Raw genomic sequence first — 112,992 nt, 5'->3', positions numbered from 1 at the left:
TCGAGCATCTCAACAAACAGGCCTGACAGTGGCAGGCTGGACCATTCCGCGTCTGCCGTCACATGGAACAGCACCACCTGCCCCAGCCCCAGCGGTTTGCGCGTGACCAGAGGGGTGCCATCCGACAGCGACGCGATCACCCGATCCGCCAGATTGGGGTCCGGTTGCGCCATAACCTGCGTGGTGACGGTCACATCACCGGGGATATCCAACCCGTAAAAGGGCGAGTTCTCGGGGAATGGGGCTAGCCCTTTGGCCTCACCCCAGCTCATCGCGCCACCAACCGAGCGACCGCCGCTGCGCAGTCGCACGGGCAGCAGGATATCTTCGGCGTCCCGGCCCAGATCGCTGGCGGCCATGCGCGGGCCGGCAAAGCGCAACAGCAACCCGCCCTGCTCGACCCATTCAGCCAGTGCGGTTTGTTCGCCATCGGACAGTTTCGCCACATCGGCCAGCACAATCACGTCCGGGTTGGCAGGCAACACATCCAACAGCCCCCCCTCGACGAAATCTGCCGTTGGGATCAACACTTGCGTCAAATAGTGCAAAGACGACAACAGCTCTAACCCTTCGCGGTTGAGCGACCCGGCGATCAGGGCGACCTCGCGGCGGCGCAGGCTGTCATCGGTCAGCGTCAGCGCCCCGGCGGACCGCTGGCCCTGTATTTCAAACCTTGTAATCCGGGCGCGCAGTTCGGAGGGCAGCGCCAGTTCGGTCTGTGCCAGAGTTTCGCCGGCTGGAAACTCCATCTCAACCGATTGCAGAACGCGCATGGCACCGGCGGGATCACGGCCTTGCGCCAACACGGTGATACGGTTCGCCGGACCAGCTTCAGCCCTTTGCGCGGTCAGATGGATGACCCCGTCCTGATATGCGGCGGGCAGGATAGCCACCACCGTCGATTGAGGTTGATACACTGTCACCGCGCCGCGCGCCTGTAGCGCTGCCAGAACCCTGTCATGCCCGTCAAACACCAGCCGGTCACTGAACCAATGGGTGTCAAAGCCTCCATCAAGCTGACCCAGCGCGGTCAGGGTCTGGTCAACCTGCGGCGTGGTTGGTTGCCATGGCATTGGCGTCAAACCGGGTAGCCGCCCGCGCCAGGCCTCGGGGGCCTGAAACACCGGAGTTTCCGGCTCGGTCAGGGTCAGGATCGCCACCGTGCGACCCGCCCGTCCGGCCTCGGTCAGTTGTACGTCGATCTGGTCCAGGGTCGAGGACCACCGGGTTGCCCCGGCCCAGCTGGCATCCAGCACCAGCAGCAAAGGCCCCGATCCCGCCTGATCGCGTGAGGGATTCAAGACCGGACCAGCCAATCCGATGATGATCGCCGCTGCCGCCAACATCCGCAGCAGCAACAGCCACCACGGGGTGCGGTCCGAGACGCTTTCCTCATCCTTGAGCCCCATCAGCAGCGTGACCGCCGGGAACAGCCGACGGATCGGCGCCGGTGGCACAGCGCGCAGGATCAGCCACAGGACCGGCAGGGTCAGCAGACCCAGCAAAACCCACGGCGCGGTAAATCCGATGCCAGCCAGAACTGTCATCCAGTCCCCCCATCCAGCGCCCGGTACAGCCACAACAAAGCCGCCTGTGCGCTGTCCCCCGTATGGTGCAGGCCCTGTTGCCAGCCCGTAGCCCGGCACAGCTGGTTCAGGGCGTCCTTGCGGCGCGCAAGGCGGTCCAGATAGCGGTCGCGCAGGTCGCCGGCCTTCAGGGTTTCGTGACGGACAGACCCCCCGACGCTTTCAAAGATCGTGCGGCCCCGATAAGGGAAACTCTCCTCGCCTGGGTCGAGAACCTGAAGCAGAACGCCACGCACGCCGCGATCGGCAGCTTTGGTCAGGGCCAGTTCAACTTCGTCCAGCGGCCCCAGGAAATCAGAAATGAACACGGCGCGGGCATGTGGAATCATAGCACGATGTTCAGGCGGGGCATAATCGGTCTCGGCATCTTCGGACAAAGCCTCTGCCAGACGGATGATCTGTGCATTGCCACGCCGGGGCGGCAAAGTGGTGCCGGTCAGGCCCACACGTTCGCCCCCCCGCACCAGCAGGATGGCTGTAGCCAGCCCCAACAGGCGCGCCCGGTCCGCTTTGGTGGACAGGGACTTGTCCGAGGCAAACCGCATCGACGCGCCCTGATCCACCCACAACATCACCGATTGCGCGATTTGCCATTCGCGTTCGCGCACAAACTGCTGATCCCCGCGGGCCGAACGGCGATGGTCGATCATCCGCCGACTGTCGCCGATCTGCGCCGGGCGGTATTGCCAGAAATCATCGCCCAGACCGGATCGCCTGCGCCCGTGATCGCCCAGCAGGACGGTGCCGGCCAGATGTTCGGCCCGCGCCAAAAGCGGCGGCAGTCGGGCCGCCTCGGCCTCGGATCTTTCGCGAAGGGTTAGTGCAGCATTCACGCCGCGGCCTCAGTTCGGGTCAACCCCGCGGCAGTGGATTCGATCAGATCAGCAAGGCTATCCCCCCGCGCCCGCGCCGCGAAATTCAGCGCCATCCGGTGGCTGAGCACCGGGCGCGCCATATCCAGTACATCCTCGGCATTGGGGGCCAGGCGCCCCTGCAGCATCGCCCGCGCCCGCACTGTCATCATCAGCGCCTGCGCCGCACGGGGGCCGGGGCCCCAGGCCACCGTCTCAGAAACCCGTTCGGACACGCCTGCCTCATCCGGGCGGAAGGCGCGGACCAGATCAAGGATCAACTCGACCACGGATTCACCCACCGGCATCCGGCGCAGCAGGACCTGCGCGGCCAAAAGCTCTTCTTTGCTGAAAATCTGATGCGCCTCGTCCTCTTCAACCCCGGTCGTGGCCAGAAGAATATCCCGTTCGGTCTGGCGATCGGGATACTCCACGTCGATCCGCACCAGGAAACGGTCCAGCTGCGCCTCGGGCAGCGGATAGGTGCCTTCCTGTTCAATCGGGTTCTGCGTGGCCAGCACGTGGAACGGCACGCCCAGATCGCGGTCTTCACCGGCCACTGTCACGGTGCGTTCCTGCATCGCCTGCAGCAGCGCCGACTGCGTCCGGGGGCTGGCGCGGTTGATCTCATCCGCCATCAGCAACTGGCAGAAGATCGGCCCGGAAATGAACCGGAAGTGGCGGCTGCCATCCTCGGCGGTGTCCAACACTTCGGAGCCCAGAATGTCAGCGGGCATCAGGTCTGGTGTGAACTGAATGCGGTTGCCGTTCAGCCCCATTACAGTCGACAGCGTTTCGACCAGACGCGTCTTGCCCAATCCCGGCAGGCCGATCAGCAGCGCATGGCCGCCACACAGCAATGCCGTCAGGGTCAGGTCCACGACTCTTTCCTGTCCGATAAAGCGACGGGTGATCGAGGCCTTGGCCTCTTGCAGTTTGGTTTCCAGCGCTTCGATCTCGGACACGAGGTCGGCAGGTTCGGTCATGACTTTCCCTTCCGTGGACTATTATGGTTGAAGTGTATCGCGCGAAAAGGAAATGGCAAAAGCAATGAGTGGACAAAAACCTGTGACTCCTTCTCCGGACGGGCTGGCGAGTTCGATCAAAGCGACCAAAACACGGGGTTTACCCCCCGTACACCTGTGGAATCCTCCGTTTTGCGGCGATCTGGACATGCAAATCGCAAAAGATGGCACCTGGAGTTATTTAGGATCGCCGATCAACCGGTTCGAGCTTGTGAAGCTTTTTTCCTCAATTCTTAAGAAAGAAGACGGGAAGTACTTTCTGGTGACCCCGGTTGAAAAGGTGGGAATCACCGTCGAGGACGCGCCCTTTATCGCGGTGGATTTTGAGGCCGAAGGCGACGGTCAGGCCCAGAGGTTGAGTTTTTCCACCCATGTGGGCGATGTCGCCGTCGCGGGTCCGGATCATCCCATCCGAATTGTCATAGACGCAGAAACAGATGAGCCGTCTCCGTACATATTGGTTCGCGCAAACCTGGAGGCGCGCATTGATCGCAAAAGCTTTTATCGCCTCGTGGACATCGCAACGCATCTAGATGGCTGGTTTGGGGTCTGGTCCGGGGGGCAGTTTTTTCCGCTGATCCGTTCGGACGATTTGCCGGGCTAAGCCGGGCGCGCGACCCGGCGATCCTGCGCCAGCACAACGGACAGCGCCACGATCCCTGCGCCCAGCGCCCGGGTTGAATTCCACTCATCCCCCATCATCACCATGATCACCATCACGTAAAACGGCGCGATGTTGATATGGAATGAGGTCAGAGCGACGCCCAGCTTACCAATGGACGCGACAAAGAAAACCTGGCTCAGCCCCATCGAGATAATCGCGTAGATCATCAACATCCCAGCCTGCTGAGTGTCGAAGGCGGTCGCAGGCAACACATCCATACCCATCTGCGCCGCCCCAAACACCAGCAGCGATGCCATGACCAGCCCGCCAGCGAACGTGATCGTGGTGCGTCCCGTGTGGCTAAGGTCTGGAAAGTCGCGCGCGGTTGCCATGCTGGACCAGCAGAACAGGCCCGTTGCCCCAATGGCGCAGACCGCCCCCAGACCCAGCTGAGCAGGCGCCACCGCACTGGTCGCAATCAATCCGCCGACAATCGACACCAACACACCCAGCGCAAAATTCCACCGCAAGCGCCGCGTGCCTGCTGCAAGCTCCAGCACTGTGGCCATCAGCGGCGCACAAGAGGCAATGATTGCAACCGTCACCGGATCGGTCAGCTTTTGCGCAACAATAAGCAGGAACATGGCAATGCCAATTCCAAGCCCTCCGACCAGCATCGCATGGCCCCAGCGGGCACGCAGCACCCGCCGCGGCCCGTCGATCAAAAGCCAGATCGGCACCATGACAACCACCGCAAACGCCAACCGCGCCGCCAACAGAGCAACCGGTGGCCAGGTCTGCAACAACACCTCGGCCGCCGGAAACCCGGCCGCCCACGTCAGCATTGAAGCGACCGCCAACCCATTTCCGGACAAGGCAGAATTCCTTCCGCCGGACATAGAAAGGGTGGTCCCGCGCACGGGGTCAGGGCTCATCGCCATTGGGGTCAAACCTTTTGTTGGTACGGCGCCTGAAATGATTCGCCGTAATGTTCCGAACCTCACTGAAATGCGCCGGGCGATCTGGTCGATTTTCGACAATCTGTCGTTTTCAGTCCCTTTCACTGAAACCGGCCCGACGCTATGGTTCGGCCATCAGATTTCCGAGGCCCCACATGCCCAAATTCGCTGCCAATATCTCGCTGCTGTTCACCGAGCTTCCTTATCTCGACCGGTTTCAGGCTGCGGCTGAGGCGGGCTTTAAAGCGGTCGAGATTCTGTTTCCATACGAACAGGCGGCAAAAGAAACCCGCCGCGCCCTGCTGGCCAACGGGCTGGATCTGGTACTGATCAACGCTCCACCGCCGAACTATACCGGGGGCGCGCCGGGATATGCAGCCATTCCCGGGGGTGAGGCGCGTTTTCAGTCTGATATCCGTCGCGTTTTGCGTTATGCCGATATCCTGCGACCCGGGCTGATCCATATCATGTCGGGCTATGCCTCAGGGCCGGATGCGCTGGAATGCTTTGTGAAGAACCTGCAATGGGCCGCTGATTTCGCCCCCCAACAGCAATTCACGATCGAACCGCTCAACCCGGTGTCACAACCCGGGTACTTCCTGAACGACTACGATCTGGCGGTCGAGGTTTTGAACCAGGTGAACCGCCCCAATCTGGGTCTGCAATTTGACAGCTTTCACGCCTATATGATCCATGGCGACGCGCAGGCGATCTGGGATCGGTTTCACCCGCGGGTCGTTCACGCCCAGATCGGTGCTGCCCCCGACCGCTCGGAACCGGGGCGCGGCCCAACAGATTTCGCAGCCCTTTTCACCGCGATGGAAAACACCGGCTATTCTGGTTGGGTCAGCGCCGAATACACCGCCTCCACATCCCGCACCAGCCAGTCGTTGGGCTGGATGTGACACCGCGCCTCATGATGCTGTCTGGCAATTGATCCCGAAATACCCCACACCCGATAATCACAGTGTCAAGGAGGCCAGACATGTTCCCTGCCCGCTATGCCCGCGCCGTATTTAGCCTGATCATGTCCGGCCTCATGTCCTGCATCGTGACAGGGATCGCCACGGTTAAAGCCATCGGGTTTGGCCCCGGCACGATTGGGGATTGGATGGCGTCCTGGGCCTTTTGCTGGCCCATCGCCTTCACCGTCATCCTGCTGCTTGGTCCCAGCGTGCAACGGCTGGTCAATCGCATGGTCAGACCAAAGGGCTGACCCGCTGCGAAGAGGGCCCGATGAGCAGCGCAGCCCGCATAATAAACGTCTAGTGGGCTTCAGCCCAGTTCGCGCCCTGCCCGGCATCCACGCTCAGCTTTACGTCCAGTTTCACCGCCGGGTCTGATGCACCTTCCATAATGTCGCGCGCCACACTGATCACCTGATCCACCGCGTCTTCGGCCACTTCGAACAACAATTCATCATGCACCTGCAGCAGCATCCTGGCAGGCAACCCGTTGATCGCCTCCGGCATCCGCACCATGGCGCGCCGGATCACATCCGCTGCCGTCCCCTGGATCGGCGCGTTGATCGCCGCCCGACGCGAGAACCCGGCATGCGGCCCCTTGGCATTGATCTCGGGTGTGTGAATTTTACGCCCGAACAAGGTCTGAACATAACCGTGCTCTTTCGCAAAGGCGACGGTGTCATCCATATAGGCTCTGATTCCCGGGAAACGCTCGAAATACCGGTCGATGAATCCTTGCGCCTCGGCCCGGGGAATGCGCAGGTTGCGCGCCAGACCAAAACCCGAGATGCCGTAGATCACACCAAAGTTGATCGCTTTGGCTTGGCGGCGAATATCCGGAGTCATCTCTTCCAGCGGCACGTCGAACATCTCGGACGCCGTCATGGCGTGAATGTCCAACCCATCCGTAAAGGCCTGTTTCAAGGCAGGGATTTCCGCGATATGTGCCAGAATCCGCAGCTCAATCTGGCTGTAGTCGAGGCTGACCAGCAAATTGCCCGGCTCGGCGATGAACGCCTCGCGAATGCGCCGTCCCTCTTCAGTGCGCACTGGAATGTTCTGCAGGTTCGGATCGGTTGAGGCCAGACGGCCTGTATTGGCCCCGGTGATCGAATAAGACGTATGCACCCGGCCCGTATCGGGGTTGATATGGGTCTGCAGCGCGTCCGTATAAGTCGATTTCAGCTTGGACAATTGCCGCCAGTCCAACACCCGGCGCGGCAATTCATGCTCGGTCGCCAGATCCTCAAGAATATCGGCCCCGGTCGAATACTTTCCGGTCTTGCCTTTCTTGCCGCCTTCCAAACCCATCTTGTCGAACAGGATCTCACCCAGCTGCGCGGGCGACCCGACATTGAACGGCTCGCCTGCCAATTCGTGGATTTCAGCCTCTAACCCGGCCATTTTCTGCGCAAAGGCGTTGGACATGCGGGACAACACATCGCGGTCGACCTTGATGCCGTGCATCTCCATCTCGGTCAGAACCGGCACCAACGGACGTTCCAGCGTTTCATAAACCGTCGTCACCTGTACCTGATGCAGTTGTGGTTTGAACAGCTTCCACAGGCGCAAGGTGATATCGGCGTCCTCTGCCGCATAAGCGGTGGCCTCGTCAATCGGCACCTTGTCAAAGGTGATTGCCGATTTTCCGGACCCCAGCAGCGGCTTGATCGGAATCGGCGTATGGCTCAGATACCGTTCCGAGAGCGTATCCATCCCATGCCCATGTTCGCCGCCATGCATCGCATAAGACATCAACATCGTGTCGTCGATCGGCGCGACAGTGACCCCATAGCGTTTGAATATCTTGGCATCGTATTTCATGTTCTGCCCGATCTTCAGGATCGACGGGTCCTCAAGCATCGGCTTCAGCAAGTTCAAAGCCTGATCCAGCGGCATCTGCCCTTCGGCCAGCGCATCCGAGCCAAACAGGTCATCAGTCGCACTTTGACGATGAATCAGCGGGACGTAACAGGCCGTGCCCGCCTCAATGCACAGCGAGATGCCGACCAGATCGGCGATCATCTCGTTCAGGCCGGTGGTTTCGGTATCCACCGCGACCCAACCACGTTCATAAGCCTGGTCGATCCACTTTTGCAGGGCCGCCGCATCCCGCACACATTCGTACTTCGATGCATCAAAGGGCGCAGCTTCAACTTCTGGCTCGTCCGCAGGTGCAGGCGCATCCGCAATTGACGGGGCCTCGGCCCCCAGCTTGTCGGCAATACGCTTGGTCAGGGTGCGGAACTCCATCTCGGCCAGAAACCCCAACAGCGTTTCCGGTTCGGGGTCTTTGACCTCAAGATCGTCCAGAGTGAAATCCAAAGGCGTCCGCTCTTCCAACTGCACCAGCCTTTTCGACAGCTCGATCTGGTCGCGCTTTTCGATCAGGGTCTGGCGGCGTTTAGGCTGTTTGATCTCTTCGGCACGGTCTAGCAGAGTTTCCAGATCGCCATATTCATTGATCAGCAGCGCCGCCGTCTTGATCCCGATCCCCGGCGCGCCGGGCACGTTGTCGACACTGTCTCCGGCCAGCGCCTGTACATCGACCACACGTTCCGGGCCGACGCCGAATTTCTCGATCACCCCGTCGCGGTCAATGCGCTTGTTCTTCATCGCATCCAGCATCTCGACGCCGCCGCCGACAAGTTGCATCAGGTCCTTGTCGGAACTGACGATGGTCACACGCCCGCCAGCCTCTCGCGCCTGAACGGCAAGGGTGGCAATGATATCGTCAGCCTCATAGCCCTCAAGCTCTTTGCAGGCGATGTTGAAGGCACGTGTCGCCTCACGGGTCAGGGGCATCTGCGGGCGCAGGTCCTCGGGCATAGCCTCTCGGTTGGCCTTATACAGATCATACATGTCATTGCGGAAAGTGTGCGAGCCCTTGTCGAAGATCACCGCCACATGGGTCGGCGCATCCGGCCCCGCATTCCCTTCGACATATTTCTGCAGCATGTTGCAAAAGCCCGAAACGGCGCCGATCGGCAACCCGTCAGACTTGCGCGTCAGCGGTGGCAGCGCGTGATAGGCCCGAAAAATAAAGGCCGATCCATCGATCAGATGCAGGTGACACCCTTTGCCGAATTCACTCATGCGCGCTCTCCCTGTCAGACAGGGATGGTTCTGCCACAGGGCCGCGCGGGTGACCAGCGAAGAAGGGGTACTATCCGCCGAAGAGGCCTGAGAAGACATCCGAGAAGCTGTTCAGCAGGGCCATGATGACCAACACACCCAACAGGGCGAAAAAGGCCATCGCGAAGAACTGAAACAGGATCGCGCCCACGCCGATCACGATGCCCGCTATGGCGGGGCGCTTTTTTTCATGGCGCATCAGACCGACAGCCGCGAGAATGATCGCCAGGCCACCCAACATGGCAACGCCGATTTGCAGGAAATCATCCATGTTGCGCGCGCGTTCAACAGGCTCAGGCTGGTCCAGCCCAGCGGCCGAGCGCAAAGTGGATTTACCGATTTCAGCTGCAAGCTCTCCCAGAGAAACGCCGGTAGATTGCTGGGGCGCAAAGGGCCCCGCCCAAAAAACAAACAACGCCGCCATGAGGGAGGTTGAGGCAATCAAAAAGCCCAGCCAACCAAAAACAGGGCTGTGGTCGTTCTGCGCGGTAACTTCAGTCATCGTTCACCCTCATGCAAATGTGCGCTCCAGATAGCATTGAAACATGGCAAGACTTGGGAATGCGCCCGGAATGCCCAGAGGGCGGTCGTTCAGTTCAAACTGAAGGCCCGCGTCGCCGCGTCCCAGCGCAAGCCGGTGTTATCGGCGATCTGTCGCATCTGTTTGTTCAGCGACCGGTCATTCAACTTGCGGCTCAGCGTGCGCAAAGGGACAAGGTTACGTTCGCCGTAGCCATCGATCAGAAAGAACATATGCACCTGATCGCGCTGCCCGTAGACGATGTTCATTTCGTGGATATCGCGGCCAACGATCTGAAACGCGAACAGCTTTTGCACAAAGCTGTTGAGGTTCTCCAAAATGGCGTCATTCAACACATTGCGTTTGCACATCCACGACAAATGGCGGGCAAGATCGCCATCGTCGGATTGGATCTTTTCGACCACAACCCCCGGTCCAACATCCGTCTGCACTATCCCAAAGGATCGCGCCAACGGCAGTTGCGCGATATCGGGGCCGCTTTTCAAGGCTGCCTTCATCTCGCACTCGATTTCTTTCAGCGCATTGCGAAAGGCCGAATCTGGCATAAGTCTCCGCACAAGACGTTTCGAGAAGGATCGGTTCCGGCGTGTTCGCGGCCGTGTCACCTTGATCAGCAGTTCAGGTTGGCCCGGGCACGCATAGACATCCCGGTGGCCACCTTTGGCCAGAGGCTCTTGATCTGATAGCTGCAAAAGCTGCACTGCAAACAGCATCCGGCCTCCGTTCTGTCCTGAATGCGTCACAGTCTAGGCCAGCCTGACCAAATCTATGAGCCACACAGCACATATCATGCGATCAGGCCTGGGCTTCGTGCCCTGCCAGGACGTATTTGCAATCGCAATACGGGCATTCGACCCAGCCGGTATCCTCGGGGATTTGTAACCAGACGCGCGGATGGCCCAATGCGCCTTCGCCGCCGTCACAGGCGACCCGGGCGGTTTCAACGATCTTGGTTTCCGGCGCTTCGATGGTCACGGCTGGCGATCCTTCTGCGGTTGTCGGCCTCGCGGGCATGGTCTAGGTGCGTTTATGAGCGATGAGTAATCCGGGGGCAAGAGCGACATGGGCGATGCGGCAATCAGGATCGACGGGCTGCGCAAAACCTATCGCGGCAGCAAAGGCCAGCCCGAAAAGCAGGCGCTGAAAGGTATCGACCTGACTATCCCGCGCGGGTCCGTCTTTGGTCTGCTGGGGCCGAACGGCGCCGGGAAATCGACCCTGATCAACATTTTGGCGGGTCTGGTGGTGAAAACCGCAGGTCATGTGTCGATCTGGGGCTTTGATCAGGATCAGCACCCACGCCAGTCGCGCGCGGCCATCGGTGTCATGCCGCAAGAGCTGAACCTTGATCCGTTCTTCTCGCCACGGGGCGCGCTTGAGGTGCAGGCTGGCCTTTATGGCGTGCCCAAATCGCAGCGCCGCAGCGACGAGATCCTCGAACTTGTCGGCCTCAGCGACAAGGCCGAGGCTTATGCCCGCACCCTGTCCGGCGGGATGCGGCGACGTCTGCTGCTGGCCAAGGCATTGGTGCATCACCCCCGCATCCTGGTGCTGGACGAACCCACGGCCGGTGTAGACATCGAGTTGCGCCAGATGCTGTGGTCTAACGTACGCAAGCTGAACGAACAGGGCATGACGATCATTCTGACCACCCATTACCTGGAAGAAGCGCAGGAAATGTGCGATCAGATCGCAATCATCAACCACGGCGAAAAGATCGCGCAGGACAGCACCGCCAACCTGCTGGACCGGATGGATAGCCGCACCATGGTGATCACTCCGGACGCCCCGGTCACGGGCTTGCCAGTGGCTGACGGCGTCGAGGCCGCTTTGCGCGACGATGGCAGTTTGGTTCTGCATTATCGCAGCGCGCAGACCAGCGCCGAACGGGTTCTGGAATCCGTTAGGACAGCTGATATCCGCATCCGTGACGTCCGCACCGAAGAGGCAGACCTTGAAGATGTGTTCCTCGCCCTGACCTCGGCCCAATCAGATGATCCCCCGGCGGATGATCAGGATCAGCCGCGCCGGGGTATACACTGCGTCAGGCTTTAGGTCCGGTCGATCCGCGCGTGATAGCAGTTGTTCAGCGCCGAGCGGATGTGGATATAAGCAACATCATCGCGGGCAAAGATATCCTTGGCCGCACTGTGCAAATCCGCCTGTGGCGTGATGATCCCGGTGCCATAGACGATCCGGTCATCCGCCCCGTACCCTTTGATCAGATAATTGGGCGACGCAGTCAGCGCCTCGGGCAGTTCTGACGGGTCCTCATGGCGCTGACATGGCTCTACACAAAGGTAAATCGGCCCGGTTTCGGCAAAAGGCTGCGTCGCGGGAAAGGGCCTGTGGGCCAGCACCAGCATCTCTTTGCCTTCCGGAATATAGGTCAGGCAGTGGCGGCAGGGGTTTCCCTGCCCGTTCGAAATCGCCCGTTCCGGCGGGTTGCCATAGCCGTCGGGCGCACCGCTGCGATAGGCCTCAACCTGATCGGTGGGGAGGGCAGAAATTCTGTGCATGATATGTCTCCTTTTCTGGCCCAAATATGTTCACCTCCCTGCCACCAGGCGACCCGTTTCCTGCGCAATGGCGCAAAGGACTCGAAAAAGAACAAAACGTGAATATGATAGAGAATCGCCATGTATGCCGAATTGTCGATCACCTCGAACTTCACCTTCCTCACCGGGGCCTCCCACCCCGAGGAGTATATGGAGCGTGCCGTCACCCTGGGCCTGCCTGCGATTGCCATTGCCGATGACAACTCGGTCGCCGGCATCGTCCGCGCCCACACCCAAGCGCGCGAGATCGCCCGCAAGGTGCACGAAAGGCTGGAGTGGGAGGCGCAGAACACCTCGATCGGCCCGCCCTGCCCCGATCACATCCCCAAACCGCCGTCGCATCCCATCCACGCAGTGCCGCGCCTGATCCCGGCGGCCAGGTTGATCTTTACCGATGCGCCCACCGTCACCGCCCTGCCCCTGAACCGGCAGGGCTGGGCCAACCTATGCCGCATCCTGTCCAGGGGCCGCCTGCGCGCCGAGAAAGGCGATTGCATCCTGCACCTGTCCGACCTGATGGAGTTTTCCGACGGTCTCCACCTGCTGCTCTGGCCACAGGCGACCCCGTCGCAGGGCGGCGCGGAGTCTGAGCCGTCTCGGAGAAGCGCCAGTGGCGCTTCTCAGGCGAAAGACGGGCGGAGCCCTTGGCGGACACAGGCGCAGCAGCTGACGCGCCGCTTTGCCGGGCGGATGCATCTGTTGATGCATCCCCGCTATGATGGCGCAGACAATGCGTTTTTCTCTGTATTAGAGACTGAAGCAAAGCAACTCGACCTGCCCACACTCGCCAGTGCCACGCCCCTGATGCACCACGGGGCCCGCCGCAAACTGGCGGATGTGGTGACCGCCATCCGCCTGCGCCGCAAGGTGGATGATCTGGGTCGCAAGGCGCTAGCCAATGGAGAGCAGCGTCTGCGCTCGGAACCCGAAATGCTGCGCATCTTCAAGGGACATGAGGGCGCCGTGACCCGTGCCCATAACCTTAGCGAGCAGCTCACATTCTCACTGGATGAGCTGCGTTATGAATACCCCAGCGAGGGTAGCGAACAGGAAACCCCGACCCAGCGCCTGCGCCGTCTGGCCCATGAAGGGCTGCTCTGGCGCTATCCGGCGGGGGCTTCGGACAAGGCCAAAAAGATGCTGGCCCATGAACTCGCGCTGATCGGCAAGCTGAAATACGAGCCTTATTTTTTGACCGTCCGCGACATTGTCCATTTCGCCCGCTCGCGCGACATCCTGTGCCAGGGGCGCGGATCAGCGGCCAATTCGGTGGTCTGTTTCTGCCTCGGCATCACCGAGGTCAGCCCCGAGATGGGCACCATGGTGTTTGAACGTTTCGTATCCGAGGCGCGCGATGAACCGCCCGATATCGACGTGGATTTCGAACATGAACGCCGCGAAGAGGTGATCCAGCACATCTATGACCGCTATGGTCGCCACCGCGCCGGCCTCTGCGCCACGGTGGTGCATTACCGCGGCAAGCGCGCCATCCGCGAGGTCGGGCGGGCGATGGGCCTGACCGAGGACACCATTTCAGCGCTGTCCTCACAGCTCTGGGGCTTTTTCTCGGCCGCCGGGCTTGAGGCTGAACGGATGCGCGAGATCGGCCTCGACCCCGATGATCGCCGCCTGAAACAGACCCTAATGCTGGTCTATGAGATCAACGGCTTCCCCCGTCACCTGTCGCAACATGTCGGCGGCTTCATCATCACCGAGGGGCGGCTGGACGAGCTGGTCCCCATCGAAAACGCCACCATGGAGGATCGCACGGTTATCTGCTGGGACAAGGACGACATCGACACGCTTGGCATCCTCAAGGTCGATGTGCTCAGCCTTGGCATGCTGACCTGCATCCGCAAGGCGTTCGATCTGATCACCCAGCACCACCAGACCGGCTATACCCTGGCCACCCTGCCGCCCGAGGACCCGGTGGTCTATGACATGCTGTGCAAGGCCGACAGTATCGGCGTGTTTCAGGTGGAATCACGTGCACAAATGAACTTTCTACCCCGGATGCGGCCACGCAATTTCTATGATCTGGTGATCGAGGTCGCCATCATCCGCCCCGGCCCCATTCAGGGCGACATGGTCCACCCCTATATCCGGCGGCGGAACGGAGAGGAGGAGGTCAGCTTCCCCTCGGACGCGCTGGGTGAGGTGCTGGGCAAGACCCTCGGCGTGCCGCTGTTTCAGGAACAGGCGATGCAGATCGCCATTGTCGGCGCGGGGTTCACCCCGGAACAGGCCGACCGCCTGCGCCGGTCACTGGCGACCTTCAAGAAACACGGCAATGTCAGCGAGTTTCGCGCGCTGTTCCTGCGCGGGATGAAACGTAACGGGTATGAACAGGACTTTGCCGAGCGCTGTTTTTCGCAGATCGAGGGCTTCGGTTCCTATGGCTTCCCAGAAAGCCACGCGGCCAGCTTTGCACTTTTGGTCTATGCCTCGGCCTGGATCAAATGCCACCACCCGGGCATCTTCGCCTGCGCCCTGCTGAATTCGCAGCCGATGGGGTTTTATGCCCCCGCCCAGATCGTGCGCGATGCGCGCGAACATGGGGTTCAGGTGCGCCCGGTCTGCATCAATGCCAGCTTCTGGGACAATGTGATGGAGCCTGACGGCCACGGCGGGCTGGCCCTGCGGCTGGGGTTCCGCCAGATCAAGGGCCTGAGCGAGGAAGACGCCAGCTGGCTGACCGCCGCGCGCGGCAACGGCTATACCCAGGTCGATGACGTCTGGCGTCGCGCGGGCCTGGGGCCGTCGGTGATCGAACGGCTGGCCGAGGCCGATGCCTTTGTCGCCTGCGACCTGACCCGACGCGAGGCGCTGTGGCAGGCCAAAGCGATTGCCACTGCCAAACCGCTGCCGCTGTTTTCGCAGGATCTGGAGGGCGAAGCTCTGGATGAGCCCGCCGCCCATCTGCCGCAGATGACCCTGGGCGAACAGGTGGTCGAGGATTACGTCGCCACCCGTCTCAGCCTGAAGGCGCATCCGGTGGCCCTGCTGCGGCACCTGCTGACACCGGAGGGGCGCGACAAAACCACCTCTGTTCCCTGACGCCGGAACGACCTATCTGCCAAAAACAGAGACGTAGATCAGGCCACCATGACCAGACCCACCCTGCCCCCGCGCTTTCCCGCGACACCGGATCAGATCAACGCGCAGGTGCGCGCCTTTTACGCCCGTGTGCGGCAGGATGCGGTGCTGGGCCCGGTCTTTGGCAAACATGTCACCAACTGGCCCACGCATGAGGACAAGATCGTCGCCTTCTGGCGCAACGCGATCCTGTATGAGCGCAGCTATGACGGCAATCCGCAGCGGGTCCATATCGAACGCCCCGATGTGCGCCCTGAGATGTTCGCCCATTGGCTGGACCTGTTCGAAGAGGTCGCCACCCAAACCCTGCCACCAGAAACCGCCACGCCTTGGGTGGCGCTGGCGCGTCGCATCGGGGTGGGGATGCGAGCCGGCGTGCAATCTGCGCGCCAACCCAAGGACGCGCCGCCGCTCCTGCGATGATCCCTGATCATGACGGCTATGCCATGTTAGCGATAAAATAGGGGCTATGCGCCTCGGCAAATTGGGTTTAAGCACCGGTTAGACACAGCCGCCGCGCCGTCCAAACCGACGCGCGGCCCATTGATCCGGTCTACGAGACAGTCTGATGAACACGCAAAACACCACAGTCCGCGGCCTGGGTTATGCCTTTCTGGGCTTTGCCGTCTTTGCCAGCCACGACGCGCTGATCAAGGTGCTGGGCGGCACGTATTCGGTGCTGCAGATCATATTCTTCGCCACGCTGTTTTCTTTTGTGCCGATGGCGGTCACGATCCTAACTGATCGGTCGACGGGCAATTTCCTGCCGCATCACCCGTGGTTGGTCCTGTTGCGATCCGCGCTGATGGTCACCGGCATGTCCTGCGCGTTCTACGCCTTTTCCGTACTGCCCCTGGCCGAGGTCTATTCGCTGCTGTTTTCCTTCCCGCTAATCGTCACCGTTCTGTCGATTCCCATATTGGGCGAGGTCGTCCGCGCCCAGCGCTGGGCCGCCGTAGGTGTGGGCCTGATCGGCGTTCTGATTGTCCTGCGCCCCGGCACCACGGACATCACGCTGGGCCATCTGGCGGCGCTGACGGCGGCATTCTGCAGCGCCTTTGCATCCGTTCTGGTGCGCAAGATCGGGAATGAGGAACGCTCGGCCGTGCTGATCCTCTATCCGATGCTGCTGGCCATAGCGGTGATGAGCCTTGCCCAACCTGCCGTCTACCTGCCGCCCTCGCTGTTGCATCTGGCGATGATGGCCTTGGTGGGGGTGTTTTCCGTCATCGCGCAACACCTGATCATCATGGCCTACCGCGCAGCACCAGCTGGCGTCATTGCGCCCAGCCAATACAGCCAGATCATCTGGGCCACGATCTTTGGCATGGCATTCTTTGGCGAAAAACCTGACGGCTGGGTCGCCGTCGGTGCCAGCATCATCATCGCATCCGGCGTCTTTGTGGTCTGGCGCGAAAGCCGGTCCAACGCATCCGCCAACACTCCGGTTCTGCGGGTCCGCTCGCCCAGATCGGATACCGGGGCGACACGTCCGGGGGAGTAGCCCTCTGCCGTCAAGGCTCCGTGCTTCTGATTTTGAGGCCGCCGTTTGTTCCGCTTTTTTCAAACCGGTCCAAGGCACGCACCAGATCACTCAGCCTTTTGTAGCCGTAGGTGCGGGCGTCAAAATCCGGATATATTTTACCCAGTTGGTGCCCAACGAACCCAAGTGTGGCCCAGCCGTCGGGTTCGTTCGAGTTCTTTGCAACGTTACGGATCAATTGGAAGGCATGGTTCAGGTCATGCTTCGATTTCGGGCTCTCGCCCTTTTGGGCTTTTGCCGCGCCGGCTTCGGGTTTTTCAATGTTTTCAATGTAAATAAACCGATTGCACGCCGCCACGAAGGCCTTGGGCGCCTTACGTTCTCCGATACCAAACACGTCCAGCCCTTGTTCGCGAATGCGGCTGGCAAGACGTGTGAAATCGCTGTCTGAGGATACCAAAACAAACCCGCTGAACCGTCCCGAATGCAAGATGTCCATGGCATCAATGACCAGTGCGATATCGCTTGAGTTTTTCCCGGTGGTATTGGCGAATTGCTGATGGGGAACAATGGCGTATTCGGCCAGTGATTTAGCTTCCCACCCCTGCGGCGACCCATTGGAAAAATCGCCGTATATCCGTCGTAGCCCAGCCTCGCCCAACGTGGCGATTTCTTCAAATATCTCTGCTGCATGTTTTGCGGAGACATTGTCCGCGTCAATCAGAACCGCAAGGCGGTCTGTTCGTCCTGTCGTCACCTGAAATCCTCAACCTTAAATTTAATTCATGGTGAGGAATGTAAGAATCAAAAAGGGCGAGCAAAAGCCCGCCCTTGGAAATTATTTTGGTTTTCTCAGTACACCACCACCGACCGGATGCTTTCGCCCTTATGCATCAGGTCGAACCCGTGGTTGATGTCGTCCAGACCCATGGTGTGGGTGATCATGGGGTCGATCTCGATCTTGCCGTCCATGTACCAGTCGACGATCTGTGGCACATCTGTCCGACCCCGCGCTCCGCCGAATGCTGTACCGCGCCACGAACGCCCGGTCACCAGCTGGAACGGTCGGGTCGAGATTTCGGCCCCCGCGGGCGCCACGCCGATGATGATCGATTCTCCCCAGCCCTTATGCGCAGATTCCAGTGCCGTGCGCATAACGCCCACGTTGCCGGTGGCGTCAAAGGTGTAATCCGCACCGCCCTTGGTCAGATCGACCAGATAGGGCACCAGATCGCCTTCAACCTCGGACGGGTTGACGAAATCGGTCATGCCAAAACGGGTGGCCATTTCCACCTTGGAGGGGTTCAGGTCAACGCCGACGATCTGATCCGCTCCGGCCAGACGCAGGCCCTGGATCACGTTCAGACCAATGCCGCCCAAGCCGAACACGATGGCGCGGCTGCCGATCTCCACCTTGGCTGTGTTGATCACGGCACCGATGCCGGTGGTGACGCCGCAACCGATATAGCAGATCTTGTCGAACGGCGCGTCCGGGCGCACTTTGGCCAGCGCGATCTCGGGCAGCACCGTGTGGTTCGAAAAGGTCGAGCAGCCCATGTAATGCAGGATCGGATCCCCATCCAACGTCGAAAAGCGCGAGGTGCCATCGGGCATCAAGCCTTGCCCCTGTGTAGAACGGATCGCCTGACACAGGTTCGTCTTGGGGTGCAGGCAGTATTCGCACTCGCGACATTCCGGCGTGTAGAGCGGGATCACATGATCACCCGGTTTCAGGCTGGTGACACCGGGGCCCACATCAACCACCACGCCTGCGCCTTCGTGGCCCAGAATGGCCGGAAACAAACCTTCGGGGTCGGCACCCGACAGGGTGAATTCGTCGGTGTGGCAAATGCCGGTGGCCTTGATCTCGACCAGAACCTCACCCGCCTTGGGGCCTTCGAGGTTCACATCCATCACTTCCAAAGGTTTGCCCGCCTGAACGGCGACGGCAGCACGGGTACGCATGGCTTTCATCTCCCTGTCGATTTTGACCCGACCCTGCGTTAATTGCAGGGTGTTTTCAACTGCACTTTGATGGCAGGATGGCTAAACATTTGATATTGCAGAAACGACATAGTCAGAATGAGGAACGCCAATGCACCGATTTATTCCCGCACTGGCCCTGCTGGCGGCCTGTGCACAGACGCCTCCGCCCCCAGATGACAGCCCCCTGCCGCCCGAGGCCGCGCCGGTCGATCTGGCCTTTTGTGAAGGCGATGCGTTTGCAGGTTCTGTTGGTCAGCCGGTCTCGGGCATTCAGGCGCAACTGCCGGAACGGGCGCGGGTTCTGGGTCCTGATGGCATCGCCACGCAGGATTACCGCATCGACCGGCTGAATGTTTATGTGGATTCAGAAGGTGTCATTCAACGCCTGACCTGTGGGTAAGCGTGGACTCGGGGTGTGATTCTCATTTAAGAACAAAATAAGAACATTTTGATGTCTGCCCGATGCCCAAACGCCGAATACTCTCTTTGTGGTTTCCCTGTCTTGGGGCCGAACGGCTGGTTCGCGCCGCGCGCGGCCTGCAGGATGGGCCTTTGGCCGTGGTGGCCGAACAGTCGAACATGCAGGTTATCACCTCGCTGAATGCGGATGCGCAGGCCGCCGGTTTACGGGTCGGCCAGCCGGTACGCGATGCCCATGCCATGTGCGCATCGCTTGTTACCCGCCCCCGCAACGCCCCGGCCGAGGCCGTGTTCCTGACCGCGCTGCGCCGCTGGGCGGGCAAGTTCAGCCCCTGGGTGGCTGAAGAGGCCCCCGACGGGCTGATCGTCGACCTGTCGGGCTGTGCCCATCTGTTCGGCGGCGAAGAGGCGCTGCTGCGCGTTTTGGAAATCGACTGCGCCGATATGGGTCTGAGTGTGCAGATGGGCATTGCCGACACGCTGGGCGCAGCCTGGGCGTTGGCGCGCTATGCCGGGCAAGAGGCCACATCCGACCGCAATGGCGACGCCATCAGCCAAGAGGCCCGCGCCACCCGCGCCCGCGCCACCAAGCGGCGGCACTGGACCAGAGGTGGCGCCGCACCGCAAGTGATGGCCCTGGGGGGTGGCGCGCGGGTCGCCGCGCCGGGGCAGGCGTATGGCGCGCTCAGCCCCCTGCCCATCGCGGCGCTGCGGCTGGAGGATCAGGTGGTGGCACAGCTGAACCGTCTGGGCCTGCGCCGGATCGGCGATCTGCTAGGCCAGCCGCGTGCGTCCCTTGCGCGACGGTTTGGACGGGGGCTGGTGCTGCGGCTGGATCAGGCGATGGGCAGCGCGCCCGAACCGGTCTCACCCGCGCGCGCACCACATCACTTTGCGGTGCGGATGACCCTGCCCAATCCGATCGGGTTGGTCGAGGACGTGATGGCCGCGATCGACCGGATGCTGCCCACGCTTTGCACCAAGCTGGAAGAAAAAGCCCGCGGGGTGCGCACCCTGCGGCTTGAGGCACATCGCGCCGACCAGGCGGCTGAAGTTATTGAGGTCGGCCTGGCCCGCCCGGCTTATGACAAACACCGTATTCGCCCCTTGTTAGAGATGAAAATCGACAAGATTGACGCGGGCTATGGTATCGACATGCTGCGGCTTGTGGCGGTCCAGACCGAGCCGATCCACGCCCGTACGATGGCTGGCCACGCCGAGGCCCGCCGCGCCGTCCGTGACCGGTTGGAGGGCAATACGGCCGTCGATGATCTGATTGGCAAACTGGGCGCGCGGGTCGGGCTTGAGGTGATCACAAGACGGCATCCTGCGGCCTCACACATCCCTGAGAAAACCGCCCAGACGCTGGCAGCAGCATGGTCAGAGCCCGCGCGCGACTGGCCTGCCCCATCGCGCCCACGGCCCCTGCAGATGTGGCAGCCCGAGCCGGTGATGGCCCCGGAAACCCCGGATGTACCAATTGCGTTCCGCTGGCGCGGGCGCGACTGGCAGCTGTCCCAGGCCACCGGCCCGGAACGGATCGCGCCGGAATGGTGGCTGGATGACCCCAACTGGCGCAGTGGGGTGCGCGATTACTGGGTGGTGGTGACGCAACAGGGTGAACGGTTATGGCTGTTTTACGGCCATGGCGGCACCATGTCGGCGGGATGGTTTTGTCAGGGACAATTTGGTTAGGGTCTATTTTCCACGATAGACCAAAAAATCCGGCAGATAATCAATCAACCGGACCAGCCAGGAAAACGGTGCAGGGAAATCGGTGCGGAATCGACGACGACCCATCGCCCTGATCACCCGATCCGCCGCATCCTCGGGCGTCATCAGCATCGGCATCTTGAACGCGTTCTTTTCGGTCAACCGGGTCTTGATAAAGCCGGGATTAACGATCCGAACCGTCACACCCGTGCCCGCCAGATCATGGCGCATCGTCTCGGCCAGCGAAATCAGCGCCGCCTTGCTGGCCCCATAACCAATCGCAGCCGGCAAGCCGTGATACCCCGCGAGCGAGCCTATAAGTGTGATCTCTCCGCGCTTCGCCTGCACAAAGCCGGGCACGGTTTCACCCAGAACACGCAACGCCCCCAGATAGTTCACATCCGTCATCGCCAATGCCGCCTCGGTATCCCAATCACCGCTGCGCATGGGATCATAGGCACCTGCGTTATACACCAGCCCATCAACCTCTCCGGCCTCGGCCACCGCGCGGCGCACTGAATCCGGATCGGTCACATCCATTGGAATCGCCCGCGCTTTGGGCAGGGAGGCGCAGATCGCCTGCAAGCGCTCGGCATTGCGGGCTGACAGGACCAGATGTGCACCCTGACGGCCAAGAGCCTCGGCCAGGGCCCGGCCCAGACCTTCGCTGGCGCCAATAATCCAATAGATTTTTCCGTTAAAGCTGCTCATGCGAGGGCCGTTCTATTCGTGTTCCCTATGAATACGGCGTCACCCCTGCGATGGATCACACGCAATAGCTGACCCCAAAAGATGTCACCAGACGCCACACCATAGTGCATCACCAAAAAACTTCTAACCTTATTGATCCACCCCCGACCATTCTGCGTATCTTATTGTAAAGGGTCGCACAAAGGGGATGGCATGTTCGACGAAGCCCGGGGCGTACGCAAGAAAATCGCAGTAGTTGGTGCAGGCATTTCAGGTCTTTCAGCCGCTTACTATCTTTCAGAAGACCACGATGTCACCGTGTACGAGGCCGAACCCCGGCTGGGCGGTCACGCGCGCACGGTCATGGCCGGCAAGAACGGGGACCAACCGGTAGATACCGGATTCATCGTCTTCAACTATGCCACCTACCCCTATTTAACCGCTCTGTTCGACGAGCTGAACGTACCCGTCGACAAAAGCGAGATGAGCTTTGGCGCAACCATCGACGATGGCCGTATCGAATACGGGCTCAACAACCTGCGCACCCTGACGGCACAGAAACGCAACCTCGCGCGGCCAGCCTATTACAAGATGATCGCCGACATCCTGCGGTTCGGCAGAGAGGCCCCCACAGCCGCCCAGGATGACGACACCACAATCGGAGAGCTGGTCGACCAACTGCGTCTTGGTCATTGGTTCCGCGACAATTACCTGATGCCGATGTGCGGTGCGATCTGGTCTACGCCGGTTGAGTTTGTCGACCAGTTTCCGGCCCGTTCGCTGGTGCAGTTTTTCCGCAATCACGCGCTGTTGGCCAGCGGCCGCGCCAAGCAGCATCAGTGGTACACGGTTAAAGGCGGCAGTATCGAGTATGTCCGCCGCATCGACGCCGCCTTGCGCGCGCGTGGTTCAGAAATCCGACTGGCCAGCCCGGTCGAACACATTCACCGGGACGATACCGGCGTGACCATCCACAGCCACGGGCAGTCCGATCTGTATGACGAGGTCATTCTGGCCACCCATTCCGATCAATCCCTCGCCCTTCTGGGTCAGGCCGCCACCCCAGTCGAACAGGCTGCCTTGGGTGCGATCCGATATCAGCCGAACAGCGCCGTTCTGCATTGTGATCCCGGCCAAATGCCCCAACGCCGGGCCTGCTGGTCCAGCTGGACCTATCGCTCGCAGGGGGGGAATGTCAGCGTCACTTACTGGATGAACCGGCTGCAGAACATCCCAGACAGCGACCCGCTGTTTGTGTCGCTGAACGCGGCGTCCGAAATTCCTGCGGAGAAAATCTATGATCAGGTCGAATTTGCCCATCCCGTGTTCGACAAAGCCGCTCTGAAAGCACAGGGACAAATCCGCGAGATGCAGGGACAGAATCGAACGTGGTTTGCCGGTGCGTATAACCGGCACGGCTTTCACGAAGACGGCATTGCCAGCGCGATGCATGTTGTCGGGCTTATCAACGGCACCCCGCAAACCATCGGAGCTGACAATGGCATTCTTGCAAAAGATCCGGCCGTCCCTGCCTCGGCGGATTTCTGACACCTGCGCAGCGGCTCTGGTCTGCTTTGTGATGCTGACCCCGGGCGGGTCAGCAGCCTCACCCATTACGCAAATGGTGACGGATGCGCAGCTCAGGGGAAGCGCGACCTTTCGCTTTCTGGGCGTGCCGATCTATGACGCCAAGCTGTTCACGCCCAAAGGGGCAGCACTTAGATGGGATGAGGATTTTGGTCTGCAACTGACCTATCGCAAAACCCTGAAACAAAAGGTCCTTGTTAACTCGACGCTGCAAGAGATAGCCCGGCAGGGCAACCCGGCGCCAACGCAAAGCCAGCTAGAGCAGTGTTTTCAGGCCGTCGCCAAAGGAGACAGTTATATTGCGATCTCTGAAGGACCAAACAAGGTTGGATTCTGGCGCAACGGTCAAAGGACCTGCACCTTAACTTACCCCGATGCAAAACGCGCCTTCATGTCCATTTTTCTGGGAAGTGACACAAGATCCGCCAGCTTCACGCAGCAGCTGAAGGGTCAGTGATGTTGTATCCGCGGGTCAGCCTTTATGCGTTGATGTTGGCTGCGGCGGGTATCCCGCTCTACATCCATCTGCCGCGGTTTGCAGCCGTAAATCTGGGTATCGGACTGGGTGTGATCGGCACCGTCCTGCTGATGATCCGGCTGGTGGATTTGGTGCAGGATCCGCTGATCGGTTGGGCCATCGACCACTGGCCGGGTGCGCAAACCCTGTTTGCCGCTGCCGCCGCGATCGGGCTGGCGATTGGATTCCCATTGCTGTTTGGTCTACCACAAGGGGCGAAAATAGCTGCATTAGTGTCTATTCTTGTGCTTCTGTTTTCGGCCTACAGTCTTGGCACCATCCTACTGTATGGCCGCAGCGCAACGCTGGCCAAACGCCCTGATCCGAAAGAGTTGATGACGCTGGCCGCATATCGTGAAGGTGGGCAATTGACCGGCGTGGTGTTAGCGGCCAGCGCACCGGCCCTGTTTGTGGCGTTTGGTGCCAGAGCCCAGGGATATCCGGCTTTTGGGCTGTTTCTGGGCGTAATCGCCCTTATCACGCTGGCCGTAACCCTGCCGATCTGGCGACGCGCCCCAACAACAGGAGAGCCGCTGTCTTTTGCCAGTCTGGGTCAGGCTGGTGCACTTCGCCTGTTGGCGCTGGCGCTGGTCAACAGCTTGCCCGTGGCGATCACCTCGACCTTGTTTTTGTTCTTTGTCGAAGATCGGCTGCAATTGCCCGGCAAGGCCGGGCCGCTACTGATCCTGTTCTTCCTAAGCGCAGGGGCCAGCGTGCCGTTATGGGCCAGGCTCAGCAACCGAATTGGCCCTAAACAGACCCTTATGATTGCCATGCCCCTGTCCATCGCGGGCTTTGTCGGGGCTGCCATGTTGTCAACTGGGAACCTGACCGGGTTCGCCCTGATCTGCCTGGCATCTGGTGCGGCACTGGGCGCGGATATGGTGGTGCTCCCTGCTATGTTCTCGGTCGTGCTGACGCGCGCCGGGCTGAACGCGTCCGCTGCGTTTGGCATCTGGTCATTTGCGGGCAAGCTGGGCCTGGCGCTTGCTGCCTTTATCACTTTGCCCCTGCTGGAGCGCAGCGGGTTCAACCCGGGACAAGCAAACTCGACCGAGGCGTTGAATACGCTCAACCTCGCCTATGCCGTGCTGCCCTGCATCCTGAAACTCGGCGCGTTTGGAATGGTTCTGGCGCTGCCCACTGAGGTCTCAGCCAAATGAAACTCATCGTAGTATTGCTATTCGCTATCCTCGCCCTGCTGGCCGCCAAGGGCAGGTTTTTAAGCTTTCGGTCGCAATCGCCTGCGGATTACACCGGAACCGGGCCGACCTTTCAGATGAAGGAAAACCTGAACGGAGAGATCCTGTCCGAGGGTCTGATTTATGGCCCCAACGGCAAGATGTCGAACAGCTTTGTCGCCCGCATGGTGGGAAATTGGGACGGCAATACCGGCACCCTTTCCGAATTTTTCACTTATTCCAACGGCAAGACAATGACCCGAAAATGGTATCTGAAGCTGGGCACGGGGAACACGTTCATCGCCACGGCGGACGACATCGTGGGGGAAGGGCATGGCACGATATCGGGATCGACTGTCAAACTGACCTACCGGATCATCCTGCCCGAAGATGCTGGCGGGCACACGCTGGACGTCACTGACTGGATGTATCTGACGGAAAACGGCGTGATCATGAACCGATCCGAGATGCGCAAGTTCGGCATCAAGGTCGCTGAGTTGATCGCCACCATGCGCCCCGCCCCAATAACCAAGGCGGCGCATCTGAATGGGACGAACGGCTATGACTCCGCGGTAGAGGCACGGACGCTACAATGATCACCCGCCGTTTTCTGATCCCGACCCTTGCCATTGTTGGGCTTGCTGCCCTGACCGCCTGCTCGGCCAAACCCCGCGTGCCCAAGACCTTTCTGTCCGACCGGCAACTGAATCTGGAAGAGTTCTTTGCGGGCAAAACCGTAGCCTACGGTCAGTTTCAGGACGTGCTGGGCAACGTGCCGCGTCGCTTTACGGTTGATATCGAGGGCACATGGGACGGCAAGATCCTGACCCTGGTCGAGGATTTCGTCTATGACGACGGTGCCACCGAACAGCGCATCTGGACCCTGAAAAAAACCGGCGAAGACACCTGGACCGGAACTGCACCCGGTGTACTGGGGACGGCCAGCGGGATTGAGCGTGGTGATACGTTCAACTGGACCTACAAGATTGATCTGCCGGTCAAGGATGGCACGATGCGGGTCGATTTCGATGACTGGATGTGGCTGCTCAGCGAGGATCGCCTGCTGAACCGTGCCTATGTCTCGCGCTATGGGGTTCGGTTGGGCGAGGTGATCCTGTTCTTCGAAAAGAACTAGGCAAACAAAAAAAGGGCGATTCCAAAGAACCGCCCTTATATTTCGATGGTTCAGATCAGCTTAGAAGTTGAACTGGGCACCAAAGTCGGCGCGGATTTTACCGTCATCGTCGCCATCTTTGATTTCACCGACAGCACCGCGCAGGGTTGCACCGCCGCCCAGGTCATAGATAGCGCCAACACCGATGTTGCGGGTGTCGTTGTCTGCAGAACCGTCACCGTAAACCAGCTGCAGCGTGGTCGCGGCACCCAGATCGTAAGCGACGGAGAAACCATAAGCAGTGCCATCTTCGTTGCTGTTTACAACGTCATCGTCGGCGACCAGAACTGTACCATAGAAATCGCCCAGCTCGGCGCCGATGGTCAGAACCGTCAGGCTTTCCTTGTCGACACCGGCGCCTTCGTCGGTCTCACCATAGGCCAGCGACACGTTGATGTTGTTGAACGCGTAGGTTGCGCTTACGTCCCAACGGTCACGATCATCTGTCAGGCCGCCGCCCAGGAAACGTGTGTCCTGATCATAGGACGCCGAAAACGCAAAATCACCAACGGTGTAACGGAAGAACACGGCGTTCGCACCCGAACCGGTCGAGCTGTATTCCAGGAACGAATAGTTGATACCCGAGTACTGGCCCAGGAATTCTTCCAGGCCCGGTTCCGTACCGAAGTAGTCATCCAGGTTGTCGAACGAACCCGAAACGTTGCCCGCGTCAACACGCAGACCACCGTAAATGACCGAGAAACGCGCGCCGTTCAGACCGGCTTCGTTCTGCTCACCGGTGTCCGAATCTTCGTCAGCCTGCAGGCGAACACGGCCCTGAAACTCAACCCCACCGTCGGTTTCGACATTGGCATCGATGTTCAGGCGGAAGCGTGAAACCAGGATGGTGTTGTCGGAATCAGCAGAGAACTGGTTTGTTGCGCCACTTGCAGTTGTCGTGGTCTGCGTCACGTTGGTCCGGTCTTCCTGATACCCGATACCAAAACGGCCGTAACCGCTGAACTTAACTTCCGCGGCTGCAACGCTTGCGGTTGCGATCAACGCGGTCGATGCGAAAAGAAGCTTTTTCATGGTGAATCCATAGGTTTTTTGAGAGGAGTGTGGCTACAAGAATAGCTGGGCGTCTACTCGGACAAATCCCCGGGAGACACAACGGAGTCGCAGGAATTTGGGATTTTCTGCCATAACGCCCGTTGCATCTTTGCAAAGGCACCTAACGACAGTGTGAAAAATCCTTTGATTTACACTTATTTTGAGACGTCAGAGCCTTTGTTACAATAAATTGAACAGAAAATATTGGCGCCCCCTCTTTAATTTTGAAACGTTTTACCTTGCCTCCCCGAGTGCTGAATTATTAGGCAAAACGGCATCCAATCAGCCGTATCAAATGTTACCGATTCCACAGCATCCCAGGCCCTTGAAACTGGCTGTGACCGATCATTTGCTTGAATAGACAAAGGACAGCGACCGACTGACACCTCCTGGTGGCTTCGGGAAAGGAGAGGCCGCTTGAACCTGCGCCTTGGCCGCCCGCTCAAGATCCGGTGAGCCGTTGGTGTCCACGACTTCTACATAGTTCAGGGTTCCGTCCGGGTTGATCACGAAAAACACCCGCGCAAAGCCCCGTGCCGCTGAATAGACCACTGGCGATCGGTTCAGGTGCACCAGAACGCGCCCGGCATAGTTGGTTCGGTCCGAGTTTCCGGGACCGCGCCCGCCACTGCGGTTGCCGCTGTCACCGCTTGTAAAGACATCAACGCCGCGACGCCTGTATGTGGTCAAGGGCGACTCGATCTGGCGCGAGGGAAAACTGAGCGCGCTGAAATCCCGCGATCCGCTCAACACGCCTTGCGGTGCTGGGGTTGGGCGACGGTCGGGCAATTGCGGGCGGATCGACGAGGTCACCGCCAGCTCTGAGGTCTCGTTGGCCTCTTCCGCGTCCGGCACCTGTTCAGACGGGGTCACTGGGATGTCGGCCTCAACTGTCTCACTCTCAACCGGATCAGGCACCTCGACCGATGGCACGGGGGCTTCTGACAGCGCTGGTGCTTCGGCTTGCTGTTCCTCCGGGGTAACGGCCTCGGCCGGGGTCTCAGCAACTGTTTCCGCAGCCTCAGGTTCGCCCTCTGGCGTTTCTGCGGTTTCTGAGGGTTCAACCGGCGGGGTTTCATCAATCTCGTCGCTGGCCTCGGCCTCGCCATCCGTGGTGTCCGGCGTTTCAACAGGTTCCGGCTCAACCGGTTCGGGTGCGACCGGTTGCACAACTTCGGCCTCGCCTGTGTCAGGCGCAAAGGTGCGCTTTGGATCGTCCGAGGCGACATGCACCTCGCTGGTGGGGATTTCCGCAGGCTCGGGTGCCGGTTCAGGCTCGTCTTCGACTGCGGGATCGGGGGGTTCAGCAGGTTCAGGCGTGACCGGTTCTGTTACGGTTTCCACCAAGTCTTCAAAGCTGGTACCCAACTCGACCGTATCCACTGGGCCGCCTTCGTCTGGCTGTTCCGCCAGTCTGGGCGCGGTAATGCTGATACCCATCACGTGCAGCAGCAGCGACAGCGCAACGGCAATGGCCGCGATGACGACCGAGCCCCGGATCATTCCAGCGCCTTCTCGGTCACAACAAACACCGAAACGGCCCCCAGACGGCGCAATGCTCCGGTGACCTCAATCAACCGTGTCCCCGGTGCATCACGATCCGGCACGATACGCACCGGGCCAGGATCGCGCTCAGCCATATAAGTTTCGGGATCAGTTGGCGTGCCGCGAAAGCTGAGCGCACCGTCCTGATGCAGCACCAGCGCGTCGGGTGGCTCACGCCCTTCCAGTTCGGACGTGTCCACAAGGTTCAAATCGGGATCCAGCGGCGTCGCCACCGTGCCCGCGATCAGAAAGAAGATCAGCATCAGAAAGACGACATTGATCAACGCAATGGTCGAGTCGCGTTTGCGGCGGGGGCGGATCGAGCGGATCATTCCAGCACCAATACGCTTAGGTTTTCGCGGCCGCGCAGTTCAACCAGCAGGTCCACCACATGCTGGGCCGTTGTGTCCGGATCAAGGCTGACCAGCACCTGCCCGGTTGTTACTTGCGCCGTCAACTCGGCCAGGGTGACAGAGGTGCCGTTCAGCACCAACCGCGTGGCTCCCAGCTGGACAAACGCGCGGTCCTGCGGGCTGTCATTGGTCGCGCCACCACTTGTGGCATTGCTGAGCTCGATCTCGCCGAATTTCGAAAAGGTCGAGGTCAGCATGAAGAACAGCAGCAACAGAAAGATCACGTCGATGAGCGGTGTCATCGCCATGGGTCGTCGGACAAAGGGGGCCGCGTTACGCATGCCCGGGCGCAACCGCCGCGGATGGGATGTCATCTGCCAGTGGGAGGGCCTGCCCCGGCACCAGAACCGTGCGCAACGCCTTGTCCGCAAACACCCGTTCTCGCGCGGTTCTGCTTTCGAACCATGACAGCACCATCGAGGTCGGCATCGCAACCGCCAACCCCACTGCCGTGGTCACAAGCGCCACCCAGATGCCACCGGCCAGCAGCGACGGATCCACCGACGACCCCGCACCTTGCAGGCTTTGAAACGCTTCAATCATGCCCAGCACAGTGCCGAACAACCCCAACAACGGCGCGATCTGCGCCACGGTGTCCAGGAACCGGAACCCTCGCTCCAGCCCCGCCAACGCCAGCCCGGCTTCGGCATCCAGCCGTTGATCCAGGCCAGGCGCGTCCGGTGCGTCCATCGCCACGCCCACAAGCGGCGCCAGGTAGCTGCGGCTTTTGGCAAGGCGGGCGCGGGCCTTGTGCTCATCGCCAGCATCCCAGGCCGCCAGCGCTTCGGACAGAACCCGGTGCCGACCCACCCCAGAAGCAGTAAACTGCCAGATCTTGTAGAGCGTGACCGCAAGGGTCACCACCGACATGGTGATCAGGATCGCAACCACAGGCCCACCCAGGGCCAGAATTTCACGCACGGCATCGAAAAAACTCATCCCAAAAGCTCCACATCTGTCCGGCTGCTCAGGTTCAAGGCCTTCAGGCAAACCTCGCTTTCGGAACCGCCGGTTACGCAACTGCTCAGACCATTTATCAGGACGCGGCTGATGTTACCGCAGGCCTCGCCTCTGACATCGAATTGACGCACGCGCGGCAGGTCGAGGGGCAGTTCCCGGAAGTTATACAAGGTAAAGGTTATCACTCGGCCCGACGCATCAAACACCACTGTCTGAAAGCTGGCCGTATCAATCGCTGAATCCGTGCGGTTTTCGGCGACAAATGTCAGTCTGCATGCGCCTTCCACATCCTGAATGGTATTGAGCTCTATCTGCAGGCCCGTGGGCGCATCTTCCGTGGATTGCGCCAGTGCCACGCCCGGCGCTGTTGCAAGAATTGCGGCCAGAGCCGAACGGCGAAACATCATTGATGCGCTCCTGATTGATCACGCAGGAATTTAAGGGGCCGCCGTGTTTGAGCAGACCCTGTATCCGTCATATCCAAGACAGCTGAGGGGGGAAAGGGTCGCCGACACCTTTGTGATGGATGAGCAGCCGCGCGCGCAGTCTGGTTGCTGCGAAGGCGCGGCAGACGTAAAATCACCCGTCCTTTCGAAATCTGAACTCAGATTGGCCAACACCTTGGTACAGCGACGAAAATCGGCATCGTCTGCAAGGCAACAGTTAACGTTCAGGTACTTTCAGCACAGCTGCGGGGGCTGGACCAAAGATCTGCATTGCTTGGCAGCAAATCGGGTCAATCCCATCAAATGGAACACAGAAAGCGCAATTCGACGCCATGTTCGGCGATGTCATTGCCGAGGCATTAAAAAAGATACGTTACTGTGAACCTGATCCTGACGATGGAAACCGCGCGCGCTGGTCCAATCATGAAATCTGGAACTTGGTTGCCGCGTCGTCAGAGGATGACCTGCTGGAAATGCGCAGCCACATCGATGCCACAAGCATTAAGCACGTACATCGTACTGACCAAATTTGGTTGATATCAGCACAAATGGCGGGCCTTGGGATCACGCTGGCCGCAATTGGCTCCATCAGAAGTAATGCCGCGCTATCCGTAAATTGCTGTAGGTCGCTTGATGCAAGGCGTCGTCGAATTGCCGCACCAACGTCAGCAATTATCGCTAATTTCCAAGGAGTGTAACGGGCCAACCGCCTCTGCGGCCCATAGGTCAGTTCTAAGCCCATGTTGAACGATGCCAATTGAACAGAAAGGGCAATTTCCATCGACATTTCAAGGTCGCTGTTAACATGGCAAGGCTGATCGCCATTGTATCAAATTTTTCGCATATATGCCCAGGAGACATACCCTTTGAGCCCACGCGCACGCACCAAAGAAACGCGGCACCAACGGGTGCCACCGGTTTGCTCGCAACTTTGAACTCGTAAGGCGGTTCCATTTGGCAGACCCACAATCACATTGTAGCCTGTTCCAGGTCCACCACGCATTTTCAGCATGTCACCGTCTTCGACGCCAAAAACCTCGTATCGTCCGAGTGAGGAGGCCGTTGCTGGTGCAGCGTATATTGTGGCCCCCAGGAACATTGCCGCTACGGGTAAGAAGATTGCACTGCGCATCGCGTTATCCTGCTTGTTGCCTCATCTACAATCGTAGCGATTCAGCTCACCAAGAGGAATAACCCTAAGACAGGAATGCGCAAATTGGCCAAAGTCTGGTGGCTATGACTGCCACGCCCGGTTCGAAGGGCCACAACGCAGTATCTCGATTGTCAGGCGATTTACTGGAATGGGTTGATCCAGAAACCTCAAGGAACGACGAACAATGTTCGTAGCGTGGGATACATGTGGGCAGCTATGCCAGATCAAATGGTTGAGTTGGAGGGGGTGATGCGTGAGGTTGCGAGATGGCCGCAAAGGAGACCGCGACATGATGATCTATGGATTGAACACCTGCGCGATTTGCCAGAAGGCCCGCAAGGCGTTGGAGGCAGAAGGCAAGGAAGTCACTTTCCGCGATGTCAGGGCGGAACCTCTGACCGAAGCGGAGCTGGCTGAGCTGATTGCAGAATTCGGGGACTTGCTGGTGGACCGAAAATCGAACGATTACCGAGCGCTTAATGACTGGCTGAAAAATTCGGAAGTAGAGGCACAGATTTCGGCCCAACCCAAGGTGATGGCGCGCCCGGTAATACGCGATCGGGATGTGTTGTATCTTGGCTGGGATGAGACGGTTCAAGTCGCTTTGCTACAGGGCTGAGTTTTTAAACAAAAAATGCATAATTAGCTGAACGAAACCCGCTGAAATGCTGCACAGGGCCGAATGCCCGCTTTCGGAGTGCCGCTCGGTAGATCGTGGTAGCTGCAGAACGTCTGCAATGGGCGGAGAGCCTTTTTGCATCAGGCATCGGTCATATGCTGGACCAGTGAGGTCAGCTGTCTGTCGCCGTAGCCATCGTCCCAAGCCATTTTGGTGCGGTCATGCATCAACTGGATTAAATCGGCGGGAGCATTAAGTGAGAGATAGGTCTTCAACGCATCCTCTTGCGCCATCGCGTAAACCTTCAGAGAGGCTTCTGCACTGTCGAAATCCTCGGTCGGAACGGTTCTGGCAAAGAGATCATGGTAGTCCTTGACCAATTTGATCGTGGCAGGAAGTTGGTCGGCATAAACTTGCATCGGGATGCCCGCTTTCTGACAAACAAGTGCACCGTATATCATTCCGAACATAAACCCCTGCCGAACCGTGAAGAGGCCGGCGAAGAGCGCGGCAAGCGCCGCTGGCTTCTCTCCAACATGGGCGGACTTTCCACCCAAGTTTCCGATGACGCTACCATAACGGTCCCAGGTTCCGGCACTGCCGACCGTCAGGATTGTGGTTTCGTCACCGCCAATGCCAGAAGGGTAGGCATTGATCATGCCAAGCATGTAGCCAGCCCCCTGTTTCTCCAGGATGGCGACCAGTCTATCGGCATCCAAGGTATCGCCTGTGCTCATGTCGCAGATAGTCTTATCCTCTAGCGAAACACTCAGCCCGTTGACTAGTTCAACTGTTTCCGTGTGGCTCTTGATACAAATGATGACAAAATCAGACGCCGCGATGGCATCATTCGGTGAGGAGCAGATGGTGGCGCCAACCTCAGCGAAAACCTCTGCCTTTTCCGGCGTGCGGTTCCAAACGCTGACATCGTGACCTGACTTGAGCAGGCAATGCGCCAGCGCTGACCCCATGTTGCCCAGTCCTAATACAGCAAGTTTCATGATCTTAGCCTCCTGTGTCCGCCAATGAGTTCCAGCACCAGCATGCGCCGGCATGGGGAGATGACATAGTTGTAAATTTTTCTATATTGTTAGATGGTCTAACTTATGGATTGGCGCACGCTTCCCTCGTTGACATCTCTCAGAGCTTTCGCCGCCGCCGCCGAGTTTCAAAATCTGACCCGGGCGGCAGAGGCACTGAACGTGACCCATTCCGCAGTCAGCCAGCAAATCCGCGGGCTAGAACAACAACTCGGCACCCGGCTTATCACTCGTACCCGGCACGGTATTTCTCTGACATCGCAAGGCGAATTCCTGTCGGCTGGTTTGCTTGAAGCCTTCGCTGAAATGGCCTCTGTGACCGAGAGGGTGACGAGTGCAGAGTCGGTTCGACCGTTGGTGGTCAGCGCGACTCCGATGTTTTCAAGCGCGTTCCTCATGCCGCGGCTGTCGACGTTCATTGACGAATTCCCCAATATCGAATTGAGGATCGATTCAACGATCCAGGCTGTCGATCTCAAGCCGGGCGGAATTGATATGGCCGTCCGATACGGAACAGGTCGCTGGCCAGGGCTTGTCTCGCAGATGCTGCTACCTGGTTGTCTGACGGTCGTCGCGTCCCGCGAACTGATCGGAAACAGGGTGCTCACGAGTACTGCAGAATTGCTTGATTTCACGCTTCTTCAGGAACAAGCGTCAGTCGAGTTTGACCTGTGGTTAGAAAAGGTCGGAATTCCGACCGACGCCGACCGGAGAGTTGTCCGCGTACCGGGCAATATGCTGCTGGATGGCATCCGTCGCGGGGATGGTATCGGGGCGACGGTACCGGCTTTTGTTTCTGACGAGCTGAAGTCAGGACAACTCGTGGCGCTGTTCGACGATCCAATACCGCAGATCGGCTACTACCTTGTCACGTTGCCAGGCCCGGTTCGACCAGCGGCAAATCTGTTCATGCAGTGGCTTTCAAAATCAATTACCGAATATGAGAAAAGCCTTTCCCGATGGACGCCCTCTCACTTGCTGTAGGCAGTAAAGAGCACTGACTAGAGTCAAATCGGGTCTGACTTACAAGGTAACGACCCGACAATGCTGCGCTACGACTGAAGGTCCGCTTTGTGGATGCCGCACCGCTGCGTTAATGGCAGGGGCGAAGGTCCGGTGTGGGCCGTCCTTGCTGGCGCAAAGAACGCCGTCGCTGAAACTGCTGCGACCGATCCAATGGCGGCAGAGTGAGCCCAAAGTTACCAGTGGTGCTCAGGGCGCGAAGGTCTGCGATGCTGCAGTAAGCGGTCTTTGCAAGGTCGGACTGGACGAGCGCTATAGATTAGCAGGAAAGGCCGTTAGGTAAGGGCGCGAACCTGATCCGCCCCCTTCAACATTTTCTGGATGCGCTCAATAACGCGGTTGACTGCAAACGCCTGCATCGTCGCAAAATACACCGGCAAGCCCGCCGATGACGGCACCGCGGTCGCCGTTTCCATCGACGGCCTTCGCCGCGCCATACCCGAGAGCTGCCCCGACAAGGCCGCGCTCCATATCAGTGTCGATTGCGGCGCCTGGTGCGCAGGCCGAGATTATGGCGGTTTCTGCGATGAGCGGATAGATGAGTTTCATGTTGGTCTCCTGAGGGGCCGACAGTGCGCCGGCGGCATTGCTGGTATCGAGGGATTGCGGAGAAGCGTATCTCCGCAATCCCTGCCGATGCTTATGCTCATACTCCTCAGGCGCCCTGTTATCCGATCAGGGCGCGCTACCGACCTTCGTTGCACGACGACGGAATGACCGCTTCGTCTTTCCGACAAGAATGCCGGAGCCAGTGCTCCCTTAGGTTTGATCTGGCAAACCTCTCCTAATCCCATACCTTGGGTCATTTCAATTTTCCTTCAGTGGTTAGAGGCTGAAGACACCGAATACCGACGGCGGCGTTCAACCCTCCCAATCAGTTTGACACAAGCAACTCAAATGTAACGGGCTTTCAGGAGCGCCTTTTGTCTTTAACAATCAATGCGTTAAGCGAAAATCACCCAGTTTGACGAAATTAAATTTACACCATCGAAACATCGCGAATAGAGATTTACACTGTCGAAACATCGCAATTGGTATGATATCGGTCGCTTCTGACCACATGAGGAATCAATGAGAAAAGCTGAAAGAGCGACGAACGAAGACATTCTCAAGTTTGAAGAGAAGATGCATCGCGTCTGCTCTAGGCAGACTTGGCAGTACATCGATCCAGAAACGATCAAACTCAAACCGCTCAAACGCAAGCACCTAAGCAAAAAAAAATACTTCGAGGCGATTCGAGGCGAAGTCTTAGAAGCTGTAGAGTTGATAGACAGCCAATTGAATGTCCCAGGCCGTTACTCGCAATTTGGCCCCAAGAATGTTCTTAAGCAATTTGTTTACCAGTTGGTTCGAAAGTGTAGGTCGAAGGGTAGAGAGGCCAAACTTCAGCGTTTTCTCGAAGATTCAGTTCGCTCCACCGGAAAGCGAACTCAACGAAACCCCAAGCATCTGGGCGCAAAGAATCTGTTTTTTCATTGTTTCAGGGGCTTTGACCCAATGGAGAGGTGGGTTAGATCAGGCGAGGTGTCCAAGCTTTCACGACAGTTGCTATACGCTGATGTAAAAGACGTACCATCCAAGTATCTGATAGGCTTCATTCATCAAACAGGTGGAAAAATCTTGAATGAAGTTCCTATTTACGTAAGCGGTCAGACAGCTGATCGCGATGAGGACGCAGACCAATAATTGGTAGAAGCAAATTTCCAGCTTCCCACAAGCGGGAAGCTGGTTCGAAGTTTCAATACTCAGTGGACAGCAAGAGCGCCATATGCCTAGTTGTCTGCAGTGGGTCCGTCGAATCCGGGGACTCATCATCAAGGTCTTTGTTGTAGTAGTTGATTTCCCATTCAACGGTACGGTTGTTGACCTTGATTGAACCCATGTCATGCTCACCGCCGGGTTCTACACTTTTGTCGCCTGCGTCACCGGCGAGTTGTTTCATGATAACATCAACGGTAGCTCTACCGAGCAGATGTATCCCCATTGAGATCATGACAATGCCGCCTTCCCCTGTCTTTCGGAAATGATCGTTCAAAACTTGGTTCTTCTGTGCAGGAGACATGTCTGCCGTCAGTTTGACATGCGAAGAGATTTTGCTGTCCGTCATGGAAAGCCCCTGTGCTTTTGAGATTTTTGATAATTGTGAGGACGTACAGACGGACACAGCTTCGCTTTTCTTAGCGTAGCAGTTCAAACTATGTGTGCTATTTTGGAAGTTGCACGCGACAGTCAATTGCCGCTCTGTACATAGTTAGTGTACCAAAAACTCTTCACAGTGTCAAAAAACATCATATTAACAACGACTTACGGTCTCACCAAAAGAGAAAATCCACGATTTCAACGAACGGTTTTCTACACGTTTCTACGTCAATCTATGCCGCGTGGTTGCTAGGTGGTTGCTGTAGGCCTGAGAAATTCTCGCCTATTCTTGCTAAACCTTTGAAAAAAGTGGTGAGCCGTGCAGGATTCGAACCTGCGACCCACTGATTAAAAGTCAGTTGCTCTACCAACTGAGCTAACGGCCCACTCTTTTCAGGATCTTTCCGATCCATGGCGCTCTCTAAGGTATTTTCCCAACCGGGTTCAAGACCTTATTTTGCACCTCGTTTCACCGACACTTAGCGTGTTTCCGGCGTCCCGATAGGCGGCCTAACTAGGCAGGTGGCGCGGAGGGGTCAACCCCTTTTTTAAGGAATCTTCGCTGCAGGGTGGATTCCTTTCCGGCACGACGTTATATGCCCGCCATGCAACAGGAACTGACCACCGGTTTGCCCTTCATGAAGATGCACGGGCTGGGCAATGACTTTGTCATTGTGGATGCGCGTGCGCAATCTGTCGCGATTTCGCCCGCTATGGCAAAAGGAATCGGGCATCGGCAGTTCGGCGTTGGATTCGATCAGTTGGCCGTGATCGAACACGGCGAGGCGGATGCGCATCTGGTGTTCTACAACGCCGACGGCTCGACCTCTGCCGCTTGCGGGAACGCAACGCGCTGCATAGCCCGGTTCCTGATGGAGGAAACGGGAAAGCCAGAGCTGACCTTGACCACAGAGCGCGGCACTTTGATCGCGCGCGATACCGGGAACGGCCTGACCTCGGTCAATATGGGGCAGCCGCAGTTGAACTGGCACGAGATTCCCCTGGCCGAAGCGGTCGACACCCTGGAACTGCCAATCGAGGGCGCGCCGACTGCCACCGGAATGGGTAACCCTCATTGCACCTTTTTCGTAGACGACGCCGAGGCTATCCCGCTGACCGAATTTGGTGCGCGGTACGAGTATCACCCGCTTTATCCGGAACGGACCAATGTTCAGGTGGCCCAGATCATTGGCCCTGACCATATCCGCATGCGGGTGTGGGAACGCGGTGTCGGAATCACCTTGGCCTCAGGGTCGTCGTCCTGCGCAACAGCCGTTGCAGCCGCCCGCCATGGATTAACCGGGCGCAAAGTGCAGATCGAATTGGACGGCGGCACGATCTGGATCTACTGGCGCGACGACGGCGTCTGGATGACGGGGCCAACCTGCCGCGTGTTCTCCGGCGTGTTGACGCAGGAATTCCTGAGGGCGCTGGGATGAGCGCCCCCAAGTTCACCACTCTGGGCTGCCGCCTGAACGCCTATGAGACCGAGGCGATGAAAGAACTGTCGGCGCAGGCTGGGCTCACCGACGCGGTGATCGTGAACACCTGTGCTGTCACAGCCGAAGCGGTGCGCAAAGCCCGGCAAGAAATTCGCAAGCTACGGCGGGAAAACCCTGACGCGCGGCTGATCGTGACAGGCTGCGCGGCCCAGACCGAGCCTGACACCTTTGCCCGAATGGATGAGGTTGACGCAGTCATTGGCAATACCGAAAAAATGCAGCCTGATACCTGGAAAGACATGGCGGCGGACTTTATCGGCCAGACCGAGACGGTACAGGTCGACGACATCATGTCCGTGACCGAAACCGCGGGCCACCTGATCGACGGTTTTGGCACGCGCTCGCGCGCCTATGTTCAGGTCCAAAATGGCTGTGATCACCGCTGCACCTTCTGCATCATCCCCTACGGCCGCGGCAACTCGCGCAGCGTCCCTGCGGGCGTGGTGGTGGATCAGATCAAGCGGTTGGTAAACAAAGGTTACAACGAAGTTGTTCTGACAGGCGTCGACCTGACCTCATGGGGGGCCGACCTGCCCGCGCAGCCCAAGCTGGGTGATCTGGTCATGCGCATCCTTAAACTGGTGCCTGATCTGCCGCGCCTGCGGATCAGCTCGATCGACTCGATCGAGGTGGATGAGAACCTGATGCAGGCCATCGCCACGGAACCGCGCCTGATGCCGCACCTGCATCTGTCACTGCAACATGGCGACGACCTGATCCTCAAGCGCATGAAACGCCGCCACCTGCGCGACGACGCCATCCGCTTTACCGAAGAGGCGCGCAAACTGCGCCCTGAAATGACCTTTGGCGCCGATATCATCGCCGGGTTTCCGACCGAAACCGATGCCCATTTCGAGAACTCTCTGAAACTGGTCACCGATTGTAACCTGACCTGGCTGCACGTCTTCCCCTATTCCAAGCGCGAAGGCACTCCGGCAGCTCGTATTCCACAGCAGGTGAACGGTAGCATCATCAAAACCCGCGCCGCCCGCTTGCGCGCTGCTGGCCATACCCAAGTCGCCCAACACCTGTCCGCACAGATCGGGAAATCACATCACATCCTGATGGAGAACCCGCATATGGGCCGAACCGAGCAATTCACCGAAGTAACCTTCGCTACTCCTCAACCCGAAGGGCAGATCGTGACCGCTACAATCAACGGCGCAACAGATACCCAGCTGACGGTCTGATCCGCGCTTCATCTGGCCAAAAGTATCCCGGGGATGAATTGGCCGCAGGCCAAGAAGGGGTTGGCCCCTTTACCCCGGCCCCAACAAAAAACCCCCGCAGCTTGTGGCGCGGGGGTTTATCAATTCAGTCAGGCCGCAAGCTTAGGCGTGCTTCTTGCCTTTCACGCCAGCCCACAGGCGCTTGTTGACCAGGTACAACAGCACCGAGAAAAGCGTCAGGAAGATAACACCGACAAAGCCAGAATACTTACGCTCCATCATCTTCGGCTCGGCCGTCCACATCAGGAAAGCTGCGATATCCTCGGACATGGCTTCAACCGTGGCCGGGTGACCATCGGCGAATTCCACCTGATCTTCCGACAGCGGCGGTGCCATTGAGATCCAGCCACCTGGGAAGGCCGCGTTTTCGTACAGAACGGTGCCTGCTTCTTCCTTTTCCTCGCCAGTATAGCCATCCAGCAGAGAGGCGATGTATTCCGCACCGCCCATACCTTTGAAGAACTGGTTGATTCCCAGGCCGTAAGGGCCATGGAACCCGGCGCGGGCCTTGGCCATCAAGCTCAGGTCCGGTGCGCCAACACCGTCATTGACCGGGAAGTGGTCGGTCGGGATCGCCGGGCGGAAATCATCCAGCTCGGGGTCGAACACTTCGAAGTTGCCCGCGGCATAAGCGATGACTTCTTCTTCTGAATAGCCCAGCGCCTCAAGGTCACGCAGAGGCACATAACGCAGGCCGTGGCAGGCCGCGCAGACCTCGGTATAGATCTGAAGGCCGCGCTGCAGCTGGTTTTGATCCCAGGTGCCAAAGGGGCCTTCGAACGAAAAGTGGAAATCCTCGATATGCTGGTCGCCTCCGCCCGCTGCGAAGGACGCAGCAGGGGTAAGGGCGATAGCAAACGCGGCACCGATTGCAAGTTTCTTGAACATGTTTCCGGTCCCTCTTCTTACTCGGCCGGCGTGGCGTCGGCGTCAGCCTTGCCATAATGCGCGTTGAAGTCTTCTTCGATAGTCTCCGGCTGGGCCAGAGGTTTCTCGATCACACCCAGGATCGGCAGGATCACGAAGAAATATCCGAACCAGTAGGCAGACGCGATCAGCGAGAAAGTCGCATAAGGCTCTTCGGCAGGCATCGCCCCCAGCCACATCAGGGCAAAGAAGTCGATGATCAGCAGGTAGAACCACCATTTGAACATCGGGCGATACTTGCCCGACCGAACGGTCGATGTGTCCAGCCAAGGCGCCAGCGCCATCGCCAGGATCGCACCAAACATCGCCAGAACACCAAAGAACTTGGCATCGACGATGCCACCGGTGACAAAGCTGGCGATCTGAACAACCCAGACTTCGCCGGTAAAGGCGCGCAGGATCGCGTAAAACGGCAAGAAGTACCATTCGGGTACGATATGTGCAGGTGTCGCCAGCGGGTTGGCTTCGATGTAGTTATCCGGGTGACCCAGATAGTTCGGCATAAACCCGACGATTGCCCAGAACACCACCAGGATCACAACCAGCGCGAAAAGGTCCTTGATCACAAAGTAAGGCCAGAACGGCAGTGTGTCTTTTTCTGCCTCGGCTTTAGATCCGCGGCGCACTTCAACACCCGTAGGGTTGTTGTTGCCGGTGGTGTGGAAGGCCCAGATATGCACGACCACCAGAGCCGCAATTACAAACGGCAGCAGGTAGTGCAGCGAGAAAAAGCGGTTCAGCGTGGCATTGTCCACCGCGGGTCCGCCCAGCAGCCAGGTCTGGATCGCATCGCCGACAAAGGGGATCGCGCCAAACAGGCCTGTGATCACGGTTGCACCCCAGAAGGACATCTGCCCCCAGGGCAGAACGTAGCCCATAAAGGCGGTACCCATCATACACAGGTAAATCAGCATCCCGATGATCCACGTGATCTCACGTGGGGCTTTGTACGAGCCGTAGAACAGGCCGCGGAAGATGTGGATATACACCGCAACAAAGAACAGCGACGCGCCGTTCATATGGACATAGCGGATCATATAGCCGCCATTCACGTTGCGCATGATGTGTTCGATGCTGGCAAAGGCCAGATCGACATGCGGGGTGTAGTGCATCACCAGAACGATACCGGTGACAATTTGCAGGACCAGGCAAAACGCCAGGACGATGCCCCAAATCCACCACCAGTTCAGGTTCTTTGGTGTGGGGATCATGAGGGTGTCATAAAGCAGGCCGACAATCGGCAAACGGCTGTTCAGCCACTTCTCGCCATTTGTCTTGGGCTCATAGTGGTCGTGGGGAATTCCGGACATCTGGCTCTCCCTTAGCCGAGTTTGATAGTAGTGGCGTCTACCCATTCCACAGGCGGGATGGGCAGGTTTTCAGGCGCGGGACCCTTACGGATACGGCCAGCAAGATCATAGTGCGAACCGTGGCAGGGGCAAAACCAGCCACCAAAATCGCCTGCGTCACCCAGAGGCACACAGCCGAGGTGGGTGCAGACGCCCATCTGAACGATCCACGCCGCCGGCGCTTCACCTTCTGGCGATGGAATGACACGGTTTGCATCCGTTGCCGGCGCGTCGGGTTTCAGGTTCGCGTTGCGTGCAAGCGGGTCGATCAGTTCGGCCATGCCGTCCGCGTCCTGCTGCTTTGCTTCGTCGATTTCGGCACCGGTGCGGTGGCGAATAAAAACAGGTTTTCCCAACCATTTGACGGTCAGCTGCGTGCCCGGCTCAACTCCGCTGACATCCTGACGGATCGAGGACAGCGCCTGAACGTCTGCCGACGGGTTCATTTGGTTGACTAAGGGCCATACGGCAGCCCCCGTCGCAACGACACCTGCGCCGCCAGCGACGTAGTAGAGGAAATCTCTGCGGGTGCCTTCGTGGTCTTCTGCGTGGGACACGAGGTTTTCTCCGATTCCGGCGCCCGGGGTATGCCGGGCAAACATGCATCAGCACCGCATCAAAGCGGCGTCTCATCGCGGCTATCTAGCCGGGAGAAATCGGTTCGTCCAGCGGTCATAGGCGCGCACTACGCCGCATCCGGGCATTCATGTCACAACGAAGGGGTGTTTTTTCAAGATTTGGGCTGAGTTAAGAGAAAAATTTTGCCGCCGACTTTCCATTCGAATCAATGTGATTCGGATCAGCCACTCAGGGTGAAAGATGCGCCTGGAATACAGATCCAGTTGCGCGTCAGGGCCGGAAATCAGCATAGTTTCGGCCAGATTTTGCCACGCAAATTTCTACTTTCAAATGAATTCGAACCCGCCAAATATTGAGTGAAAAATAGATATTTTACAAACGCTTACCTGCATTCGATTTTGATTGCACTCCGGTCGGGAATACCTGAAGGGCGAGGGTACACCCAATCTCTGCAGGACGTTTCCAATGTCAAAGCTCTTTGCACCCATAATGATACTCTCGCTGGCTCTGTCGTCTCAGGCCGCGGCCGCCGGTGATCCGGCAAAAGGCGAAAAACTCTACAATCGGTGTTCTTCATGCCATGCAATCATCAAAGATGGTGAAGTTCTGGTCAAAGGTGGAATCACCGGACCGAATCTGTACGGCGTTGTCGGCCGCGTCGCCGGAACCGAAACCGATTACCTTAATGGCAGCGCGCGCCTGCCGGTTGGGATGTTCACCGACGACATGATCCGAGCCGGGCAGGAAGGTCTGATCTGGACGCAGGAAAACATCGCCTCTTATTCCAAAAATCCGATCGAATTCATTCAGGTCTATCTGGACGACGACACAGCCCGCCCGAACATGAGCGTCAAGCTCAAGAAGGGCTCGGCAGATATCGCGGCCTATCTGGCAACGTTCGGTGACTAAGCTCCGAAGCTGGTCACGCCCCCCGCATCAGCGTGGCCAGTTGCGCGATCTCACTGCCCTGCCCATTACTTTCGACTTGATCAGCGGCGGCCAGACGAACCTCGTCCGGTTTGTTCTGGTTCAGCTTCCAGGTGACCTGAATGTCTTCGACCCGCATCCGGCAGGGCACAATCATCCGCATCATGCGCTCCAGCGCCTCGGGGGTCATCTTGTCAGCGCTCCAGGGTGGTTTTGGCAGCAAGCGCTCCTCGAAATAGGCCGATTGACGGTCCAGCAGGCCGCGCAGTTCTTCTTGCGGGCAACGCTCTAGCGTTCCGGTCAGGTGAACGGCCACGTAATTCCATGTGGGCACCTGATCGTCGATCCCATACCAGTCGGGCGAGATATACCCGTCCGGCCCTGACACCGCGATCCGCACGGTTTGCGGTTCTTTCAACGCCCGGACAATCGGGTTTGAACGCACAAGATGCAGGTCCGCCTCAGTACCGTCCTCGGACAGCACAAAGGGCACATGGCTCAGCAACGGCGCGTCATCCGTCGACAGCGCCAAGACGCCAAACGCCCGGTCTCGGGCAAAACTGATATGGCGCGCGCGATCGTCGGCGCGAAAAGCGGGATTCGGGTGCATGGCGGTCCTCCTGCCAAATCTCTTGCAGAGCCGGGCAGTTCTTGGCAAGGTCCGGCTTGTTCTCAGGGCGGGGTGAAATTCCCCACCGGCGGTATGCGGGCGATGACCCGTAAGCCCGCGAGCGGTCCCTACTCAGGGATGACAAGCAGATCTGGTGAGAGGCCAGAGCCGACGGTTAAAGTCCGGAAGGAAGAGAACGTGCAGACACGCCGCCTCGCGGTGTGTTTGCTCGTGATCGCCTTGGGTGACGTGTCTGTTACGAAAGGAGATCATGATGACACACACCCGATATGCATTTATCAAAGCCAACTGGCATTCCGATATTGTCGACCGAGCGCTGGATGGGTTCCTGGAACTGATTCCAGCCGAGCAGGTTGATGTCTTCGACGCCCCTGGCGCGTTCGAGATGCCGCTGCTGGCCCGCGATCTGGCCCAGACCGGGCGCTACAGTGCCGTTGTTTGCGCCGCCTTTGTCGTCGATGGCGGCATCTACCGGCATGATTTTGTGGCGCAGGCTGTGGTCGACGGGCTAATGCGCGCCGGGCTGGACACCGGCGTTCCCGTCCTGTCAGTCTCGCTGACCCCACATCAGTATCAGGAGACCGACCACCACAACGCCATCTACCGCGCACATTTTGTAGAAAAAGGCCGCGAGGCGGCGCAGGCCGCGCTGAAAATCACCACAACCCGGGCACAACTGGCCCGGGCCGCGTGATGAGATTGAGTTGGGGCCAAGGTGCCCCAACCGCAAATCCGCTTGAGGCCAAGGCCCTTGGCAGCTAATCACAACGCGCAAAGGAGCACGCCCCATGTCGATGAACAGCTTTGGACACCTTTTCCGCGTCACCACCTGGGGTGAAAGCCACGGACCCGCCTTGGGCGCCACTGTCGACGGCTGTCCGCCGGGCGTCGCGATAGACGAGGGCATGATCCAGCACTGGCTGGACAAGCGCAAACCGGGGCAGAACAAGTTCACCACGCAGCGGCGCGAAGCAGATCAGGTGAAAATCCTGTCCGGTGTGTTTGAAGGCCAGACCACTGGCACACCCGTGCAGCTGATGATCGAGAATACCGATCAGCGCTCAAAGGACTACGGCGATATCATGGACAAGTTCCGTCCGGGTCACGCCGATATCACCTATTGGCAGAAATACGGCATCCGCGATTATCGCGGCGGCGGGCGCAGTTCTGCGCGCGAAACGGCCTCTCGGGTGGCGGCTGGTGGATTGGCACGCGAAGCGATCAAGCAGATCGCACCCAATGTGCAGATCACCGGATACATGACCCAGATCGGTCCCAACAAGATCAACCGGGATAATTTTGACTGGTCCCAGATCGAACAAAACCCGTTCTGGACCCCCGATGCGCAAGCTGCCGAGGATTGGGCCGCTTATCTGGACGGGTTGCGTAAATCCGGCAACTCGGTTGGTGCCATTGTCGAGGTCGTTGCCCGTGGCGTGCCAGCGGGCATCGGCGCGCCGGTTTACGCCAAGTTAGACACTGATTTGGCCTCTGCGATGATGTCGATCAACGCGGTCAAGGGCGTTGAGATCGGGGAAGGTATGGCCGCTGCTGAACTGACCGGCGAGGCCAATGCCGATGAGATTTTCATGGGTCAGAACGGCCCGCAATACAGCTCGAACCATTCGGGCGGCATTCTGGGCGGCATTTCCACTGGGCAGGATGTTGTTGTGCGCTTTGCCGTCAAACCCACATCGTCGATTCTGACCACCCGCAAGACCATCACCAAATCAGGTGAGGAGACCGAGATCATCACCAAGGGTCGCCACGACCCCTGCGTCGGCATCCGCGCCGTTCCAGTGGGTGAGGCGATGATGGCCTGTGTAATCCTGGATCACTTGCTGCTGCACCGTGGCCAGATCGGAGAGAACCGTGGACGGATCGGCTGATCTGCGCAGTCAGCTGCGGGGCATTGTCGCCCACCGGATGGAGACGGACCCCGCTCATGATCTGGCCCATCTGGATCGGGTATGGGTGAATGCACAAGCCATTGCGGACAATACGACGGACATGCACGTCCTTTTGGCCGCCAGCTACCTGCATGATCTTGTGAACCTTCCAAAAGACGACCCCGCGCGGCATCTGGCCTCGCGCAAATCCGCGCAGGAATCCGAGCCTATTCTGGGCGAAATGGGCTATGATACCGACCACGTCCGCGCCATTCAGCACGCGATCGAGGCGCATAGTTTCTCGGCCAACATCACGCCTCAGACGGCTGAGGCGCGTATCCTGCGCGATGCCGACCGGCTGGACGCGTTGGGGGCTATTGGCGTGGCGCGCAATTTCTCTGTGTCTGGCGCGTTGGGCCGGTCGCTGTATGACCCGGCTGATCCGTTTGCCGAACAGCGCCCGCTGGACGACTTGGCCTTTTCGGTCGACCACTGGAAAGTCAAACTGCTGTCCCTGCCAGATGACATGCTGACCGATGCCGGCAAGGTGATCGCGCAGCAGCGGACACATCGAATGATCCGCTTTCTTGAGGAGTTCGCCGAAGAAATCGGCCGCTCTTTGCCAGATGACTGGTCAAACTCGACCCGGCGGCATTGATCTTTGACAGTCAAAGGCGCAGGAAGGCGCCGATGGCTAAACCCTTAACATCGCATCGACCCTTACTGGCTGTGTCACTGAAGCTCAGCGCGCTCGTTCTGTTCACCTTGATGCAAGCGCTGGTCAAAGTGCTGTCCGCCGACTTTCCCACCGGCGAGATGGTGTTTTTCCGTTCACTGTTTGCCGTTCCGATCATCATCGGCTGGCTGTTGTACCGCAGAGAGCTGTCCCAGGGCCTCGTCGTCAAAAAGCCAATGGGCCATTTCTGGCGTGGCGTTCTGGGCACCAGCGCGATGTTTCTGACCTTCACCGGGCTCAGCCTGCTGCCGCTGCCCGAGGTCACTGCGATTGGCTACGCCACCCCTATTTTCACACTGATTCTGGCAGCACTCATGCTGGGTGAGCGTATCCGCATGATCCGTATCGGCGCCGTCGCCATTGGCCTGTTGGGCGTATTGATCATGATCTGGCCACGGCTGGGCGGCAATAATCTGGATACCGCCGCAACAATCGGGGCGCTGTGTGTGCTGGCCGCGACCATAGCGCGGGGGTTTGTCCAGATACACATTCGGCAACTGGTGCAGGTCGACCACCCAGCTGCGGTTGTGTTTTATTTCTCGATCACCGCCACGCTGTTATCCGCCGTGTCCGCGTTTTGGGGCTGGATCATGCCGACATGGGAACAGGCTCTGATATTGGTGGCAATGGGGCTTTTGGGCGGTGTGGCGCAGATTCTGGTGACGTCCTCATACCGCTACGCGCAGGCCTCGATGCTGGCTCCTTACGACTACACGACCATGCTGTTCGCCATTGTCATCGGTTACATCTGGTTTGATGAATTGCCGACGCTGGTCATGTTGGGCGGGGCTGCGCTGGTGATCGCGGGCAATGTGCTGGTCATTCTGCGTGAACGGCAACTGGGTCTGGACCGCGGCAAAGACAAGTCAGTGACCGACCCCAAAGCCTGACCTTTACCTTTGCCATTCTTTGCTTAGGTTGTGCGCAACACCAAGAAAGGTTCCCCGCATGAGCGACGCACATGATCACAAGGAAAAGATGCAGAAGGTGCAGGCCAAGCACCGTAAAAAAGTGTCCGAGGCCGTTGATCCCGAACGGGGGCTGATTTTGATCAACACCGGCAAGGGTAAGGGCAAGTCTTCGGCCGCGTTTGGTGTTGTGATCCGCGCGCTGGGCTGGGGCCAGAAGGTCGGCGTGGTTCAATTCATCAAGGGCAAATGGAAAACCGGCGAGCGGCGGTTCTTTGAAGAGCGCGATCTGGTGACCTGGCACACGATGGGCGAAGGTTTCACCTGGGACACGCAAGACCGCGACCGTGACATTGCCGCTGCAAATGCCGCTTTTGACAAGGCCTGCGCGCTGATGGCCAGCGGTGAATACGATCTGGTGGTTTTGGATGAGATCAACATCGCCCTGCGCTATGAATACTTGTCTGTCGAACAGGTCATCGACGGGCTGGCCGCGCGGTCAGACAAAACCAGCGTGTTCCTGACCGGTCGCGACGCCCCGCAAGCACTGCGCGATTACGCCGATCTGGTGACGGAAATGACTGAGGAAAAGCACCCGTTTAAGGCCGGTATCAAGGCCCAGCGCGGCGTGGATTTCTGAGATTTGGGCATAGCGGGCGCCCCGGCATCGACCTGGGTCGCCCCTGATTTTGATTTACTCAGATAGCACTTGGCTGAGGATCAAGCGTCACCGACCAAAGCTCAGTATCTGCCCGGTCCATCAAACGCACAGACATCTGCTGAGTGACCCCGTCGATATCCACCAGACCAAAGAACTGCAGGCCGGCACTGGGCGGCAGATTCACCCCCTGTCCTTCAGCCGGAGCTTTGACGAATTTCACCTCTGGGCCAAATGTGCCGTCCAACGCGTTGGGGCCAAATGTTCCCGCATGCAATGGGCCCGAGACAAACTCCCAAAACGGCTCAAAATCCTGAAATTGTGCTTTGTTAGGGTCATAATAGTGTGCCGCCGTGTAATGCACATCCGCCGTGAACCAGACAGTATTGCGAACCCCGGCCGTCTTGATAAAACGCAACAGGTCGGCGATCTCAAGCTCACGGCCTTTGGCGGGCCCACCATCACCGTTCGAAACGGCTTCGGCACCTGCCTGGTCTTTCCAGTTGTCCCAGACGATCAAGCCGATCGGCATGTCCGAGGCAATCACCTTCCATGTTGCGTTGGACGAGGCTAATTCGCGCTTTAACCACGCCAGCTGATCGGCGCCCAGAATTCTGGACTGATCGGTAATCTCATCCTCCATCGAAGCCCCGTTTGGCCCGCGATAGCTGCGCAGGTCCAGAAAGAACACGTCCAGCATCGGGCCGTATGAGATCTTGCGATATACGCGTCCGGGTTCGGTCGGTGTGACCCGCAAAGGTGTCATCTCATGAAACGCGCGGGCGGCCCGGGATTGCAGCACATGTACCGATTTTTCGGTGTAACGATCATCCGAGATCAGGTCCTTGGCGTCGGACCAGTTATTGACCACCTCATGATCGTCCCATTGGAAGAAGGTTGGGCAAACTGCGTTCATTGCACGCACATGATCGTCCATCATGTTGTATTTCCACTGGCCCCGGAACTCGTCCAGGGTTTCGGCCACTTTGCGTTTCTCGTCGATCAGCGTGGAGTTTTTCCAGATCAACTGGCCGTCTTTTTCCACCTCATCCTGCATCGGGCCATCGGCGTAAATCGTATCGCCCGAGTGGATGAAGAAATCCGGCTTGTGCTGCGCCATGGTCGCGTAAGTACGCATTCCGTCGGCATCAATGCCCCAACCCTGACCAGCGGTGTCGCCTGACCAGGCAAAGCGCACATTCCGGCGCGACGTTGGCGCGATACGGAATTGGCCTGTAATAGGCTCTGATTGGACGTTGATATCGCTCAGGTCGGCGGCCACGAAGCGATAGAAGATATCCTGATCCGAGGGCAGCCCATCAATCAGTCGTTTCACCGTAAAATCGCTGTTTGGGATGGCGTCCATTGGGGTCAGCTGGCGTGCGTTGGCAAGGCTTTCAGTGGTCGAGACCTCCATCATCACCCGAGAAGGGCGGTCTGTGCGGGTCCAGATCATGCCCGAAGCTGTGTCGACATCGCCGGACTGCACGCCATGGGTAAAGATCGGGCGGGACGCGGCACGGCTAAGGGCGGGCATCGCCAAAGATGCGGCACAGGCGGTGCTGCCGGCCAGAAAGGCGCGGCGGTTGGGGCGAAGGAATTTAGTCATGGGGCTCTCCTGTCTGGTGATCTGAGATGATCACGCGATTGGTGAGCGGCAGTGAGCCGCCTGTTTGTAAAACAAGCGGCTCAGATTCTTGAAAGTATCACGATGATATTGTGACACCTGTGGATAATGTGCTTAGGCTGCCACGCCCTGTTCCGGTGCGCTGAGCGAAATGACAGCAACCACTGCCGCGCCGTTCAGCCAGTAGTATATCGCATCCAACCCCGAGAACCCAAACAGGCTGGGCGCGGCCAGAAACGCAACACCAACCAGCAGATCGACGCTGAGGTGGAACTTGTACGGCAGAACCCGCCAGATCCCCAGATGGTGATCGGTCAGAACAGTCAGCACAAACGCCGCCACGCCGGTGACCACGGACAACCACAGAGCCATCGGGTTGGATTGCCCCAGTCCCAGAACAAACGGCAGCACCATCAGCGCCAGAGCAACAGGGTAGTCCAAATAGGCATGCACAAAGCGGGTAACAAAACGGACAGACATTGGAATTTCCTTTCCTGGATTGGCATAGCCGTAACCTAGGTAAAGAATGTCGAACGCTGAATCCCGGATCGTCCGCAAAGCATTGCAGATCGTCCGGAAAAACGTCGGATCAGTGCATAGACCGATAAGCCGCCGGTGACAGGCCGACCTGCTTCTTGAACACACGCGAAAACGCAGCCTCAGAGGCATAGCCCACTTCGGCGGCGGCGTCAGCGACGTTCCAGCGAGCCTCGGTCAACCCGTGACAGGCGATCTGCATCCGCCAGTCGGTCAGGTATTGCATCGGGGTTGTGCCCATCTTCTCAGCAAACAACTGGGCGAAGGCGGTGCGCGACATCCCGGCCTCACGCGCGAGCGACTCGACGCTCCATTCTTGGGCGGGGCCCTGATGAAAAGCGGTCAGTGCTCGTGAGATTCGCGGATCGGCAAACCCGGCAAGGGCAGTGTCACTCGGGCTTTGATGTTCCAGATGGGCGCGGATGGCCTGTGCGAATAACACCTCGGACAGTTTCATCGCGATCAGATCACCGCCAATCCGCGCGCCGTTGACCTCGGATCCGATCATACGCAGCGTGGCTTCGATCCATGCCCCTGCCTCTTCGCCGTAGTTTTCGATCAGGATGAATGGCGGCAACCGGTCGATCAGCATATGTCCGGTGCCTTGCCGCCCCGGTGGGCCTGTGAAGGAGAAATGGCCACAGATCAGCTGGGTATCGCGGCTTTCATCTTCACCGCCGTATACCAAAACACCGTCCCCCTTGTATCCGGCCTCCTCCAGCACCTGCTCCAACGGCAGAGCGTCCAGCGGATTAACCTCGTTGCACAGTAGGGCATGGGCGGCTCCGTGGGGGATCAGGATCAGATCACCTTGTTTCAAACGCAGGGTTTGCCCTGTGTTAGAGACGTGAACTTTCAATTCACCCCGCTGCACAAAGTGAAACCGTGCCACGTTCTGAAAGGCCGGAACCTGTATGCCGAAGGGCGGCGTGAACGAAGTGCGGAAGTAGAATGTACCCCGCAGGGAAAGGCGGGTGAGGATATCGCTGAGCAGGTCCAACATGCGATTAAGCTACAGGTCTTTATCCGTACGTCCAGCCATCTGAACGACTTGCACAAAACCTTGAACGGCTGGCAAAGAAAAACCCCCGCCAATGGCGGGGGCTTTCACAGGTCTGATCCCGATGGTCAGGCGCGCACCAGCGCTTCATAGTCGGCCGAGATTTCGCGGGCCAGATCTCCGACTTCGAACGTGTAGTTGCCAATCTGGCCAACCGGGGTGACCTCGGCCGCTGTACCTGTCAGCCAGCATTGTTCGAAATCCGCCATCTCTTCGGGCATGATATGACGTTCTATCACGGTGATGCCTTTGTCTTTCAGCATCTTGATCACAGTCTGACGGGTGATGCCGTTCAGAAAGCAATCAGCCAGCGGCGTATGAACTTCACCATTCTTGACGAAAAAAACATTGGCGCCGGTCGCCTCGGCGACAAAGCCGCGGTAATCCATGAACAGCGCGTCCGAGCAGCCTTTGGCTTCGGCCTTGTGCTTTGAGATGGTGCAGATCATGTACAGCCCCGCCGCCTTGGCGTGAACCGGAATGGTTTCAGGGCTGGGGCGTTTCCATTCGGCGATGTCCAACTTGGCACCCTGCATCTTGGCATCGCCGTAATAGGCACCCCAGGGCCAGACCGCGACGGCCATCCGGACCGGGTTCTTGGCCGAGGCCACGCCCATATCCTCGCCCGAACCACGCCAGACCAGCACGCGTACATATGCGTCCTGCAACCCGCTGGCTTTCAGGGCTTCTTCCTTGGCAGCCTCGATCTGGTCGATCGAGAACGGAATCGGGATGTCCAATGCTTCGGCCGAAGCGATCAGGCGCTCGGAATGTTCGCGGCTTTTGAAAATCTTGCCGTTATAGGCCCGCTCACCCTCGAACACAGAAGACGCGTAATGCATCGCATGGGACAGGATGTGTACATTCGCCTCACGCCAGGGCACCAGCGCTCCATCCATCCAGATGACACCGTCACGATCATCATACCCCGCCATGCGAAATCTCCTTGCTCGGGTTGATTTTTCCGATTGTTGCGCCAATTAAGTCCGAACCGGACATAAAGTTGCGCAAAAACTGCAATTCGATACCTGTCCACTCTTGGAATGTCAACAACGCTGACATAAACTCGGCCCGGTGTAACGAATGAGGCATGATATGTCGGATACCCGCCCCGCCCAAGTTTTTGGCGGCGAGAGCCTTTTGTTTCTGACCGACGAACAGCTGCGGCAGGGGATCGAGGCGATGTTTTTCGCCTATCGCGGCTTTACCGCGGACCCTGATCGTATCCTGGCGCAAATGGCTTATGGGCGGGCGCATCACCGCGCCATCCACTTTATCAACCGCGCCCCGGGAACCACAGTCAACAACCTGTTGGCCATTCTTGGCGTGACAAAACAATCCTTGAACCGGGTGTTGCGGACATTGATCGACGATGGGTTGGTCGAAAGCCGGGTCGGCACCGTGGACAAGCGCGAACGACACCTGTTTTTGACCGAAAACGGCAGAGCGTTAGAGGCCAGGCTGTCCGAGGCCCAGCGCGTTCGGATGCGCGCGGCATACAAGGATGCCGGTCCCGAGGCTGTGTCAGGATTTCGTAAAGTGCTTGAAGCGATGATGGATGCTGATATGCGTCATGCTTACACGAAATTGCGGGATACGACCTCATGAGCGACATGGACGCCCATCTGCTGATCGTCGACGATGACGAACGTATTCGCGATTTGCTCAAGAAGTTCCTGATGCGAAGCGGGTTTCTGGTGACCTCCGCGCGCGACGCCGCCCATGCGCGGCGGGTCTTGTCGGGGCTGGATTTCGACATGATCGTTCTGGATGTGATGATGCCGGGCGAGGATGGCGTCAGCCTGACCAAAGCGCTGCGCGAAACTCATGCCACACCGATCCTGCTATTGACCGCGCGTGGCGAGACCGAGCATCGGATTGCCGGCCTTGAGGCGGGTGCAGATGACTATCTGGCCAAACCGTTTGAGCCAAAAGAACTGTTGCTTCGGATCAACGCCATCCTGCGACGAATGCCGGAAACCCCGGCACAGGACACGGCCAGCAAGATCCTGAACCTCGGCCCGATCCGATATGACGTGGAACGTGGCGAGATGTGGCAGGGCGAAGACCCGGTGCGACTGACCGCAACTGAAAGCCAGTTGATGAAGATCTTTTCGGCCCAGCCCGGTGAGCCGATCAGCCGGGCCAAACTGGTTGAGTATCTGGGCAGGGACAAGGGTCAGGCGCAGGAGCGGGCGGTCGATGTTCAGATCACCCGTCTGCGCCGCAAGATCGAACAGGACCCGAAACAACCGCGGTATCTGCAAACAGTGCGCGGGGCCGGATATATGCTGGCACCGGATTGAGCGTGCAACTGCGCTGCGATTTCAGGCCTTCGGCGAGGGTTTTTTGGCCAAATGAATAGGGGATTCCAATGAAGACCGCCCTTTTGACTCATGCGGATTGCCTTGGGCATGTGACACCTGAGGGGCACCCGGAACGGGTGGCGCGGCTGGAACATATTCTGCACACGCTAGAGCCGCTGGACCTTGATCGCAGAACGGCCCCGATGGCCGCCGATGACGATCTGCTGCGCGTTCATCCTGAAAGTCACATCCGAGACATTCGCAGCAGTCGTCCGGTGGACGGATTCAACCAGATAGACGGCGATACGTTCATGTCACCGGGATCGGTTGATGCCGCCTATCGCGCCGCTGGCGCAGTCGTGCGCGCAGTTGATCTGGTGCTGAGCGGCGAAGTGCCGAACGCATTTTGTGCCATCCGCCCGCCTGGACATCATGCGGAAACGGACACTGCCATGGGGTTCTGTCTGTTCGGCAATGCGGCATTGGCGGCAAAACATGCCCTGGACCATCACGGGCTGAACCGTGTGGCGGTGGTGGATTTTGATGTGCATCACGGCAATGGCACGCAGGATTTGCTGTGGGATGAGGCCCGGGCGCTGGTGATCACCAGCCAGCAGATGCCTCTTTGGCCCGGATCGGGCCGCACGGATGAAACCGGCGCGCATGATACGATCCTGAACATCCCGCTTGCGCCCGGTTCAGGTGGCGCTGAAATGCGTGCGGCTTATGAAACACGGGCCTTTCCGCGATTGCGCGCGTTCAAACCTGAGCTGATCATCATATCGGCAGGTTTTGACGCGCATCAGGACGATCCGCTTGCCAACCTGAACTGGTCGACCGGCGATTTCGCGTGGATCACCGGGGAACTGTGCAAGATCGCCGCTGAGGTTTGTGATGGTCGTATCGTCTCGACTCTGGAAGGCGGGTATGATCTGAACGCACTGGCCGAGGCCACCCGGGCCCATGTGGAAGAACTGATGAAGGCAGTCCGATGACCGATACCCCCGTTGATCAGATGACATTCGAACAGGCGATGAAAGAGCTGGAGGCTGTTGTTGGCCAGCTTGAGCGCGGCGACGTTGCGCTGGATCAGTCCATCGCCTTGTATGAACGCGGGGCCGCGCTGAAAAAACGCTGCGAGGATGAGTTGAAGCGGGCCGAGGAAAAAGTGGCCGCGATCACTCTGGACGCGGATGGTCAGCCGACCGGGACGACGCCAGTCGAAGGTCAGTAAATGTTTCGCGAAAGACTGGCGCAGGATGCGGCGCGGATACAGGATCATTTCGATCTGGTTCTGGGCGCGCTGGACGATCTGGATGCGACAAGGGCGATGGCCTACGCCACCGAAGGCGGCAAGCGTCTGCGTGGATTTCTGGTGCTGGAAAGCGCGCGACTGCATAGCATCGGCCCAGAACAGGCGATCTGGCCCGCAACCGGGATTGAGGCGTTGCATGCCTATTCGCTGGTTCATGACGACATGCCCTGCATGGATGACGACGACTTGCGGCGCGGGCGTCCGACAGTACATGTTAAATGGGATGAAGGGACGGCCGTTTTGGCCGGGGATGCCCTTCAGGCTATAGCATTTGAACTCTGCACCCACCCCGAGGTCGGTCCTGTTGCGGTTCGCGCTGAGCTGGCCCTTACACTGGCCCAGGCAAGCGGTGCACGGGGTATGGTTCTGGGCCAGGCCCTGGATATCGCGGCGGAAACAACCGAGATGCCATTGACACTGGACGAGATCACCCGGCTTCAGGCAGGCAAAACCGGTGCTCTGATCGAATGGTCTGCCTGTGCGGGGGCACGAATGGCTCAGGCAGATAGAGCCCCCTTGCGCCAATATGCCCAAGCCCTTGGCCTTGCTTTTCAAATCGCCGATGACATTCTGGATGTAGAAGGAGATGCCGAAAAGGCCGGTAAACGTCTGCAAAAGGATGCCGAGGCGGGAAAGGCTACGTTTGTTTCTCTGCTGGGTTTGGAGGCAGCCAAAACGCGGGCGACCGATCTGGTGGATCAGGCCTGCGCGGCGCTAGATGGGTACGGTGCGAAGGCTGAAACCTTGAAGGACGCCGCCCGCTTCGTTATTGCCCGGGACAGCTAAGCCAGGAACGCCATATGTCTGACCGCCCGAATACGCCCCTGCTGGATCTTGTGAACCGCCCTGCGGATCTCAAGCAGTTCTCGGACGCGCAGTTGCATCAGGTTGCACAGGAATTGCGGTCCGAGACGATTTCCGCTGTGTCCGTCACTGGCGGGCATCTGGGCGCGGGTCTGGGCGTGGTGGAACTGACCACGGCCCTGCATGCAGTGTTTGATACGCCGCGCGACAAGATTGTCTGGGACGTGGGTCACCAGTGCTATCCGCATAAAATCCTGACCGAACGACGCGACCGTATCCGCACTCTGCGCCAGAAGGATGGGCTCAGCGGGTTCACCAAACGCAGCGAAAGCCCCTATGACCCGTTTGGCGCGGCGCATTCCAGTACCTCGATCAGCGCCGCTTTGGGCTTTGCCGTCGCCCGCGATCTGGGCGGGGTCACACCCGAAGGTCTGGGCGACGCGATTGCGGTGATTGGCGATGGTTCGATGTCTGCCGGCATGGCGTTTGAGGCAATGAACAACGCCGGGCATCTGAAAAAACGCCTGATCGTGATCCTGAACGACAACGAGATGAGCATCGCCCCCCCGGTTGGGGCGCTGTCCAGTTATCTGTCGCGCATGTACGCCGAACAGCCGTTCCACGATCTGAAAGCTGCTGCCAAGGGCGCAGTGTCCCTGCTGCCCGAGCCGTTCCGAGAGGGGGCCAAACGCGCCAAGGAAATGCTGAAAGGCATGGCCGTAGGCGGCACTTTGTTCGAAGAGCTGGGCTTTTCCTACCTTGGCCCCATCGACGGGCACGACATGGATCAGCTGTTGCCGGTGCTGCGCACGGTCAAGGCACGGGCAACCGGCCCGATCCTGATCCATGTGTTGACGAAAAAGGGCAAGGGTTATGGTCCTGCCGAGCAAGCCCGCGACAAGGGTCATGCCACGGCCAAATTCGACGTGGTGACTGGCGAGCAGAAAAAAGCACCCTCCAATGCGCCGTCGTATACCTCGGTCTTTGGCAAGACACTGGTGGAAGAGGCCGCGCGGGACGACAAGATCGTCGCTGTCACCGCCGCGATGCCGGACGGCACTGGTCTGAACCTGTTTGCGGAACGCTACCCGTCGCGCTGCTTTGACGTTGCAATTGCCGAGCAGCACGGTGTGACGTTTTCCGCAGCCCTGGCGGCCGGAGGGATGAAGCCGTTTTGCGTGATGTATTCCACCTTTTTGCAGCGTGGCTACGATCAGGTCGTGCATGATGTTGCGATTCAGCGACTGCCAGTGCGTTTTGCCATCGACCGTGCGGGCCTCGTGGGTGCTGACGGGGCGACCCATGCGGGTTCGTTCGACATCGCCTACCTCAGCAACCTGCCCGGCATCGTCGTCATGGCCGCTGCCGATGAGGCCGAGCTGATGCATATGGTGGCCACTGCCGCCGCGCATAACGACGGCCCCATCGCTTTCCGCTATCCGCGGGGCGAAGGCGTCGGCGTGGATCTGCCCGAACGCGGTGAGGTGCTGGAGATCGGCAAAGGCCGCATGATCCAGAAAGGCGCGCGCGTCGCGCTTTTGTCCTTTGGCACCCGTCTGGCTGAAGTTCAAAAGGCGGCTGAGGCGCTCGCGGCCCGCGGCATCACCCCGACCATCGCCGATGCCCGCTTTGCCAAGCCTCTTGACCGCGACCTGATCCTTGATCTGGCCACCAACCACGAAGCCCTGATCACTATAGAAGAAGGCGCCATAGGTGGTTTCGGCAGCCATGTTGCGCAGTTGCTGGCGGATGAGGGCGTGTTTGACGAAGGCCTCAAGTATCGCTCAATGGTTTTGCCCGACACCTTTATCGATCACGCCAACCCATCCGATATGTATGCAGTTGCGGGCATGAATGCCGAACAGATCGAGGCCAAAGTGCTTTCGGTTCTGGGCGTTGCTTCAATCGGCGAAAAACGCGCCTGAGGCGATTCACTTGCGGAGTTTCAGAAAAGCCGTGGTGCCTCAAGAGGGACTCGAACCCCCGACCTTGTCCTTACGAAGGACCTGCTCTACCAGCTGAGCTATTGAGGCAAGCGAAAGATCGTTTAGACGGTCGCGGGGATGTGTGCAAGTCTCGAAACCCCGGGAAATCGCCGGCCGTCCAGCGCGTGATTCCCCGGCATCTGATCCTTTCCCCTGATCGTCTCCGGCGCGGATATCCTGCTGTTTCAGTGAATTACGAGGGTGGTCCTTTTGCCCGGGTTTCGGATTGACTCTCATCATCTATTTCATTATTTCATGAAATATGATAGAAGAGATTACCAACCAACTGGCCATCCTCGGTCACCCGCAGCGCATCTCGGTGTTTCGCATGTTAGTGCGACGGTTTCCTGACAGCGTTCCTGCGGGTGAACTGGCGACCGGGCTGGATATCAAGGCCAGCACCCTGTCGAACTACCTGAATGCGCTACAGCGGTCAGGACTGGTGACACAAGAGAGGGCCGGGACCTCTCTGCTCTATTCCGTTGATATGAAAACCGTGCAGCAGATGCTGGATTTCCTGGTCCTCGATTGTTGCCGTGGTCGCCCTGATCTTTGCATGCCCTTTACCCAAGGAAATGACGCCATGACGGATCGCAAGTTCAATGTTTTGTTTCTGTGCGTGGGCAATTCCGCACGCTCAATCTTTGCGGAATCGCTGCTGCGCGCGTTGGGCGGAGAACGATTCAACGTGTATTCCGCTGGAACGCAACCGACCTCGGACCTGAACCCGTTTGCGGTGCAGGTGCTGCAGGACAAGGGACATGATACCTCGATCCTGCGCTCGAAACATATGTCCGAATTTGCCGCCCCCGATGCGCCAAAAATGGATTTCGTGTTCACCGTCTGCAATCAGGCCGCGAACGAGGATTGCCCAGCATGGGAAGGCCAGCCGATCAGCGGCCATTGGGGCATGGTCGACCCGGTCAAGGCCAACGGCACCGAGGCCGAGAAAAGCCTGGCCTTCCAGAACGCCTATGGCGCGCTCAAGCGTCGGATCGAGGCATTCACCTCATTGCCGGTTGAAAGCTTGGACCGGATCGCGCTGCAATCCGCCGTTGACGACATCGGACGCACGTCAGTTGAGGATTCAAAATGATCACTTACGCTGTAAACGGGCTGGGCCGGATGGGAAAACTGGCCCTGAAACCGCTGTTGGAAAAAGGCGCAAACATCGCCTGGATCAACGATGCGATGGGCGATCCGGAAATGCACGCGCATCTGCTGGAGTTTGACACGGTCCACGGGCGCTGGGATGCCCGGTTTTCCCATGACGCCGACAGTGTGACCATCGACGGCACGCGCCTGCCATTCATTGGCACCCGAGATATTTCTGCTCTGCCACTGGAAGGTGTCGATGTGGTGATCGACTGTACAGGCGTCTTCAAGTCCGAGGCCAAGCTGGCCCCTTATTTTGCGGCGGGCGTCAAAAAGGTTGTCGTCTCTGCCCCGGTCAAGGACGGCCCCACCGCCAACATCGTGATGGGTGTGAACGAGGCGACTTACGATCCTGCCAACCATCGCATTGTGACCGCAGCGTCCTGTACCACCAATTGTCTGGCTCCTGTGGTCAAGGTCATCCACGAAAACCTGGGTATTCGCCACGGATCAATGACTACAATCCACGATGTGACCAATACTCAAACCATCGTTGACCGCCCTGCTAAGGATCTGCGCCGCGCTCGTTCGGCGTTGAATTCGCTGATCCCGACCTCGACCGGTTCGGCCACAGCAATCACGCTGATCTACCCCGAGCTTATAGGGCGGCTGAACGGCCACGCCGTGCGCGTGCCGTTGCTGAACGCCTCGCTGACGGATTGTGTGTTCGAAGTTGAGCGGCAAACCACGGCCGAAGAGGTCAACAGCCTCTTCAAAACTGCTGCCGAGGGCGCCCTGCGTGGTATCCTGGGCTATGAGGTCCGTCCGCTGGTGTCGGCCGATTACACCAACGACACCCGCTCTTCGATCATCGATGCGCCTTCGACCATGGTGGTGAATGGGACACAGGTGAAAATCTACGCCTGGTATGACAATGAAATGGGCTATGCGCATCGCCTGGTCGATGTCGCCCTGATGGTCGGAGCGGCGCTGTGACCCACAAACCCGAAGGTCTGTCAGCCTATGCCGCCGTCACGGCGGCCTATTGGGCCTTTATGCTGACCGACGGGGCGCTGCGGATGCTGGTGCTGCTGCATTTCCACACCATGGGGTTTTCACCGGTTCAACTGGCCTATCTGTTTGTTCTGTACGAAATCGCGGGCATGGGCACAAACTTGGCCGCCGGATGGATCGCGGCGCGGTTTGGTCTGACTTCGACACTGTATGCGGGGCTGGGATTGCAGGTCCTGGCACTACTGACCTTGACTCAACTGGATCCCAACTGGGCGATTGGCGCGTCTGTGGTCTTTGTGATGATTGTGCAAGGGGCCAGCGGGGTGGCCAAGGATCTGGCCAAGATGTCCTCGAAATCCGCAGTGAAGCTGCTGGCACCGACAAAAGATGGTGACCTGTTTCGTTGGGTGGCGATTCTGACCGGATCAAAAAATGCGGTGAAGGGGCTGGGCTTTTTGCTGGGTGCCGGAATGCTGGCCACCTTTGGCTTTGTCTGGGCCGTGCTCGCCATGGCCATCGTTCTGGGCATCATCCTTGTGGCGGTTGTCTTCTTCATGCCTCCGGGGCTGCCCAAAGGGCGCAAAGGCGCAAAGTTCACCGAGGTGTTCTCGAAGTCCGCCAATATCAACTGGCTTTGTGTTGCGCGCCTGTTTCTGTTCGGGGCCCGCGATGTGTGGTTTGTGGTCGGCATCCCGATCTATTTCTACGCGGTGCTGTCGGACGGATCCGAGGCCGGAAACCGCTCTGCCTTTTTCATGATCGGCACGTTCATGGCAGTCTGGATCGTCCTGTATGGCGCGGTGCAGGCCAGCGCGCCGAAAATTCTGCGCGCTGCTGATCGGTCCGAGGCTGAGCTGATCCGCGCCGCCCGCGACTGGGCCGCCGCGCTGTTTTGCGTACCGGCCGCGCTGACAGTGGCCGTGGTTCTGTCTTCAGGCCCCGAGACATGGTTGACCCTAACGCTGGTAGTTGGCCTGCTGGTTTTTGGTGCTATTTTTGCGGTGAATTCCTCGTTGCATTCCTATCTGATCCTGTCCTTAACCCAAGCCGAGCGGGTAACGATGGATGTCGGGTTCTATTACATGGCCAACGCCACCGGCCGTCTTTTGGGCACGGTCCTGTCTGGCTTGACCTATCAAATCGGAGGGCTGCCCATGGTTCTGGGCACCGCCACGTTCATGGTGGCCCTATCCGCGCTGGCCTCTGCCAGAGTGCATGATCAGACATCCGAGGCCCTGTCATGAGTATTTTCGAGCGTTACCTGACCGTGTGGGTCGCCTTTGCCATGGTCGCAGGCGTGCTGATCGGGTTGATCGCACCCGCACTGGTTGGGATGATTGCTGCGGCCGAGTTTGCCAGCGTCAATCTTGTAGTGGCAGTGCTGATCTGGGCAATGGTCTACCCGATGATGGTCGGCGTTGATTTTGGTGCGGTCGCAGGTGTGGCCCGCCAGCCACGCGGGCTGATTGTCACACTGGTGGTCAACTGGCTGATCAAGCCCTTTACCATGGCGCTGCTGGCCGTGCTGTTTTTTGACTATGTGTTCGCACCGTGGATACAACCCGAGGACGCCGCCCAATACACCGCCGGCCTGATCCTGCTGGGCGCCGCGCCGTGCACAGCGATGGTGTTTGTCTGGTCGCAACTGACCAGAGGAGACGCGACCTATACGCTGGTTCAGGTCTCGGTCAACGACCTGATCATGGTTGTAGCCTTTGGGCCCATCGTGGCCTTTCTGCTGGGCGTCACTGATATCTCGGTGCCCTGGCAAACGCTGGTTCTGGCGACGGTTCTGTATGTCGTACTGCCCCTGATCGCCGGCCTGATCACCCGCCGCGCGCTGGGATCGCAACAAGCGATCGACACTTTCTCAGCCCGGGTCAAACCCTGGTCGGTGATGGGCCTGATTGCCACTGTCGTGATCCTGTTTGGCCTGCAAGGTCAGACGATCTTGTCCAAACCAATTGTGATCGTGCTGATCGCGGTACCCATTCTGATCCAGAGCTACGGCATATTCGCCCTTGCCTACGGCGCAGCCTATGCGCTGAAGGTTCCTCACCGCATTGCCGCCCCCTGCGCCATGATCGGCACATCCAACTTCTTTGAATTGGCCGTGGCAGTGGCTATCAGCCTGTTTGGCCTGAATTCCGGCGCGGCACTGGCAACCGTTGTCGGCGTGCTGGTCGAAGTGCCCGTCATGCTGTCTCTGGTGGCGTTCGCCAACCGCACCCGCGCCCGGTTCCCAGATCCTGCTGCTTCATAAAACTGGCGACCCCGGCAGGATTCGAACCTGCAACCTGCCCCTTAGGAGGGGGCTGCTCTATCCAGTTGAGCCACGGGGCCGCGCAAGGCTCTCTGTACCTGTGTTTTTTCGGGATGTCATGAGTTTTGCACAACAGTTGTAAAACGCGTCCTGTTCACGCTACCATCGGGCAAAACAACAGTGCAGGTGCCCTCCGTGACAATAGATACCAAACGCCCGCTTACCCTTCGTGATGTCTCGGAAGCGTCCGGAGTATCCGAGATGACGGTCAGCCGGGTTCTGCGCAACCGAGGCGATGTGTCTGATGCCACCCGCACCCGTGTTTTGGCTGCCGCAAAAGAGCTGGGATACGTGCCCAACAAGATTGCGGGCGCACTGGCGTCGAGCAGGGTCAACCTTGTGGCGGTGATCATCCCGTCACTGTCGAACATGGTCTTCCCCGAGGTTCTGACTGGTGTCAATCAGGTATTGGAAGACACCGAATTGCAGCCCGTGGTCGGCGTCACGGACTACCTGCCCGAGAAAGAAGAGAAGGTGCTGTACGAGATGCTCTCGTGGCGGCCCTCGGGCGTGATCATTGCCGGATTGGAGCACACAGAGGCCGCGCGTGCCATGCTGGATTCCGCGGGTATTCCGGTGGTTGAGATCATGGATACCGATGGCAAGCCGGTTGATGCGATGGTTGGCATTTCCCATCGCCGCGCCGGGCGCGAAATGGCGCAGGCGATCCTGAAGGCGGGCTATGAACACATCGGGTTCATGGGCACCAAAATGCCGCTGGACCATCGCGCACGAAAACGGTTCGAAGGGTTTACCGAAGTTCTGGGCAAACATGGGGTCGAAATCGAAGACCGCGAGTTTTATTCCGGCGGATCCGCTCTGGCCAAAGGGCGAGAGATGACGCAAGCCATGCTGGAACGCTCGCCTGAACTGGATTTCCTGTATTACTCCAACGACATGATCGGTGCAGGTGGGTTGTTGTACCTGCTGGATCAGGGGATCGACATACCGGGCCAGATCGGTCTGGCCGGGTTCAACAATGTTGAGTTGCTGCAAGGCCTGCCGCGCAAACTGGCCACAATGGATGCTTGCCGGTTAGAAATCGGGCGCAAGGCGGCCGAGATCATCGCCGCACAGCTGGCCGACCCAAATGCCGAGGTCGATGCGCGGATAACTCTGACCCCCAAGATCAGCTATGGCGATACGTTGAAACGGCGCTAAACCCGTGGCGCTGCAGCGGTTGGACAACAAGACGGCCCGTGCCCTGTTCATGGATCACCATGCGCTTGCCGAACCCCCTTCGGGCGGCGCAAAAGGCGCGGATCTGCTGGAATTGATTCATCGCCTGGGCTTTGTGCAGCTGGACAGCATCAACACCGTTGCCCGCGCCCATGACATGATCCTGTATTCGCGCAGACCGTCTTATCGCGCAGGCAACCTCAAGCGTCTGTACGAGCGGGACAGGGTGCTGTTCGAACACTGGACCCATGACGCGGCCGTTATTCCAATGGCGTTCTACCCACACTGGCACCTGCGGTTTCAACGGGATGCCGATCTGCTGAAATCGCGTTGGAAGAACTGGCGCCGGGATGGGTTCGAACAGCAATTCGCCACCGTCCTGCAGCATATCCGTGACCACGGTCCGGTGTCGTCTTCGGACGTAGGCAAAGACGAAAAGAAAGGCTCTGGCGGGTGGTGGGACTGGCACCCATCGAAAACCGCGCTGGAGTTTCTGTGGCGCTCGGGCGCGCTGACGGTGATTGGCCGCAGCGGATTCCAAAAGCGATACGATCTGACCGAACGGGTGATCGACACACATCTCTGTCCCGGCAACATGGTCTGCGACGCGGACCAGACCGTTGATTGGCTGTGCAACGCGGCGCTGGACCGGTTGGGATTCGCAACCTCGGGTGAACTGGCTGCGTTTTGGGATACGGTCAGTGTGACCGAAGCGAAGAACTGGTGCGAACAGGGCCTAAATAAGGGGCTTTTAGAAGAAATCGAGATCATTTGTACCGATGGCCGCGTGCGCAAACTGCTTGCCCGGCCGGGTCTGGCTGCGTCAGATGTGCCCACTCCAACCAGCCGTGTCCGCGTGCTAAGCCCCTTTGATCCGATGCTGCGCGACCGTAGCCGGGCCGAGCGGCTGTTCGGGTTCCACTACCGGATCGAGGTCTTTGTGCCCGCAGCCAAGCGCACCTATGGCTATTACGTATTTCCGCTGCTGGAAGGTGACCGTCTAATCGGGCGGATCGATATGAAAGCACAGCGCGATCGCGGCGTTCTTCACGTCAGCGCCTTATGGCCGGAAAGATCCGTACGCTGGTCCGAAGCCCGGACCCGGCGGCTGCAATCAGAGTTGGACCGGGTCCGCCGATTTACCGGTCTGGATGACGTCGAGTATGCCTCTGGCTGGCTGAAAGACCCTAAATAGGGTCTATTCTGCGTCCCCCAGTGTCAGCTTGATGGGCTGCAGGCCGTCTATCCCGCCCTCGATCACGTCGCCAGCCTGAACCGGACCGACCCCAGCCGGAGTGCCGGTCAGGATCAGGTCACCGGGGCGCAGGTGATAATACCCGGACAGATGGCTGATGATCTCATCGATCTTCCAGATTAACTCGTCCAGCTTTGCGTCCTGACGCAGCGCCCCGTTGACGCTGAGGTGAATGCGTTTGTCATCCGTCGCGGCCCAGTCCGAAGCCTGCACCAGCGGCGCAAACACTGCGCCATTTTCCAAGTCCTTGCCCAGATCCCAGGGGCGCTGCTTGTTGCGCTCGCGGATCTGTAAGTCTCGGCGCGTCATGTCCAGCGCACATCCATAGGCATAGACAGCCCCCCACGCCTGGTCGCTGGTCGCCCGGAACACGGGTTTGCCGATGGCCACAGCCAATTCCATCTCGTGGTGGAAATTCTCGGTGCCCGGAGGATAAGGCACCGTTGCCCCGGTCAAAACCGCATTGGCAGCGGATTTGGTGAAGTAAAACGGAGCCTCACGGTCGACGTCATGGCCCATCTCGGCTGCATGGGCCGCATAGTTGCGACCAACACAGAAAATCCTGCCCACCGGATAGGTCGCGGTTTGTCCATGAACCGGAATGGAAACCGGTGCAGGAAGAGAAAACAGACTGTCTGGCATCAAGGCCCCTTTTTTCGTCAGGCAAGGGTGCATCTTAGGGAAGGAGGGGTTCAGGACAAGCCATGACAGGGCAGCGCCGTCGCCGCACTCTGTCTTCGATCACAATTGGACGTACATACCTTGAAAATCCCAAAAGGGCTCTATCGTCTATAACTGGCAGAGCGAGACGTGCTCTGACCCGCCAGGACATGCCCTGGTCTTGCTGTCGCGCAAGCGTTTAGCGGGGGCTCAAGCCTTTGCGTTTACCAAAAAGGAACCTATGAAAACCGGTACTTAACCCGGAAACAAGGTGCATATTTCGGAGAACTTCGGCCAAAGATGCTGCCCCCAGAAATCTTTGTGCAGATCAGCCGTCAATTTTCAGGCGGCACGTTCTCTGAATAGCGGGTCGGACCGTTGGAACACACCCGGCGCAACCGGCCTGCGGCCAGACACCCAGTCCAGTACAAGTCTGGCCGCCCCGTCGGAGAGGTCCCTAATCTCTCTGGCGGGGTTTGTGTTTGCTGTCACGTCTAAAGGTCATGCAGATCATTTAACAGGTCCAGAAGCACCTCGTGCCGGTCCGGACCCAGTTTGGTGCGCAGCTCATCGGCCAGGCGGATCGATACCTGGATATTGTCGCGGATAATCTGCTCCCCTTTGGCAGTGGCCTCGACGATCTGGCGACGCTTGTCGCCGGGATGCACCCGCCGCAGGATCAATCCCTTGGCTTCCAGCTTTTGCAGAATTCGGGTGAGACTGGGCAGCAATAGGCAGGCCCGTTCAGCAATATGTGTTGGTTCTTGCGGGCCGTCCTCTTTCAGAACGCGCAACACGCGCCATTGCTGTTCCGTCACCCCTGCATCCGCGAGCATATTGCGAATTGGTCCCATGACCCTTTCCCGTGCCCGCAGCAGCGCAATGGGCAGCGAACGTGACGTCATCGGTAAGTCATTGGTCATAATAAATTCTGTACGAAATCGGGCGGCACTGCAACTTAACAATAACTATCGCATCGGTTGCGCAGTTTTGACCTTTTTAGAGCCTGATTTTCCCAAAACACTCAAAACATCCAATCCTCGGCCCACCGCAAAGACCGTTGACCTTCGGGGCCGTGTACCCATCACTGGCAGAACATAGAAAACCTCGCCCGCCGAATGATATCCAGAAGGAGGCCGGACCATGCCTGCACCCAGAAATGACTTCAAACAGGCCCTCAATGATGGCCGACGACTGATTGGATGTTGGAGCAGTTTTGCCGAGGCCATCACAGCCGAGATCATGGGCACGGCCGGTTTCGACTGGCTGGTGATCGATGGGGAACATGCGCCAAACGACATCCGTTCGGTTCGGGATCAACTGATGGCGCTGGCGCACAGCCCGTCACACCCGGTTGTCCGGGTGCCAGTAGGCGACACGGCCCTGATCAAGATGGTACTGGATGCCGGAGCCCAGACGATACTAGTGCCAATGGTGGACAGCGCAGAACAGGCGCGGGACCTGGTGCGCGCCTGCCGCTATCCACCCGAAGGCGTGCGCGGAGTGGGCGCGATGGCCTCGCGCGCGACGCAATACGGAACAACCGCCGAATACATCCAGACGGCGGACGAGCAGATTTGCCTGCTGGTTCAGGTCGAAAGCCGCGCAGGTCTGGCGGCGCTGGACGACATTCTGCAGGTAGGTGGCGTGGACGGCGTGTTTATCGGCCCCGCGGATCTGTCGACCGATATGGGTTATCAGGGCAACAGCACCGCCCCCGAGGTGCGCACCGCCATTGCTGATGCGATGATCCGGATCAAAGCGGCGGGCAAGGCACCCGGCATCCTGGGCACCACGGATGAGGCGCGTCAGGCCTACCTGGACATGGGGGCGCAGTTTCTGGCAGTGGGGATAGACGTGATGCTGCTGGCGCAGGCGTCCCGAGCATTGGCAGAAAAATGGAAAGCGAAATAGCGCCTTAGTCCTGCATGGCAGCGGCGGCCCGCGCATACCCGCCCGACGCCCCATCGACAAAATGCACGTGATCGTCGCGCGTGGCCGAGGGGACAAAACAGGTCATCATCGCCTCATCCTGCGCGTGAACGCCATAACGAATCTTGCCCTGCCCGCGCGCCTGTTCCAGCAGAATCCGTATTTGAGCCAAGGTGGACGGATCGCAATCCAGCGTCATTTTCAACCCGTCATCGAATTTGCGAAAATCGGCATTGCGGCTGACCATCCGCTTGTAATGCTCGGGCTCAAAATTTCCCAGCCGTTTTCCGGTTTTGAACAGTAGCCCGATCAGCAGGTTTTGACCCATCAACAGCAGCTTTTGCAGGGTCAGGTTTCGCCCCGCCCGCGACACATGGGCGTCGATTGACACACCGGGGGGAGGCCAGGTAATTGGCGGGCCGTTCTCGGGTACCGGATGACCGCCACGGTCCAGCCCTTCGGATGCGGACAGAACGGATTGCGCCAGATCGGCAAAGTCGCTCTCGGTTGCATTTTCGGTTGGCTGCACCACCAGTGACACGATCTGACCATGCCGCGCCTTGCTATTGGACCAGCGGCAGGACAGGCCGGTCAAGTCCGGCTGGGCCCCAGGGTCCGCGGGCGGTACCAAAAGCTCTCCCGCTTTCATCTGCGCCTCGGCCCATGCCAGCCCCCCGCCCGAGAACATGGCATAATCCACCCCGTCCGAGGGCGCATAGCGCGCAACGCGCAGGTCTTTGCCCGCCAAACGAAGGTCAGAAACTGGCACCAATGCTCCGCGCAGCGCGATCGAAAACTCTTCGGCCGCCCAGCGTTGTGTTTCGGACAAAACAGTGCGGGCCGTATCGACGGCGCCTGCGGGCACAGCAAACCCCGCCCCATCGCCGCCAAAGACATAAGGAAACTCTTTGCCGCGCAATCCGTTGATCATCGCCGAGATCACCGCCGCGCCAACCATGTTAACGGTCTTATATCGCCCCTTGGCGATCTCACCGGTGGAATCGACGATATCGGCAACGCCCAGTGCCCAGTCATCCGGCACTGCTGTAAAGCGCGCCGGATCAGCCAACAAGGTGAAGTCCCGTTGCCGGGGAAGACTGTCATAAAACGCGGCTTGGGCGTCTTTCATGGGCACCTCGGGATGATGGGTCAGGGTTAAGCTAGTCTGGTTGTGTTCGCTGTCCTGTAAAAACATCATAGCACATGCGCTTGTAGGACGCATCGGGACGTGCCAAGCATTTCCGCGCAACGTGGGGAAGGGCAGATTTCATGAAGGCAGGTCTGGTGGTGTTGTGTCTGGGCTATGTGCTCAGCCAGTTCTTTCGCGCCTTTCTGGCCGTGCTCAGCGTTGATCTGGGCCGCGATATCGGGGCCACGCCCGAGGATCTGGCCTTTGCATCAGGGCTTTGGTTTCTGGTCTTTGCGGCGATGCAACTGCCTGTAGGCTGGGCGCTGGACCGGATCGGGCCGCGCCTGACAGCCGCGGTATTGCTGATGGTTGGCGGGGCTGGCGGGGCAACGATCTTTGCCATCGCATCCACGCCTTTGCACATCGGCATCGCCATGGGGCTGATCGGTGTCGGGTGCTCTCCGGTTTTGATGGCGTCTTATTATATCTTTGCCCGTGAATTTCCACCTGCGCGGTTTGCCACGCTGGCTGCCGTTATGCTGGGCGTCGGGTCTGTGGGCAATCTGGTCGCCTCTTACCCCACGGCGCTGGCGGTCGAGCTGATGGGTTGGCGCGCCACGATGGTCACGCTGGCGGTGTTTTCAGCTGCCATCGCGATTGGCATCTGGATGACAGTGCATGACCCCAAGCGGGTCGAAACAGATCAAAAAGGATCGGTGCTGGACCTGCTAAAGGAACCGGCACTGTGGGCAATCCTGCCGTTGATGCTGGTGGCCTATGCGCCGTCGGCGGCAACGCGTGGCCTGTGGGCCGGACCATACCTGAGCGATATTTTCGCCCTCAGCACCACACAGATTGGAACGGCGACACTGATCATGGGGGCGGCAATGATTGCCGGAACCTTTGCCTATGGCCCGCTGGACCGGCTGCTGGGCACCCGAAAATGGGTGATCTTTGGCGGCAATGCGCTGGGCGTGGCCGCGCTGGCCCTGCTATGCCTGTGGATCAACACCACGGTCTGGGTGTCTGTCGTTTTGATCGCGGTGATCGGGTTCATGGGGGCCAGCTTTCCGGTCATCATGGCTCATGGTCGCGCTTTTGTGCCGCCTCATCTGGTGGGGCGGGGTATGACCTTGCTGAACCTTTTTGGCATCGGTGGCGTCGGTCTGGCGCAATTTGTCACCGGTCGCATCCACGCGGCCACAGTGGACATCAGCCCAACCGCACCCTACACAGCGATATTCGGCTTTTTTGCAGTCACGCTTGCCATGGGCTGTGTGATCTATCTATTCAGCCGCGACAGCGTCGACTGACGCTGGAACCGACAGGAGCATCCATGTCCGACCCGCGTGTCATCGCCCCCAATCTCAAACGCAGGCTTTCGGGCGTGACGGCGACGATTGCCCGGCTGGTGCCCTTGCAAGTGCAATGGATCGACATCGCGGCCACCGGACCGGGATTGCCCGCGGATATCCCGCATATAGCCTTGGGGCGCTTGCCGTTTTTGCCCCGCAAAACAGCGCGGGTTTGGCACGCCCGGCGCAATACCGAGATGCTGCTGGGCCTGATCTTGCGCAATATCTTCCGGCTGCGGTTGAAACTGCTGTTTACCAGCGCCTCACAACGGGCGCACACCGGCTATACGAAATGGTTGATCGAAAAGATGGACGCGGTGGTTGCGACGTCGCGCAAGACCGCCGGGTACATGGAGCGTGACGCGCAAGTGGTCATGCATGGCATCAACCTGCAGGACTTCGTGCCGCCGCAGGACAAGACGTCAGTTCGTACGCAATTGGGTCTGCCCGAGGGGCTGTTGCTGGGCTGCTATGGCCGCATCCGCCATCAAAAAGGCACGGATGCCTTTGTCGATGCAATGATCGACCTGTGTGGCAGGTTCGATGATGTCCACGGCATCGTCATGGGCCGCGCGACCGAAAAACACACGACTTTTCTGGCTGGGCTGAAGGACAAAGTCACCAAGGCCGGCCTGTCGGATCGCATCCTGTTCATGCCCGAGGTTACCGTCGACCGGATCGCCGAATGGTATCAGGTTCTGGACCTGTTCATCGCCCCGCAACGCTGGGAGGGCTTTGGCCTTACCCCGCTTGAGGCGATGGCCTGTGGCGTACCGGTTGTCGCCACCGATGTTGGTGCGTTTTCCGAGATCGTGACAGATCCGTCCCTGGGGCATGTGGTGGAACCCGGTGACATTCCCGCGCTGGCCGATGCCGCCGCTGACATGTTGTCTGACCCCGATTCCCTTGCCCGATCCGGCAACGCCGTCCGCGCCCATGTGGAACAGAATTTCGACATCAACCGCGAGGCAAAGACCCTTGTGGCGCTTTATGAACGGTTATTGAGCGGCACCTGAGGCGAAGCGCCGCGTCAAATCGGTGTCATCACGGAAATTATGCCCCGAAAACCCTTTTTTCTTTCGCGCGGCGCGGCTATGAACGCGCGTCCTTAACTTTGGAGACATGAAATGGGCTATCGCGTCGTAGTCGTCGGCGCCACAGGTAATGTGGGCCGCGAAATGCTGAACATCCTGGCGGAACGCCAGTTCCCCGTCGATGAACTTGCTGTTCTGGCAAGCCGTCGTTCGCTGGGCACCGAAGTAAGCTTTGGCGACACGACACTCACTACCAAGGATCTGGACACGTTCGATTTCACCGGCTGGGACATGGCGCTGTTTGCCGTGGGGTCCGAGGCGACCAAGGTCTACGCCCCCAAAGCGGCCAAAGCTGGCTGCGTGGTGATCGATAACTCGTCGCTCTATCGCTATGACCCGGACATTCCGCTGATCGTGCCGGAATGTAACCCGCAGGCGATCCACGACTACAAAAACAAGAACATCATCGCCAACCCCAACTGCTCGACCGCGCAGATGGTTGTCGCGCTGAAGCCGTTGCATGACCGCGCGCGCATCAAGCGCGTCGTCGTGTCGACCTATCAGTCGGTGTCTGGCGCCGGGAAAGAAGGCATGGACGAGCTGTGGGATCAGACCAAAGCGATCTATAATCCCACTACGGACGTGCCGCCGAACAAGTTCCAGAAACAGATCGCCTTCAACGTCATTCCCCAGATCGACGTCTTCATGGAAGACGGCTCGACCAAGGAAGAGTGGAAGATGGTTGTGGAAACCAAAAAGATCGTCGATCCGTCGATCAAGGTTACCGCCACATGTGTTCGTGTGCCCGTGTTCGTAGGCCACTCTGAGGCCGTGAACATCGAGTTCGAGGAGTTCCTCGACGAAGACGAAGCCCGCGACATCCTGCGCGAGGCGCCCGGCATCATGGTGATCGATAAACGCGAAGACGGCGGCTATGTCTCTCCTATTGAATGCGCCGGCGATTTCGCCACGTTCATCAGCCGTATCCGCCAGGACTCGACGATTGAAAACGGCCTGAACCTGTGGTGCGTGTCTGACAACCTGCGCAAGGGCGCCGCCCTAAACGCCGTCCAGATCGCCGAACTGCTGGGCCGTGAAGTCCTGAAAAAGGGCTAAATCCCACCCAACAGAACTGCCACAAGGGCCGCCTGTTTCGGGCGGCCCATTTTCTTTGTGCTTGTTGCGACTACGTGCGCCTGCACCTTTCGCGGGAAGACAAAAGATCGTAACTGTTTCGATGGCCTGTTCGGCGCCTAAGACAAGACTGAGCCACGTCAGCCAGAGTGGAATACTCTGTGCTCACCAAATCCCAGCACAGCAATAGGGCTGGCCATGGCCGCCATGGACGCAATCACAACCCGTCCCCAGACGGCAGAGATCCCAAACATCACCTGTGCCGTCCTGTCGGACAAATTGCTTGTGTCATACGCCAAACCAGGCCAAATCCTTGCTTACATCTGGGCCGTCAGCGCAAATCCAAAAACACATAGCGATGAGGCAGCGGAGGCAATGCCGCAACTTGGCTGACGGATACGAAGGTCCGCGCCCACACATAGGTTCGGGATCGCCAACCATTTTCCAGGAACCAGGAAACAATTTCAGCCCCTGTAAACTCGATGCTCAGAGCAGCACCTCCAAGGGAGACAAAGCTGGAGATGTAAAACGCACACGTCAATAGAATGTTGGTGAATAAGAAATTTCCGGCAGAGATGCGCATCGGCAGTTCTCGCACCTAAAAATTGTATGCCGTCAGGGAATTGGTCCGTAAACGCTTTCGGTAGGTCGCACCGGACGCTGTCAGCTAGGGAATGAAAGCTCCGACAGTTCGGAGCTTTCCCGGTGATCAACCGTCCCGGTTATGATGCTCAATCAGTCTGTGAATGTGTATTCACCCAGATCGCATAGGTTCAGGCCAAAGTCTTCGGCCTCTGAACCATCGGCAAAGATACCACGAATATCATAGATGCAGGTGGTCAACCCGTCTACAATGTCAACTCCGGTTTCGTAGCCAGGCGCAAGATAGCCGTCTGCCAAAAGATCTTCCTCCCAATCGTCAGATGAAGCCGGAGAGATATTGAACTCGACAAGATCCGAGCTGCTGTCATTGTGCAGCAGGAATTCAAGATCTTCGGCATATGCAGAGGAACACACTGTCAAAGTCATGGCAGCCAGTGCGGCAAACAGGGTTTTCTTCATCAATAAGGATCCTTTTGTTTGGGTAAAAGTTGATGTGAGCCACCGACTTGAGGGGTCAGTACGTGGCGACACGGTGGCCCACAAGAGGCAGTATCCTATTGGCGCTTTCTCTGTTTTGTTGTTGATGGCAGGTTACAGGCGGAACTCAAACCCGATCTGGTCTGCATAGCCTTAGTCGTCCGAACTGCCGTTAAAATCACTTCAGGCAGATACTGAGCCGACCAGCGTGGATTGCGTAGCGCTCTCCAAGTGACCACCAAGTGTCAGCTCGAGATCGTTTTGTTGCGCTCTGTGATGACTGCGTCTTCGCTGAACGAAACTCCGGTTTCGTTGTCAAGGGCACGGGTGTCGTCAAACTGACCAAACAGAGCCCCCGTTTCACCAGTACCCTCTACTACGCGCACGCCAAGACGCGCTCACAGGGCATCCCATCAGAAACCGTTCCAGTAGCCGAAACCACCGAAAACCGTGGAGCGGCCCACATCAACGCCTCATTCGGCCAGCAGAGCGAAAACATCATTGTAGGAAAACGGATAACGGCTATCGGTAGTACCGGCGCACGACCAACAGTATGCTCTTGGGTGGAAAACGGTGGAACTTGAATGGATCACATCTGGGCATGTAAGACGCCAAGAGTTCTCTTGCTCGATCTTACTGACGGTCAATGCAACAGTCTGTTTTTTCCCGGTCCTGAGCACCTAAACCTCCATTCCCTCGCGTCCGACAGGTGGCAAAAGTTGGTGTCAGAGCCATTGAGATTAACTGAAACGCTGGACGCACTTGGCGAAACTTGGCATCTTTGAATAAGCTTAACCAACGAGACGTCTTCGATGTTACCTTCTCAGCGCCATGCAATTATCCTTGACGAAGTCTCGCGTCAGCCCGCCGTCTCGATCCGATCGCTAACCGAGAGGCTCGGCGTTTCGCGGGAAACCGTGCGGAAGGACATCGAACTGCTGGCGCAGGAAAAAAAGCTCAATCAGGTGCGGGGCGGGGCGACTAACATCCGCACGAAAGAGCCGCCCATGGCAAGCCGGTCTTTGACCAATCCAAAGGGAAAGGAAAGGATTGGATCCTATGTTGCCAGGATGATCCCTGATGGGGCCAGTGTCATAATTGATAATGGATCAACCACCCGCGCGGCGGCACAGGCATTGGCTCACTCCCATCAAAATTTAACTGTTTTTACCAACGACTTGACTATCGCCTCTATCCTGACCCCGGCGGCGACAGAGATCACTATTTTGGGTGGGCGTCTGGATATCTCCGAGAATTGCACGATGGGTCTGGACACATTAGATCACCTTCGAAGATACCATGCAGAATTCTCTTTGGTTGGCGTCGGTGGTCTGACTGCTCAGGCCTTGTTCACCGACTTTTCCCTTGAAGCGGCAAACTTACGTCACCTGATGATGCAGCAGGCTCATAGATCGCTGGTTCTTGCTGACCGCAGTAAATTTGGGGTGGTCGGGCAGGTCGCGATGAAACCGCTACCAACAAGTGCTTCTCTCGTCGTGGATGAAATGCCACCGAAGGAAATTATGGCCGCTCTGACAAGTGCAGAGATCGAGGTCGGGCAGGTGTAAGCCAAAAAAAGAAAACTATTGCCAAGTTTTGCAAAGCAATCTTACGATGGGTTCAAATACGAATCCTGCTGCATGGAGCAAAGCAATGGCCAAACCGCAACTTCCCAAAAGCGCGCAATTTGTCATCGTGGGTGGTGGCATTGTCGGCTGCTCGGTGGCGTACCACCTGACAAAAATGGGCCACAGCGACGTGGTTCTTCTAGAGCAAGGGCAGTTGAGTTGTGGCACCACCTGGCATGCGGCGGGTCTGGTCGGGCAATTGCGCAGCCAACCGGCGATGACCAATCTGATCCGCTATTCAACTGAGCTTTATTCGCAGCTTGAGGCTGAAACAGGCTTGGCAACCGGCTGGAAGGAGTGTGGGTCAGTAACCGTCGCCCGCACCGAGGATCGTATGACCATGTTGATGCGCACGGCAGCAGCGGCGCGCGCGCAAGGGGTCGAAGTTGAAGTTATCACTCCGCAGGACGCACAGGATAAGTGGCCGGCGATGCAGGTCGATGACGTCAAGGGTGGGCTGTGGATGCCGGGTGACGGCAAGGCCAACCCGACCGACCTGACACAATCGTTGGCCAAGGGCGCTCGAATGGGCGGAGCCAAGGTGATTGAAGGCATCAAGGTAACCGATATTCTGACCGAGGATGGCGCCGTGAGCGGTGTCGTCACCGATCAAGGTACCATCAAGGCCGAAGTCGTCGTGAATTGCGGTGGTCAGTGGGCGCGGGAACTGGGCAAGATGTGTGGTGTAAACGTGCCCCTGCACTCGGCCGAGCATATGTACATCGTGACCGAAAAGGTCGAAGGCGTGAGCCCGGATCTGCCAGTACTGCGTGACCCCGACGGCTATATCTATTTCAAAGAGGAAACCGGCGGTCTGGTAATGGGCGGGTTCGAACCCGAGGCCAAACCCTGGGCAATGGATGGCATCCCCGATAGCTTCTTCTTTCAGCTGTTGCCCGACGACTGGGACCAGTTCGAAATCCTCCTTGAGAACGCCTTGGTCCGCGTGCCGCAGATGGCAGAAGCGGGTGTGCGAAAATTCTATAATGGCCCCGAGAGTTTTACGCCGGACAACAACTATCTTCTGGGCGAAGCGCCCGAGCTAAAGAACTTCTTTGTTGGCGCGGGCTTTAACAGCATGGGGATCGCCAGTGCTGGCGGGGCGGGGCGGGCATTGGCCGAATGGATCATTGAGGGGGCTCCGACATCGGATCTGTTTGCCGTCGATATCCGCCGTTTCGCCAATTTCAACAACAACCCCGCCTGGCTGCATGATCGGGTCAAAGAAACCCTGGGCCTTCATTACGCGATGCCTTGGCCCAACCGTGAATTGGATAGCGCCCGCCCATTCCGCCGGTCAGCGCTGTATGACAGGTTGGCTGCAAAGAACGCCGTATTCGGATCGAAAATGGGTTGGGAGCGGGCAAATTACTTTGCCTTTGAAGGTGAAACACCGGAAATCCAATACAGCTTTGGTCGACAGAACTGGCATGATGCGGTTGCGGCCGAGCACAAGAATACCCGCGAAGGGGTGTCGATCTTTGACCAGAGTTCGTTTGCCAAACTGATAGTACAGGGCCGTGATGCCTGTGCCCAACTGAACCGGATCTGCGCGGCCAACATAGACGTACCGGTAGGTCACACCGTGTATACTGGCCTGCTGAACGAACGCGGTGGATATGAATCCGACCTGACTGTGCTGCGCCTGAAGGATCAGGAGTTCATGCTGATCACCGGTTCGGCCCAGGCGGTGCACGATGCTGACTGGATACGCAAAAACTTCGACGAGGATGCGCATGTGTTCTTGACGGATGTCACTGCCGCCTGGTCAGTACTGGCGATAATGGGACCGAAATCACGGGCTGTGCTGAACAAGCTGACCAACGCGGATCTGTCCAACGCCGCATTCCCCTTTGCCACCGTGCAAGAGATCGATCTGGGCTATGCCACCATACTGGCCAACCGTATGACCTATGTGGGTGAGCTGGGCTGGGAACTGGTTGTTCCGGTTGAATTCACGGTCGGCGTTTACGAAGATATTATGCGCGCAGGGACCGAGCATGGTATTCGGGATGCCGGATATTATGCGTTGGAAGGGTTGCGCCTTGAAAAGGGCTTCCGTGCTTGGGGCCGCGAGCTAACTCCCGACATCACACCGATCCAAGCCGGGCTGAGTTTTGTAGTCGATTTCGACAAGCCGAGTGACTTCATCGGCAAGGCGGCGCTGTTGACGGCTAAGAACGACCCCGATCATCTGAAAACCCGCATTGTACAGCTGGTGCTGGACGAGGGCGTGCCGCAGTTGTGGGGCGGTGAGGCCGTGCTGAACAACGGTGTCGAAATTGGCGAGGTCCGTTCGGCCGCCTATGGCCACACATTGGGCTCTGCAGTCGCACTGTGCCAGCTAGATGCGCCCGAACGCATCACGGTCGACTATGTCCGCGCAGGAGCCTTCGAGATTGACCTTGCCGGAGTCAGGTATACGGCAACTGCTCATCTGCGATCACCCTACGATCCGAAAGGTGAACGGCCCAAAGTGGATCTATAGGCAGTCTTGAAACTGTCCGGCGTTGGCTCCGATGAATCCCTACTCATTCGTCAAACGCGGCGAAATTACCGCGACCAATGTAGGCATTTAGGGCCCAGGTTTGTGAACAATCAGTGATGGCTGCAATTGAGGCTGAGTTTTGCACTTCGCGCAAACCGGGCTTTTAAGCGGCTGTAAAGTTGGTGCTTTGGGGTAAATAATGTGTGTAATGCAAAAACGGTTCACCATTTTCCAATCAATAGGGCGGAGTATTTGGCAGTTATATCCGCAGCTAGTTCCCATTTGGATGCCTGCGGCCAACGCGTCACCATAAAGTCCAGGTTTTTGGGAGATGGGTGTTTTCCCGAATGACGGCGACCTGTGTGCAAAACTGCCAAGATTCAGACGGAAACGTGGAGTAATTTGCATAGGTTTTACTTATGATGTGGTAGGTATAATCGATTTTTCTTGACTCTTTATTCTGTCACACTGCGGAGACATAAAACTGTAATCAAGCGCCACTCCAGAATGGTGTTCCTAAGACAAATCAACCGACAGAGGATCACAATGAAACACAAGACAAAATTACTCGCAGCCCTGGCTCTAAGTTCCTTGACCGCGAACGTTGCGGCAGCGGAAACCGAATTGACAGTTTACACAGCCGTCGAAGCTGAAGACCTGGCGCGCTACGCTGAGACGTTCAATGCGAGCAATCCGGACATCAAAATCAACTGGGTGCGGGATTCGACCGGGATCATCACCGCCAAACTGTTGGCCGAGAGGGACAACCCTCAGGCAGACGTCGTGTGGGGTCTTGCAGCCACTTCGCTTTTGTTGCTCAAGTCCGAAGGTATGCTGGAGCCTTACGCGCCTGCGGGTGTTGGCGACCTGGACGCAAAATTTGTCGACGGCGACAACCCTCCGGCATGGGTTGGCATGGACGCTTGGGTTGCCGCAGTTTGCTACAACACCGTCGAGGCCGAGAAAGCGGGATTGACGCCGCCGACATCGTGGAAGGATCTTACAGATCCTATGTATAAAGATCAGGTGATTATGCCAAACCCGAACTCATCGGGCACCGGGTTCCTTGATGTGTCCAGTTGGCTGCAGATGTTCGGCGAAGAAGGCGGTTGGGAATACATGGACGGGCTGCACGAGAACATCGCGCGCTATACCCATTCGGGCTCAAAACCATGTAAACTGGCAGCGGCAGGTGAGATTCCGATCGGCATCTCTTTTGCCTTCCGTGGTGCCAAGTCTAAAGCTGACGGTGCTCCGCTTGAGATTATTGTCCCGTCAGAAGGCGTCGGCTGGGACATGGAAGCGACAGCAATTGTTGCCGGTACTGCAAACGTTGAAGCCGCGCAGAAACTTGTTGATTTCACGGTCACCAAGGAAGCCAACGAGATGTACAACACTGGCTACGCAGTTGTGGCCTATCCTGGCGTCGCAAAACCAGTGGAACACTTCCCTGACGGTCTTCTGGATGCGATGATTGATAACGACTTCGAGTTTGCCGCCAACAACCGCGCGGCAATTCTGAAAGAATGGCAGTCTCGCTATGACGGAAAGTCGGAAGCGAAGTAATCCAACTGGCAGAAGAGGCGAACGCGCCTCTTCTGCACACCACTCTTTTTCCCAAACAACGCGACCAACGCGCCCGGATTCAACGGCCAAAATAGGCCGTTTTGAGGTGCAGATGTGAGGACCGCTCCCGTGCTTCAGAAACCCCCAGCAGGTGAACTGTATCTAAGCATCCAGAATTTATGGAAGGCCTTTGGCAGCTTTCTTGCCCTCAAGGACATAACGCTGGAAATCAATGAGGGCGAATTTGTTTGCTTCTTGGGACCATCCGGTTGCGGCAAGACAACCTTGCTCAGGGCAATTGCCGGATTGGACCTGCAAACCAAGGGTACTGTTATGCAGGATAGCAAGGATGTGTCCAACCTGCCGCCATCCGAACGCGACTTCGGGATCGTTTTTCAATCCTACGCGCTGTTTCCAAATCTGACGATCGAGAAGAACATCGCTTTTGGTTTGGAAAATTCCGGGCGGAGCAAATCGGATATTGCCGTCCGTGTCAGCGAATTGCTCAATTTGGTTGGTCTGCCCGATCAAGGCAAAAAATATCCTGCACAATTGTCGGGCGGTCAGCAGCAGAGGATTGCTTTAGCCCGTGCCATTGCGACTAATCCCGGCCTGTTGTTATTGGACGAGCCACTTTCTGCATTGGATGCAAAGGTGCGCGTCCATCTGCGTCACGAAATCAAGGAGCTGCAACGCAAACTGGGTGTGACGACCGTTATGGTTACGCACGATCAGGAAGAAGCTCTGGCGATGGCCGACCGGATCGTGGTCATGAACCATGGGGTCATTGAACAAGTGGGATCACCCACGGAAATCTACCGAGAGCCAGCCAATCTGTTTGTTGCGGACTTTATCGGGGAAATGAACCAGATTCATTCGCAGGTCACCAAAGGTGGTCGATTGAGTGTGGGCGAAAAGACCTTTGCTTGTATCAGCCACTCGTTCAACGACGGAATGCCGGCAATAGCTGCAATCCGACCGGAAGATATCATTCCACACGAATTGGGGTATCTCGACAGCGGAGGGAATCGGAATTGTATCGAAGTCACACTCGATGAAATGGAGTTCCTGGGTTCGTTCTGGCGGTGCCGTTTAAGCAACGAGCGATTTGGATCTTCAGAACTGATCGCGGACTTTTCGATCAATGCTGTGCGCCGACTTGAACTGGAACAGGGCCGGACCTTGGTGATTGAGTTGCCCGAAAACCGACTGATGGCCTTTGATGTTCCGGAAGCAGCAGCATGAGCGAGCTTACGACCAACCCGAATTCTCTACCAGCCGGGCCTGACATCAGGCCCAAGCTGAGCCGAGACGACATCCTGATGCGTGGAAGCATGATCGTGATCGCACTCTATCTGGTCGCGACGTTGGTCCTGCCGCTGTACACGATGCTCTCCAAATCCTTTTCCACCTATCGGATGGAGTTGTCCCAATACGAGTTTCAGGTCAGCGACGAGGCGGGTCAGTTCGATGGGGTTATCCTGCCGGCCGACGAACTGAATGCGCAAACGAACGCTTTTTCCGACACCGATCTGGCGACTGGTTCAGACGGGCGCCTGTCAGTGACCGAGCTTTTCCCCGATTTCAGCTTTCGCAGTCCGGTCATGTATCAGATCCGCAATACGAGCGACACCGGCCGGTTTCTTGTCGGGTCAACCCTCCAGGACGGCACAGATTGGGTCACGCTTGATTCCAACGCGTTTCGGCGCGTTCAACTGAGGCCAGTTCAGTCGCGAGGTTTGGACAATTTTGTAAACTATTTCTCGACCCCGGCACTGTTCAATTCGATCAAGAATTCGCTTTGGATTTCTGTGCTTAGCACCATTGTCACAGTAACACTGGCGTTCTGGTTCGCTTATGCGCTGAACCGCAGTTGCATGCGGTTCAAGGGCGTGTTTCGCCTGATTGCGATGGCTCCGATTCTGGTGCCTTCACTGCTGCCCGGCATTGCGCTGGTCTATCTTTTCGGCAATCAGGGCATGCTGAAAGAAATGTTGTTCGGGGCCAGTATCTACGGTCCGATTGGCATTGTCATAGGCTCGGTGTTTTTCACCTTCCCGCATGCCTTCCTGATTATTTCGACCGCTCTGGCGATCTCGGATGCGCGACTGTACGAGGCTGCGGTCAGCTTGCGCTCGACGCCTTGGCGCACTTTTTGGACAGTCACTATACCCGGCGCGCGCTATGGTCTGATCTCTGCCGCCTTCGTCGTGTTCAATCTGGTGATTACTGATTTTGGTTTGCCAAAGGTGATTGGCGGTCAGTTCAACGTTCTGGCCGTAGACATATACAAACAGGTGATCGGACAGCAGAACTTTGAAATGGGTGCAGTTGTCTCGGTCGTTCTGGTGATCCCGGCGATCCTGGCCTTCGTGATTGACCGAATGGTTCAATCCAAGCAGGTTGCCCTGTTGTCGGCTAGGTCAGTCCCGTACCAGCCAACCCCAAATCGTAAAGCGGACCGTATTTTTCTAGCCTATTGCTGCCTGATCGGTCTTTTCATCATTGGGCTGTTGGCTGTGTGCCAATTCGCGGCATTGATCAAATTCTGGCCCTACGACCTGAGCCTGAGCCTGAAGAACTACGATTTCAACAAGATGGATGGAGGCGGTTGGAGCTCTTATATTAACTCGATCAAGCTGGCACTTTTGACGGCCCTGATCGGTACTTCGGTCGTTTTCTTTGGGGCCTATCTGGTTGAAAAATCGAACGGGTTCAGAACGGGTCGGTCGATCTTTCAGATGTTCGCGATGCTGCCTATGGCGATCCCAGGTATGGTGCTGGGCCTGTCCTACATCTTCTTCTTCAATAGCCCGTCTAATCCGTTGAACGGGATTTACGGAACAATGGCAATTTTGGTGATCTGCACAGTGACGCACTTTTACACCGTTTCACACCTGACAGCGGTGACAGCCCTAAAGCAGATGGACAGAGAGTTTGAGTCGGTCTCAGCCTCGCTTAAGCAACCGACGATGAAGCTGTTTGCCCGTGTCACGGTGCCCGTTTGCCTGCCAGCAGTCCTGGACATATCGATTTATCTTTTCGTGAACGCCATGACGACGGTATCCGCGGTTGTGTTCCTGTACTCGCCAAAAACTACGCTGGCATCTATCGCAGTGTTGAACATGGACGACGCAGGGGATATTGCACCAGCCGCCGCAATGGGAATGATGATCTTCTACACAAACGCGGCAGCCCGGATCATCCACCTGATTGCCTCCAAGGGAGTTCTGGGACGAACGCAGGCTTGGCGAAATCGCTAGAAGTTAAGAACCCGACCAAGAGCACCCTTACCGATCAGGCATCGGTGAGGTTTGGTTTGTCTCTAGAACAGAATTGGCGAAATCCATGAAGGCTCTTATAGTCTTCACCTCACGCCGTTGAGAGAGATAAATCATGCTTTCTCCCATTTGCAGGTCGACATCTTGCAGCTTGATTTGTCTGAGACGGTCGTCGTGACCATATTCCGCCTGGGACACAAATCCGATACCGGCACCTGAGGCTACGAGCTCTCTCACGGCTTCCCGCCCCTCCGCTACAATTGCTGGTTTCAGCAGTATCCCCCTTTTATTGGCCTCGTCTTCGAGTTTCTCGCGCGTTTTTGATCCCTGTTCCCTGAAGATGAGAGGTAAGTCCGCCAACTCGGCAAGGGACAGAGTAGGTTTCGAGGCAAGAAGCAGTTCTCGGGACGTGAAAGCCACAATCTCTGTCGAGCCGAGGCTAAGAACACTCATATCCTTGCCGGGCGACACGCTGCCTACAACACCAATTTCTGCATTGTAGGTTCTGAGCTCTTCAAGAATGTCCTCTGTGTTGCCGGCCCGGACAGTAATCGTGATGTTCGAATACTTTTTTCGGAACGGCCCCAAAAAGTCGGTCAAGTGGTGCGCGGAATCCGCAACGATGCGCAGCTCGCCGTCGATCGCGGCCTTGGTTTCAGACAGATAATCCTCGATCTGATCCTCGATCTCAAAATATTGTTTGGTGTACCGGTATAGCTGTTCGCCTTCCACAGTGAGGTTCACTCGCTTTCGCTCGCGCTTGAATAGCAACAGATCATGATCCTGCTCGAGCTTGCGAACCTGTTCTGAGATCGCTGGCTGCGTCAAAAAAAGTGCCTCAGCTGCGCGGGAAAACCCACCATATTTGGCGACGTAGTGGAAGGCTTTGAGCTGGCTATGTCGCATTACGGACTCCTGGGGGCTTGCATAGGCTGGGCTTATGATTGGATTGATATTTGCAATTTCACATATAGCAGTAGTTACTGCAATTGTGTCATTGAACCGCTGATCTGGAGCCTGGTTATGACGCCTTCTTTTCCTCAATTCGAGCAACCGCGCCTCGGTGAGCCCTACTTGTTGACTCCTGGCCCTTTGACAACGTCTTACGCCGTGAAAGAAGCCATGTTGAGAGATTGGGGAAGCTGGGATGATGACTTTCGCGGTATGACGCATGAGTTGCGCACTGGTCTACTGGCGTTGCTAGGCGAAGGTGCAGAAGACTTTGATTGCGTTCCAATGCAAGGAAGCGGATCGTTTTCAGTCGAGGCGATGCTCGCATCCTTCATCCCGCCTGAGGGCAAAGCGCTAGTTCTGGCCAACGGTGCTTATGGGCAGCGCTCTGCATTGACCTTGAGGTATCTTGGGCGCGAGCATGTTGTCTTGGACAAGGGTGACTACCTACCGCCACGCGGTGATGAAGTTGCCAGCATTCTTGCGGACGATCCTGCAATTACGCATGTCGTTGCTATTCACTGCGAAACCAGTTCGGGAATTCTGAACCCGGTAGAGGAAGTATCAGAGGCGGTTTACGCTGCGGGTCGCAAGCTACTTGTTGATTCAATGTCAGCCTTTGGTGCGATCGAGTTGAAACCCTCAGAAATTCGATATGAGGCAATGGTTTCCTCCGCCAACAAATGCATTGAAGGTGTTCCGGGGTTTGGGTTCATAATTGCTCGCAAAGACGAACTTGAAAGTGCAAAGGGCAACAGCCATTCGCTGTCTCTGGACGTTCACGCACAATGGGCACATATGGTCAAAACCGGACAATGGCGCTTTACGCCACCAACCCACGTGGTTGCCGCATTCATCGAAGCACTCAAGGCGCATTCGGCGGAGGGGGGCGTTTCTGGTCGCGGGGCCCGATACACCAACAACCGGGACGTGGTGGTTGCTGGCATGCGTGAACTGGGTTTCGAAACTCTGCTCGACAACCGCTGGTTAAGCCCAATTATCGTTACATTTTTCTGCCCAGCAGATGAAAACTTCGCCTTTGATCAGTTCTACAACCTGATGAAAGAAAAGGGCTTCATCATTTACCCAGGCAAATTGACCGTCGTCGATAGTTTCCGCGTCGGGTGTATTGGCCAGATGGACGGCAACGTTATGCGGCAGGTTGTAATCGCCGCCAAGGAATCTTTGGATGAAATGGGTGTGTCGAGTGCCACACCACCTCTCCAGGCATTAGAAGAACGCGCCAAACTGGCCGCTTAAGGATCAAGGAACAAATCAAATGACCATCCACGCCCCTGTTGAAGCCAACGAGCGCGTCTATCCGGTGCCCAAAGTGCCCGCCATTGCCATCTGCCTTGACGGCTGTGAGCCAGAGTATCTGGACAAGGCCATTGCCGACGGCCTGATGCCGACGCTCAAGCGAATGCGCGAAACCGGCACTGACCGGTTGGCCCATTCTGTGATCCCGTCGTTTACCAACCCAAACAACCTCAGCATTGCGACAGGTCGCCCACCGATTGTGCACGGCATCTGCGGCAATTATCTGATTGACCCGGACAGTGGTGAAGAAGTGATGATGAACGATGTGCGCTTTCTGCGCGCACCGACTGTATTCAAGCAATTTTACGACGCGGGTGCCAAAGTGGCGGTGGTCACCGCCAAGGACAAGCTGCGCGCGTTGCTGGGGGCTGGTCTAAAATTTGACGATGACCGGGCCAAGTGCTTTTCTGCGGAAAAATCCGACACGTCGACTCAGCTTGAACACGGTCAGGAAAAAGCCAGCACATGGTTGGGTATGGCCCAGCCCGAGGTGTACTCGGCAGAGCTGTCCGAGTTTGTCTTTGCTGCGGGGGTCAAGTTGCTGAAGGAGTGGAATCCAGACGTGATGTACCTGACCACCACCGATTACGTGCAGCACAAATACGCTCCTGATCAGGCCGAGGCCAAGGCGTTCTATGAGATGTTTGACAAATATCTTACCGAATTGGACGCTCTGGGCGCTGCGATTGTGGTTACCGCCGACCACGGTATGAAGCCCAAGCACCATGCCGACGGCTCGCCCAGAGTGGTTTACGTGCAGGATTTGGTTGATGAATGGTTGGGCAAGGATGCCGCCCGTGTCATTCTGCCGATCACGGACCCCTATGTTGTTCACCATGGTGCACTGGGGTCGTTTGCAACCTGCTATCTACCCGAAGGTGCGGATCGCAACGACATCATTGCGAAACTGAAGATCACACCTGGAATAACCGATGTATTAACCAAGGAAGAGGCGATCAAACGTTTTGAACTGCCCGGCGACCGCATTGGTGATATTGTGATGGTGTCGGGCGAGAACATCTGCATCGGAACCTCCGAGGACCGCCACGATCTGGCGGCACTCAACGAGCCGCTGCGCAGCCACGGCGGTCTGACCGAGCAGGAAGTGCCCTTCATCGTTAACCGGGTACTCGACTTGGGAAATGCACCTGAGTTGCGCAATTTTGATGCCTTTTTCTATGCAACCACAGCCGCGGCCCAGTAAGTCATGAAAGATCAAACCATGTCGAAAATCGAAATCCGCAATGAAGGAATGCGCATCGGCGGTGAGGTCGTCTTTACCGACGAAACGGTGCCGGTTCTGTACCCTTACACGAATGAGGTTGTCGGCTATGTGCCCGCCGGCAAGGCCGAACATGCGCGAAAGGCGTTTGAGATTGCAGCGAATTACACTCCGAAGCTCACAAGATACGAGCGCAGCCAAATTTTGCAGCGCGCGGGTGAATTGATTGGTGAACGCCGTGAATACTTGGCCAAGTGGCTGACGCTGGAACTGGGTATCTGTCACCAGCACGCGATTTATGAAACCAAGCGCGCGCAAGACGTCTATCAATTCGCAGCTGCCGAGGCGATGAAAGACGATGGTGAAATCTTTTCCTGCGACCTGACCCATAATGGCAAAGATCGTAAAATATTCACCATGCGCGAGCCAGTGAATGCGATCTCGGCAATCACACCGTTCAATCACCCACTTAACATGGTTAGCCACAAGATCGCGCCGTCGATTGCGACCAACAATTGCATGGTTTGCAAGCCGACGGAACTGACGCCACTGACGGCGCTGACGCTAGCTGACATCCTCTACGATGCTGGCCTGCCGCCTGAAATGTTTCAGGTGGTTACCGGCTGGCCGGATGACATTGGCGATGAGATGATCACCAATGATAACATCGACATCATCACCTTCACCGGTGGTGTGCCGGTCGGCAAGATGATCGCCGAAAAGGGCGTATACAAGCGGCAAGCGCTGGAATTGGGGGGCAATGATCCCCTGATTGTTTTGAACGATCTTTCTGACGCTGATCTGGAGAAGGCCGCGACCATCGCCGTGGCAGGTGCCACTGGAAATTCGGGTCAGCGCTGCACTGCGATCAAGCGCATTTTAGTGCAAGAAAGCGTCGCCGACAAATTCGTCCCGCTGGTGCTCGAAAAGGCGAAGAAGATCAAATTTGGCGATCCACAAGACCCCGAGACCGAACTGGGCTGCGTCATCCATGATAAGGCAGCGGAACTGTTCGAGAGCCGCGTCTATCAGGCGGAAAAAGAAGGCGCCGAGATCCTCTATCATCCTGGCCGACAGGGCGCGCTGCTACCGCCAATTGTTGTCGACAAAGTTCCACATGACAGCGAGTTGGTGATGGAAGAAACCTTTGGTCCCATCGTGCCCATTGTTCGGGTTCCGGACGATGACGACGAGGTGATGCGCATTTCCAATAGTACCGAATTCGGTCTTTCTTCGGGCGTCTGTACCAACGACTTGAACCGTGCGATTTCCTTTATCAACGGTCTGAACGTGGGCACCTGCAACATCTGGGAACAACCTGGATACCGTATCGAAATGTCCCCCTTCGGCGGCATCAAGGACAGCGGTAATGGGGTCAAAGAAGGTGTCATTGAGGCCATGAAGTTCTTTACCAACGTAAAGACCTACTCGCTGCCCTGGCCACGCTAGTTTTTGTGCCCCGACCCGATCCGGGCCGGGGCATCACAAGTTCCTCCCTGGTACTGGCGGACTTTGCGGGGTCCGCATTTTTTCACAAGCGGCGTTGAGGAAAAGCATGTCACAAATCGTCCACACGGAAGGTGAATCCAATACTTCCATCGCGCGAAAAGCATGGATGAAGGAATCTATAGGGCCTAAATCTTCACCCTTGTTAAAGCGTGACGCGAACGTGTTTCTCCACCAGTCACTGTCCTCGCCATGCGTCAGCACCATTGCCAAGGCTGAGGGAATTTGGGTCGAGGACCTGGATGGCCGCCGTTACATGGATTTCCATGGTAATTCAGTTCACCATATCGGTTACGGCCATCCCCGTTTGATCGCCGCGATCAAGGCGCAGCTGGATGACCTGCCATTCTCACCCCGTCGTTTTACCAATGACCCCGCAGTAGAACTGGCCGAAAAACTCGCCGAAATCACGCCAGGTGACCTTGGGAAGATGCTATTTACCACTGGCGGCTCTGATGCCAATGAGGTTGCTCTCAAGATCGCACGCGCAGCAACCGGTCGGTTCAAAACAATTAGCTTCTGGGATGCTTTCCACGGCGCTGGTTTCGGTGCCGCAAGTGTCGGAGGAGAGGCAACATTTCGCAGCCACATAGCCGGCCCGCTTTTGCCGGGTGCCGAGCACGTCGCACCCTTTGCATGTTACCGGTGCCCCTACAATCACGTCGGACCGGAAACCTGCGGATTGGCATGTGCAAAAATGGTCGAGTTCGTTTTGGAACGCGAAGGTGATGTAGCTGCGGTCATTGCTGAGCCTATGCGCGCTGTGCCTTATGTCCCGCCGCCAGATTTCTGGAAATCGGTTCGGGACGCGTGCAATCGTCATGGGGCTCTTCTGATCATGGACGAGATTCCCACAGGTCTTGGTAAGACCGGCAAAATGTTTGCCTTTGAACATGACGAGATTATCCCTGACATCGTCACTTTGGGTAAAGCGCTTGGTGGAGGTATCCTTCCCATTGCCGCTTGTATTGCGCGAACTGGACTCGATGTTTGTGGAGATTTTGCCATTGGGCACTATACACACGAAAAAAACCCGGTTACCGCACGGGCCGCGCTGACGACGATACAAATCATAGAAGATGAGGGGCTGGTTGATCGTGCCGCTAAACTTGGCGAACACGCTATTAACCGCCTGAGGGACGAACTTCAGAATATTCCGATCGTAGGCGATATTCGCGGCCGCGGCCTGATGTTTGGCGTCGAAATCGTCGATGACCGCGCCGACAAGACGCCTGGAAATGCACGCGCAGAGCGTATCTACTATGCCTGTTTGGAAGCCGGCCTGAGTTTTAAGATCAGCCAGGGGTGTGTACTGACTTTGTCGCCGCCGCTAACGATCTCGCGGGAAGATTTGGACTGCGCGATCGATATTGTTGTCAATGCGATAAGGGACGAAAATTGACCCTTAGGGCCATACCAGGTGAGTGAAAATCATCGCGGTTACTGCCCGCCCGGGCTCTGTCACAAACTCAGGTTGGCATGCTGCATCTTGGTGTAATTTGATTCAGCTGAACGGTTGACTGAGGCAACGTTCAAGAGTGGCGGAATATCGACTTCTGAGGTGTGCACTACCCAAGATCTGTGATCCTGTATGGGGTCTGTTTCTACGTCCGATACGGCGTCTCGAACCGCGACCTGTAGGGGAACGAGGTGTATCGGTTGATTATACGAGTCAGAACCGCTGGGTCGCGAAATAGTCACCCGAGGCGGCGCGTGTAGCGCAGAAGCGGAAGGCCAACGCCCCCGAATCCTGGCGAAGGGATAAGATCTATATCAAAGTCCGTGGCGAATGGGTGTACGTACATCGCACCGAAGATCGCCGCGGGTAAACCTTTGATTTCATGCTTTCCAATAAGCGAGACACGACGGCTGCACGAAAATTCTTCGCCAATGCAATCTACAACAATGGCATCCCGAAACGGATCACAACTGACCAAAGCAAGAGCAACGCGGCCGGAATCAAAGAGGTAAACAAGATCTTCAAGCGCCTGAGCAAATCTTTCAAAATCGATACCGTTCGCTCGAAGTTTCTCAACAACATTATTGAACGCGACTATTGGTTTAACAAAAGCCTCACACGACCGACGTTTGGCTTCAAAAACCTCACCTCAGCTGCAGCGACACTTACCGGGATCGAGATCACCAATGTGATCCGCAAGGAGTAGCTTTACCAATTGAAATACAGCTTTCGTCAATTTGCGAATCTCGCGGAACAACTCCGTCCAGTCAGTTCATTCGCCCTGATCCATGAAAAATTTGCGACAGAGTCCAATGCTTGCCCAAAAGGCGCTGAACACGGCCTGATCTTAACCTCCGAACAGTATTCGGTATGGACCGTTGCGATTGCAGCGCCTCTTTACCATCTTAACAGTCGGCTGTAGGTGGACGACATTTAGACAGCAAGGCATAGGCGACCCGCCAGGTTTCTGCCCACGGTGCCGAACGGCGGGTGAAGCAACGTTTACGGAGCATCATTTGAGGTTCATGTCCGAAAACAAGGTTTTTAGGATTCTGACACTGGCCGGTGCAGTTATCCTGATCGGGCTGGCGGTATTCGGTTTTACAGGGCGCTATTTCGCGGCCGGGGATTCCGTCGCCCTCATGCGGCCCCAGATCGGGGTCTTGTTGATTGTGTTTACCGTGATCTTGTTGTTTGTGCATGCCAGAGGTTTTGCGCTGGTCTCGCTGGTCTTTGCCACGATTACAGTAGGTTCCGTTGCAGCCGGGTACCTTCCCACGCAAGACGACTGCGGCACTGCCTGCGTCACGCTGTACCAGAAAAACCTTATGTCGAAAGCCTGGCCAAGATATTCGCTGGCTGACGACATCATTGAGTCCAATGCCGAGATTGTGACCCTTCAGGAAGTATCCAGTCACAATCAGCAATACATGCGCAACCTGTTCGACCACTATCCGACGTCAGCAATCTGTGAATTCAGGCATGAGCAGAATGTTGCGATCCTGACGACTCTGCCAGTTGTCGAGGGCGCAGAGTTTTGTCAGCACGGGCTGGGGATGGTCGGCCTTCAGGTCGTCGGGCCGGACAACCAGCCAGTCTGGGTTGTTTCCGTTCACCTCAACTGGCCTTACCCGTATGGGCAATTTGAACAAAGCAAGAAAATCGCAGAGCACATCGAACAACTGGAAGGTCCGGTCTTGATTGCAGGAGATTTCAATATGGTTCACTGGGGTGGCAGTGTGCGCCGGATTGCATCTGCAGCCGGCAGTCAGGTCTTTGGTCCGGCTTTGAACACCCACAACCTGGGCAGTTGGATGGTGCCCATGCCAATTGACAACCTTCTTGCCCCCAAAGGTTCAACCGGTACTGCAGAACTGCGCCCTTTCATGGGATCTGATCACCTGGGGATCAAAGCCCGTATCAACCTGCCCTGAAATTCAGCAGGCCCGAAGGGGTGGTGCTGGATTGATCCGCGTCACCGCACTGGCCTACAACGCCTGACCATCCGCGTCGAAGAACTGCAATTTGTCGGGCGCAAAATGCAGGCCGATCTTGGTACCTGGTTTCAGATCCGTGTCGCCGCCAAGACGGACGGTGACCATTTCCCCGGTGCCGCAATCGACAATGACAAACATGTCGGCCCCCAGATATTCGACCACCTCGACCACTCCGTCACTGTGACCTGCACCCGGCGCAACCACGGTGATATGTTCCGGGCGGATGCCCAGTTTCGTGGCCGCTCCGGTCCGGTCAAACGGGCCGGCGCCGTCGTTGTCCAGTTGGAACCGATCCCCTGACACTGAGCAGGGCATCACGTTCATCTTCGGACTGCCGATGAACTGTGCCACGAATAGGTTGGCGGGGCGTTCATACAGCTCGCGCGGGGTACCGACCTGGGCAATGGTGCCAAACTCCAGCACAACGATACGGTCGGCCAGGGTCATCGCCTCAACCTGATCATGGGTCACATAGATCATGGTGCGGTTCAGGCTCTGGTGCAGTTTGGCGATCTCGTACCGCATTTCGACCCGCAGCGCGGCGTCAAGGTTCGACAGCGGTTCATCGAACAAAAACGCAGTCGGGTCGCGCACGATAGACCGCCCGATGGCCACGCGCTGCCGCTGCCCGCCGGACAGATCCTTGGGGCGGCGCTCCAGATAGGGTTCCAACTTTAGAACCTCTGCTGCATGGCCGACGCGCTTTGCGATTTCCGCCTTGGAGACACCGGCCACCTTCAGCGAAAAGCCCATATTCTCGGCCACGGTCAGATGTGGGTAAAGCGCGTAGGACTGAAACACCATCGTCAACCCGCGCTTGGATGGCGGGTGGTCGGTGACGTCATTGCCATTAATCGACAGCGCCCCGCGTGAGATATCCTCGAGCCCGCCGATCATCCGCAGCAGCGTGGATTTGCCACAACCCGAAGGGCCGACAAAGACAACGAATTCGCCCTCTTCGATCTGCAGGTCGATGCCCTTGATGACCTGTGCGCTGCCGAACCATTTTTCGACGGCTTTGAGTTCTATGCTGCCCATCAGTTTCTCCCTGCCCAATGCAACCAGACGGCGGCCGTCCAGGTAAACGAGTTCCCCCCCGCAGGCCCGCCGGTGATCGGGTCGAAATATTCGGCAAACCCGTGACCCGCAATCAAACGGGCAGTTTTCAAACGCAGGGCTTCAGCTTCGACACCGTGTCCCATGCCGGCCAGTCCAAAGCCCGCCAGCATGTTCATGAAGGCCCAGGTCGGGCCGCGCCAGTACCGGCGTTCGTCGAATTTGGGCAGGTTTGGATCATAGCTGGGAATCGGATGCGGCACCGTGGTTAGAATGGACTTCAGGCGCTCCAGCATCTGAGGCGATTCAATTCCCGCGTACCAGCACAAATAGCTCGCGTTAGAGACGCTTTGTGCCCACTCGCCGCTATGGGCATCTCGCGCATCAAACGCGTCAAGCGTGTCATTCCACAGCGACTGCGCGCCTGCGTCCAGCCGGGCGATATCGGCGTGCAACCCGTCAGCCTCAAGCCCCAGCTGTGCGCTGATGGCCAACAGATCGCGGGCGGCGCGCAGGGTGGTAAAGCTCATGGTGGGATCCGCCACGCGGAACGGATTGAGGGTCAGCAGTTTCTGCTGGTCCCATCTGACCTCGCGCCCGATCTGCACCAGTTTGATGTACCGGTCATAGTCGTATTTGGTGGGGCGGTCATCGCTGTTGACATGGCTGGTGTCGCGGCGCTGATATTCACCCACATCCGAGGCATCGATGCCCGCCATTGCACTGTCCCAATCTGGGGCATTGTCGCGCCCGGCCTCCCACGGGTGGGTGGTGCAAACGGCACCGTAATCATCCAGCCGCCACTTCATGATCCAGCGGTGCCAGGCCAGCATGGCTGGAAACAGCGCGCGCATCCGCTTGGCGCCCGCCTCGGCATCCATATCCAGAATGCGCCGCGCCATGGTGGCGGCCAACGGCGGCTGTGTGATCCCCGAAGACGGGATCGGCCCAATACCGCCCCAGACATCCGGTCCGGGGAAATAGCCCGGATCAGGGTTGTGGAACAGGATATGCGGCACCATGCCATCCGCCCACTGGCCCGAGAATAGGGTCTCAAGCTCGACCCAGGCGCGGTCGATATCAAACTCGGCAAAACCCAGCGCCGCAATCGCGCTGTCCCAGTTCCATTGATACGGGTACAGCCCGCTGGTTGGGATGGTATAGCCACCGCGATCATTGGCGGTCAGGATATTGCGCGCGGATTCACTCGGCGAGGTATAGTGGTTCATCTCAGTCATCCTTTGACCGAACCGGCCGTCAGGCCCTTGGTCATGAAACGTTCAAGCCCCAAAAACAGGGCCATGATCGGAACGGTGGCAATCACCGCCCCGGCCATCAGGTGTTGGCGGGGAATTTCCGAAGAGTTCAGCATTGTAACGCCCCGGGTCAGGGTAAATTTCGACGGATCGTCCAGCAGCATGAAGGCCAGCAGGAACTCATTCCAGGCAATCATGAAGACATACAGCGACACCGAAGCCAGCGCCGGTAGGCTAAGCGGCAGGGTGATCTTCCAGATCACCGCAAGGCGCGACAATCCATCCATCAGCCCAGCCTCTTCCACCTCGGTCGGCAAACCGCGGAAATAGCCCTGCAACATGTAAAGCGCGACGGGTATCGTAGTGACCGGGTAGATCATCACAATCCCAAGGATTGAATTGCGCAGCCCGGTCACCGAAAAGGCAATATAGATTGGCAGCGCCAGCACGATCATTGGCACCATGTAGATCAGCAGGATCGAGCGCGAGAATGCCTTTTGCCCCTGAAACCGGAACCGCGCCACCGCATATGCGCCGGGCACGCTGAAGGCCAGGGTAATCGCCACGGTCACCACCGAGACAAAAAAAGACGTCCACAGATAGGTGCCGAAGTTGAAATCGCGAAACAGCTCGGTATAGCTGCGGAACAGGGCGGCACCCTGGTTCAGGTCGACCGAGAAATCCAGCGGGTTCTGCAGCAACGCCTGCTGCGATTTCAGGCTGGTCATCACCATCACATAAAAAGGAATGACCACAATCGCCGTGAAAAAGATGTATCCGAACCCGGTGCAGAACCGGATGACGGCATCCTCGAACTCGTGCCGGGTTAGCGCCGCAAACGGTGTCTCTTTCAGGATCGCTGCCAAAGACGGGTGCATCACCACAGCCATCACAACCACGGTGACCAGAACCGCCTGCACCGAGGTATCCGCACCGATCAGAACCGGGCCAAACCCGGTCAACCCGGACAGGCCCAGCAGCGCGGATATGCCCAGACGGGCCGGTGCGCGCCGCATCGGGAACCGGACATAAACCAGACCTGCAATTGCTCCCCAAATCAGGCAAAGCAGAACCTGCGGGCGAAACGCAGCCCCGGTTGAAAATGACAGAGTGATGGCAGCTGTAGTGGCAATCACCACCAGCCACAGCGCGCCCAGTACCGGGCCGGTAAGGTACCCCTTGTGCATTACAGGCCCTCCTCTCGGCTGATAAAGCGGAAAAAGACAAAGCTGAACGCGATCAGGCAGATCAGGATCACCACAGCCACGGCGGCACCCGCCCCAATGTTCGAAATCGCAAAGGCCTGCTCATAGACATTCACGGTCAACGTACGGGTGCCCGCATTGCCGCCGGTCAGCAGGAAAATGTCGTCGAACTTGTTGAAGGTCCAGATAAAGCGCAGCAGGAACAAGACTGACAGGATGCCCAAAAGTTGCGGGATGCTCAGCAGCCAGAACTTCTGAAACGGCGAGGCCCCGTCCATGTCCGCCGCCTCATACATGCTGGAGTCGATGGATTGCATCCGTGCAAGGATGAACAGGAAGGACAGCGGGAAATAGCGCCAAATCTCGAACACAGTCACCATGATCAGCGCCAGCGGGCGTTCCCCGAAGAAATTGATCGGCTCGCTGCTTATGCCCATCTGCACCAGCAGCGCGTTGGCCGAACCCGAAAAGGGATCAAACAGCGTGACCCAGGTAAAGGCCACGGCAATGACCGGAGCAACATAGGGAAACAGGTAAAGCCCCCGGATGATGCCTTGTCCCCTGAAACTCTTGTTCAGCAACAGGGCCGCAAACAGCCCCATGACCAGCGCTCCGATGGTGCCAAAAACGGTATAGAACAGAGTGACCCATAGCACGCCCCAAAACTCGGACCCGTCAAAGACGCGGGCAAAGTTTTCCAGGCTGAAGTCCAGATTGGTCAGGACATTGGGACCGCTGCCAGTCACATCAGGTTCCGAGTTTTCGACCAGATCTTCAAACGCGTCCAGGTCGCCATCGACGGTGATCGGGATACGGATGCGTTCCCGCTGGCCGCCTTCCAGCGTGCCGAAATCGCACAACAGCTGTTGCCCGTCCAGCACACAGGGTGCAGTGACTTCGCCGACTGTCACACCGTCGGGCAACACATCGGAAAAGGACACCCCATCAATTGCGATCTCCTGGCTGGAGTTGCGCAGCCGGTATTCGATCCGCATGTCGTCGCCTGATCCGCGCAGGCTTTCCCGGACGATCGGCGCAGGGGGGCGCAGATCGGACAGGGTAAAGGGCTTGAAGCTAATCCAGATGATTGCCAGCAGCGGCAGGATCACGACAAGCGAGACACTGATCACGGTTGGAGCCAACAGCGCCCAGGCCAGACGCGCCTCGCGTTTGGCTAGAGCCCCGGTTGCGGTCGGTGGGGTGGCCGAAGACATGGGATACCTCGAAGGGTTGAATGCAGCGGCGCGCAGGCCGCTGCAAGTGCCAGAGCGGCAGAGTTATTGGACCTTGGCGAGCTCTTCATTCATGGCGGCAACCGCAGCGGCGGCGTCGATCTCATCGTCGATATACTGACGCACGACCCGGTTGATGGCCTGAGAGTTGATCATCTTCGAGGCCAGCGCCAATTGTCCCTCGGCCACGCCCCAGCGCTGCGCCACGTCCAGTCCATTGACGATCTCGTCGATCATTGCCTGATCGTACAGCTCGCCCAGGGGTGCCTTGCGATCCACACCAACGGGCAGTTGCGCCCATGCCTCGGAAAATGCGGCCGGGTTGTCGGCGGTGCCGCGACGCACCGGGAATTTCCCCTCGGGGGCAATTGCCAGGGTCTGAGTATAGCCCTGATCCATCGCGTATTTCACAAACTCCATCGCCGCGTCGGTGTCGGCGTCATTGGTGATGCCGAAGTAACGAACGTCGCCCCAGGCTGCGCCATCGGGGTTGGACGGTCCCGAGAAATTGGTGACGATACCGGTTTTGGACGCCAGATCGCGTGACGTCGGATCGTTGGTGATGGTCGGTGGGGCACTATCGCGCAGCCCGGCCAGTTCATCCAGAATGAAGGGTGACCAGATGATCATCGCAGCCTTGCCATCAAAATACAGCTCGCGCGATTGCTTCCAATACAGCTCTCCCGGAGGCGACGCTTTTGAGATCGCTTTGTAGAAATGCAGAACCTCGGTCGTTTTTGCCTCATCCAAAGCCTGGAAACCGTCAGTTCCAACCGGACTGACACCATTGGCAAGGAAAACATGCTCCAGAACCTGGCTCATGAAATTCTCGTCCACCTTGGTGGCGGCGACAAAACCGTACATCTCGGGCGGGTTATGCAATGCGTCCAGTGCTGTCACCACGTTGGCGAAGGAGCTGGGCGCATCCAATCCAGCGGCATCAAACAGGTCTTTGCGGTAGACCACCATCTGCGTCCAGCCATCCACCGGCACGGATGCGGTTTCATCGTTGAACGCAGCCATGGCCAGCGCGCCGGGGGCAAAAGTGCCGGCGCCCAACTCTTCGATCACTTCGGTGGCGGCTTCGGTGTCAAGAATGCCCGCCTCGGCCCAGGGCAGCGCGTATTGCAGCGGGTGATAGACTACATCAGGCAGATCGCCGGCGGCAAAGGCGGCAGTGGCGCGGGTGCCCAGATCGGTTTCAGTGACCGGGATCACCTCGACCGTGGTGCCGGTATCGGCCTTGAACTGATCGGCCATCTCCTGCTGCTTGGCCAGACGTTCTGGCTGTTCCTCGGTGGTCCAGAAGCGGATCGTGTCGGCCTGCACGGACAGCGCGGTCAGCGCCAGTACAAGCGACGAGCCAAGCATCAGCCTGGCTGCTTTGGGTGTCAGTTTCATCGGTGGTTTCCTCCCCGGTTTTGGTCTTTGTGGTGGCGTATTTTTTTCGACAGCTCTGACGGCGACAGCTGCGGCGGCCCGTCCGAGCCGCCTTCGACCAGCGTCGCCTCGGTCAACTCCCGAAGGGTGGTGGGATCCTCGCCTCGGATCTGACGGATCAACAGGGTTGCCAGCCGCTGCCCTGCCGTGCGGGATTCCACCGCAAAGGTGGTCAGCGCCGGACGGGCATAGCGACATTCCGGAATGCCATCATAGCCGATCACTGCAACATCGCGGCCAATCTCAAACCCCTGATCCTGCGCCGCAGAACAAAAGCCCAATGCGGCCAGATCGGTGGCAAAGACAATCGCGGTTGGCGGCTGGTCCAACTGCATCAGGGCCATCGCCTGCGCAGCGCCATCATCACGTGTCCGCGCGCCGTCTCTGATCAGTGCGGGGTCTGCAGACAACCCCGCCTCGCGCAGACCCTCAAGGTATCCATCACGGCGCAAATGGCTGTAGTTGAACTTCGGATCGCTGCCGACAAAACCGATACGCTTATGCCCGAACCCGGCCAGCCGCAGCACAGCCTTGCGCATGGCAGTTTCACCAGCGATGTCGAACCACGACGTCTCCTCCAGGTTATTTGGCTGTCCGTACCCGGTGCGGCCATACAGGATATGCGGTACTTTGAGATCTCGTAAAAGCCCGACTCGGCTGTCCTTGACCGCCGTCCGTGGCAGGATGAACCCGTCGGCTTTGCGCTCTTCGACCAGGCGGCGGAGCACGTTCAGCGTGTCCCGGTCCGACGTTGCAGTAGAGATGGTCATGGTCCAGTCCAGACTACTGGCCGCTTCACAGGCGCCAGCCAGAAAATCCTGCAGGAATGGATTGTGCTGATCCGGTTCGTCACTGTTCAGCACCATGGCAATCGCGCGCACCTGACCGGTCCGGATCGCCTGCGCATGGCTCAGTGGCCGGTATCCCAACTTGCGGGCCGCAGTCTTGACCCGCATTTGTGTCGATTCGGAGATATCCGGATAACCATTCATCGCCCGCGACACCGTGCTTTTGGACAGACCCAGATGTGCGGCAAGTTCGTCCAACTTGACCCGGCCAGAGACCGGGCTGCGATTCGCGGATGAACGCCGTTGATATGAAGAATTCGCGGTCATTTTGTTTATTTGTTTGTTCCGAAACCGGTTTCGGCAACGAAAAAGTTAAAAAAGATACAAATTGGCCAATTTTCAACGTTTTTGCGGAAAACCTGCTGTCAGCCCTGAGTTTCGACCAAAGCCTTCAGATTGGTCAGTCCGCGCTCGTAGTCGCCCCCGACCCAGTTATCCATCATCAACCCCATCCACCGGGACATCGGATTCAGGCCCAGATCCGAGACAAACCCCCAGGTCACCTGGGTCTGGTCCCCTTCAGGCTGCAATTCAAAAGAAGCCTGTGCAGTGCCCATCGGACCAAAATCCAGTGCGGTTCTGACAGCCTGATCGGGCGTGCTGGCGGTAATCTCCTGCGAACCTGTCCCGACCTGCGGGTGATCCGAGCTCCAGTTCAAGGTGTTGCCTACGCCGGCTTCGGGCCCGCTATAGGATAGCTGTGTGTTCGGGTCGCGGGACAACCAGGGGGACCATTTCTCGGTCTCTTGCATCGAGTTCACGAACGGAAAAATCACGTTGGGCGGGGCATCAATCGTGATGCTGCGCGACACTTCGGCCTGGCCTGGCAACAGGTAAGAAATACCGACCAGGGCCAATACCAGGACAATGAGGGTAACGAGAATACGTTTAATGAATCGCATAATACGCTCCTGATCCAAACAGGGATGCGGCGACTATACCAAAAAATGGCGCAGAATCAGAGGTCTGATCCAGCGCCATTCATTCAGTCACTTTGTCCGGGGCCGCTCAGACGACCACGAACTTCTGTTCTGCTGGGTCGTAACACTGCAACCCACCCTCGCCAATGTCGGTCCACAGCCCGTGCAGGCTGAGTGAGCTGTCCTCGACCGCGGCGGCAATAAACGGGAAAGTCATCAGGTTTTCGAGCGAGGCAACAACCGCCTGCCTCTCGAATTGACGGGCTTGATCGACACTGTCCTCGATATCGGCCACTAGCTCGTATTTTGGTTTCAGGATGTCCATCCAGCGACCGACAAAGCTTTCTTTGGCTTCCAATTGCGGGGCCTGACCTTTGCACATGTCAATGCAACCCTGAACGCCGCCGCATTGCGAATGGCCCAGCACGATCAGATGCGCAACCTTCAGCGCTGTGACCGCGTATTCAATTGCGGCGCTGGTGCCATGGTGGTCACCGTCCGGCGCATAGGGCGGCACGAGATTGGCAATGTTGCGATGAATGAAAAAGTCACCCTGATCTGCTCCGAACATCGAAGTCACATGAACCCGGCTGTCGCAGCACGAGATAACCATCGCCCGCGGGCGCTGTCCCTCGGTTGCCAGGCGGCGGAACCAGACCTGATTTTCGGAATAGGTGGTGGCTTTCCAACCGTGATACCGTTTGACCAGATAACCTGGCAGAGGTTTCGCTAAGTCCATTCTAGTGTCCATTGTCGTGTTGCTGAAGGTTGCTGTAACCTGAATTCGAGGAAAATTCGAGTGATTATCCTGTTCTTTAGCAAGGTTTTGCAAAGGAATTCACCACCAAGGTCTGGTTATGCCGTGGGGGCGCAATGAATTGGGGTGAATGTGGTGGAAAAGATAGTCACGCTTGAACACAAAGAAACGGTGCGGTTGGATCCGGATCGGTTGACCGGTCTGTACCGGCAACTGGGCGACAAGAACGCGCTGGACGTGCTGTGCCGCACGGTCGAAGAACTGGCCGTGCGCCTTTCAAATTGTGAGCGGTTCTGGCGGCAGCGCGACTGGGCGGGGTTGCGCAAATGCGCCCGCTCGCTGGTGGCGATTTCGGAACAGATCGGCATGATGGCACTGGCCCATGTGGCCGGTGACGTTGCCCGATCGGTGGATGCCGGTGACGTTGTGGCAACCGGCGCCACGTTGTCCCGGTTGGTCCGGGTCGGTGAAATATCGCTGACTGTGATCTGGGATCAGCAGGATCTTTCGGTCTGACAGGGCTTGCAGAGGGATCGTGGGCAGCTAGGCTGGGCACAAATAGAACCAATCGAGATATTCATGACCCTGTCCTTCGCTACTCCCTCCGATCCTTCTGTGCCGCTGCATGTCATTGCACAGCCAGATCTGGACACATGGCTAAGCAGTCAATCCGATCAGGTCACGTCCTGGGTTCGGGCCAGCGGATTTACCGCCGCGCTGGGCCAGGTGGTGCTTATTCCCGGCCCCGAAGGCACACCCGAACATGCGCTGGCCGGATACGGCAAAAGTTCTGGCCGCGCACGCAGACGGTTCCCATTGGCGACCGCTGCCATGGACCTGCCCGAAGGGAATTACCACATTGCCTCGGGCCTGCCCGATGATGCACTGGCCACCGAGTGCCTGGGCTGGCTGCTGACCGGATACGCGTTTGACCGCTATGCCTCGCAATCACCGGCCAAGGCCCGGCTGGTTGCACCCGAAGGGGTGGATGCCGCTCGGATCGAGGTTCTGGCCAATGCCGAGGCCCTGATCCGCGATCTGGTCAATACGCCCGCGTCGGAAATGGGTCCCGATCAATTGCAGGCTGCGACTGAGGCGCTGGCACAGGAATTCGATGCTGTCTGCGAGGTGGTGCGCGGCGCATCTTTGTTGGAACAGAACTTCCCCTTGATCCACACCGTCGGTCGGGCTGCCGCGCAGGATCCGCGCCTGATAGAGATGAACTGGGGCAGCGCGGGGCCGAAACTGACACTGGTGGGCAAAGGAGTTTGTTTTGATACCGGCGGGCTGAACTTGAAGCCGGGAAATTCGATGGCGCTGATGAAGAAGGATATGGGGGGCGCGGCAAATGTTCTGGGTTTGGCGCGGATGATCATGGCGCTGAACCTGCCGCTGCAACTGCGGGTTCTGATACCGGCCGTCGAAAACGCGGTGGCCGGAGATGCCTTTCGGCCCGGCGACATCCTGACTTCACGCAAAGGCCTGACGGTTGAGATCAACAACACCGATGCCGAAGGGCGGCTGGTGCTGGCCGACGCGCTGGCGTTGGCCGATGAGGGCGCGCCGGATCTGGTAATCTCCATGGCGACGCTGACGGGCGCGGCGCGGGTGGCACTGGGGCCGGATCTGGCCCCGTTCTATACGGATGATGACAACGCGGCAGGGGCGTTGGCGCTGGCCGGACAACAGGCTGCTGATCCAGTTTGGCGAATGCCGTTTCATGAGCCGTATGAGACGATGATCGAGCCCGGCATCGCCGATCTGGATAATGCACCCTCTGGCGGGTTCGCGGGATCTATCACTGCCGCCTTGTTCCTGCGCCGGTTCGTGGGTGACAGCCGCTATATGCATTTCGATATTTATTCCTGGCAGCCCGGCAACGCACCTGGGCGCACCAAGGGTGGCTTGGGCCAGGGTCCCCGTGCCCTGCTGACCGCCCTGCCTGAGATGTTGGACCTATGACCCGGAGGCGCGTCATTCACCCGGTCGTTGACCTGCTGCGCCAGCCAGATGGGCCGCGCGATCGTCAACTGTTGTTCGGTGACACGGTCGAGGTGGTCGAAACCCTAACTGGTTGGAGCCGCGTCACCGCAGACAAGGACGGGTATCCCGGCTGGGTGGCCTCGGATCAGCTTGCAGAGCCAGTTCCCGACACCCACTGGATCACCGCCCCGGCCACCCATGCTTATGCCCTGCCGGATATGAAAAGCCCCGATCGCGTATCCTTGAGTTTCGGAAGCAAGGTGCTGGTGTTGTCGGAACAAAACACATTTCTGGAAACGGAATTGGGATTTATTCCTGCGGTTCATGCCAAACTAAACGCCACTCGACTGACCGATCCGGTGTCAGTGGCCGAGCTTTTTTTGGGCACACCCTACCTTTGGGGCGGCAACAGCCGGTTCGGGCTGGATTGCTCAGGTCTCGTGCAGGCCGGGTTGCTGGCCTGCGGCCTGCCTTGCCCCGGCGACAGCGGTGATCAGGAACGAGAGCTGGGCGAGACGCTGCCCAAAGGAACGCCTGCCAAACGCGGCGATCTGCTGTTTTGGAAAGGGCACGTGGCCTGGGTCTATGGTGACAACATGCTGTTGCACGCCAACGCCTTCCACATGGATGTGACGTTCGAGCCGATGGATCAGGCGGTTACGCGCATTCTGGAACAGGGCGACGGGCCTGTGATGGCCCACAAACGGCTCTAATCCAGGTCAACCGAGCGGATTAACTTGCGCTCTAGCACCCGCAAAACCGTGCGAAGATCATGGCCGCGTTTCAGGATACGCCCATCCATTCCAACCACCGAATACATCCCCTGTTTTTGCCGCAGGCGGGGGTCTTTCTCGACCCGGTAGATCGGATGTTCTGCCGTACGCCGAAAGATGGAAAACACCGCCATGTCGCGCAGGTTGGAAATGCCATAATCGCGCCATTCTCCGGCAGCAACCATTCGGCCATAGACTGACAGGATATAGGACATCTCGCGACGGTCGAACGCGACGGGCATCTGGGCCGAATTCGCAGAAAACCGGCTGGGAGGCTGCATGTTCATACCCCAAGCCTCGCCGGAAAACGCATTTGAATCAAGCCCGCTGGTTTGAGTATGTGGCATTTTTGAACCGGTGTGCTTTAGCGCCGTCCAACTTGCCGACAGATCAGGATCACAGGCAAAAGACCCACGGCCAGTATCACCAGCGAAGGGACAGCTGCGCCTTCCAGCCGCTCATCCGAGGCCAGCCGATAGGCCTGCACCGCCAGCGTATCAAAGTTGAAAGGCCGCATGATCAGGGTTGCGGGCAGCTCTTTCATCACGTCTACAAAGACGATCAGCAACGCGGTCAGCAGCGACGGCGTCAGGATTGGCAAATGCACCCGGCGCAGCGTGCCCAGCGGCGTCTGACCCAAGGACCGCGAAGCCGCATCCATATTGGCATGCACCGTGCTCTGCCCGCCTTCATAGGCACTCAGCGCAGCGGCCAGAAAGCGCACCATATAAGCCGCAACCAACAACCAGATTGAACCCGTGACCAGCAAGCCGGTTGAGATATCGAAGGTTTGCCGCATCCACGCATCCAGTGCGTTGTCGAAGCTGGCAAAGGGCACTATCAGCCCCACAGCAATCACGCCCCCCGGCACCGCATAGCCCAGCCGCGCCAGATACCCGGTGCTGGACGACACCTGGCCTGGCCTCAGCCGCTGAAAGAACCCGACGCAGATCGCCGCGCACACCGTTACCACAGCGGCCACGCCCGCAAGGGTCAAAGAGTTCTGGATGAACCCGACATAGCGCCGCGACAGCAGGTTCTGTTCAGATGTCAGCCCCATCTGGATCAGGATGAACACCGGCAGCAAAAAGCCCAGCAGCACCGGAATGACACACAGTGTAAAGGCCGCAGCAGATTGCCAGCCTTTAAGCTGTGCCGAGGGTAAACTGGCGTGGCTTTTGCCCGCTTGATAGTATTTTGCCCTGCCCCGCTGCATCCGTTCGGCCACCGCCATAAGCAAGGCAAAGCCCAGCAGGCATAGGGCCAGTTGCGCCGCTGCAGCCCGGTCTCCGATCGAAAACCAGCTGGTATAGATACCGGTAGCAAAGGTCTGTACGCCGAAATAAGCCACAGTGCCGAAATCGGCGATGGTTTCCATGATCGCCAGCAGGACGCCCCCGGCGATGGCCGGACGGGCCATCGGCAGCGACACATGCCAGAACGCCAGCCACGGGCTTTTGCCCAACGCGCGGGCGGCCAGAAACGCGGTGGCGCTTTGCTGCAGGAACGCCGCACGCGCCAGCAGGTACACATAGGGGTAAAGCACCAGGATCAGCATGACCGCTGCGCCTTCGGTCGAGCGGATCTCGGGGAACCAATAATCCCGCGGACCCCAGCCGGTTACATCGCGCAGGGTGGACTGAACTATGCCCGGATGGTCCAGAATGAACGTATACGCATAGGCCAGCACATAGGCAGGGAAGGCCAGCGGCAGAACCAGAGCGATCTCAAGAAAGCGCACACCGGGAAACCGGGTCATCGTCACCAGCCACGCCGCCCCAACGCCGATGCAAAAGGTACCGGCAGCCACCAGAACCACCAATATGACCGTCGTCAGCGCATAACCGGGCAAAACCGTGTCCAACAGGTGCGAGATCGTATCCGTCCCGCCCGTCACCGCCGCCAGAACGACCGCTACCATTGGCAACAGACACGCAGCCGCCACCAAACATGCCACAGTACCCACCAGCCGGGTGCCAAAAGCACCACGGTTGCGCGTTCCGTGCTCTGAGTAGTCGATTTCGGCCATGGTTCCGGTTTGTGGCTGACAAGCGCAGGTTCGACCTTTAATCGACTAAAACGCTAAGAAACACCAGTGGGCCGGGATACAATTCTGCGGCGCAATCTGCCGCAGAGCTGTTTTCAAGTCACTCGTAGACGCGCTGATCCTCGATCACCAACCCGTCCTTGGGCAGCGTTCCCGGGGCCACGACCTCGATCGCGCCCTTTAGTTTCAACACTTCGATCACTGATCTGGCGTAGGCAATGTCGTCCCCACCCGGGCTTTCGATCTGAACGGTCATGGTGTCCATTTCACCCTGGCGCGCGGCGATGACGCGGGCTTTGACGATCTCAGCGTGTTTGTCGACCAGTGCAGCCACCTGTTCAGGGCGGACGAACATCCCCTTGATCTTGGTGGTCTGATCGGCACGCCCCATCCAGCCTTTGATACGCATGTTGGTTCGACCACAGGGCGATTCACCCGGCATGATCGCGGACAGATCGCCGGTCGCAAACCGGACAAGCGGGTAATCGGGGTTGAGGGTGGTAACCACGACCTCACCCACCTCACCTGCGGCGACAGGGGCTCCGGTGCCCGGGGTGACGATTTCCACAATCACGTGTTCGTCGAGGATCATGCCCTCCATCGCGGGGCTCTCATAGGCGATGTTGCCCAGATCGGCCGTCGCATAACACTGCAGGCAGGAAATTCCGCGATCCGCATAGTCCTGCCGCAGCGACGGAAACAATGCGCCACCGCCCACTACAGCGGATGAGAAATTCAGCGCGACGCCCATCTCGTCGGCCTTGTCCAGGATCACTTTCAGATAGTCCGGCGTACCAGCATACGAGGTGCAGCCCACATCGCGCGCCGCCGTCACCTGCAGCTCGGTCTGGCCGGTTCCGGCAGGCAGCACTGCTGCTCCGACAGCCCGCGCACCGCTTTCGAAAATCATGCCCGCGGGCGTCAGGTGATAGCCAAAACAGTTCTGGACAATGTCACCCGGTCCGACACCTGCGGCGTGCAGAAACCGCCCCATGCGCCACCAATCATGGTCGGTGCTGCCCGGTTCATAGATCGGGCCGGGGGACTGAAACACGTGATGGAAATGGCGCGCCGGTTTGACAGTGAACCCGCCAAAGGGCGGTCGCGTCGCCTGAGCCTGTGCCAGATCAGACTTGCGCAAAACAGGCAGCTTCACAAGATCCTGGACCGAGGTCACATCATCGGTGTCCACATCAGCCATATGCGCGGCAAACCCGGGCGCGGATTTTGCCCGCTGGATCTGGACTCGCAGCGCCTGCGTTTGATCGGCGGCGCGCTGATCAGCTGACCGGGTTTCAAGCGCATCGTAGAATTTCGTCATCGCTAAATCCTCCATCCGCTTACAGCCACCTCTTGCGGCGGCGATACGACCGCACGTCGCGAAAGCTTTTTCGGCCATCGTCGGACATGCCCAGATAGAATTCCTTCACATCTGGGTTTTCACGAAGTTCGGCCGCCGGGCCGTCCATGACGACGCGGCCCGATTCCAGAATGTATCCGTAATGCGCAAACCGCAGCGCCACGTTGGTGTTCTGTTCGGCCAGCAGGAAAGACACGCCTTCCTTTTCGTTCAGATCCTTCACGATGCCAAAAATCTCTTCGACCAGCTGCGGCGCCAAACCCATCGAGGGTTCATCCAGCAGGATCGTCTCGGGCCGCGACATCAGCGCCCGCCCCATCGCCACCATCTGTTGTTCACCGCCCGAGGTATAGCCTGCCTGCGACCGGCGGCGTTCCTTGAGGCGGGGGAAATATGTATAAACCAGTTCCAAATCCTGCAGGATCGCGGCTTTGCCATCCTTACGGGTATAAGCTCCGGTCAGCAGGTTTTCTTCGACCGTCAGGTGCTCGAAACAGTGGCGGCCTTCCATTACCTGGATGACGCCTTTTTCCACCAAAACAGCGGGGTCACTTTCATGTACGCTGGTGCCGCGATATTTGATCGTGCCTTTTGTCACCTCGCCACGTTCGGAATGCAGCAGGTTGGACACCGCCTTCAGCGTCGTTGTCTTACCCGCACCATTGCCACCCAGCAGCGCGGTGATACCGCCTTTGGGAACCGTCAGGCTGACACCTTTAAGAACGAGGATCACATGGTTGTAGATCACCTCGATATTGTTGACCTCTAGCAGGGTATCGGCCTGCACTTCGGTGTTTTCTGCCGCATCCAGCATCTGCGCGTGTCCTCGTGCGAGTGTCGGGTTCGGGACGGCGGCCAACCGCCGCCCCGCGTGTCAAAAGCGCCTTAGTTGCAGCGCGATTCGATGTTGTTTTCCGCCGCATAGGCTGCGGAATCCTCGTTGATCAGCGCACCAATTACGTCGCCATCGGTGGCTTTAAACTCTGAGATCAGCGACCAAGTCTTGTTGGCTGCGTCCCACTGGGTCACACCAACCAATGCATCACCTCCGTGGTTTTCACACGACACCGAGAAGGTTGGACCGAAGTTCGGCAGACCCAGTTCGACCATCTTCGCTTCGGTGATCTCCAGCGCTTCCATGCCATCACGCATTTCTGCGGGGGTAATGTCGGCATTGCCCGAGATTTCCTGAGCTTTCTTGACGGCTTCCGACGCCAGCATCGCCGCATAAAGACCACGGTTATACAGAACCGTGCCCACCTGATCGCCAGCACCCGCAGCCTTGCCCGTATCGACGACATATTTCTGGATGTCGTCAAACACCGGGAAATCCGTGCCCACATTGTGGAAGGTCAACGCCTTGTAGCCATTGGCGGCTTCGCCCGCTGGCAACACGTCGTTTTCCGAACCCGACCACCAGATGCCGATGAAGTTCTCCATCGGGAAACGGATGTTGGCGGCTTCTTGCACAGCAACCTGGTTCATCACACCCCAGCCCCACATCAGCACATAATCCGGCTTGTCACGGCGGATCTGCAGCCACTGGGACTTTTGTTCCTGACCGGGATGATCCACCGGCAACGCCGCCAGTTCAAAGCCGTGTTTCTTGGACAGCTCTTCCAGTGTACGGATCGGTTCTTTGCCATAGGCCGAGTTGTGATAGACCAAAGCGATTTTCTTACCGCTCAGATCGCCACCGTTTTCCTCAAGCAGATAGTTGATCGCGCCCGAAGCTCCATCCCAGTAGTTGGCGGGATAGTTGAACGTATGGCTGAACACATCGCCGTTTTTAGCCGAGGTCCGACCATAGCCCATCGTGTGCAACGGGATGCCATCTGCGGTCACTTTTGGGATCAGCTGATAGGTGATGCCGGTCGACAGCGGTTGATAGACTAACGCGCCTTCGCCTTTGGTGGATTCATAGCATTCCACACCTTTTTCAGTGTTATAGCCCGTCTCGCACTCGACCATGCGGACCGGAACACCGCCAATGCCACCATCCCGTTCGTTCAGAAGGGTGAAATAGTCGTTGTATCCATCCGAGAACGGGATGCCGCCAGCCGCATAAGGCCCGGTACGATAGCTCAGATCTGGTATGACCAGATCCGCCAGTGCCGGCCCAGCGGCCATCAAGGCGCCCAGCGCCATGGTTGCCAGTTTTGTTGTCATCGGGTGTTTCCTCCCTTGATTAATCCGATGTTGTGTTCGGGCTTTCCCACCCGTTTTTTGATTGGGCCAGCCCCCTAGTGGGGGAATGGCCAGAGTCTGAGTTTCTCTTTGGTCACGCGCCAAAGCTGCGCCAGACCGTGCGGCTCGAGGATCAAGAACATGATGATCAGCGCACCGACAATCACCAGTTGCAGATGGGCGACGATATCCGTGGGCCAGCCCAGCACGTCGACACCAACCACCTTGAGAACGACGGGCAGCAGCACCAGAAACGCAGCACCCGCAAAGGATCCGAAAATCGAACCCAGGCCGCCAATGATCACCATGAACAGCACCAGGAAAGATTTCTGGATGCCGAACACTTCGCCAACCTCGACCGCACCGAGGTACACGGCAAAAAACAGCGCCCCTGCGATACCGACAAAGAAAGAACTGACGGCAAAAGCTGTCAGCTTGGCCTTGAGAGGGTTTACCCCGATAATCTCGGCCGCAATGTCCATGTCGCGGATCGCCATCCAGGAACGCCCCGTGGTGCCGCGGGTCAAGTTGCGTGCGATGATGGCGCAGAAGGCCAGGAAGATTAGGCAGAACAAATAAGTCGCCCAGGCTGGCGCGTTTGGTCCGGTGATGATGATACCGAATACATCCCGCTCGGGCGCGTTTATCTGTCCCGAGGCGGAATAGTTGTAGAACCATGGGACCCTGTTGAACAGCCAGACCAGAAAGAACTGTGCAGCCAGGGTGGCCACCGCCAGATAAAACCCTTTGATCCGCAGAGATGGCAGGCCGAACAATACGCCAACAATGGCCGTGACCCCTCCGGCAAGGAACACGTGGACAAACATGCTGACATCCGGGAACGCGGTCATTAGTTTGTAACAAGCATAGGCCCCCACGGCCATGAACCCGCCCGTGCCCAGCGACACCTGCCCGCAATAACCCACCAAAATGTTCAACCCGATCGCCGCGATAGCGTAAATCAGGAACGGTAGCAGCAGCGCATTGGCCCAATAGTCATTGATGATAAAAGGGATGATCCCAAAACCCACCGCCAGCACCACATAATACCGATACCGGTCGAACTTGATCGGGAAGGTCTGGCTGTCATCTGTGTAGGAGGTTTTGAAATCTCCAGCCTCACGATAAAACATATCTTACTTTCCCCATTCTTCCTGCGCTCTGTTTCGGGTCGCGGCGTCCAGTTGTTTGGACCCTTTGGCGTAACCGCTTGCCTCGGATGTGCGCACCAGTTTCATGTAGGCCATGATGCCCGTAACCAGCCCGGCAAAGGCCAGGATCGCTGCGATCACCAACTGGCCCTCGGTCAGGTCATCCGAGGTCAGGGCGATATAGCCAAAGGCCCAGAATCCGGCCCACGCGATCACATTGAGGATGGCAATCAGTTTTGACATCGCTACACCCTCTCGATGATCTTTTCGCCGAACAGGCCTTGCGGCCGGAACACCAGGAAGATCAGCGCCAGCACATAAGCAAACCAGTTCTCGGTCGCGCCGCCGACCAGCGGGCCGATGGCAAACTCAAACAGTTTCTCACCCACACCGATGATCAGCCCACCTACAATGGCACCGGGGATCGAGGTGAACCCGCCCAGCATCAGCACCGGCAGCGCCTTGAGCGCGATCAGCGACAGGGAAAACTGCACGCCCGACTTGGTGCCCCACATGATGCCCGCGACCAGCGCGACAAAACCCGCAACCGACCAGACCATGATCCAGATGAAGTTCAGCGAGATCCCCACCGACAAAGCCGCCTGATGGTCGTCGGCCACCGCGCGCATTGCCCGGCCCTGTTTGGTGTACTGGCTAAAGGCAACAAGAGCAGCCACCAACAGCGCCGCAATCACCGTCGCCACAACATCCAGATTGTCGATGAAAAAACCGTAGCCAAAGATGTTGAACGTGCTTTCGTCGATCCACAGGTTGATACCCTGCGGCAGACCCACATCCAGCTTTTTGATTTCAGACCCCCACATCAAGTCGGCCACGCCCTCAAGGAAATAGGCCAGACCGATGGTCGCCATGAACAGGATAATCGGCTCTTGCCCTACCAGATGGCGCATGACAAAGCGCTGAACGGCCCAGGCAAGCAGAACCATCACTGCCATGGTCAAAAGGATGGCGAACAGCGCAGGTACGTTCCAACCGAAATAGTGGATATGCGTCCCGAAGGTCGCGTTGATTAGATGGGAAAACGGCACCTGCCCGTTCATGATCCCCACCAGTGTCATCGCCGCGAACAGGGCCATAACCCCTTGGGCATAATTGAAAATCCCAGAGGCTTTGTAAATCAGAACAAAGCCCAGCGCGACCAGCGCATACAACACCCCGGCCATCAGGCCATTCAGGATGACCTCCATCGCGTAAATCAACTGATCAGGCATGTGCGCCCCCTCTCATGTCTGTCAGATGGTCAGTCATGGCTCACCCCCAGATAGGCGTCGATGACTTCCTGGTTGTTGCGTACCTCATCGGGTGTGCCGTCGCCGATCTTGCGGCCGTAATCCATCACCACCACGCGGTCGCTCAGGTCCATGACAACGCCCATATCGTGTTCGATCAGGGCGATGGTGGTGCCAAATTCATCATTCACGTCCAGGATAAAGCGGCTCATGTCCTCTTTCTCTTCGACGTTCATGCCGGCCATCGGCTCGTCCAGCAGCAACAGTTTGGGTTCCGCCGCCAAGGCACGGGCCAGTTCGACCCGCTTTTTCAACCCGTATGGCAGGCGGGACACCGGCGTTTTGCGGATGTGCTGGATTTCCAGGAAATCGATAATCTTTTCGACCGCCTCGCGGTTTTCATTCTCTTCGGCTTCGGCTTTACCCTTCCACAGCGCCTGCTGCAGAATGTTGGTTTTCATAAAGCTCAACCGCCCGGTCATGACGTTGTCCAGCACGCTCATACCTTCGAACAGGGCGATGTTCTGGAAGGTCCGCGCGATCCCCTGCTGGGCTACTTCAAACGGGCGCATCTGTGGTCGCTTGGCCCCGTGGAACCAGACCTCGCCCTCTTGCGGTACATAAAACCCCGAGATCACGTTCAGCATCGAGGACTTCCCCGCGCCGTTCGGGCCGATAATGGCCCGGATCTCACCCTCGCGAATGTCGAACGAGATATCCTTTATCGCCACCACACCGCCAAAGCGCAGGGTGATGTTCTTCATCTCCATCACCACAGCGCCGATCTTGCGGCCGTCGTCGGTGACATATCCTTCGGAATTATCCAGCATCATTTGCCCACTTCACAACATGGTTCAAAAAAAGACAGCTCAGGACGCCAGCGCCAAGATATCCGTAGATCGCACCGCCATCGAAAGCTTTCGCAGGATAGGCCAACCCGCACATACCCCCGACCGCTGATCCAATGAGGGCACTAGCTACAGACGAAACACGCTTCGAAAGTCGCTCTGAAACAAAGACAACTGCTCCAGCGCCGGCACCCATCGACAATGCCACTATCAAAACCGGCACCAAGATCGTCATTCCGCCGCCACCTTGTGCTGCACAGCCGCCACAACCGGCGCGTCCACGATCTTCAGCGTCGCGCTGATCGATCCCTTACGGCCATCCTCATAGGTTACTTCGGTTGTGGTCGAGACGGTTTCAGACCCGTCATAGAGCGCCGCGATGATGTCGCTGAATTTCTCTTCAACGAACCCGCGCCGCACTTTCCGTGTCCGGGTCATTTCCCCGTCATCCGCGTCCAGTTCCTTGTGCAACACCACAAAGCGATGCACCTGGCAACCCGACAACATTTCATCAGCCGCGACAGATTTGTTGACCTCTTCCACATGGGATTTGATCGTCTCTAACACTTGCGGATGTGCTGTCAGTTCCTGATAGGACCCATAGGCGACGTTGTTGCGCTCGGCCCAGTTGCCCACTGCCGTCAGGTCGATATTGATGAAGGCCACGCAGCGATCCTTGCCGTTTCCGAACAGCACGACCTCAAGAATATCGGGATAGAATTTCAGCTTGTTCTCGACATATTTCGGCGCAAACATCGACCCGTCGGCCATTTTACCCACATCCTTGGCGCGGTCGATGATCCGCAGATGGCCGCTGCTTTCCTCGATGAACCCGGCATCCCCCGTGGCCACCCAGCCTTCGGCATCTTTGGTCGAGGCGGTGGAGTCTGGGTTCTTGAAATACTCGACAAACACGCCGGGCGAGCGATAGTGAATCTCGCCCGTCTCATCAATCTTCAGCTCAACGTCCGGCGCAGGTACGCCCACCGTATCGGCCCGCACCTCGCCATCCGGCTGCACGGTGATAAAGACCGTCGCCTCGGTCTGACCATAAAGCTGCTTCAGGTTGATGCCCAATGAGCGATAGAAATCAAAGATTTCCGGCCCGATCGCTTCACCAGCTGTATAACCCACGCGAAACCGCCCATAGCCCAACGTGTCCTTGAGCGGCCCGTAAACCAACATATTGCCCAGCGCGTATTTGACACGATCACCAAAACCCACCGGTTTGCCGTCCAACAGCTGCCCGCCAACCTTCTTGGCATGCGCCATGAAGTGATGAAACATCCGCTGCTTCAGCTTGCCCGCATCCTCCATCCGGATCATCACATTGGTCAGCTGGGTTTCGAACACCCGCGGCGGGGCAAAGAAATAAGTAGGCCCGATTTCGCGTAAGTCGGTCATCATCGTGTCGGCGCTTTCGGGGCAGTTCACGCAGAACCCGCACCAATAGGCTTGCCCGATGGAGAAGATAAAATCGCCGACCCAGGCCATCGGCAGATAAGAAAGGATGTCTTCATTCCGGGTCAGGTGATCAAACTCGGCCGAGTTTTTGGCGCTTTCGATCACGTTCCGGTTCGACAGCACCACGCCCTTTGGCTTGCCCGTGGTGCCCGAGGTATAGAGCATCACGCAGGTGTCGTCGTAAGTCAGCGCGCCGATCCGCTTGTCCAGTTCCGCATCAAAACGTGCGTGGCCAGCGCTGCCTTCGGCCTTGATGTCGTCCAGCGCGTTCATCTGGGCATGGTCGTACTTCCGCATCCCGCGTTTGTCGGTATAGAGGATATGTTTGACCTGATGCAGGTTTTCCTGAATTTCAACGACTTTGTCGACCTGCTCCTGATCGCCGCAGACCACGTATTTCGCGCCGCAATGTTCCAGCACATAGGCCATCTCTTCGGCGACGGAATCCTGATAAAGCGGCACCGGCACCGCGCCCACCATTTGCGCAGCGACCATTGACCAGTAATGCGCCGGGCGGTTGCGGCCGATCACAGCGATATGGTCGCCCTTCTCGATGCCAAGCTCCAGAAATCCCAGCGCGATAGCACGGATTTCCGCGGCTGCCTCGGCCCAGGTCCAGCATTGCCAGATCCCAAATTCCTTTTCCCGATAGGCCGGGACATTCCCGAACTGCGTCGCATTGCGATGTAACAGCGCCGGAAGGGAAACCATCCCCTCAGCGCCCGACTGCGTCTGAGCCAATCTCTTTCTCCTCCCCATCCGGCCCTCCCCGGGCCGGAAACGGCGGACCCGAGGCCAAACCCCGGACGCCAGCGCCCCGATTAAGGGACGGTTGCACGATCAGCGTCAACTTTTTCCTGATGTTTTCTCAATTCTTACGAATTGTAACACGATCTAATGGGCTTTGGATGCGCGGAGTTTTGGTTTGTATGCGACCGCAATCAGCCCGACGAGCTCTATTACGATGGGTCACAGATTGTCGTTACATCGCCGTTCGAAGATTTTGTTGTCATAGGAATGGCACAATGCTCGGAATTCAGTTGGATCAAAAGCAGCGCTGCTCCCATTGTCAGCGCGAACGACCCAAAGAAAAACACAGTGTTTTTTAAAAGCGTGTTCCGCGCATGGTTATTACCTTGGTGGCGCAAAACTCGAAACATCGACAGAAAACCGCCC

General features: G+C 58.0%; 110 protein-coding genes, 3 tRNA genes, 1 pseudogene and 1 riboswitch (1 of these 115 running past the window's edge). Of the genes and pseudogenes, 57 read left to right on the top strand and 57 right to left on the bottom strand.

What is annotated here, in order from left to right:
* The 3 genes in view from RUM8411_RS10430 to RUM8411_RS10420 are tightly spaced (each overlapping or abutting the next) and all read right to left on the bottom strand, a layout consistent with a single transcriptional unit that may run on beyond the window.
* Positions 1-1,547, bottom strand: the 5' portion of a protein-coding gene (locus RUM8411_RS10430; RefSeq protein WP_085822622.1) for a DUF4159 domain-containing protein. 1,216 nt of this gene lie to the left of the window's left edge; only the first 1,547 of its 2,763 coding nucleotides appear in the window; it begins with the start codon at positions 1,545-1,547; its stop codon lies beyond the left edge, outside the window.
* Complete coding sequence (locus tag RUM8411_RS10425; RefSeq protein WP_085822621.1) at positions 1,544-2,419, bottom strand: DUF58 domain-containing protein; 876 nt, start codon at positions 2,417-2,419, stop codon at positions 1,544-1,546. Before RUM8411_RS10425 ends, RUM8411_RS10430 begins: the two co-directional genes overlap by 4 nt.
* Positions 2,416-3,423, bottom strand: a complete 1,008-nt coding sequence (locus RUM8411_RS10420) for an AAA family ATPase (RefSeq protein ID WP_085822620.1) — start codon at positions 3,421-3,423, stop codon at positions 2,416-2,418. Before RUM8411_RS10420 ends, RUM8411_RS10425 begins: the two co-directional genes overlap by 4 nt.
* 52 nt (positions 3,424-3,475) lie before the next feature.
* On the opposite strand from RUM8411_RS10420, the gene RUM8411_RS10415 reads away from it, so the two are divergent.
* Entirely contained in the window at positions 3,476-4,066 is a 591-nt protein-coding gene (locus tag RUM8411_RS10415; protein WP_085822619.1) for a DUF1285 domain-containing protein, read from the top strand.
* Here the strand turns inward: RUM8411_RS10415 and RUM8411_RS10410 are convergent.
* Positions 4,063-5,070, bottom strand: a complete 1,008-nt coding sequence (locus tag RUM8411_RS10410) for a DMT family transporter (protein ID WP_268808353.1) — start codon at positions 5,068-5,070, stop codon at positions 4,063-4,065. The genes RUM8411_RS10415 and RUM8411_RS10410 overlap by 4 nt on opposite strands.
* 110 nt (positions 5,071-5,180) lie before the next feature.
* On the opposite strand from RUM8411_RS10410, the gene RUM8411_RS10405 reads away from it, so the two are divergent.
* Both RUM8411_RS10405 and RUM8411_RS10400 read left to right on the top strand, forming a co-directional pair.
* On the top strand, positions 5,181-5,930 hold the full coding sequence (locus RUM8411_RS10405; protein WP_085822617.1) for a hydroxypyruvate isomerase family protein: 750 nt from the start codon (positions 5,181-5,183) through the stop codon (positions 5,928-5,930).
* An 80-nt stretch (positions 5,931-6,010) separates the two neighbouring features.
* On the top strand, positions 6,011-6,241 hold the full coding sequence (locus tag RUM8411_RS10400; protein ID WP_085822616.1) for a DUF2798 domain-containing protein: 231 nt from the start codon (positions 6,011-6,013) through the stop codon (positions 6,239-6,241).
* 49 nt (positions 6,242-6,290) lie between these two features.
* Here RUM8411_RS10400 and polA read toward each other — a convergent pair whose 3' ends face one another.
* The 4 genes from polA to RUM8411_RS10380 all read right to left on the bottom strand — a co-directional run bounded on the left by polA (position 6,291) and on the right by RUM8411_RS10380 (position 10,641).
* Positions 6,291-9,086: a DNA polymerase I gene (gene polA / locus RUM8411_RS10395; protein WP_085822615.1), complete on the bottom strand. Its 2,796-nt coding sequence runs from the start codon at positions 9,084-9,086 to the stop codon at positions 6,291-6,293.
* A 70-nt stretch (positions 9,087-9,156) separates the two neighbouring features.
* Complete coding sequence (locus RUM8411_RS10390) at positions 9,157-9,627, bottom strand: hypothetical protein (RefSeq protein WP_085822614.1); 471 nt, start codon at positions 9,625-9,627, stop codon at positions 9,157-9,159.
* Positions 9,628-9,716: 89 nt separating this feature from the next.
* A complete protein-coding gene (locus tag RUM8411_RS10385; RefSeq protein ID WP_085822613.1) occupies positions 9,717-10,379 on the bottom strand; it encodes a YrbL family protein in 663 nt (220 codons plus the stop codon).
* An 82-nt stretch (positions 10,380-10,461) separates the two neighbouring features.
* Positions 10,462-10,641, bottom strand: coding sequence for a zinc-finger domain-containing protein (locus RUM8411_RS10380; protein WP_085822612.1), 180 nt, complete (start codon positions 10,639-10,641; stop codon positions 10,462-10,464).
* Between the two features lie 87 nt (positions 10,642-10,728).
* Here RUM8411_RS10380 and RUM8411_RS10375 point away from each other — a divergent pair, with 87 nt between their 5' ends.
* Entirely contained in the window at positions 10,729-11,721 is a 993-nt protein-coding gene (locus tag RUM8411_RS10375; protein WP_085822611.1) for an ABC transporter ATP-binding protein, read from the top strand.
* Here the strand turns inward: RUM8411_RS10375 and RUM8411_RS10370 are convergent.
* Positions 11,718-12,185 (bottom strand): DUF1203 domain-containing protein, encoded by a 468-nt coding sequence (locus tag RUM8411_RS10370; RefSeq protein WP_085822610.1) that lies wholly within the window; start codon positions 12,183-12,185, stop codon positions 11,718-11,720. The two genes, RUM8411_RS10375 and RUM8411_RS10370, sit on opposite strands and share 4 nt — an antisense overlap.
* A 120-nt stretch (positions 12,186-12,305) precedes the next feature.
* Here RUM8411_RS10370 and RUM8411_RS10365 point away from each other — a divergent pair, with 120 nt between their 5' ends.
* From RUM8411_RS10365 to RUM8411_RS10355, 3 genes are all read left to right on the top strand, one after another.
* Complete coding sequence (locus RUM8411_RS10365; RefSeq protein WP_085822609.1) at positions 12,306-15,281, top strand: error-prone DNA polymerase; 2,976 nt, start codon at positions 12,306-12,308, stop codon at positions 15,279-15,281.
* Between the two features lie 48 nt (positions 15,282-15,329).
* Positions 15,330-15,743, top strand: coding sequence for a group III truncated hemoglobin (locus RUM8411_RS10360; RefSeq protein ID WP_085822608.1), 414 nt, complete (start codon positions 15,330-15,332; stop codon positions 15,741-15,743).
* A 145-nt stretch (positions 15,744-15,888) separates the two neighbouring features.
* On the top strand, positions 15,889-16,824 hold the full coding sequence (locus RUM8411_RS10355; RefSeq protein ID WP_085822607.1) for a DMT family transporter: 936 nt from the start codon (positions 15,889-15,891) through the stop codon (positions 16,822-16,824).
* Positions 16,825-16,834: 10 nt separating this feature from the next.
* Here the strand turns inward: RUM8411_RS10355 and RUM8411_RS10350 are convergent, their stop codons facing one another.
* Both RUM8411_RS10350 and RUM8411_RS10345 read right to left on the bottom strand, forming a co-directional pair.
* On the bottom strand, positions 16,835-17,560 hold the full coding sequence (locus RUM8411_RS10350) for an NYN domain-containing protein (RefSeq protein WP_085822606.1): 726 nt from the start codon (positions 17,558-17,560) through the stop codon (positions 16,835-16,837).
* A gap of 95 nt (positions 17,561-17,655) precedes the next feature.
* Positions 17,656-18,768, bottom strand: a complete 1,113-nt coding sequence (locus RUM8411_RS10345) for an S-(hydroxymethyl)glutathione dehydrogenase/class III alcohol dehydrogenase (protein ID WP_085822777.1) — start codon at positions 18,766-18,768, stop codon at positions 17,656-17,658.
* A gap of 130 nt (positions 18,769-18,898) precedes the next feature.
* Here RUM8411_RS10345 and RUM8411_RS10340 point away from each other — a divergent pair, with 130 nt between their 5' ends.
* Together RUM8411_RS10340 and RUM8411_RS10335 are read left to right on the top strand one after the other, a co-directional pair.
* A complete protein-coding gene (locus RUM8411_RS10340) occupies positions 18,899-19,189 on the top strand; it encodes an I78 family peptidase inhibitor (RefSeq protein WP_085822605.1) in 291 nt (96 codons plus the stop codon).
* Between the two features lie 62 nt (positions 19,190-19,251).
* A complete protein-coding gene (locus RUM8411_RS10335) occupies positions 19,252-20,904 on the top strand; it encodes a Y-family DNA polymerase (RefSeq protein WP_085822604.1) in 1,653 nt (550 codons plus the stop codon).
* Between the two features lie 3 nt (positions 20,905-20,907).
* Here the strand turns inward: RUM8411_RS10335 and RUM8411_RS10330 are convergent, their stop codons facing one another.
* Positions 20,908-21,633 carry an SDR family NAD(P)-dependent oxidoreductase gene (locus RUM8411_RS10330; RefSeq protein WP_085822603.1) on the bottom strand — a complete coding sequence of 242 codons (726 nt, stop codon included), beginning with the start codon at positions 21,631-21,633 and terminating at the stop codon, positions 20,908-20,910.
* Positions 21,634-21,825: 192 nt separating this feature from the next.
* Here RUM8411_RS10330 and RUM8411_RS10325 point away from each other — a divergent pair, with 192 nt between their 5' ends.
* Genes RUM8411_RS10325 through RUM8411_RS10305 form a run of 5 tightly spaced genes read left to right on the top strand, consistent with a single transcriptional unit; the run spans position 21,826 to position 26,032 of the window.
* Positions 21,826-23,160 carry an NAD(P)/FAD-dependent oxidoreductase gene (locus tag RUM8411_RS10325; protein ID WP_085822602.1) on the top strand — a complete coding sequence of 445 codons (1,335 nt, stop codon included), beginning with the start codon at positions 21,826-21,828 and terminating at the stop codon, positions 23,158-23,160.
* Complete coding sequence (locus RUM8411_RS10320; RefSeq protein ID WP_085822601.1) at positions 23,111-23,656, top strand: hypothetical protein; 546 nt, start codon at positions 23,111-23,113, stop codon at positions 23,654-23,656. Before RUM8411_RS10325 ends, RUM8411_RS10320 begins: the two co-directional genes overlap by 50 nt.
* Positions 23,656-24,879, top strand: a complete 1,224-nt coding sequence (locus RUM8411_RS10315; protein WP_085822600.1) for an MFS transporter — start codon at positions 23,656-23,658, stop codon at positions 24,877-24,879. Before RUM8411_RS10320 ends, RUM8411_RS10315 begins: the two co-directional genes overlap by 1 nt.
* On the top strand, positions 24,876-25,493 hold the full coding sequence (locus tag RUM8411_RS10310) for a DUF3833 domain-containing protein (RefSeq protein WP_085822599.1): 618 nt from the start codon (positions 24,876-24,878) through the stop codon (positions 25,491-25,493). The genes RUM8411_RS10315 and RUM8411_RS10310 overlap by 4 nt, the downstream gene beginning before the upstream one ends.
* Positions 25,490-26,032 (top strand): DUF3833 domain-containing protein, encoded by a 543-nt coding sequence (locus RUM8411_RS10305; RefSeq protein WP_085822598.1) that lies wholly within the window; start codon positions 25,490-25,492, stop codon positions 26,030-26,032. The genes RUM8411_RS10310 and RUM8411_RS10305 overlap by 4 nt, the downstream gene beginning before the upstream one ends.
* Positions 26,033-26,092: 60 nt before the next feature.
* Here RUM8411_RS10305 and RUM8411_RS10300 read toward each other — a convergent pair whose 3' ends face one another.
* The 6 genes from RUM8411_RS10300 to RUM8411_RS10275 all read right to left on the bottom strand — a co-directional run bounded on the left by RUM8411_RS10300 (position 26,093) and on the right by RUM8411_RS10275 (position 30,449).
* Complete coding sequence (locus RUM8411_RS10300) at positions 26,093-27,103, bottom strand: porin (RefSeq protein ID WP_085822597.1); 1,011 nt, start codon at positions 27,101-27,103, stop codon at positions 26,093-26,095.
* 366 nt (positions 27,104-27,469) lie between these two features.
* The gene (locus tag RUM8411_RS10295; protein ID WP_085822596.1) at positions 27,470-28,627 is read right to left on the bottom strand and encodes a TonB family protein; all 1,158 of its coding nucleotides are present in this window, start codon (positions 28,625-28,627) and stop codon (positions 27,470-27,472) included.
* On the bottom strand, positions 28,624-29,001 hold the full coding sequence (locus RUM8411_RS10290) for an ExbD/TolR family protein (RefSeq protein ID WP_085822595.1): 378 nt from the start codon (positions 28,999-29,001) through the stop codon (positions 28,624-28,626). Before RUM8411_RS10290 ends, RUM8411_RS10295 begins: the two co-directional genes overlap by 4 nt.
* Entirely contained in the window at positions 28,998-29,363 is a 366-nt protein-coding gene (locus RUM8411_RS10285; RefSeq protein WP_234995191.1) for an ExbD/TolR family protein, read from the bottom strand. Before RUM8411_RS10285 ends, RUM8411_RS10290 begins: the two co-directional genes overlap by 4 nt.
* Complete coding sequence (locus RUM8411_RS10280) at positions 29,356-30,021, bottom strand: MotA/TolQ/ExbB proton channel family protein (protein ID WP_085822594.1); 666 nt, start codon at positions 30,019-30,021, stop codon at positions 29,356-29,358. The genes RUM8411_RS10285 and RUM8411_RS10280 overlap by 8 nt, the downstream gene beginning before the upstream one ends.
* Positions 30,018-30,449, bottom strand: a complete 432-nt coding sequence (locus tag RUM8411_RS10275; protein WP_085822593.1) for a hypothetical protein — start codon at positions 30,447-30,449, stop codon at positions 30,018-30,020. Before RUM8411_RS10275 ends, RUM8411_RS10280 begins: the two co-directional genes overlap by 4 nt.
* A gap of 371 nt (positions 30,450-30,820) precedes the next feature.
* Here RUM8411_RS10275 and RUM8411_RS10270 point away from each other — a divergent pair, with 371 nt between their 5' ends.
* Positions 30,821-31,186, top strand: coding sequence for a hypothetical protein (locus tag RUM8411_RS10270; RefSeq protein ID WP_085822592.1), 366 nt, complete (start codon positions 30,821-30,823; stop codon positions 31,184-31,186).
* A 131-nt stretch (positions 31,187-31,317) separates the two neighbouring features.
* Here the strand turns inward: RUM8411_RS10270 and RUM8411_RS10265 are convergent, their stop codons facing one another.
* On the bottom strand, positions 31,318-31,620 hold the full coding sequence (locus RUM8411_RS10265) for an SH3 domain-containing protein (protein WP_085822591.1): 303 nt from the start codon (positions 31,618-31,620) through the stop codon (positions 31,318-31,320).
* A 310-nt stretch (positions 31,621-31,930) separates the two neighbouring features.
* Here RUM8411_RS10265 and RUM8411_RS10260 point away from each other — a divergent pair, with 310 nt between their 5' ends.
* Positions 31,931-32,260, top strand: coding sequence for an arsenate reductase family protein (locus RUM8411_RS10260; protein ID WP_085822590.1), 330 nt, complete (start codon positions 31,931-31,933; stop codon positions 32,258-32,260).
* Positions 32,261-32,400: 140 nt separating this feature from the next.
* Here RUM8411_RS10260 and RUM8411_RS10255 read toward each other — a convergent pair whose 3' ends face one another.
* Complete coding sequence (locus RUM8411_RS10255) at positions 32,401-33,315, bottom strand: NAD(P)-dependent oxidoreductase (protein ID WP_085822589.1); 915 nt, start codon at positions 33,313-33,315, stop codon at positions 32,401-32,403.
* Positions 33,316-33,366: 51 nt separating this feature from the next.
* Between RUM8411_RS10255 and RUM8411_RS10250 the strand changes: the two genes are divergently transcribed.
* Positions 33,367-34,284 carry a LysR substrate-binding domain-containing protein gene (locus RUM8411_RS10250; RefSeq protein WP_085822588.1) on the top strand — a complete coding sequence of 306 codons (918 nt, stop codon included), beginning with the start codon at positions 33,367-33,369 and terminating at the stop codon, positions 34,282-34,284.
* A gap of 366 nt (positions 34,285-34,650) precedes the next feature.
* On the opposite strand, the gene RUM8411_RS10245 is transcribed toward RUM8411_RS10250, so the two are convergent.
* On the bottom strand, positions 34,651-34,872 hold the full coding sequence (locus RUM8411_RS10245) for a hypothetical protein (RefSeq protein WP_085822587.1): 222 nt from the start codon (positions 34,870-34,872) through the stop codon (positions 34,651-34,653).
* Between the two features lie 522 nt (positions 34,873-35,394).
* Here RUM8411_RS10245 and RUM8411_RS10240 point away from each other — a divergent pair.
* Positions 35,395-36,009: a hypothetical protein gene (locus tag RUM8411_RS10240; protein ID WP_085822586.1), complete on the top strand. Its 615-nt coding sequence runs from the start codon at positions 35,395-35,397 to the stop codon at positions 36,007-36,009.
* A 52-nt stretch (positions 36,010-36,061) separates the two neighbouring features.
* On the opposite strand, the gene RUM8411_RS10235 is transcribed toward RUM8411_RS10240, so the two are convergent.
* Both RUM8411_RS10235 and RUM8411_RS10230 read right to left on the bottom strand, forming a co-directional pair.
* Positions 36,062-36,430, bottom strand: a complete 369-nt coding sequence (locus RUM8411_RS10235) for a DUF3768 domain-containing protein (RefSeq protein WP_234995190.1) — start codon at positions 36,428-36,430, stop codon at positions 36,062-36,064.
* A gap of 342 nt (positions 36,431-36,772) precedes the next feature.
* Positions 36,773-36,848, bottom strand: a tRNA-Lys gene (locus RUM8411_RS10230).
* Positions 36,849-37,058: 210 nt separating this feature from the next.
* Here RUM8411_RS10230 and dapF point away from each other — a divergent pair.
* Both dapF and mtaB read left to right on the top strand, forming a co-directional pair.
* Complete coding sequence (gene dapF, locus RUM8411_RS10225) at positions 37,059-37,901, top strand: diaminopimelate epimerase (RefSeq protein ID WP_085822585.1); 843 nt, start codon at positions 37,059-37,061, stop codon at positions 37,899-37,901.
* Positions 37,898-39,154 carry a tRNA (N(6)-L-threonylcarbamoyladenosine(37)-C(2))-methylthiotransferase MtaB gene (mtaB, locus tag RUM8411_RS10220; RefSeq protein ID WP_085822584.1) on the top strand — a complete coding sequence of 419 codons (1,257 nt, stop codon included), beginning with the start codon at positions 37,898-37,900 and terminating at the stop codon, positions 39,152-39,154. Before dapF ends, mtaB begins: the two co-directional genes overlap by 4 nt.
* A gap of 141 nt (positions 39,155-39,295) precedes the next feature.
* Here mtaB and RUM8411_RS10215 read toward each other — a convergent pair whose 3' ends face one another.
* From RUM8411_RS10215 to petA, 3 genes are read right to left on the bottom strand one after another with little or no spacing between them, the layout of a single operon-like run.
* A complete protein-coding gene (locus tag RUM8411_RS10215; RefSeq protein WP_085822583.1) occupies positions 39,296-40,081 on the bottom strand; it encodes a cytochrome c1 in 786 nt (261 codons plus the stop codon).
* 17 nt (positions 40,082-40,098) lie between these two features.
* Positions 40,099-41,430, bottom strand: a complete 1,332-nt coding sequence (gene petB / locus RUM8411_RS10210; protein ID WP_085822582.1) for a cytochrome b — start codon at positions 41,428-41,430, stop codon at positions 40,099-40,101.
* Positions 41,431-41,441: 11 nt separating this feature from the next.
* A complete protein-coding gene (gene petA, locus RUM8411_RS10205; protein ID WP_085822774.1) occupies positions 41,442-42,026 on the bottom strand; it encodes a ubiquinol-cytochrome c reductase iron-sulfur subunit in 585 nt (194 codons plus the stop codon).
* Between the two features lie 487 nt (positions 42,027-42,513).
* Here petA and RUM8411_RS10200 point away from each other — a divergent pair, with 487 nt between their 5' ends.
* Entirely contained in the window at positions 42,514-42,957 is a 444-nt protein-coding gene (locus RUM8411_RS10200; RefSeq protein WP_085822581.1) for a c-type cytochrome, read from the top strand.
* A gap of 13 nt (positions 42,958-42,970) precedes the next feature.
* Here the strand turns inward: RUM8411_RS10200 and RUM8411_RS10195 are convergent, their stop codons facing one another.
* The gene (locus RUM8411_RS10195) at positions 42,971-43,585 is read right to left on the bottom strand and encodes an FMN-binding negative transcriptional regulator (RefSeq protein ID WP_085822580.1); all 615 of its coding nucleotides are present in this window, start codon (positions 43,583-43,585) and stop codon (positions 42,971-42,973) included.
* Positions 43,586-43,639: 54 nt separating this feature from the next.
* Positions 43,640-43,787: riboswitch (FMN riboswitch) on the top strand.
* Between the two features lie 72 nt (positions 43,788-43,859).
* On the opposite strand from RUM8411_RS10195, the gene RUM8411_RS10190 reads away from it, so the two are divergent.
* The 5 genes from RUM8411_RS10190 to cobO all read left to right on the top strand — a co-directional run bounded on the left by RUM8411_RS10190 (position 43,860) and on the right by cobO (position 47,779).
* Entirely contained in the window at positions 43,860-44,300 is a 441-nt protein-coding gene (locus RUM8411_RS10190; protein WP_085822579.1) for a 6,7-dimethyl-8-ribityllumazine synthase, read from the top strand.
* A gap of 94 nt (positions 44,301-44,394) precedes the next feature.
* On the top strand, positions 44,395-45,495 hold the full coding sequence (gene aroC / locus RUM8411_RS10185) for a chorismate synthase (RefSeq protein WP_085822578.1): 1,101 nt from the start codon (positions 44,395-44,397) through the stop codon (positions 45,493-45,495).
* The gene (locus RUM8411_RS10180; protein ID WP_085822577.1) at positions 45,479-46,153 is read left to right on the top strand and encodes an HD domain-containing protein; all 675 of its coding nucleotides are present in this window, start codon (positions 45,479-45,481) and stop codon (positions 46,151-46,153) included. The genes aroC and RUM8411_RS10180 overlap by 17 nt, the downstream gene beginning before the upstream one ends.
* A 32-nt stretch (positions 46,154-46,185) precedes the next feature.
* Positions 46,186-47,121 carry a DMT family transporter gene (locus RUM8411_RS10175; RefSeq protein ID WP_085822576.1) on the top strand — a complete coding sequence of 312 codons (936 nt, stop codon included), beginning with the start codon at positions 46,186-46,188 and terminating at the stop codon, positions 47,119-47,121.
* Between the two features lie 58 nt (positions 47,122-47,179).
* Positions 47,180-47,779, top strand: a complete 600-nt coding sequence (gene cobO / locus RUM8411_RS10170) for a cob(I)yrinic acid a,c-diamide adenosyltransferase (protein ID WP_085822575.1) — start codon at positions 47,180-47,182, stop codon at positions 47,777-47,779.
* 58 nt (positions 47,780-47,837) lie between these two features.
* Here the strand turns inward: cobO and RUM8411_RS10165 are convergent, their stop codons facing one another.
* From RUM8411_RS10165 to RUM8411_RS10150, 4 genes are all read right to left on the bottom strand, one after another.
* Entirely contained in the window at positions 47,838-49,406 is a 1,569-nt protein-coding gene (locus tag RUM8411_RS10165) for an alkaline phosphatase D family protein (protein ID WP_085822574.1), read from the bottom strand.
* Between the two features lie 132 nt (positions 49,407-49,538).
* Positions 49,539-49,904, bottom strand: a complete 366-nt coding sequence (locus RUM8411_RS10160; RefSeq protein WP_085822573.1) for an SPW repeat domain-containing protein — start codon at positions 49,902-49,904, stop codon at positions 49,539-49,541.
* Between the two features lie 109 nt (positions 49,905-50,013).
* On the bottom strand, positions 50,014-50,964 hold the full coding sequence (locus RUM8411_RS10155) for an AraC family transcriptional regulator (protein ID WP_085822572.1): 951 nt from the start codon (positions 50,962-50,964) through the stop codon (positions 50,014-50,016).
* 125 nt (positions 50,965-51,089) lie between these two features.
* On the bottom strand, positions 51,090-51,956 hold the full coding sequence (locus RUM8411_RS10150) for a branched-chain amino acid aminotransferase (protein WP_085822571.1): 867 nt from the start codon (positions 51,954-51,956) through the stop codon (positions 51,090-51,092).
* Between the two features lie 160 nt (positions 51,957-52,116).
* On the opposite strand from RUM8411_RS10150, the gene RUM8411_RS10145 reads away from it, so the two are divergent.
* The 6 genes from RUM8411_RS10145 (at position 52,117) to dxs (ending at position 57,371) form a co-directional block, all read left to right on the top strand.
* On the top strand, positions 52,117-52,629 hold the full coding sequence (locus RUM8411_RS10145; protein ID WP_085822570.1) for a MarR family winged helix-turn-helix transcriptional regulator: 513 nt from the start codon (positions 52,117-52,119) through the stop codon (positions 52,627-52,629).
* The gene (locus RUM8411_RS10140; RefSeq protein WP_085822569.1) at positions 52,626-53,327 is read left to right on the top strand and encodes a response regulator; all 702 of its coding nucleotides are present in this window, start codon (positions 52,626-52,628) and stop codon (positions 53,325-53,327) included. Before RUM8411_RS10145 ends, RUM8411_RS10140 begins: the two co-directional genes overlap by 4 nt.
* Before the next feature lie 68 nt (positions 53,328-53,395).
* Positions 53,396-54,322, top strand: a complete 927-nt coding sequence (locus RUM8411_RS10135) for a histone deacetylase family protein (protein ID WP_085822568.1) — start codon at positions 53,396-53,398, stop codon at positions 54,320-54,322.
* Positions 54,319-54,561 carry an exodeoxyribonuclease VII small subunit gene (locus RUM8411_RS10130; RefSeq protein WP_037313918.1) on the top strand — a complete coding sequence of 81 codons (243 nt, stop codon included), beginning with the start codon at positions 54,319-54,321 and terminating at the stop codon, positions 54,559-54,561. Before RUM8411_RS10135 ends, RUM8411_RS10130 begins: the two co-directional genes overlap by 4 nt.
* Positions 54,562-55,428: a polyprenyl synthetase family protein gene (locus RUM8411_RS10125; RefSeq protein WP_085822567.1), complete on the top strand. Its 867-nt coding sequence runs from the start codon at positions 54,562-54,564 to the stop codon at positions 55,426-55,428.
* 14 nt (positions 55,429-55,442) lie between these two features.
* Positions 55,443-57,371 (top strand): 1-deoxy-D-xylulose-5-phosphate synthase, encoded by a 1,929-nt coding sequence (gene dxs / locus RUM8411_RS10120; protein WP_085822566.1) that lies wholly within the window; start codon positions 55,443-55,445, stop codon positions 57,369-57,371.
* A 32-nt stretch (positions 57,372-57,403) separates the two neighbouring features.
* On the opposite strand, the gene RUM8411_RS10115 is transcribed toward dxs, so the two are convergent.
* Positions 57,404-57,479, bottom strand: a tRNA-Thr gene (locus RUM8411_RS10115).
* 214 nt (positions 57,480-57,693) lie between these two features.
* Between RUM8411_RS10115 and RUM8411_RS10110 the strand changes: the two genes are divergently transcribed.
* The 4 genes from RUM8411_RS10110 to arsB are packed head-to-tail and all read left to right on the top strand — an operon-like array spanning position 57,694 to position 61,803.
* On the top strand, positions 57,694-58,527 hold the full coding sequence (locus RUM8411_RS10110) for an arsenate reductase/protein-tyrosine-phosphatase family protein (protein WP_085822565.1): 834 nt from the start codon (positions 57,694-57,696) through the stop codon (positions 58,525-58,527).
* Positions 58,524-59,522, top strand: a complete 999-nt coding sequence (locus tag RUM8411_RS10105) for an ArsJ-associated glyceraldehyde-3-phosphate dehydrogenase (protein WP_085822564.1) — start codon at positions 58,524-58,526, stop codon at positions 59,520-59,522. Before RUM8411_RS10110 ends, RUM8411_RS10105 begins: the two co-directional genes overlap by 4 nt.
* Positions 59,519-60,784, top strand: coding sequence for an organoarsenical effux MFS transporter ArsJ (arsJ, locus tag RUM8411_RS10100; protein WP_085822563.1), 1,266 nt, complete (start codon positions 59,519-59,521; stop codon positions 60,782-60,784). Before RUM8411_RS10105 ends, arsJ begins: the two co-directional genes overlap by 4 nt.
* Complete coding sequence (arsB, locus tag RUM8411_RS10095; protein ID WP_085822562.1) at positions 60,781-61,803, top strand: ACR3 family arsenite efflux transporter; 1,023 nt, start codon at positions 60,781-60,783, stop codon at positions 61,801-61,803. Before arsJ ends, arsB begins: the two co-directional genes overlap by 4 nt.
* A 3-nt stretch (positions 61,804-61,806) precedes the next feature.
* Here the strand turns inward: arsB and RUM8411_RS10090 are convergent.
* Positions 61,807-61,883, bottom strand: a tRNA-Arg gene (locus RUM8411_RS10090).
* 115 nt (positions 61,884-61,998) lie between these two features.
* Between RUM8411_RS10090 and RUM8411_RS10085 the strand changes: the two genes are divergently transcribed.
* Together RUM8411_RS10085 and RUM8411_RS10080 are read left to right on the top strand one after the other, a co-directional pair.
* The gene (locus tag RUM8411_RS10085; RefSeq protein ID WP_085822773.1) at positions 61,999-63,024 is read left to right on the top strand and encodes a LacI family DNA-binding transcriptional regulator; all 1,026 of its coding nucleotides are present in this window, start codon (positions 61,999-62,001) and stop codon (positions 63,022-63,024) included.
* Between the two features lie 4 nt (positions 63,025-63,028).
* Complete coding sequence (locus RUM8411_RS10080) at positions 63,029-64,237, top strand: winged helix-turn-helix domain-containing protein (RefSeq protein WP_085822561.1); 1,209 nt, start codon at positions 63,029-63,031, stop codon at positions 64,235-64,237.
* Positions 64,238-64,240: 3 nt separating this feature from the next.
* Here RUM8411_RS10080 and RUM8411_RS10075 read toward each other — a convergent pair whose 3' ends face one another.
* Together RUM8411_RS10075 and hpaR are read right to left on the bottom strand one after the other, a co-directional pair.
* On the bottom strand, positions 64,241-64,939 hold the full coding sequence (locus RUM8411_RS10075) for a fumarylacetoacetate hydrolase family protein (RefSeq protein WP_085822772.1): 699 nt from the start codon (positions 64,937-64,939) through the stop codon (positions 64,241-64,243).
* A 512-nt stretch (positions 64,940-65,451) separates the two neighbouring features.
* Complete coding sequence (gene hpaR, locus RUM8411_RS10070) at positions 65,452-65,880, bottom strand: homoprotocatechuate degradation operon regulator HpaR (protein ID WP_085822560.1); 429 nt, start codon at positions 65,878-65,880, stop codon at positions 65,452-65,454.
* 220 nt (positions 65,881-66,100) lie between these two features.
* On the opposite strand from hpaR, the gene RUM8411_RS10065 reads away from it, so the two are divergent.
* Complete coding sequence (locus tag RUM8411_RS10065) at positions 66,101-66,871, top strand: HpcH/HpaI aldolase family protein (protein WP_085822559.1); 771 nt, start codon at positions 66,101-66,103, stop codon at positions 66,869-66,871.
* 4 nt (positions 66,872-66,875) lie between these two features.
* Here the strand turns inward: RUM8411_RS10065 and RUM8411_RS10060 are convergent, their stop codons facing one another.
* A complete protein-coding gene (locus RUM8411_RS10060; protein WP_085822771.1) occupies positions 66,876-68,018 on the bottom strand; it encodes a DUF3095 domain-containing protein in 1,143 nt (380 codons plus the stop codon).
* 140 nt (positions 68,019-68,158) lie between these two features.
* Between RUM8411_RS10060 and RUM8411_RS10055 the strand changes: the two genes are divergently transcribed.
* From RUM8411_RS10055 to RUM8411_RS10045, 3 genes are all read left to right on the top strand, one after another.
* Positions 68,159-69,331 carry an MFS transporter gene (locus RUM8411_RS10055; RefSeq protein ID WP_085822558.1) on the top strand — a complete coding sequence of 391 codons (1,173 nt, stop codon included), beginning with the start codon at positions 68,159-68,161 and terminating at the stop codon, positions 69,329-69,331.
* A gap of 23 nt (positions 69,332-69,354) precedes the next feature.
* Positions 69,355-70,389: a glycosyltransferase family 4 protein gene (locus tag RUM8411_RS10050; RefSeq protein WP_085822557.1), complete on the top strand. Its 1,035-nt coding sequence runs from the start codon at positions 69,355-69,357 to the stop codon at positions 70,387-70,389.
* Positions 70,390-70,500: 111 nt separating this feature from the next.
* Entirely contained in the window at positions 70,501-71,523 is a 1,023-nt protein-coding gene (locus RUM8411_RS10045) for an aspartate-semialdehyde dehydrogenase (protein ID WP_085822556.1), read from the top strand.
* A 349-nt stretch (positions 71,524-71,872) separates the two neighbouring features.
* Here the strand turns inward: RUM8411_RS10045 and RUM8411_RS22495 are convergent, their stop codons facing one another.
* A complete protein-coding gene (locus RUM8411_RS22495; protein ID WP_143534871.1) occupies positions 71,873-72,124 on the bottom strand; it encodes a hypothetical protein in 252 nt (83 codons plus the stop codon).
* 152 nt (positions 72,125-72,276) lie between these two features.
* Complete coding sequence (locus RUM8411_RS10035) at positions 72,277-72,603, bottom strand: hypothetical protein (protein ID WP_085822554.1); 327 nt, start codon at positions 72,601-72,603, stop codon at positions 72,277-72,279.
* An 830-nt stretch (positions 72,604-73,433) separates the two neighbouring features.
* On the opposite strand from RUM8411_RS10035, the gene RUM8411_RS10030 reads away from it, so the two are divergent.
* The 5 genes from RUM8411_RS10030 to RUM8411_RS10010 all read left to right on the top strand — a co-directional run bounded on the left by RUM8411_RS10030 (position 73,434) and on the right by RUM8411_RS10010 (position 81,566).
* Positions 73,434-74,189, top strand: coding sequence for a DeoR/GlpR family DNA-binding transcription regulator (locus tag RUM8411_RS10030; protein WP_085822553.1), 756 nt, complete (start codon positions 73,434-73,436; stop codon positions 74,187-74,189).
* A gap of 85 nt (positions 74,190-74,274) precedes the next feature.
* Positions 74,275-76,737: a GcvT family protein gene (locus tag RUM8411_RS10025; protein WP_085822552.1), complete on the top strand. Its 2,463-nt coding sequence runs from the start codon at positions 74,275-74,277 to the stop codon at positions 76,735-76,737.
* A gap of 507 nt (positions 76,738-77,244) precedes the next feature.
* Positions 77,245-78,303, top strand: coding sequence for a putative 2-aminoethylphosphonate ABC transporter substrate-binding protein (locus RUM8411_RS10020; protein WP_306372837.1), 1,059 nt, complete (start codon positions 77,245-77,247; stop codon positions 78,301-78,303).
* A 129-nt stretch (positions 78,304-78,432) separates the two neighbouring features.
* Positions 78,433-79,548 carry a putative 2-aminoethylphosphonate ABC transporter ATP-binding protein gene (locus RUM8411_RS10015; protein ID WP_143534870.1) on the top strand — a complete coding sequence of 372 codons (1,116 nt, stop codon included), beginning with the start codon at positions 78,433-78,435 and terminating at the stop codon, positions 79,546-79,548.
* Entirely contained in the window at positions 79,545-81,566 is a 2,022-nt protein-coding gene (locus tag RUM8411_RS10010; protein ID WP_085822549.1) for a putative 2-aminoethylphosphonate ABC transporter permease subunit, read from the top strand. The genes RUM8411_RS10015 and RUM8411_RS10010 overlap by 4 nt, the downstream gene beginning before the upstream one ends.
* 27 nt (positions 81,567-81,593) lie before the next feature.
* On the opposite strand, the gene RUM8411_RS10005 is transcribed toward RUM8411_RS10010, so the two are convergent.
* The gene (locus RUM8411_RS10005; RefSeq protein WP_085822548.1) at positions 81,594-82,490 is read right to left on the bottom strand and encodes a LysR substrate-binding domain-containing protein; all 897 of its coding nucleotides are present in this window, start codon (positions 82,488-82,490) and stop codon (positions 81,594-81,596) included.
* Between the two features lie 117 nt (positions 82,491-82,607).
* Between RUM8411_RS10005 and RUM8411_RS10000 the strand changes: the two genes are divergently transcribed.
* The 6 genes and pseudogenes from RUM8411_RS10000 (at position 82,608) to RUM8411_RS09975 (ending at position 89,976) form a co-directional block, all read left to right on the top strand.
* Positions 82,608-83,795 (top strand): 2-aminoethylphosphonate--pyruvate transaminase, encoded by a 1,188-nt coding sequence (locus tag RUM8411_RS10000; RefSeq protein ID WP_085822547.1) that lies wholly within the window; start codon positions 82,608-82,610, stop codon positions 83,793-83,795.
* Positions 83,796-83,814: 19 nt separating this feature from the next.
* Complete coding sequence (phnA, locus tag RUM8411_RS09995) at positions 83,815-85,059, top strand: phosphonoacetate hydrolase (RefSeq protein WP_085822546.1); 1,245 nt, start codon at positions 83,815-83,817, stop codon at positions 85,057-85,059.
* Positions 85,060-85,077: 18 nt separating this feature from the next.
* Positions 85,078-86,526: a phosphonoacetaldehyde dehydrogenase gene (phnY, locus tag RUM8411_RS09990; protein WP_085822770.1), complete on the top strand. Its 1,449-nt coding sequence runs from the start codon at positions 85,078-85,080 to the stop codon at positions 86,524-86,526.
* A gap of 106 nt (positions 86,527-86,632) precedes the next feature.
* Entirely contained in the window at positions 86,633-87,985 is a 1,353-nt protein-coding gene (pbfA, locus tag RUM8411_RS09985) for a (R)-1-hydroxy-2-aminoethylphosphonate ammonia-lyase (RefSeq protein WP_085822545.1), read from the top strand.
* Positions 87,986-88,146: 161 nt separating this feature from the next.
* Positions 88,147-88,748: pseudogene (locus tag RUM8411_RS09980) on the top strand (IS6 family transposase).
* Positions 88,749-89,067: 319 nt separating this feature from the next.
* Complete coding sequence (locus tag RUM8411_RS09975) at positions 89,068-89,976, top strand: endonuclease/exonuclease/phosphatase family protein (protein WP_085822544.1); 909 nt, start codon at positions 89,068-89,070, stop codon at positions 89,974-89,976.
* Positions 89,977-90,030: 54 nt separating this feature from the next.
* Here RUM8411_RS09975 and RUM8411_RS09970 read toward each other — a convergent pair whose 3' ends face one another.
* The 8 genes from RUM8411_RS09970 to RUM8411_RS09935 form a co-directional block, all read right to left on the bottom strand.
* Positions 90,031-91,077: an ABC transporter ATP-binding protein gene (locus tag RUM8411_RS09970; protein ID WP_085822543.1), complete on the bottom strand. Its 1,047-nt coding sequence runs from the start codon at positions 91,075-91,077 to the stop codon at positions 90,031-90,033.
* Positions 91,077-92,324, bottom strand: a complete 1,248-nt coding sequence (locus RUM8411_RS09965; protein ID WP_306372836.1) for an MGH1-like glycoside hydrolase domain-containing protein — start codon at positions 92,322-92,324, stop codon at positions 91,077-91,079. Before RUM8411_RS09965 ends, RUM8411_RS09970 begins: the two co-directional genes overlap by 1 nt.
* Positions 92,325-92,329: 5 nt before the next feature.
* Positions 92,330-93,538, bottom strand: coding sequence for a carbohydrate ABC transporter permease (locus tag RUM8411_RS09960; RefSeq protein ID WP_085822541.1), 1,209 nt, complete (start codon positions 93,536-93,538; stop codon positions 92,330-92,332).
* Positions 93,538-94,770 carry a carbohydrate ABC transporter permease gene (locus RUM8411_RS09955; protein WP_085822540.1) on the bottom strand — a complete coding sequence of 411 codons (1,233 nt, stop codon included), beginning with the start codon at positions 94,768-94,770 and terminating at the stop codon, positions 93,538-93,540. The genes RUM8411_RS09960 and RUM8411_RS09955 overlap by 1 nt, the downstream gene beginning before the upstream one ends.
* A 63-nt stretch (positions 94,771-94,833) precedes the next feature.
* Positions 94,834-96,189 carry an ABC transporter substrate-binding protein gene (locus tag RUM8411_RS09950; protein WP_200818563.1) on the bottom strand — a complete coding sequence of 452 codons (1,356 nt, stop codon included), beginning with the start codon at positions 96,187-96,189 and terminating at the stop codon, positions 94,834-94,836.
* Positions 96,186-97,274: a LacI family DNA-binding transcriptional regulator gene (locus RUM8411_RS09945; RefSeq protein ID WP_234995188.1), complete on the bottom strand. Its 1,089-nt coding sequence runs from the start codon at positions 97,272-97,274 to the stop codon at positions 96,186-96,188. The genes RUM8411_RS09950 and RUM8411_RS09945 overlap by 4 nt, the downstream gene beginning before the upstream one ends.
* 167 nt (positions 97,275-97,441) lie before the next feature.
* Positions 97,442-97,978: an SRPBCC family protein gene (locus tag RUM8411_RS09940; RefSeq protein ID WP_085822538.1), complete on the bottom strand. Its 537-nt coding sequence runs from the start codon at positions 97,976-97,978 to the stop codon at positions 97,442-97,444.
* Between the two features lie 106 nt (positions 97,979-98,084).
* Positions 98,085-98,735, bottom strand: a complete 651-nt coding sequence (locus tag RUM8411_RS09935) for a carbonic anhydrase (protein WP_085822537.1) — start codon at positions 98,733-98,735, stop codon at positions 98,085-98,087.
* A 144-nt stretch (positions 98,736-98,879) separates the two neighbouring features.
* Between RUM8411_RS09935 and RUM8411_RS09930 the strand changes: the two genes are divergently transcribed.
* The 4 genes from RUM8411_RS09930 (at position 98,880) to RUM8411_RS09920 (ending at position 101,449) form a co-directional block, all read left to right on the top strand.
* Positions 98,880-99,269 (top strand): hypothetical protein, encoded by a 390-nt coding sequence (locus RUM8411_RS09930; protein ID WP_085822536.1) that lies wholly within the window; start codon positions 98,880-98,882, stop codon positions 99,267-99,269.
* 63 nt (positions 99,270-99,332) lie between these two features.
* Entirely contained in the window at positions 99,333-100,715 is a 1,383-nt protein-coding gene (locus tag RUM8411_RS09925) for a leucyl aminopeptidase family protein (RefSeq protein WP_085822535.1), read from the top strand.
* Positions 100,696-100,746, top strand: a complete 51-nt coding sequence (locus tag RUM8411_RS23230) for a hypothetical protein (RefSeq protein ID WP_370738037.1) — start codon at positions 100,696-100,698, stop codon at positions 100,744-100,746. Before RUM8411_RS09925 ends, RUM8411_RS23230 begins: the two co-directional genes overlap by 20 nt.
* A complete protein-coding gene (locus tag RUM8411_RS09920) occupies positions 100,730-101,449 on the top strand; it encodes a C40 family peptidase (RefSeq protein ID WP_234995196.1) in 720 nt (239 codons plus the stop codon). Before RUM8411_RS23230 ends, RUM8411_RS09920 begins: the two co-directional genes overlap by 17 nt.
* Here RUM8411_RS09920 and RUM8411_RS09915 read toward each other — a convergent pair.
* The 10 genes from RUM8411_RS09915 to RUM8411_RS09865 all read right to left on the bottom strand — a co-directional run bounded on the left by RUM8411_RS09915 (position 101,446) and on the right by RUM8411_RS09865 (position 112,527).
* Positions 101,446-101,796 (bottom strand): DUF2794 domain-containing protein, encoded by a 351-nt coding sequence (locus RUM8411_RS09915; protein ID WP_085822768.1) that lies wholly within the window; start codon positions 101,794-101,796, stop codon positions 101,446-101,448. The genes RUM8411_RS09920 and RUM8411_RS09915 overlap by 4 nt on opposite strands.
* Positions 101,797-101,873: 77 nt before the next feature.
* On the bottom strand, positions 101,874-103,538 hold the full coding sequence (locus RUM8411_RS09910) for an ABC transporter permease (protein ID WP_085822533.1): 1,665 nt from the start codon (positions 103,536-103,538) through the stop codon (positions 101,874-101,876).
* Positions 103,539-103,656: 118 nt separating this feature from the next.
* The gene (locus RUM8411_RS09905; RefSeq protein WP_085822532.1) at positions 103,657-104,877 is read right to left on the bottom strand and encodes a phenylacetate--CoA ligase family protein; all 1,221 of its coding nucleotides are present in this window, start codon (positions 104,875-104,877) and stop codon (positions 103,657-103,659) included.
* 19 nt (positions 104,878-104,896) lie between these two features.
* A complete protein-coding gene (locus tag RUM8411_RS09900) occupies positions 104,897-105,730 on the bottom strand; it encodes an ABC transporter ATP-binding protein (RefSeq protein ID WP_085822531.1) in 834 nt (277 codons plus the stop codon).
* 71 nt (positions 105,731-105,801) lie between these two features.
* A complete protein-coding gene (locus RUM8411_RS09895; RefSeq protein ID WP_085822530.1) occupies positions 105,802-107,085 on the bottom strand; it encodes an ABC transporter substrate-binding protein in 1,284 nt (427 codons plus the stop codon).
* Positions 107,086-107,159: 74 nt separating this feature from the next.
* Positions 107,160-108,236, bottom strand: a complete 1,077-nt coding sequence (locus tag RUM8411_RS09890; RefSeq protein ID WP_085822529.1) for a branched-chain amino acid ABC transporter permease — start codon at positions 108,234-108,236, stop codon at positions 107,160-107,162.
* A 3-nt stretch (positions 108,237-108,239) separates the two neighbouring features.
* Entirely contained in the window at positions 108,240-108,497 is a 258-nt protein-coding gene (locus RUM8411_RS09885) for a hypothetical protein (protein ID WP_085822528.1), read from the bottom strand.
* Positions 108,498-108,499: 2 nt separating this feature from the next.
* On the bottom strand, positions 108,500-109,486 hold the full coding sequence (locus tag RUM8411_RS09880; protein WP_085822527.1) for a branched-chain amino acid ABC transporter permease: 987 nt from the start codon (positions 109,484-109,486) through the stop codon (positions 108,500-108,502).
* Positions 109,487-109,515: 29 nt separating this feature from the next.
* Entirely contained in the window at positions 109,516-110,334 is an 819-nt protein-coding gene (locus tag RUM8411_RS09875) for an ABC transporter ATP-binding protein (RefSeq protein ID WP_085822767.1), read from the bottom strand.
* Between the two features lie 249 nt (positions 110,335-110,583).
* Positions 110,584-112,527, bottom strand: coding sequence for an AMP-binding protein (locus RUM8411_RS09865; protein ID WP_200818565.1), 1,944 nt, complete (start codon positions 112,525-112,527; stop codon positions 110,584-110,586).
* Positions 112,528-112,992: the final 465 nt, after the last annotated feature.

The organism is Ruegeria meonggei (assembly GCF_900172215.1).
In the GTDB taxonomy this organism is placed as follows: Bacteria; Pseudomonadota; Alphaproteobacteria; order Rhodobacterales; family Rhodobacteraceae; genus Ruegeria; species Ruegeria meonggei.
The sequence above is the reverse complement of the archived record's forward strand: the minus strand, read 5'-3'. Positions and strand labels throughout refer to the sequence as shown.

Excerpts from the sequence above, each read along its gene's own strand:
- RUM8411_RS10375 (WP_085822611.1), top strand. The coding sequence starts at position 10,729 with ATGGGCGATGCGGCAATCAGGATCGACGGGCTGCGCAAAACCTATCGC.
- RUM8411_RS10290 (WP_085822595.1), bottom strand. The coding sequence starts at position 29,001 with ATGATCCGCTCGATCCGCCCCCGCCGCAAACGCGACTCGACCATTGCG.
- RUM8411_RS10255 (WP_085822589.1), bottom strand. The coding sequence starts at position 33,315 with ATGCCGGCGCATGCTGGTGCTGGAACTCATTGGCGGACACAGGAGGCT.
- RUM8411_RS10345 (WP_085822777.1), bottom strand. The coding sequence starts at position 18,768 with ATGCGTACCCGTGCTGCCGTCGCCGTTCAGGCGGGCAAACCTTTGGAA.
- RUM8411_RS10215 (WP_085822583.1), bottom strand. The coding sequence starts at position 40,081 with ATGTTCAAGAAACTTGCAATCGGTGCCGCGTTTGCTATCGCCCTTACC.
- RUM8411_RS10370 (WP_085822610.1), bottom strand. The coding sequence starts at position 12,185 with ATGCACAGAATTTCTGCCCTCCCCACCGATCAGGTTGAGGCCTATCGC.
- RUM8411_RS10045 (WP_085822556.1), top strand. The coding sequence starts at position 70,501 with ATGGGCTATCGCGTCGTAGTCGTCGGCGCCACAGGTAATGTGGGCCGC.
- RUM8411_RS10330 (WP_085822603.1), bottom strand. The coding sequence starts at position 21,633 with ATGAGCAGCTTTAACGGAAAAATCTATTGGATTATTGGCGCCAGCGAA.
- cobO (WP_085822575.1), top strand. The coding sequence starts at position 47,180 with ATGAGCGACGCACATGATCACAAGGAAAAGATGCAGAAGGTGCAGGCC.
- RUM8411_RS10295 (WP_085822596.1), bottom strand. The coding sequence starts at position 28,627 with ATGATCCGGGGCTCGGTCGTCATCGCGGCCATTGCCGTTGCGCTGTCG.
- RUM8411_RS10155 (WP_085822572.1), bottom strand. The coding sequence starts at position 50,964 with ATGTTGGACCTGCTCAGCGATATCCTCACCCGCCTTTCCCTGCGGGGT.
- RUM8411_RS10390 (WP_085822614.1), bottom strand. The coding sequence starts at position 9,627 with ATGACTGAAGTTACCGCGCAGAACGACCACAGCCCTGTTTTTGGTTGG.
- RUM8411_RS10175 (WP_085822576.1), top strand. The coding sequence starts at position 46,186 with ATGGCTAAACCCTTAACATCGCATCGACCCTTACTGGCTGTGTCACTG.
- petB (WP_085822582.1), bottom strand. The coding sequence starts at position 41,430 with ATGTCCGGAATTCCCCACGACCACTATGAGCCCAAGACAAATGGCGAG.
- pbfA (WP_085822545.1), top strand. The coding sequence starts at position 86,633 with ATGTCACAAATCGTCCACACGGAAGGTGAATCCAATACTTCCATCGCG.
- RUM8411_RS10320 (WP_085822601.1), top strand. The coding sequence starts at position 23,111 with ATGGCATTCTTGCAAAAGATCCGGCCGTCCCTGCCTCGGCGGATTTCT.
- RUM8411_RS10265 (WP_085822591.1), bottom strand. The coding sequence starts at position 31,620 with ATGCGCAGTGCAATCTTCTTACCCGTAGCGGCAATGTTCCTGGGGGCC.
- RUM8411_RS10365 (WP_085822609.1), top strand. The coding sequence starts at position 12,306 with ATGTATGCCGAATTGTCGATCACCTCGAACTTCACCTTCCTCACCGGG.
- RUM8411_RS10405 (WP_085822617.1), top strand. The coding sequence starts at position 5,181 with ATGCCCAAATTCGCTGCCAATATCTCGCTGCTGTTCACCGAGCTTCCT.
- RUM8411_RS09970 (WP_085822543.1), bottom strand. The coding sequence starts at position 91,077 with ATGGGCAGCATAGAACTCAAAGCCGTCGAAAAATGGTTCGGCAGCGCA.
- RUM8411_RS10335 (WP_085822604.1), top strand. The coding sequence starts at position 19,252 with ATGCCCAAACGCCGAATACTCTCTTTGTGGTTTCCCTGTCTTGGGGCC.
- RUM8411_RS10270 (WP_085822592.1), top strand. The coding sequence starts at position 30,821 with ATGTTCGGCGATGTCATTGCCGAGGCATTAAAAAAGATACGTTACTGT.
- RUM8411_RS09940 (WP_085822538.1), bottom strand. The coding sequence starts at position 97,978 with ATGCGATTCATTAAACGTATTCTCGTTACCCTCATTGTCCTGGTATTG.
- RUM8411_RS10135 (WP_085822568.1), top strand. The coding sequence starts at position 53,396 with ATGAAGACCGCCCTTTTGACTCATGCGGATTGCCTTGGGCATGTGACA.
- RUM8411_RS10000 (WP_085822547.1), top strand. The coding sequence starts at position 82,608 with ATGACGCCTTCTTTTCCTCAATTCGAGCAACCGCGCCTCGGTGAGCCC.
- RUM8411_RS09885 (WP_085822528.1), bottom strand. The coding sequence starts at position 108,497 with ATGTCAAAACTGATTGCCATCCTCAATGTGATCGCGTGGGCCGGATTC.
- RUM8411_RS10310 (WP_085822599.1), top strand. The coding sequence starts at position 24,876 with ATGAAACTCATCGTAGTATTGCTATTCGCTATCCTCGCCCTGCTGGCC.
- RUM8411_RS10140 (WP_085822569.1), top strand. The coding sequence starts at position 52,626 with ATGAGCGACATGGACGCCCATCTGCTGATCGTCGACGATGACGAACGT.
- RUM8411_RS10325 (WP_085822602.1), top strand. The coding sequence starts at position 21,826 with ATGTTCGACGAAGCCCGGGGCGTACGCAAGAAAATCGCAGTAGTTGGT.
- RUM8411_RS10160 (WP_085822573.1), bottom strand. The coding sequence starts at position 49,904 with ATGTCTGTCCGTTTTGTTACCCGCTTTGTGCATGCCTATTTGGACTAC.
- RUM8411_RS10030 (WP_085822553.1), top strand. The coding sequence starts at position 73,434 with ATGTTACCTTCTCAGCGCCATGCAATTATCCTTGACGAAGTCTCGCGT.
- RUM8411_RS10025 (WP_085822552.1), top strand. The coding sequence starts at position 74,275 with ATGGCCAAACCGCAACTTCCCAAAAGCGCGCAATTTGTCATCGTGGGT.
- RUM8411_RS09905 (WP_085822532.1), bottom strand. The coding sequence starts at position 104,877 with ATGACGAAATTCTACGATGCGCTTGAAACCCGGTCAGCTGATCAGCGC.
- RUM8411_RS09975 (WP_085822544.1), top strand. The coding sequence starts at position 89,068 with ATGTCCGAAAACAAGGTTTTTAGGATTCTGACACTGGCCGGTGCAGTT.
- RUM8411_RS09925 (WP_085822535.1), top strand. The coding sequence starts at position 99,333 with ATGACCCTGTCCTTCGCTACTCCCTCCGATCCTTCTGTGCCGCTGCAT.
- polA (WP_085822615.1), bottom strand. The coding sequence starts at position 9,086 with ATGAGTGAATTCGGCAAAGGGTGTCACCTGCATCTGATCGATGGATCG.
- RUM8411_RS10275 (WP_085822593.1), bottom strand. The coding sequence starts at position 30,449 with ATGATGTTTCGCCGTTCGGCTCTGGCCGCAATTCTTGCAACAGCGCCG.
- RUM8411_RS10005 (WP_085822548.1), bottom strand. The coding sequence starts at position 82,490 with ATGCGACATAGCCAGCTCAAAGCCTTCCACTACGTCGCCAAATATGGT.
- RUM8411_RS10060 (WP_085822771.1), bottom strand. The coding sequence starts at position 68,018 with ATGAAAGACGCCCAAGCCGCGTTTTATGACAGTCTTCCCCGGCAACGG.
- dxs (WP_085822566.1), top strand. The coding sequence starts at position 55,443 with ATGTCTGACCGCCCGAATACGCCCCTGCTGGATCTTGTGAACCGCCCT.
- RUM8411_RS10125 (WP_085822567.1), top strand. The coding sequence starts at position 54,562 with ATGTTTCGCGAAAGACTGGCGCAGGATGCGGCGCGGATACAGGATCAT.
- RUM8411_RS09950 (WP_200818563.1), bottom strand. The coding sequence starts at position 96,189 with ATGAAACTGACACCCAAAGCAGCCAGGCTGATGCTTGGCTCGTCGCTT.
- RUM8411_RS10110 (WP_085822565.1), top strand. The coding sequence starts at position 57,694 with ATGATAGAAGAGATTACCAACCAACTGGCCATCCTCGGTCACCCGCAG.
- RUM8411_RS09900 (WP_085822531.1), bottom strand. The coding sequence starts at position 105,730 with ATGCTGGATGCGGCAGAAAACACCGAAGTGCAGGCCGATACCCTGCTA.
- RUM8411_RS09960 (WP_085822541.1), bottom strand. The coding sequence starts at position 93,538 with ATGCACAAGGGGTACCTTACCGGCCCGGTACTGGGCGCGCTGTGGCTG.
- RUM8411_RS09880 (WP_085822527.1), bottom strand. The coding sequence starts at position 109,486 with ATGCCTGATCAGTTGATTTACGCGATGGAGGTCATCCTGAATGGCCTG.
- RUM8411_RS09865 (WP_200818565.1), bottom strand. The coding sequence starts at position 112,527 with ATGGTTTCCCTTCCGGCGCTGTTACATCGCAATGCGACGCAGTTCGGG.
- RUM8411_RS10055 (WP_085822558.1), top strand. The coding sequence starts at position 68,159 with ATGAAGGCAGGTCTGGTGGTGTTGTGTCTGGGCTATGTGCTCAGCCAG.
- RUM8411_RS09955 (WP_085822540.1), bottom strand. The coding sequence starts at position 94,770 with ATGTCTTCGGCCACCCCACCGACCGCAACCGGGGCTCTAGCCAAACGC.
- RUM8411_RS10400 (WP_085822616.1), top strand. The coding sequence starts at position 6,011 with ATGTTCCCTGCCCGCTATGCCCGCGCCGTATTTAGCCTGATCATGTCC.
- aroC (WP_085822578.1), top strand. The coding sequence starts at position 44,395 with ATGTCGATGAACAGCTTTGGACACCTTTTCCGCGTCACCACCTGGGGT.
- RUM8411_RS10150 (WP_085822571.1), bottom strand. The coding sequence starts at position 51,956 with ATGGCGGGGTATGATGATCGTGACGGTGTCATCTGGATGGATGGAGCG.
- RUM8411_RS09935 (WP_085822537.1), bottom strand. The coding sequence starts at position 98,735 with ATGGACTTAGCGAAACCTCTGCCAGGTTATCTGGTCAAACGGTATCAC.
- RUM8411_RS10195 (WP_085822580.1), bottom strand. The coding sequence starts at position 43,585 with ATGCACCCGAATCCCGCTTTTCGCGCCGACGATCGCGCGCGCCATATC.
- RUM8411_RS10145 (WP_085822570.1), top strand. The coding sequence starts at position 52,117 with ATGTCGGATACCCGCCCCGCCCAAGTTTTTGGCGGCGAGAGCCTTTTG.
- RUM8411_RS10415 (WP_085822619.1), top strand. The coding sequence starts at position 3,476 with ATGGCAAAAGCAATGAGTGGACAAAAACCTGTGACTCCTTCTCCGGAC.
- RUM8411_RS10105 (WP_085822564.1), top strand. The coding sequence starts at position 58,524 with ATGATCACTTACGCTGTAAACGGGCTGGGCCGGATGGGAAAACTGGCC.
- RUM8411_RS10245 (WP_085822587.1), bottom strand. The coding sequence starts at position 34,872 with ATGAAACTCATCTATCCGCTCATCGCAGAAACCGCCATAATCTCGGCC.
- RUM8411_RS09965 (WP_306372836.1), bottom strand. The coding sequence starts at position 92,324 with ATGAACCACTATACCTCGCCGAGTGAATCCGCGCGCAATATCCTGACC.
- RUM8411_RS10035 (WP_085822554.1), bottom strand. The coding sequence starts at position 72,603 with ATGAAGAAAACCCTGTTTGCCGCACTGGCTGCCATGACTTTGACAGTG.
- RUM8411_RS09895 (WP_085822530.1), bottom strand. The coding sequence starts at position 107,085 with ATGACAACAAAACTGGCAACCATGGCGCTGGGCGCCTTGATGGCCGCT.
- RUM8411_RS09890 (WP_085822529.1), bottom strand. The coding sequence starts at position 108,236 with ATGTTTTATCGTGAGGCTGGAGATTTCAAAACCTCCTACACAGATGAC.
- RUM8411_RS10130 (WP_037313918.1), top strand. The coding sequence starts at position 54,319 with ATGACCGATACCCCCGTTGATCAGATGACATTCGAACAGGCGATGAAA.
- RUM8411_RS10285 (WP_234995191.1), bottom strand. The coding sequence starts at position 29,363 with ATGCGTAACGCGGCCCCCTTTGTCCGACGACCCATGGCGATGACACCG.
- RUM8411_RS09910 (WP_085822533.1), bottom strand. The coding sequence starts at position 103,538 with ATGGCCGAAATCGACTACTCAGAGCACGGAACGCGCAACCGTGGTGCT.
- RUM8411_RS10240 (WP_085822586.1), top strand. The coding sequence starts at position 35,395 with ATGAGAAAAGCTGAAAGAGCGACGAACGAAGACATTCTCAAGTTTGAA.
- RUM8411_RS10250 (WP_085822588.1), top strand. The coding sequence starts at position 33,367 with ATGGATTGGCGCACGCTTCCCTCGTTGACATCTCTCAGAGCTTTCGCC.
- RUM8411_RS10420 (WP_085822620.1), bottom strand. The coding sequence starts at position 3,423 with ATGACCGAACCTGCCGACCTCGTGTCCGAGATCGAAGCGCTGGAAACC.
- RUM8411_RS10385 (WP_085822613.1), bottom strand. The coding sequence starts at position 10,379 with ATGCTGTTTGCAGTGCAGCTTTTGCAGCTATCAGATCAAGAGCCTCTG.
- RUM8411_RS10340 (WP_085822605.1), top strand. The coding sequence starts at position 18,899 with ATGCACCGATTTATTCCCGCACTGGCCCTGCTGGCGGCCTGTGCACAG.
- RUM8411_RS10200 (WP_085822581.1), top strand. The coding sequence starts at position 42,514 with ATGTCAAAGCTCTTTGCACCCATAATGATACTCTCGCTGGCTCTGTCG.
- RUM8411_RS10360 (WP_085822608.1), top strand. The coding sequence starts at position 15,330 with ATGACCAGACCCACCCTGCCCCCGCGCTTTCCCGCGACACCGGATCAG.
- RUM8411_RS10315 (WP_085822600.1), top strand. The coding sequence starts at position 23,656 with ATGTTGTATCCGCGGGTCAGCCTTTATGCGTTGATGTTGGCTGCGGCG.
- dapF (WP_085822585.1), top strand. The coding sequence starts at position 37,059 with ATGCCCGCCATGCAACAGGAACTGACCACCGGTTTGCCCTTCATGAAG.
- phnY (WP_085822770.1), top strand. The coding sequence starts at position 85,078 with ATGTCGAAAATCGAAATCCGCAATGAAGGAATGCGCATCGGCGGTGAG.
- RUM8411_RS10010 (WP_085822549.1), top strand. The coding sequence starts at position 79,545 with ATGAGCGAGCTTACGACCAACCCGAATTCTCTACCAGCCGGGCCTGAC.
- RUM8411_RS10280 (WP_085822594.1), bottom strand. The coding sequence starts at position 30,021 with ATGAGTTTTTTCGATGCCGTGCGTGAAATTCTGGCCCTGGGTGGGCCT.
- RUM8411_RS22495 (WP_143534871.1), bottom strand. The coding sequence starts at position 72,124 with ATGCGCATCTCTGCCGGAAATTTCTTATTCACCAACATTCTATTGACG.
- RUM8411_RS09915 (WP_085822768.1), bottom strand. The coding sequence starts at position 101,796 with ATGAACATGCAGCCTCCCAGCCGGTTTTCTGCGAATTCGGCCCAGATG.
- RUM8411_RS10020 (WP_306372837.1), top strand. The coding sequence starts at position 77,245 with ATGGTGTTCCTAAGACAAATCAACCGACAGAGGATCACAATGAAACAC.
- RUM8411_RS10165 (WP_085822574.1), bottom strand. The coding sequence starts at position 49,406 with ATGACTAAATTCCTTCGCCCCAACCGCCGCGCCTTTCTGGCCGGCAGC.
- RUM8411_RS10235 (WP_234995190.1), bottom strand. The coding sequence starts at position 36,430 with ATGACGGACAGCAAAATCTCTTCGCATGTCAAACTGACGGCAGACATG.
- RUM8411_RS10355 (WP_085822607.1), top strand. The coding sequence starts at position 15,889 with ATGAACACGCAAAACACCACAGTCCGCGGCCTGGGTTATGCCTTTCTG.
- RUM8411_RS10075 (WP_085822772.1), bottom strand. The coding sequence starts at position 64,939 with ATGCCAGACAGTCTGTTTTCTCTTCCTGCACCGGTTTCCATTCCGGTT.
- hpaR (WP_085822560.1), bottom strand. The coding sequence starts at position 65,880 with ATGACCAATGACTTACCGATGACGTCACGTTCGCTGCCCATTGCGCTG.
- RUM8411_RS09875 (WP_085822767.1), bottom strand. The coding sequence starts at position 110,334 with ATGCTGGATAATTCCGAAGGATATGTCACCGACGACGGCCGCAAGATC.
- RUM8411_RS10050 (WP_085822557.1), top strand. The coding sequence starts at position 69,355 with ATGTCCGACCCGCGTGTCATCGCCCCCAATCTCAAACGCAGGCTTTCG.
- arsB (WP_085822562.1), top strand. The coding sequence starts at position 60,781 with ATGAGTATTTTCGAGCGTTACCTGACCGTGTGGGTCGCCTTTGCCATG.
- RUM8411_RS10190 (WP_085822579.1), top strand. The coding sequence starts at position 43,860 with ATGACACACACCCGATATGCATTTATCAAAGCCAACTGGCATTCCGAT.
- phnA (WP_085822546.1), top strand. The coding sequence starts at position 83,815 with ATGACCATCCACGCCCCTGTTGAAGCCAACGAGCGCGTCTATCCGGTG.
- RUM8411_RS10300 (WP_085822597.1), bottom strand. The coding sequence starts at position 27,103 with ATGAAAAAGCTTCTTTTCGCATCGACCGCGTTGATCGCAACCGCAAGC.
- mtaB (WP_085822584.1), top strand. The coding sequence starts at position 37,898 with ATGAGCGCCCCCAAGTTCACCACTCTGGGCTGCCGCCTGAACGCCTAT.
- RUM8411_RS10305 (WP_085822598.1), top strand. The coding sequence starts at position 25,490 with ATGATCACCCGCCGTTTTCTGATCCCGACCCTTGCCATTGTTGGGCTT.
- RUM8411_RS10260 (WP_085822590.1), top strand. The coding sequence starts at position 31,931 with ATGATGATCTATGGATTGAACACCTGCGCGATTTGCCAGAAGGCCCGC.
- RUM8411_RS10065 (WP_085822559.1), top strand. The coding sequence starts at position 66,101 with ATGCCTGCACCCAGAAATGACTTCAAACAGGCCCTCAATGATGGCCGA.